The following is a 115,343-nucleotide window of genomic DNA, read 5'->3' as shown; positions in this document are numbered from 1 at the left end:
ATAAAAACAAGGAATTGGTCATCGAGAAAGTTGGAAAAGGGCGAATCAAACAAATTTTAATCAACGGTAAAAAACACAAAGGCTATTTTGTTAGCCATGACGAATTGGTAAACGCTAAAACACTTAAAGTCATTTTGGAATAAATAATCTTGCGGAGACCTTTCAGGTTTTTAAAACCTGAAAGGTCTGGCTAATTAACAAAATAAAAATCCTGATACGTGAAATTAAAATCCCTACTCATAACATTTCTTTTTGCATCGCTCTTTTCAGCCAACGCACAAAACCCTTCAACCTACAAGGTCTTCGATAAACAACCTCTAAACTTCACCGGTGACAAAGGCACGGATGCCGAAGCCGTCAGTTTAATGGACGGACGTTTGGTCTACAAAAAAGTGACCGTGCCCACATTTGCAAATGGAACCGATGTAAAAATCAAACTGACCGTGCGTTCCGCTGGCGATCGTTGGGACAAATCCGGATCTTGTTTTGTAGTCACCGATCCAGAAAAACTATCCATTATTTCCATTGCGGAAAAGGATGAGAAATTTCCGTCAGACTCTTATGTGGATGATAAATACGCGGGATTTGTCACCGGTAAAAACTATAATCCTGTTGTAGAACTAATGCGATTCATGACCCCATTTGGCGTTGGCTATTATAGTGATAATAAGGTAAAATATAGACGGCCAGTTTATATCCCTTCATGGGAAAAACAGGTGGTTTGGGAACATGATATCACCGATTTGGAAAGCTTGGTCACTGGTACATTTTATGTGGGCGTTTGGATTGACACTTGGACTGCCGAAGGCTATGATTTTGATATGGAATTGACCTATTCCGATAGAAAACAACAAAAAGTTTCCGTGTTACCAATAGTAAATACCATTCCTTATGTAGGCGGACAGCAAATCCCCGATAATTTTGCCAATAAAGACTTGGAACAGACCATTCAGTTAAAAAAGGATGCAAAAAATGTCAAACTACATTATATCACAACTGGGCACGGTGGACACAGCGGTGGTGATGAATTTATCAAAATTAAAAACAGTGTGTATTTTGACGGCAAATTGGTTTTGGATACCATTCCGTGGCGTGAGGATTGCGCCTCTTTTAGACGTTTCAATCCAACTTCGGGCGTGTGGATCAAGAAAGATTCGGCTTCTTATATAAGTCCGGAAACCAGAAAATACGAAATTAAGGAAATTGAAGAGCGTATTGCCTCTTCAGATTTGTCGCGTTCCAACTGGTGCCCAGGATCTTTTGTGGAACCGATGATGGTAGATTTAGGTAATCTGAAAGCTGGTGATCATAATATCAGAATTAAAATCCCGGCAACGCCAGTGGATGGTGATAAATTGAATCATTGGTTGGTCTCGGCATATTTGACTTACGAATAAGAAGTCCTAAATATTAGATTTTAAACTCTTTTGAACAGTAGATTCACGAAACCGTTTTCGTAGATTTAATATGTCGTACATAATACTATTGTTGAAATATTGCTTAATTTTAGGGCGCTCATAGTAGTAATAATCGTTGCTCATTCAGTTCAAAATCGAATGTTTTTGGCTATTCAAAACTGCTGATAGTGAAAATGGAAATGATTATTAAAAGTTTAATTATGTATTCTATATAAATCCTTATGAAAATTTTAAAAAAATCGACGTCTGTAGTCGTTCAAATCGTCCTTTTATTTCTTGCGGTTTTAAAAGTTAATGCCCAAGAAAAAAATCCGTTAACGGATTACGTCCATTATATTATGAACGAAGGCGTTATTAGTGAAAATAAGATGGATGCTCACGCTTCATTTACCTCGTTTACTTCAGAAAAGGATGCGTTGAACAATACGCCAAAATATCATCAATTATTAGATGGGATTTGGAAATTCAATTGGGTAAGAAATCCTGCTGATCGACCAACAACATTTATGGACCCAAACGAGGATATGTCTTCTTGGGATGATATCAAGGTACCATCCAATTGGGAAGTGGAAGGTCATGGCATTCCTATTTATGTCAACCATCAATATGAATTTGCCGATTATAAAGCACCTGTTGCTGATGATATGGAATTTGTGGACCGCATTTATCCTGCACACCCTGGAAAAGTTCCCAGCGAATACAATCCCGTAGGGACTTATGTTCGTGACTTCAACATCGATAAGGATTGGGATGGCAAGGAACTATTCTTACATATAGGCGCGATGAAATCTGGAGGTTTTGTATGGCTCAATGGAAAGTATATTGGCTATTCCCAAGGCAGTAAATTACCGGCAGAATTCAATATTACCAATGCGGCAAAACCTGGTAAAAACAAAATCGCCATTCAAATTTTTAGATGGACGGACGGATCGTATTTAGAATGTCAGGATTTTTGGAGAATAAGCGGAATTGAGCGTAGTGTTTATATCTATGCGCAGCCAAAAGTAAGAATTCAGGATTACGAAGTGGTTTCCATTTTGGATGGTGCCTATAAGGATGGTGTTTTTGAACTCTATGTCGATCTTGAAAATCATCTTTCAAAAACTACCAACGGCACTGTTTCCTATAAATTATTGGATGCTGATAATAAAATAGTCGCTTCAGAGAGCAAATTATTTGCGGCAAAAACCTCAAATAATGATCCGATTGCATTTTCTGCAACGCTTCCAAACGTTAAACAATGGAGTGCTGAACATCCTAATTTATTCACGCTTCTGATTGAGACAAAGGATCAAAAAGGAAAAACGCTTGAGGTGACCACGTCAAGAATTGGTTTCAGGTCAGTAGAAATTAAACAAGGTTTGCTGTTGGTCAATGGGCAACGGATTACCTTAAAAGGTGTGAATACCCAAGAAGCGAATCCTGAAACTGGGCATGTGGTTTCTGAAGAGCTGATCATGAAGGACATTCGTCTATGGAAAGAAAACAATATCAATGCGGTACGTTTAAGCCATTACCCACAACAAAGACGCTTTTATGAACTTTGTGATGAGTATGGGTTATATGTGGTTGATGAAGCCAATATAGAATCGCACGGTATGTATTACGGTAAATACTCGTTGGCAAAAAAGCCAAGTTGGGAAAATGCGCATGTGGATCGCATGGTGCGTTTGGTAAAACGCGATAAAAACCATCCGTCGGTAATTATTTGGTCGATGGGGAACGAAGCTGGAAACGGAGTCAACTTCTTCAAAGGTTATGACGAAATGAAGAACCACGACAAGTCCAAACGTCCAGTTCAATATGAGCGTCCTTATAAGGATTATGACGGTAGTATCTGGGACATGGATTCCAATACGGATATTCTCGTGCCACAATATCCAACCCCAGCAACTTTTGAAATGATAGGCAAAACCAAAACAGACCGTCCTTATATCCCAAGTGAATACGCGCACGCGATGGGCAATAGTACCGGGAATTTTAAGGAATATTGGGATATTATTGAACTATATGACAATCTGCAGGGTGGTTTTATTTGGGATTGGGTAGATCAGTCTATATGGAAAACTGATGAAAATGGCGAACGTTTTTATGCCTATGGTGGCGATTTTGGTGAAAATATGCCAACAGACAATTCGTTTTTGAATAATGGCATTGTATTCCCGGACCGTACGCCGCAACCAGCTTTACACGAAGTTAAAAAAGTCCATGAGTTCATTAATTTTAAAGAAAAAGGAATCAATCATCATGATGAATTACGCGTATTACTTGAAAATTTGTACGATTTTACCGATTTGGATCAATTTGATTTTACTGCAGAAATAAAAGCAGATGGAAAAGTTTTAAAAACAATTCCTATTGAGCCCATTTCGGTTGAAACCCATACTGGGAAACTCATCAGGATCCCTTTGAAAGACGTCGATTATAAGGAAAATACCGAGTATTTTGTTGAAATTTCGGCAAAAACAAAAGCGCCTTGGGGACTGCTTCCTAAAGGATTTGAAGTCGCTCATGAGCAAATTTCTTTATCTGAAAAATATAAAAAGGAAATTACCCAGATCGGTAATACAGGAACTTTAAAGATTAAGGATGCTAAAAATAATCTTGAGATCTCCAACAAGGACTTGAACTTGGTTTTTGATAAAGAAAAAGGACAAATTACATCCTATGTTTTTGAAGGCAATGAACTATTGAAAGATGGCAAGGGTCCAAAACCGAATTTTTGGCGCGCACCAACCGATAATGACTTTGGTAGTCAAATGCAAGCCAAAAACATCGAATGGAAAAAAGCCTCACTTTTTATGAAAGTATCAAAACTGACATCCAAGTCCAATTCAGATGGCAGCGTCACTATTGACGTGATTTATGATTTACCAGGAGTGGATACCACATTTGAATCGCAGTATCACATTTTTGGAAATGGCGTGGTCAAAATTGATAATACGCTAAATGAAACCAATTATTCGGGTGACATTCCTCGTGTGGGCATGCGGATGCAACTACCTAAAAAATACGAGAACATGACCTTTTTTGGTCGTGGACCATGGGAAAACTATATTGATAGAAAAGCCTCTGCGTTTATCGATCTATATGAGTCGACCGTAAGAGATCAGTATGTGCCTTATGTACGTCCGCAAGAAAATGGATATAAGGTTGATGTGCGTTGGTCAGCGTTCTCTGATGCCGATAACAACGGATTATTGGTTGTTGCAGCAAACCAACTTCAAGGCTTGGGCATTGGCGCGTTGCATATGCCAAACGAGGATTTTGATACCACTGCTGGAATTGCCTATAGTGGCACAGATGTTTTGGAAGAAGAATTTAGAACCGATGGTATTCCGCAGATCAACGCATCCAAACATATCAATGATATTAAGGAGCAGGATTTGGTCCAATTAAATATTGATTTAGGACAACGCGGCCTTGCAGGTGATAATAGTTGGGGAGGAAAACCGATGGAAAAATACCAAATGAAAGGCGAATCCAAACATGCTTATAGTTTTTACTTGATTCCATTTAAAAATGGCGCAAAAGAAGACTTTGTTACTTGGAGTAAACGCTATGGAAATCTGAAATAATCAACACTAAACCTGTTACATCATAGGTATGAAAAATCTTCTCATCATTTTTTTACTCGCTTTTGTAAGTGTTGGTTATTCGCAACAGTATTCCGACCATTATTACAAGCGAAAGGACGTATTTGAGAATACATTGGATACCGAAAATGAAATTATATTTTTGGGGAACAGCATTACTGAAGGTGGCGATTGGAGCGCTTTATTTCCCGATATAAATGCCGTGAACAGAGGCATCAGCGGCGATGTTACTGATGGTATTTTATTCCGATTGGATGAAGTGACCTCCTCAAAACCCGATAAGGTTTTTTTGTTGATTGGGACGAACGACTTGGCAAGGGGAAGAAGTATGGATTATGTGGTAGAAAATACCGAAAAAATCATTGAACAGATCAAACAGCAATCTCCAGACACAAAAATATACTTGCAGAGTATTTTGCCGGTAAATCCAAATGTAGGCGACAAATTTTCTGGACACAAAAATAATCATCACGTAATCATAGCAACAAACAAACGGTTAAAAGAGCTTGCTAAAACTCACTATATCACCTATATTAATCTCCATAGGCCTATGGGAAATGGTAAAAAGTTTTTAAAACCAGAATACACTTATGATGGGCTGCACTTAAGCAAGGAAGGCTATCAAAAGTGGAAGAAAATATTGCACAAATACGTCAATTAGAGAAACAAGAACCGAATTCAAAGTTCGTTTTAAAGAATATTAATATTAAAAAAATATCACAATGAAAATCCATAAATCTATGCGCGTCGCTGTTATGATCTGTTTTGGATTACAGTTCATACAGGCGCAAACGCTTGATCCCGTCATCGAAAATCCAGATGTCGTAGGTATTAATAAGTTGGATGCACGCGCCACTTTTTTTCCGTACAATTCTTTAGAATTGGCGAAGGAAGATGACGTTTCAAAAGCCGACAACTATATGTTGTTAAACGGTATTTGGCAGTTTAATTATAGCGATACTCCTGAAGTACGACCAGCCGATTTCTATAAGGAAGATTTCGACACCTCAAACTGGAACACAATTAAAGTACCATCCAATTGGGAAGTGGAGGGCTTTGGAATTCCTATTTATGTGAATGCCACCTACCCGTTTCAAAAGGGCGAATTGAACCCTCCGGAAATTCCAGATGGTGATAACCCTGTAGGCTCTTACAAAAGAACTTTTGAGCTGCCGAACAATTGGAATGGCAAAGATGTGTTCATTCATTTTGGTGCGGTGAAATCGGCGTTTTACATCTGGATCAACGGAAAGAAAGTTGGCTATAGTCAAGGTTCAAAATTGCCCGCAGAATTTAATGTGACCAATTTTGTCAAGCCTGGAAAAAACAGCATTGCCCTAGAGGTGTACCGATGGAGCGACGGAAGTTATTTGGAATGTCAGGATTTCTGGAGAATTTCAGGGATTGAGCGCGATGTATATATGTACGCAAGACCAAATATTCAATTAGCCGATTATTTTGCCAAAGCAGGATTGGAAAATAATTATACCGATGGCGTTTTTGACTTGTCGGTGGATTTGAAAAGTATTGATTCGAAAAGGCAAAAAGGAAGCATAGATGTAGAGATTACGAGAAATAACCAATCGGTGTATAGTGCGTCTTCTGCTTATGAGTTGGAGCCAAATTCCGGCAAAACCTTCAGTTTTATCAGAACCATTCCACAGGTAAAAACCTGGTCTGCTGAAATCCCAAATCTATATCAATTAAACATTGTCATCAAAGACAGAAAAGGAAATGTCATCGAAGCGATTTCCAGAAAACTCGGTTTTCGTACGTCTGAAGTTAAAGGCAGCAACTTCTTGGTCAATGGGAAACCAATTTTAATCAAGGGCGTCAACCGTCACGAACATGATCCAAATACCGGACACGTCATTTCACGCGAAGATATGCTTAGAGACATTCAAATCTTTAAGGAATACAACATCAATGCGGTAAGAACTGCACATTATCCCAACGATCCTTATTTTTATGAATTATGTGATGAATATGGCATTTATGTGGTGGATGAAGCCAATATCGAATCACATGGCATGGGATATGCCTTGGATAGAACTTTGGGCAATAATCCAGATTGGTTAAAGGCGCATTTAGAGCGTATCAATCGCATGGTGGAACGCGATAAAAATCATCCGTCTATTATAATTTGGTCTTTAGGCAACGAAGCTGGAAATGGCTATAATTTTTATGAAGGCTATTTATCGGCTAAAAGAATAGACAACACCCGACCTGTACAGCACGAGCGTGCCGTCCATGAATGGAATACTGATTTGTATGTACCGATGTATGAAACGCCGGCAGACGCAGAAGCTTATGCAAAGAATGATAGAAGAACCAAGCCGTACATTCAATGTGAGTATGCGCATGCTATGGGCAATAGCATGGGCGGCTTTAAAGAGTACTGGGATTTATATGAAAAATACGATAAACTTCAAGGGGGTTTTATCTGGGATTTCGTAGATCAAGGGCTTAGAATCGAACGAAATGGTAGAGAGATTTTTGCTTATGGCGGTGACTTCGGACCCGAAGGAACCCCAAGTGATAATAACTTTTTACTTAACGGATTGGTGCAAGCAGATAGAACGCCAAATCCGCATATTTTAGAAGTAGCACATATCCAACAGAATATTAAATTTTACGAAAATGATCTTGCCAATGGGATGATTGACATCAAAAACTGGTATTTCTTTAGAGATTTGTCAAATTACAAATTGAACTGGGAGATCATTGCTAATGGCGACGTTGTAGAATCAGGAACAATTGAAGAATTGGATTATGCACCACAAACTAAGAAAGCAATAAAAATTCCTTTTAAAACACAATTTAAAAACGGTGTTGAATATTTCTTGAACGTTTCTGCCGTATTAAAAACTGATGAGCCTTTATTGAAAGCAGGTTATAGAATAGCTTATGAGCAATTCCAACTACAAGAAGCTAAGGTTGTATTACCGGAAGCAGCTACGGCAGCTGTAAGTTTTACAACAAAAGGGGATATCATTAACGTTACTGGAACCAACTTTGAATTGATATTTAATCAAAAAGAAGGCACCTTAACCGATTACACATTTAAAAACAAGAGTTTAATAGAAAGTGGTCCTATAGTGAACTTCTGGAGAGCGCCAACCGATAATGATTACGGTGCAGGAACCCAAAGAACCTACAAACCTTGGAAAGATGCAGGTACTTCAGGTAAGTTGACTGCTGCTGCCAAACAACTTTCAAAGTCGCAAGTTGAAATCATATTTACTAGAGATTTATTTGATGGTGATGCAAGGATCATTGAAACCTACTTAATAGATGGAAATGGGGCGGTAAAAGTGACCAACGAATTAGAAGCTATTAAAGGAGAACACCCAGGTTTCTATAAGTTTGGAAATAAATTGGTCTTGCCAGAAGCTTATAAGAACATCACTTTTTACGGAAAAGGCCCATTTGAGGCGTATACGGATAGACAGCATGCAGCTAAAGTAGGCTTGTACAAACAAACTATTAAAGAGCAATATTTCGCATATTTACGTCCACAAGAAAACGGAAATAAAATGGATGTGCGTTGGGCGTCGCTCACCAAGGAAGACGGTTCGGGAATAAAGTTTCTAAGTGAAACACCATTCTTTGTGCAGGGACTTAACTATAGAGAAGACGATTTACACAGTGGCGACGAAAGAAAACAAGAGCACGCGGGTGAAATTGATCCTCGCAAAGAAGTGTTCGTCAATATTGATGGTTTCCAACAAGGATTAGGGAGTATCAATAGCTGGGGAAGATTACCTTTGCCAGAATACATGCTGCCATATAAGGACTATTCTTACTCGTATTGGATGGTACCTATTGAAAAATAAGAAATTAAAATAATGCTATAATAAACACCATATCGACTTTAGTGCAATACGCAGAAAGTCGATATTGGTTTTTATAAATCAAGTGAAATGATAAAATATGGTCTTTTATTAGCGGTGATAATGCTCGCGTCTTGTAAAAATCAAGAGCAAGACCTAAGACCGTTTGATTCAAATGAAAATAGTTCACCTGTTATAAAGAAACCACAAACACCCATTATGGGATGGTCCAGCTGGAATAATTTCCGTGTGAATATCAATGAAGACGTCATTAAAGCGCAAGCAGATTTTATGGTGTCTTCGGGGATGGCGCAGGCTGGATACACCTATATCAATGTGGATGATGGATTTTTTGCCGGTCGTGATGATCATGGTAATTTGCTCGTCCATCCGGTACGGTTTCCCAATGGGATGAAAGTGATATCAGATTACATCCATTCCAAAGGCTTAAAGGCTGGAATCTACTCTGACGCCGGCATCAATACCTGCGCTTCACAATGGGATAAGGACACGATTGGTGTTGGTTCCGGACTGATGGGACATGATCGAAAAGATTTGAAACTGATGCTTGACGATTGGAATTACGATTTTATCAAGGTCGATTGGTGTGGTGGCGAGTGGCTTGGGCTTGATGAAGAAACCCGTTACACTCAAATCGCCAATATCATTAAAGAGATCAAGCCCAATACGGTTTTTAATATCTGCCGATGGGAATTTCCTGGAGAATGGGCACTTCAAATTGCCGATTCGTGGCGCATTTCAGGCGATATTTCCAACGAATTTAGCTCGATCCTAAACATCATCGACTTGAATGCCGATTTATGGAAATATGCCTCTCCAGGTCATGTCAACGATATGGACATGTTGCAAGTGGGGAGAGGAATGACTTATGAAGAAGATAAAACACATTTTACCATGTGGTGCATGATGAATTCACCGCTTTTGGCAGGAAATGATTTGCGATATATGAGCGATGAAACCATAGCTATATTGACCAACGAAGAGCTTATCGCACTCAATCAAGACCCTTTGGTCTATCAAGCGCGCCGACTGGTTGATCGTGGGGATTTGGAAGTTTGGGCAAAACCGTTAATCTCGACCATGAGCGGAAAAGTGGCGGTCACTTTGTTGAACAGATCAAACAAAACGGCAATGATCTCTTTTGATTTAGAGACTGTAGGTTTGGACCCTTCTGAAGGCTATAGCTACCGCGATTTATGGGCCAAGAAGGATTTTGGGACGAGTACGGATAAAGCATTGGGTTTTCAAGTGCCTTCACACGGGGTCGTTGTTTTGACCCTTGATGGCACGTCAAAACCGTTCAATGTGTTTCAGAATAAATAAGAAATAATTATATCGTGCGTTGAGATGGCGCTGCTGCAGAGCTCTATTTCCTATGCATATTAATCCCGTAGGGATGACATCTTTGTAAAAAAGAATAACAAATTAAAACGAGCCTCGTAGAGGCGACATCTTAAATACCGGTGTTTCGATAATCTGTAAATGATGATTTAATGTGTTGCCCAAATGATATATAAATGTATTTAAAGTCCAAAATGAAGATTACTGATGTTTCTATAGGGCATAAAAGAAGTAAGATCTCGCTGCTCATTGCCCTATGGATGGCATTGACCGTATCCGTATTTGGTCAAAATAAAACCAGAGAGGTCTTGACTTTAGAGAAAAACTGGCGTTTTCATAAAGGCGATGTGGAAAATGCCTACGCACCCGACTTCAATGATTCAAAATGGGAGTCCGTTACCGTACCACACGATTGGGCGATAAAAGGTCCCTTCAATATGGACATAGACAAGCAAACCGTCGCCATTGTCCAAAATGGCGAAGAGGTGGCTACCGAAAAAACCGGACGCACAGGCGCCTTGCCCTATATTGGCGTTGGCTGGTACCGCAATCAGTTTTCCATTCCGAATTTTTCCGCTGAAAAAAAAGTGATCCTTCTCTTTGAAGGTGCTATGAGTGAACCCGAAGTTTTTCTCAATGGCAAAAAAATTGGCAGTTGGAATTATGGGTACAGCTATTTTTATTTCGATATAACAGATCATATCCTTGCCGACCAACAAAATTCCTTGGCTGTTAAGTTAACCAATCGAGAGCGGTCTTCACGATGGTATCCTGGGGCAGGCTTGTATCGCAATGTCAGAGTGATTGTCAAAAATAAAGCAAGCATAGATCAATGGGGAACTTTTATAACCACGCCATTTATCTCGTCAGAGCTGGCGAAGGTCAATGTCAAGACGAAAGTGTCTGGAGAGCATCTGATATTGGTAACACAAATTAAAGATGCTGACGGGAAAATCGTGGCGACCGATACAACAAAAACACTTTATGACAACGAGTTTGAGCAAAATATTGCCGTATCCAATCCGAAGTTGTGGAGTCCGGAAACCCCTTATTTATATACGTCAATTTCCCAGCTTTATATGGGAAATCACTTAAAAGACGAAATTTCAACGCGCTTCGGCATTCGCAAAATAAAATACGAAGCTGAAAAAGGCTTCAGTTTAAACGATTCGGTCATTAAATTTAAAGGCGTTTGTCTGCATCACGATTTGGGCCCGATTGGTACGGCAGTAAATACTGCAGCATTACGTAGGCAGCTCACCATTTTGAAGGATATGGGTGCCAATGCCATCCGCAGTTCGCACAATATGCCTTCGTTCGAGCAACTCGAATTGTGTGATGAAATGGGCTTTTTGTTTTTAGCAGAAAGTTTTGACGAATGGGCAAAGCCGAAAGTTGAAAATGGCTACCATCTCTATTTTGAAACAGATGCGGAAAAAGACATTGTCAACTTGGTTCAGGCCACCCGAAATCATCCCAGCATTGTGATGTGGAGTTCTGGGAATGAAGTGCCGGACCAATGGGGAAGTGACGGCGCCAAACGGGCCAAATGGCTTCAGGACATCTTCCATCGTGAAGATCCCACCCGACCGGTCACCGTGGGTATGGATCAGGTAGAAGCGACGATGGCCTCGGGATTTGGAGCGGTATTGGACATTCCTGGGTTGAATTATCGGGTGCATTTATATGAGGAGGCTTATAAAGCCTTTCCACAAGGCTTGATTCTGGGATCAGAAACGGCTTCGACCGTAAGTTCCCGAGGTATTTATAAATTCCCTGTTGTGGAAGCAAAAATGAAACAATATAATGATTTGCAATCCTCTTCTTATGATTTGGAAGCTTGCAGTTGGTCTAATATCCCCGATGAGGATTTTGTATTACAGGATGATAAACCATGGGTAATTGGGGAGTTCGTTTGGACTGGTTTTGATTATTTGGGCGAACCTACACCTTATGATGATATGTGGCCGTCGCGAAGTTCGTATTTTGGGATCAATGATTTGGCGGGATTGCCAAAAGATCGGTATTATCTCTATCGCAGTCGATGGAATACCAAAGACGAAACCTTGCATATACTTCCACATTGGAATTGGGAAGGCCGTGAAGGCGAAGTAACGCCTGTATTTGTCTATACAAGTTATGAAAGCGCCGAGCTTTTTGTCAATGGCAAAAGCATGGGCGTTCAGAAAAAAAATATGAGCTCGCCAACAAACAGATACCGCCTGATGTGGATGGATGTGATCTATGAACCTGGTACCATAAAAGTGGTGGCGTTTGATAGCGAAGGTCGGCCTGTTGCAGAAAAAGAAACTCATACCGCAGGTAAACCTTATCAGTTAGTATTGGAAGCAGATAGAACCCAACTCAATGCCGACGGCAAGGATTTGGCGTTTGTAACCGTATCCGTTGTAGATAAAAACGGTATTCTGTGTCCAACAGCTACCAATCAGTTAAATTTCAACGTCACGGGCGCAGGAACGTATAGAGCGGCTGCCAATGGCGATGCCACCTCATTGGAAATGTTTCATCTACCGACCATGAAATTATTTAGTGGTAAATTGGTGGTACTGGTACAATCGGCTGAAGATGTCGGTAAAATAGAACTCACCGTTTCTGGTAAAGGATTAAAAACAGCAAAAACATACATCACCACTATAAATTAAAAACAGTTTATCGCATGAAAATAGTTCAGATTTTTACAACTTTTATTTTAATAGTATCCCTTTTTGGCTGTCAAGATAAAACGGCTAAAAAATCCGCTAAAATCGAAACCAATCAAAAACCAAACATCGTTTATATTCTGGCGGACGATTTAGGTTATGGCGATTTGGGTGTGTACGGGCAGACAAAAATTGAAACGCCTAACATTGATGCCTTGGCAAAAGAAGGTTTGTTGTTTACCCAACATTACACGGCATCACCTGTTTGCGCTCCAGCGCGTGCATCATTGTTAACGGGTTTGCATGGCGGACACGCGAGCATTCGTGGCAATGACGAATGGAGAGAACGTGGTGATGTTTTTAACTATCGCTCAATGATTGCAGATTCTAGTCTGGAAGGGCAACGTCCGATGCCAAAAAATACCGTCACAATTGCCCAGCAATTAAAATCAGTCAATTATAAAACTGCCATTGTTGGAAAGTGGGGCTTGGGAGCGCCACACACTGAATCCATTCCTACGACCATGGGTTTTGATTATTTTTTCGGATACAATTGTCAAAGACAAGCGCATACCTACACCCCCGTGCATCTGTATGAAAATGAAAACCGTTACCATTTAAGGAACGACACCATTTCGCCACACTTCGGTTTATCAAAAGGCGCTGATCCGATGGCAGCGGCATCTTATGAAAAATATACACAACCCGATTATAGTCCGACGTTGATTTTTGATAAAATGATGAATTTTATTGATGAAAATAAAAAGGAACCGTTCTTCGTGTATTGGGCAAGTCCAATCCCACACGTGCCATTGCAGGCGCCCCAAAAATGGATTGATTATTACGTGAATAAATTTGGTGACGAAAAACCCCATTTTTTTATTGAGGACAAAAACGTGGATTATTTTCCAACCCGATACCCGCACGCTACCTATGCGGCGATGATTTCTTATTTGGATGAAAATGTGGGTAAATTGGTCGCATATCTAAAGAAAGAAGGCCTCTATGAAAATACGCTCATTGTATTTACTTCTGATAATGGGCCAAGCTCGGCCGGTGGTGGTGACGCCGTTTGGTTTGACAGCGCGGCGCCATTTGATAGTAGTTACGGCAAAGGAAAAGGATTTTTATATGAAGGTGGAATTCGAGTGCCTATGATTGCCACTTGGCCAGCTAAAATAAAAGCAGGATCAAAAACAGATCATATGTCGGCATTTTACGATGTCATGCCTACCTTAAACGAGATTGCTAACGTGCAAACCGACTATAAATCCGATGGCATTAGCTTTTATAACACGCTTACGAATACCGAAAAACAAAAGGAGCATGAGTACCTTTATTGGGAGTTTGCTGGGTATAACGGACAAGTAGCCGTGAGAATGGGCAAATGGAAAATGATCTGGAAAAACATTAAAGATGGCAATAAGGAAGTCGAGTTGTACGATTTGGATGCCGATATCCGAGAGGAACATAATATCATGGATCAACATCCGGAAATGGTGGAAAAGTTTTATGATATCGTCAGAAAAGAACATAGGACTCCTGAAAATGAATCTTTTAGGATTGAAGGGGTGGAGGCGCTTTTTGAATAGTTAAGACTAGGGATTGTTGATTGGCGATAACGAACTGGCGAAGCAAATCTGCGGGAGATTAATAGTTGTGACACAGAGTTCCACAGAGTTACACGGAGAGAATAGGCCAATGAAACAGTGCGATAGAATAAAAACCTCAATTGGTCAAAACTTAAGAATGAAATATATTAGAACCGCAGATATGGTCGATGATACCTTGCAGATTTTAAAAACCGAAAAGCATTAAATTAAAAAATAAATTTTACATGAACTATTTTAAGCTACTATTCATTGTTGTTGTCTCCCTAGTTATGGTAGGCTGTAAGCAAGATAAAACTTCTGCAAAAACAGATGATGCATCAAATGAAAAACCAAACATCATTTTCATCATGTCCGATGATCACGCCTACCAAGCCATCAGTGCTTACGACAAGACCTTGATACAGACGCCCAATATCGATCGGATTGCTGAAGAAGGAATGCTTTTTACCAATGCGACGGTCACCAATTCTATATGTGCGCCTTCAAGAGCAGTGATCCTTACTGGAAAGCACAGCCATATCAATGGTAAAATAGATAACTTAAGTGAATTTGATACCACCAATGTTACTTTCCCGCAAATCCTTCAGAAAGCAGGTTATCAAACGGCCATGTTTGGGAAATTGCACTTTTGAAATAATCCGAAAGGTTTTGATGAATTCAAGATTTTACCTGGGCAGGGTGATTATTACAATCCGCGATTTATTACCCAAAAAGGAGATACGATCATTGAGGGTTACGTCACCGACATCACCACCGATCTGACTTTGGACTGGATGAAAAACCGCCGGGACCCCAACAAACCATTTATGTTGATGTACTTGCATAAGGCACCACACCGCGCCTGGTTGCCAAGTGAAAAGTATTATAAGGAATTTACACAAAAGACCTTTCCATTACCAGAAACCTTATTTGATGATTATAAAACAAGAGGTACTGCAGCCAAAACTGCCGAAATGGGCATCTTAAAACACATGTCGCTCATCAACGATAATAAATTAACGCCAGAAACGGTTAAGGAACTTGATATAGAGCAATGGAGCAAACTCGGTGAAAGTTTGTATACTATGAATGCAGAACAACGTGCCAGTTGGGATGCTGTTTATGGACCTATCAATGAAGATTTTAAAAAACGATATCCTACCATGAACGACTCCACACTTACGGTTTGGAAATACCAACGTTATTTACAGGATTATTTAGGAACTATTGCCTCGGTTGATGATAATGTAGGTCGCGTGCTGGACTATTTGGATGACCAAAATCTTGCTGATAATACCATCGTCATTTATACCTCCGATCAAGGTTTCTATTTAGGTGAACACGGCTGGTTTGACAAGCGTTTTATGTACAACGAATCCTTTAAAACCCCATTATTGATCAAATGGCCAAATAAAATTAAGCCAGGTATTACGGAAGATGAAATGGTACAGAATTTGGATTTTGCACAAACCTTTCTTGAAGTTGCTGGTGTTACTGCGCCAAAGGACATGCAAGGCGAAAGCTTGGTGCCGCTTTTAACAGGCCAGAAGGAACTTTGGGATAGAAATGCCGTGTATTACCATTATTATGAATATCCTGCGGAACACGCCGTTAAAAGGCATTATGGCATCGCTACCAAGGATTATAAGATCATCCATTTTTATTATGATGTTGACGAATGGGAATTGTATGATCGCAAAAAAGATCCTAGGGAAATAAACAATGTGATCAACGATCCTGAATATGCCACTGTGGTTGCTGAAATGAAGCAGAAACTTCAGGAGACCCGTAAAAAGTACAAGGATTCAGAAACGCTGGATAAGCATTATATTGAACTTTATAAGAAGTGATAGAAATTTGTAGCGAGATAAATAATCAATCAATTATTGATAAATAGTTAAACTCTTTTAACAATTTGCTGTCTTGATTAAAGATGAAGTTCACTTCAAAAGAGTCGTTGTCCTTATATGATGCGATAAAGTGATCGTCAATTGTTAATGGGAACAGTTTCGTGAAATCATCCAATGCCATACCTAAATGCACGCCATAATTTAGTTGTAGACCGTTTGAGCCTACTCTCATATAGGTAATACGCTCCACATATTTGTTTTTTAAAATCTCAATCACATCTGAATTTGAAGCCAATCGAATTAAGGAATCTTGTTCTTTGTCAAAATGCGAACCAGCTAGGATAACATAGCTGTTTGAAGATGCCTTACTAATAGAGTCACTATCCGCATTAAAATGTGGGTTATCATTTAAGATATAGCTCTTATGGAATTTGATCATGTTTAATCGCTGTTCGTTAGCGCTGGAGTTAATCGTAATAGGCGATTCTAAAAACAAATCGAGTCTTTCCTCTTTAGTTAAAGAATGGTCTTGAAGTGAATTCCCATGGACAGCTTTATCTTGACAGGACATCAGAAAGCTTGATATAAAAACCAATAAAATGATGCTATTCGTACGCTGTTTATCGATTGAAAAACATTGAGTCATAAATTCGGAATTTTAGATAATCATGTCTCTAATATAGCTATTGTTTTAAATGAGCACGTTATTATATGAAAGAATTTATAGCCGACTGGAAAATTAACTTACGTTATAGCGAGGGTTGGAATAATAGTGGAATTAGGACGCTCAGATCAAAAATAAAGGCAAAGCATTGCTATTTACTTTGCCTTTTATTTAATATAAAATACGATGTGATTTATGAATTTACTTCAACATAACAGTAAAATGCTCAAGTTTAGCTTCTTCTATTTCCGTTGAGATGTTCATGAGTCTTATAAACTTAACTTCACTATTGACAGAAGCGTTTACAGTGTCCTCTTTAGCTTCCGTTTTTATAGAAGTCCACTCGGCGCCATCGCTTGAAACCTCAAGCACCAAATGCTCATAAACTGCAGCTGGCGAGAGTTTGTAGGCTATGGTTTTTGCCTGCGTTACATCCTGCAATTCAAAACCAAAATAAGATTGTGGCTCTAAGCGGATCACTTCCAATGGTGGGTTTAAGGCTAAGGTTCTTTCTTGTAAAGTGACTTGTTGGTTTTGAAGTTGGGCAATATTTGTTAATAATTGATGCGGATTATAATTAGCCTCTACTTCCAGATGTTTATCAAAGGTTTGGTTATAAGCGTTGGTTAAATATGCAAACCCTTTATCGATTAACGGTGAAACTACTAAAGTCCCAGTTTTAACTCCGGGTTGGTAAGGGTTTTGGTTTTCGGTACGGTCTATCGCATACATTTTTGCCTTAATAGCTTTGAGTGCTTGATAACTTCTTTCAAAATCGTCCGTTTGTTTTTCTTGTAATGCCGTGTACATATTCAACATGGCAAGACCTGACTGTCCAAGGAGTTGGAACTGTTTGAGCCAAGGGCGGATCTCATCCAAAAGCACCGGATTATCTTTACTGTTCAATAAAATATAGGAGGCTTCCACCATCGCTTGAAATTCCTTTTGGACGGTTTCAAAATTGTCAATTTGTTGATTGGCTTCAAGGTCTCTCAGGAATGCATCCGCTTGTGGTGCAAAACTCACAGATTCACTACGTCTGTATTTATGGCCATTCGGACCTAAATCGCTATTGTGGCTTGCGAAAATTTCCAGGGCTTTATAGCTTTCGGGCATGACTACTTTTAAGGCTGACAACCAATTTTTCTCGGGTTGATATGCGGACATATTCCAAGTGTAATCTGCTACACCATAAATAGCAATTTTAGACGCTTCGGCATGTTCCATCGGATTGGCAACAAAGCCAGAAACATCATCGGCGATATCTTTTCCGTTGCCATAAGCTGGGCCTAAAAGCAAATGATTTCTCACGTAATCCGAAACAGGAAAGTTCCACCAAATAAATGCCTTACGCTGAATTTTGGCGTTGATCCAATCCATAGTTTCCTGATCAATATCCGACACCACAGTATTGCCCGTCCACATCATCCTGATGGAAGGATCCAGTTCTTTTCCTAAGGTTTCTAAATACCCACCGTCAGGTTTGGACCAGCCTTTGTTGTATTCGGTAGGGCACATGATTAATGGCTTGACGTCCTTTTTGACGGTTACAAATTTATTGTGTAAGAAGTTCAATAACCCAGCTTGTTGTGTTGGGTTGGTGCCTTCTCCTGAGATATCATCAAAAAACACAGCATAGGAACGAATGCCCAAATCGTACATGAGTTCAAATTTATGAAGTAAGGCATTTCGATCCTCATCATTCCATTGGATATCTTTTCCAGGATGAACGGCCCAGACAAAATCGACATGGTTCGATGCTGCTCTGTCGATCAGCTTTTTTAATTGGACGGCTTCATCTTCGGGATAAGGTTTTCTCCAATTTGGAGAGCTATGGTAAGGATCGTCTTTTGGTCCATAAATATAGGTGTTCAATTTATTTTGACCATAAAAATCGATTTGGCGCATCCGGTGCTCAAAACTCCATGGCGTGCCATAAAACCCTTCTACTACACCTCGAGCAGTGACATCAGGAAAATCAATAATTTCACCTTGAGGAAATTCATCTGATGCCAATAATGCTATCAACGTTCTCACGCCGTAATAAGTGCCTCGTGCATCTCTGCCTATAACCGTAATCTTTTTATTACTGCTATTGATAAAGTAACCTTCTGGATGTTGTGGTACTTTTTTTAGAAATTTTCTATGGAACCGATCATTTATGTCTCCTACGGTAACCGTAAAACCTTTATTGGAAGTATTATCCTCATTAAAAAATTCGGAGAGTAAGTTTTGTGTGGCTTGGTCCACGTTTTTTAGCTTGAGCTTAAAATGAGTGGGCGTGTCTATATAATTAGAAATCACGGTTTGTTGAGGGGTCGGATTGATGGTTGTGTTTTGTGCAAAACCAAAACAGGTCATCATAAGAAATAATCGAGTAAGTGAAATTTTCATAAAAATAGTTTTGCTTGTCAATTTTTGTGTTTTAATCACGTCAATATGAGATGTTAGAAAGGTTCTTAAACCTTATTTTTCATTAATTTTCTCTGCTAAAATATTCAAAGTGTTTTTTGCGTCATTAAGCATGGTTTCTAAGTTTTTTTTAGGTTTTGAAGTGATGTTGAATTGGGCGACGACTAAATCCAAATGATGGAGTTCATCCAACAGTTTCCTAGCTAATAAATCCTCTCTCAGAATCCTGATTTTTTCAGCATCCTGAATGCCTTCTCTAAGTCTTTCAAAGCGAATGGAACTTCTGTTGTGAGGATATACAATGTAGGTATCCCCAGAAGGCCAGGTGACAAAACGGGAATCTTGCAGTGGGTTTTCGGTCCAGCTATTGTAAGACCATCGTAAAAAACCATCAAAATCGGCGGCCATGGTGTACCATCCTATAAATGTGCCTTCCGCTGGGGCCGAAAAGGTAAAAGTGTTTGGGAAGTCATCTGCACAGGAGACATAAAACGTGCTGATATAGCCATTGGCTCTTCTTACGACCAAATCTTCTTCATCAACTGGGTCGCCAAAAGCAACGGACATATCCTTTAATTCATCGGGATAAAGTTTGTAACTTTTATGGTTATCGGCAAAAGAGACGCCAGATTCTGGGGCATGGGCATTGAGCAATTGCAACATGGCCTTCATTTCTGCTGGTCCGCGTTCGTCCATGGCGATTCTTGTAATGGTATTCCAACCTTTTTGCTCCAAATGGGCTTTGAATTGTTCCAAAAACGGAATCCATAGGTCGTTATAGGCCTCAGTTCCCGGAGCGGCTTTTATTTTTACTTCTTTATCTTCAGCTTCATCAAAATAGTAGAATTCATTGCCCCACGGCACCATCGAATAACAACTAATCTGATTTTTAACCCCAAGATCCATCATCATTTGCACCCAGTTATCGAAAATTGTGTAATCGTAAGTCCAAGTGCCATCGGCCTTCTTTCGCCATTCGATCATCGCTTCAAATTGATCAAAAGTCTGTCCGCCCCAAGGTCGTTTGTTGAGCGAAACGGTAATCACTTTCTGGCCCGCATCTGCAAGACGTTTCATGATAGGTTTTAATAAATCCCAATGTTCTTGAGACCATGGTTCAATGTCATGAAATCGTGCTACGGCATAAGGATTTTGCCATAAGTCCAAATGGAATTTCCAATCGGATGCCGGTGGCAATACTTTATCAATCACGCGGATGGAAAAGTCCATGGTTTTGGTGTCCTGTCCTTTAATGTCTATCGTGAAAGTACTCTTATAAGTTCCTGCCTTTGCATCAGCTGGCACGTCAATAGTGATCCAAATTGGTCGTGTTTCTTGTGCTTTAATGCCATAGGAGGAAACAGGATCTAAAGCATCAGCAGCCAATGACGATGCATAGTCTTCTGGTTTTCTATAGCCACAGCCTTCGGCATATTCATCGGTAATGACGTATTTCACAAAATTAATTTTGGCAATATCCGATGTTAAGGTTTCGCCGGAATCCGACTTAAATTCGAAAAACTTCGTATTGACTTCGGTCAAAGAATCTTTACTCCAAAGAACGACTTGTGCAGAAGTCCGTTCGCCTTTCCAAGCAGTTCCTGACCAGGTGTTTTGTTGTTCTATTTTCGGGATTTCACTTCTTACAAAACGGATGTCCGTTGAGGTGACCGAAGCTTGTATTCCGTTGGGAAGAGCAGCCCAATTCTCATCGGTGCTTGGCGAAGGGTCTTGGGGCTCTTCGTAGGTTTGAGTTACGGTAAAGTCTTTGTTGGCATTCTGACAACCGAGGGTCATTAGAATTGAAAAAACGAATAAGGATTTAAAGAATAATTTCATTTTTATTTTCAAATTTTTATTGGTATTTATTATTTGTCATGGCCGTAATTTTTACCGCAATCCCGATTGCTATCGGGAACTAATGTTGCGCAAAGGTCGTAATGCTTTTAAAATAAATACATTGTATAGCTTTACGTTCTTTGCGATTATAAAGCTTTTTTATCAAGTTCCCCCCAGCCTTATCCCCCAATAGCAGGCCCATTCAAAACTTTCTTTTCACCATTTGGAGCGGTGTACCAAACGGTTAATGATCCACCTCCAGTGGCTTCATGGTACTTGATCGTAAGTGGATGCCATCCTTTTTTAAGCGCCACCATGCCGTTTTTCTCCATTGCCGAATGGTTGCCGCCATTATCCACAACGAACTTATCACCTATATACAACAAACTGCCATCATCAGATTTTGTGGCGAACTCGAACAACCCGTCTTCCTCTGCATAAAAATAGCCTTTGAACACCATTGAAACGTGTTCTTTGCCATCATGGTCAGTAAAATCAATATTATTTACTGAGGTGAACATGGCCTTGTTTGGTAAAACAATATCATCTACCACAGAAAATTGTTTAACACCTGCCCATCGTTTGATACTTCCCACATTTGGACTGATTTCTACAGGTTCTAAATATGTTTGCTTTTCTATTATGGCTGATCGCATGTCACTATCAATGTCACCTCTATAAGCAATCGTATTTAAAGTGATTGTTTCTGTGAATTCCAGTGGTTCTGTATATTTGTTGGATTGCTTGGTAGGTACACTGCCGTCAGTTGTATAATAGACCTCCATGCCTTCCAATGGCGCTTGCAATTCAACAATCGCTTTGTCCAGAAATGCAACTTTGTCCTTAAAGCCCGACACGGCTGGAATGTGGTATTTGATATCCAAAGCATCCAATCGATCGTATTGAAGCAGCATTCTTTTTTCAAAGTCTTCATGATCTTTATCATCTTTTGAAGTCCACGCTGTTTCTGCCAAGGCTAGCATCCTTGGGAAGGCCATATATTGCAGGCGTTTAAAATTCGGAATCATTTCTGACCATAAATTGGCTTGTATGCCTAAAATATGTTTGGCCTGTTGTTTAGTGAATTCTTCAGGAATAGGTTCGTAGTTATATACTTTTTCAAATGGTGTCACATCATGCTGGGCATCAAAATAGTATTCAAAACACGGCGTGAGCACCATGTCATTGCCGTTGTTTGCCGAAATATCTCTCATGGTCGGCGCCCAATTGCGCCACCACATCATCGTCGCGTCTTCGGATAGTCCGCCTTCAACAATTTCATCCCAACCCATCAAGCGTTTGCCTTTTGACTTTAAGAAGACTTCAATCTCTCTGTTGAAAAAGGATTGCAATTCATGTTCGTCTTTTAGGTTGTTGTCCTTAATGACCTTCTGACATAACGGACATTCTTTCCAAGATTGGATATTCACTTCGTCACCGCCAATATGAATATATTCTGATGGGAATAATTCAGCTATTTCCGATAGAATATTCTTGGTGAATTCATAGGTCGTTTCTTTTCCTAAACAGGCTGGCGTTGAAAAAAGTTCGCCCCATCCTGCTTCATCAGTACAGGATAAATAAGGATAATTATCAATGGCCGATTTAAAATGTCCAGGCATATCTATTTCGGGAATCACTTCAATTTGACGTTCTGCGGCATAGGCAATGATTTCTTTGATTTCGTCCTGGGTAAAGAAACCCCCGTACATTTTTTGTCCATCACGATTGTGATAGTGTTGTTCGTCAATAATATAGGATGGATCCGTTTTTGCCAATTCGTTACAGGCGATGTCATGGGAACTTTCCACACGCCAAGCGCCTTTTTCGGTCAATAACGGGTATTTTTTGATTTCAATACGCCAGCCTTGATCATCGGTGAGATGCATGTGGTAGGTATTCAGTTTATATAGTGCCATATAGTCCAAAAAGGTTTTCACCTCATCGAGACTGAAAAAATGACGGCTGAAATCCATGTGCATCCCACGCCAAGCGAATCGGGGCGTGTCTTTAATTTTAATGCTTGGAACCACCCAGTTTTGCTCATCACTGTTTTTGGTCTCTATACTTGGCGGAAGAAGTTGACGTAAGGTTTGCACGCCGTAAAAATAGCCAGCAGGATCACTGGCCTTAATGGTGATTTTTTTTGGAGTGACCTCCAGAGTGTAGGCTTCACTTGCCATGGCATCGTCATTTAATAAAACAATCCCTCTCTCTTCTCGCGTATCTATTATCGATAATGGATACCCGGCAGCATTTTCGAATAAATCGGATAAGTATTTGGCAGCGGGTTTTTGCGTATCATTTTCAACAGAAATCTTGCTGTCTTCTGTGAATCTGAAGCTACCTTCTTTAATGACCATTTCAGAAGGTTTCGGAACTATGGAGATTTCCCCTTCTGTAAAAGATCTTGTTTTTGTACTTTCGCAGCTATTAAGAATGAGTAATAGCATTAATAGCGAGGAGAGATTTTTCATTTTTTCATTTTTTTAAGACATTTAATCCACGGTCTTTTTCTTCATTGGGCCTTGAACATAAAACCTGAAACGCGAAACCTTATTTAGCTTCAAGTCCATCATAATCCTTAAAGTAATTGATCCCTAAATCATCCCAATGCTTTTGCATTTTTTTAAGGGCAATTTTAAAGCTGTCATAATCCTTATTTTCCAAATCTGTCCAGCCTACTTCAGCATAAGCCGCAATTCTTGGGAACGTTTGCCGTTCAACATCCGCATTGGTTGGCGTCCACTCGCTCCACATTTGGCAGCCTGTGCCGTAGATGTTTTTGTGGTATTGTGCATCCAAACCTTCAGGAATAGGGTCAAAGCTATAGGCTTTTTCCAAAGGTATGGACTCATAGCTATAATCCAAATAGGTTCTGTTGTGCAGCGAGTTTACAATGGCATACCCATTTTTCGCAGCTTCGGTCAATAATTCCAGATCGCCTTTCCAGAAATGGACAATGGCGTTCTTCGCCAGTTCGGTTTCTGCTTCTTGGTCGTCTTTCTTTTCCTCAAAATCAGCATGGATGTTTTTGCCTAAAATTTCGTTCCAACCCATCATGCGTCGGCCGTTATCTTCAATATATTTTGAAATTTTGTTGGTGAAGTTAACCTGAAGATCAGCAGGTGACTTAATATGATGCTCTCTCATGTATTTTTGAACAGAAGCCGATTTCTCCCAAACTTCATAGCCTACTTCATCTCCTCCAATATGGATGACTTCAGATGGAAACAACACAAATAATTCGTCTAAAACGTCTTTAATAAAAGTGACAACTTCTGGTTTTGTAACATCATAATTGTCGTACAAACGTCCAAAAGTTACTGGAACCTCAATAGCTTCCCCTGCAGTTCCCAACCAAGTGTATGCCGCAATGGCAGCACTGGAATGCCCTGGCATTTCAAATTCTGGAACGATGTTGATATTGCGTTCTGCAGCATAGGCAACAATATCTTTGATTTGCTCCTGTGTATAAAATCCGCCGTGTGGCTCTCCCGAAGTTTTTCCACTTTTCCAAGTTTCAATTTCACTATCGGCACGAAAGGCGCCAACCTCGGTCAAAAGTGGGTATTTCTTAATCTCGATTCGCCATCCTGCATCGTCAATTAAATGCCAATGGAAGGTGTTCATTTTTAATAGGGCCATTTGGTCAAGCATTTGTTTTACGAATTCCTCGCCATGAAAATAGCGGGACTCGTCCAACATATAGGCACGCCATTTGAATCGCGGACTATCTGTAATTGTAACCGATGGCACCAAATAAGTTTTGTCTTGAGAATCTTCTAAAGTCTCAATGGAGATCAATTGTTTCAAGGTTTGCACCCCATAAAAATAACCTGCAGCGTCGTTGGCCAAAATGCTTATTTTTTTGGGTGACACTATTAACTTATAAGATTCTGGAGCTAAATCCTCATTTTTTTCAAGACTGATAGATGCACCATAACTTTTAACTACTGAGGTTTTAAAACCAGAAGTATCGGAAATATAGGCTTGAAGGTCTGCCGCAGCAGTTTTCTGTTCGTCAAGATTTGCGAAAATTTGTTGTCCGTCTTTGATCGCAAAAGAGCTTTCATTTAAATCCAAAGACGAAGGTTTTGGAAGAATGGCTATTTCAGATGCTGTAAAGGATCTATTTTTTTCTGTGCAACTACTCAGCGTAAAAAGTGCGATTAAAGAAAATAAAATAACTCTCATGAATGGTATAAATATTAGTTGACAAACTTTGTTTTTACAATAAATCAATCTGAAAATGTATAAACTTATACGCGGTTTCTGAAATCATTTCGACGGATAACAGCTCCACAAGGGTGGATGCGATTTCCCTTTAGGAATCTACTCTGGATTTCCCCAAATTGATGATAATATTAGTCTTGTGGGATAAATCCCATTTTATAATCGGTGGTTGCAAATGTCATTAAAGCTTTGTAAATATAATCGCTTACTTGTTTTTGTCCTGGAACGTTGATCAAATCGGCCGTGTCTTCTGGTCGATGATATTGCGGATGTGCACCCGTGTGAACGCCAAGGACGGAAATATCTTTTTTGAAAAACGACACATGGTCTGAGCCTCCCACCGAACCGGCATGGACTATTGGAGTTAAGTTTAAGGATTCACCTAAATTCTGCATGAACTCTACGCCTCCCGGGAAGGTTCCGGCGCCATTCATATACACATGATTTTCAGTATTCAATCTGCCAACCATATCCATGTTGATCATCAGTTTAATCTGTGAAAGAGGAACTAACGGATGGTCAACAAAGTATTGACTTCCCAATAATCCGTGTTCTTCAGCTCCAAAAGCAATAAAAATAACGCTGCGTTTTAACTCGCTTTTGTTAGCCGCGACTTTCTCCGCAATTTCCAAAAGTGTGGCGGTGCCACTGGCATTGTCATCGGCGCCGTAATGAATTGTATTTCTTTGTTCTGTTTTTGAGGAAGGCCCACCCATGCCTAAATGGTCATAATGGGCACCTATAATAATATATTCATTTTTTAATATAGGATCGTTGCCTTCAAGATAGGCGACGACATTACAAGTTTTGGCGAGTGGTTTTTCAGGTTGACCTTTATCAACTCGTAAACGGGCCTTGAATTTCTGTTTGTAGTGTTTATCCAAAGGAAGAAGGCCTTGTTTTTTAAAATCTTTGATGATGTATTTTACGACATCGCGGTTGGCTTTGGTGCCAGGATAGCGACCTGCATTTTTTTCGGAAGCTAAAAATAGGATATGATCTTTGATTTCGTGTTCAGTGATTTCAACTTGGGAAAATGAAGCATGATAAGTTAAGATCAAAAATATAAACAGAAGAATTTTTTTCATAACTATAATTTATTTCGTAATAACTCCAATTTCCGCAATAAGCGCTTTATCGGAATCATTCATAATTTTATGGGCTATTAATTTGATGTATTTGATATCGGAAGCTTTATCAAACATCACATTTTGTTGAATCGGATTGGCGATGATATTTGAAAACTCACCTTCTGATAATTTCGTCCATTGATGGCCATCTTTGCTTCCATAAAAGCTGTAATGCGTAATCACACCAGAAACCCATCGGCCTTGGGTAGGCGTGTAGGTAAAACCCTTAATGGTCGTAGTTTCTCCCAAGTCTATTTTATAATTTGACAACAATTCTTTGTTGGCTGACCATTCTGTGAGTGGATTTTCATCTATGGCCTCTTCGGAAAGCGATGTGCCATCTAAAGTTATGATCTTCCAAAGATTTTTACTGATTTCGAAGTTTTCTGAAAGGGTTTCACTTTGACGCTGGGTTTCTGGATCAATCGAAAAAGTTTTGAGGGTCGTGGGGTGATCGAGATGAAAAGGTTCAGAATATTTTAATGATGATGTAGATGGCTCGTCACCATTCAACGTATAATAAATAGACAGACCATCTTCAGGAGTTTCTAAAGTCACATTGCCTTGTTTGTCTCTGCTTACTTTTGGTACGTCAACGATGAGCGGCGCATGGTAAACTTCAATATTTGAAATGAGCGGTGCGGCTTTCGAATCTTCAATAGTCAGTCTGATCTTAGTTGCTTTTATATCTTCGAGTCTCAAAATGCGTTTGTAACCTATGGTAGTTTGGTTATCGATAGTTTCCCATTTCCCGTCAACTTCAGCCTCCAATGAAAACTGTTTGACCCGTTGCCCTAAGGGGATATACTCCTGGATCAAAAACCGGTTGAAGAGTGTTGGTTTTCCAAAATCGATAATGATGGACGCTGTTGTTACGCCATCATCAGTGGCCCAATAAGTGTTTTTATTGCCGTCAACTGTATTTTTAGCGCTGTAATCAGAAGCATTGCCACGTACTTGGCTTGCAGTGGTTTTTGCATTAGATGCTAAATTATTTGCAAAATCCTCCTTCAGTTGGGCCGTTAATTTTTTGAGTTGCTTTTCGTCGTTTTCATGGACCAAACCTCTTCTATCCACAGGAAGATTCAACAATAGGGTACTATTCTGTCCAACCGATCTATAGTAAATATCCAATAACTCTTTCAAGGTTTTTACCTTATTATCTTCAGATTTATGATAGTACCAGTTTGGGCGAATGGAGACATCTGCTTCTGCTGGCACCCAATGTGTGCCGTTTTCTTGGCCCATGGCATATTTAATATTATAATCTGGCATGCCTCCATAAATTGAGTCCCGTAACAATGGCGACCAAGTCGTTTCGTAAGAAAAGCCATGTTCATTGCCCACCCATCTTGCATCTGGGCCGTTGTCACTCCATATAATCGCATTAGGTTGTAGTTTTCGGATGAGGGCATTGGTGTTTTCCCAATCGTAATAGGTTTTTTTATCCACTGTTCTCACTTCGTTCGCTCCACCATAATAGCCATCGCCTCCATTGGCGCCATCAAACCAAACCTCGAAAATATCACCATAATTGGTCAGCAATTCAGTTAGCTGATTTCTGAAATAGTCAATGTATTCTGGTTTGCCGTAGTCGGCGTGATTTCTATCCCATGGAGATAGATAGATGCCCATTTTGAGATCGTATTCCTTACAGGCCTCTGCCAATTCTTTAACCACATCACCTTCACCATTTTTCCATGGCGAATTTTTGACGGAATAATCTGTGTATTCAGAAGGCCATAAGGAAAATCCATCGTGGTGTTTGTTGGTTAAGATCAAGCCTTTCATTCCTGCTTCCTTGGCAATCCTTGCCCATTGACGCGTGTCTAATTCTGTAGGATTAAATAATTCTGGCGACTTATCGCCATAACCCCATTCGACATCGGTAAAGGTGTTGATGCTGAAATGGATGAAACCATAAAACTCCATTTCCTGCCAATCGAGTTGATGGGAACTTGGAACAGGTCCGACAGGTTCTGGAGCTGAAACGGAGGCACAGGACTGTATCAATAAGATTAGAATAAAAAAAGAGAAATTTTTTAGAAGTGTCATGTTGGATAGTACAGTTTTATAGGCTAATTATGGAATTAAAACGGTGTGCAAAGCAAATTTATAAATTAATATGTAATACATAATACAATTAATTCTATTTTATTATATTTAGCAATATTTTTTGACGATATGGCTTGATGTTGTTTTTATAAATAAGATGACATACAAATTTGAGCGAAATTTAGCTGGTATCCGAACAAAGCAGTCACATTTATAAGTAATCTTTCTTAAAATGAAGAAAATTCAGAAAATCGCACTTTTATTAGTCATCATTTTTGCCTGGATGCCATCGTTCAGTCAAGAAATCTCCAAATTAGAACTTACAGATCTTCCTAATTTACCTGCAGAGAATTCCGCAACGGCTTCCATTGGATATGCAGGCATGCTGGGAGGCGGACACAATGGTGTGCTTTTAGCGGCTGGTGGCGCAAATTTCCCTGAGGGATTACCTTGGGAAGGCGGTAAAAAGGTATGGAGTGATGCCGTTTTTATATTTGAAAATAACCAATGGCGGTTATCTACAATGAAATTGCCAATGCCGCTGGGTTATTCGGCGTCTGTATCTACAGATCGAGGTGTTTTGTGTATTGGTGGAAATAATGAAAGTGTTATAAGTGACCAGGTTTTCTTAATGGCTTATAATAGTGCAACGAAAGAGGTTGAGATTACTGAATACCCAAATCTTCCAGAATCATTGGCATTTTCTTCTGCCGTCATATTTGAAGATGCTGTATATGTGATCGGGGGGAATAATGAGAAAGGCAGTACCAATTCGTTTTATAGATTGTCATTAAAAGGTCAACAACAATGGGAGAAACTATCTGATTTTCCTGGGAGTCCGAGAGTGCTTCATACGACTGCTGTCCAAGAAACCCAAACGACTAAAAAACTATTCGTCATTGGCGGAAGAAATGAAAAATCAGGTCAGAAATCAAGAGCTTTGACGACGTACTTATCCTATGACTTTAAAAACCAGACATGGGCCGAGGAAGGTGATCTGCTCATAAAAGATGCTCCAAGGGTATTGATGGGCGCTTCGGCAGAAGTTATGGGCTCCATGCATATTATGGTTTACGGGGGGAGTGATGCTATACTTTTTGATGAATTGGAAACGATTGGTTTAGAATTACCCACAGCTGCAAATGACACAATAAGAAATGAATTAACTTCAAGACGAGATGCGATTTTAAATAATCACCCAGGGTTTTCAAAGGATATTTTGGCCTACAATACGATTACCAAAAAGTGGTTTGTTTATGCAACACTGCCTACCGAAATACCGGTAACTGCACTAGCTTTTAAAAATAACAACGATTTTATTATCGTTTCTGGTGAGGTGTCCCCAGGTATCCGTACTTCTGGCGTGCAAAGTTTTAAGATTGCTGATGCCGCACATCCTTTTGGAGTGCTTAACTATAGTGTTCTTGCTTTGTACCTGTTGATATCGGTCCTGATTGGTCTCTATTTTGCCCGCAAACAGAAATCCACCGAAGATTATTTTGTGGGTGGTGGGCGTATTCCATGGTGGGCTGCTGGTTTGAGTGTTTTTGGAACCTTGTTGAGTGCCATTACCTTTATGGCCATTCCTGCCAAAGCTTTTGTAACCGATTGGTCTTTCTTTTTTCTGAATATCACAGCGATTCTCATCACGCCGTTAATTGCTTTTGTGTTCATTCCGTTTTTTAATAAACTAAAAATAAAAACGGCGTATGAATACCTTGAAGACCGCTTTAACTACACCGCTCGTGCTTTTGGAAGTTTGTCTTTTATTTTATTTCAATTAGGACGTATCGGCATTGTATTGTTATTGCCGTCTCTGGCCATTTCCATTGTCACTGGGATTCCGGTAGAGACCAGTATTTTAATAATGGGCGTGCTGTGTATATTCTACACGACTTTTGGAGGTATTGAAGCTGTAATTTGGACGGATGTCATGCAAGTGATCGTACTCCTTGGGGGTAGTGTCTTAGCGGTAGTATGGATTATGTTGCATACTGAAACCTCATTTGGTGATATGATTACCTATGCATCAGATCGGGATAAATTCAATATTGCCAATATGGATTTTAATTTTACGGAATCCACGTTTTGGGTTGTTTTTATTGGTGGTCTTGCTTCGGCGATGGTCACTCAGGGTACGGATCAAACCATTGTTCAGCGGTATTTGACAAGTTCCAGCGTCAAGGATTCCCAGAAAACCTTATACACCAATGCGGTGTTGACATTACCGGCAACCATCATCTTTTTTGGTATAGGAACGCTGCTGTTTATTTTCTATTCTGAGATGCCCGGAAAACTGTCGCCAGCCATTTCCAATAACGACTCTATCTTTCCATGGTATATTGTAAGAGAGTTGCCAATGGGGGTTTCTGGCCTATTGGTGGCGGGTATTTTCTCTGCGGCCATGTCAAGTATAAGCAGTAGTCTGAATTCAGTTTCGACTGCTTATTGCAATGATTTCCATTTGCATTTCAGACCAAAAGTAAATGATAGAAAGTTGCTACGAATTGCGAGGGTAGCCACCATGGTAACCGGAGTGCTTGGTGTGCTTTTGGCACTATGGATGGCAAGTTCTGAAATCAAATCGCTTTGGGATCAGTTTTATCGTTTCTTGGGACTTTTTACTGGAGGATTGGGAGGTATGTTCCTTTTAGGGATGCTTACCAAAAAAGCCAATGCTAAGGGCACCTTAATGGGGTTGGTGGTCAGTGCTCTTTTAATATGGTACATCAGCGTATTTACGGACATCAGCTTTTTAATGTATTCCTTTTTTGGAGTGGCCTCTTGTTTCGGCTTCGGATATATGTTTAGTTTGATGTTTCCTAATCGTCACAAAGAAGAAAAGGTTAATTTTTGATCATGTTCTGCGAGGTTCATAAGATAACAGCTTTCTAATTAATGGATTGAAAATCAACTCAATCTAAAATCTGCCATTTTGAAGAGAAATAAGTAGAACGTCCACCCACTTTTATTTTCTGGATCGCTGTGCCGGTATGAAAACAAGTAGCACCTTCCTTTCTGTTATGGATTAAAAAATCTTCAGGAAAATCCGGATGGTGGGCGTCATTCTCAATCGCCACCTCAATGACGTGTTTCATGGCATTGAACACCGCTTCAAGATTTTTTTCGGAGAGGTCTTGCACTTTTTGCTCAGGATGTATTTTGGACTGGTATAAGATGTCATCCGCCATCCAATTCCCAACACCTGCAGCCACACTCTGATCCATGAGTACTGCTTTGATGAACGTTTTCCGTTTGCGCAATGACGCTTTGAAATCTTCCAAAGTGATGTCCCGTGCATCATCGCTGAGGTTTCGAGCAGCTTTATAATCTTCAATGGAGTCTATCAAGTCCCACCAACCAAATTTGCGTTTGTTCTCAAAGGCAAAATGAAAACCATTTTCAAAGGTGAGGACAATATGTCCAAATTTAGGACGGTCTTCTTTTTCTTTATAATAATTGGGACGGCCTGTCATTCCGAAATGGATGACGAGTATTTTTTTGCCCGAGGTTTTTACGAACAAATATTTCCCAATGCGTTGTGTTTCGGTCAGTTCTTGATTGATCAGATGCTTTTCGAAATCTGCGAGTGAGGCTTTGAGCAATCTGGCATCGCGACATTCAAAGGCACTGATTTTTTTATGCAGCGAGGTGCTGTCTATATAAACTTTGTAACCCTCTACTTCTGGTAATTCTGGCATTGTGTTTTTATTTGTGTCTAAATTAATTAAAATCTGATGGATAATCTATGAGGTTTAATAAACAGTTCAAATAGACCTAAAGACCTGACCTAACCAACTATTTGCCATCTTGCTATGAATTCAATTTTAATCAAAGAATTAGAATCAAATAAATTCTTAAATTTGTTACTATGAAGATTTATAAGCTACTCACCGTAACCGACCAGGTTTTAGATGCATTTAAGAGATTAATTCCTCAACTCGCCCCAGACTGTGCGTTGCCTACTAAAAAAGATTTAGAGGCCATTGTCAATTCTGGAACGACATTGCTTTTTATGGCAGAAGAAAATAATGAAATATTGGGCACCTTGACCTTAGTGTTCACTAAAATACCAACAGGCGATAAACTTTGGATAGAAGATGTCGTGGTTGATCATTCAGCAAGAGGAAAGGGAGTTGGTGTGAAATTGATGGAGTTTTCCATTGCATATGCCAAGAGCAAGAACATGAAGACTATTAATTTGACCTCTAGTCCAGATAGAATTGCTGCCAATACATTATATCAAAAGTTAGGGTTTATACAAAGAGAAACCAATGTCTATAGATTGACAATTGCGTAGAGACTGGCGGTGTCTCAGGTTTGATGCCTCACAACCTGCTTCGGAATAGGAGCCTGTTTTTCCGTTGAATATCTCAAGGGCTTGCCCCACAGATTGAATTCGTAATAGAATCTACAAGAAAGATCCTACTTCATGCTTATTTAAAAACTCATCAACTCCAATCTTTTGGGCTTCCTTTTTAAAATTTAATGGGCTCTTTTTAAACTGTTTCTTAAAACATTTCGAAAAATACTTAGGATCATTGAATCCTGTCATAAAAGCTGTCTCTGAAATTGTAAAGCCGTTTTTAGTAATTAAAATCGCTGCCTTTTTTAAACGTAACATTCTTACAAAATCCACTAAGGTATGGCCTGTCAATGCTTGACATTTTCTATATATGGTTGAATAGCTCATGTTCAATGGTGCAGCCAATTCTTCCATCTTAAAATTAGCATCTTCCAACCTTAAATTAACATTGGCCACCAAATTTTCAAGAAAAATTTCGTCTTGGGATTTTTCTTGTGGAACTTCTGGTCTTGAAATAGCTTCTTTACGGAATTTCGTGATGATATGCTCTTTGGCGATAAGAATGTTTTTAATTTTCAACAATAATTCATTTGTGTTAAAGGGCTTGTTGATGTATTCTATGGCGCCAGACTTTAAGCCTTCTATTTTGGATTGGGTAGAATTCTTAGCAGTCAATAAAATTATTGGAATATGCTGGGTGAGCTGCTCCTCTTGTAGTTTCTTGCACATTTCGATACCATCGAGTTCAGGCATCATGATATCGCTTAAAATCAGATCTGGAATATTACTTTTGGCATAATGATAACCTTCATTGCCGTTTTCAGCTAAAATAACATTGTATTGATCTTGAAGCAGTTCTTTTAAAAAGTGTTGTAAGTCTAAAGTATCTTCGACAATAAGAATGGTTTTTTTTAATACATTAAGATCTTGAACTTCAGATGGAACTATTTCTTTTTCTATTATATGTTGTACCGAATCATCGTCAACATCGGATGTAATCCTTTCGAAATCCGAATAAGCATCCTCATGTATTGGAAAAGTGATGGTAAACGTAGTGCCGCTTATTGCTGAAGATTCAACTTCAATTTTTCCTTTATGCAAGTCAATCAATTCTTTTGTAAGCGCCAACCCAATCCCGGTACCTTTATTTTTCTTTCCGATATTGGACTGATAAAAAAGCTCGAAAATAGTGTTCAGCTCTTCCTTGGAAACACCAGGGCCTGAATCAGTCACCGACAGCCGCACCATTTTTTTTGAATTAATGGGGGTCACAGTCAATAAAATGTTGCCCTCTTTTGGAGTGAATTTAAAAGCATTGGAGAGGAGGTTGTAAATGATATGCTCTAACTTTTCTTTATCATACCAGGCTTCAGTTAAGTTTTTTGGACAGTTAATCGTAAAGTCTATGTTTTTCTTCCGTGCCAATTCCTTAAACGATTGGGCAATCTGTTCAATGTTTTTGTAGAGGTTGGATTTAGTGACCATCAGTCTTAATTGATCCATTTCTTTGTTTCTTACCAAGGTCAGTTCATAGGCAATTTTAGAAAGACGCTTGGTGTTGTAAGCGATGATATTTAGGCGTTGTTTTAAAAGTAGATTTCCATTTTTTTCAGCGTTATGGATCATATCTTGAATTGGTCCTAAAATTAAGGTTAGTGGCGTTTGAATCTCATGAGACATTTTGGCGAAAAAGTTCATTTTTAACTCATGCAATTCATTTTGATTTTGATGGCTTATTTTTTCCAGAAACAACTTCTTTTTTAAAGCGTACCAACGTCTGACACCGTAGATGCCCAGAGCAAAAAGGAACACATATAAAACCCAAGCTATGGGTTTGTTCCAAAAGGGTTGTTCAATAGAGATGCTTACGCTTTTCGGAGGGATATCCCAAACGTCATCTCTGCTGCCTGCTTTCACTTCAAAAGTATAATTTCCGGCTGGAATGTTAGTATAGGTGGCCGAACGCTCCAGATGACTGTAGATCCAATCGTCGTCAAAGCCTTTTAATCGATAGGCGTAAAAGTGCTTAGGATATAAGATATTGTCCAAAGCCGCAAAACGAAATGAAAATGACGACTGGTCGTATTTTAAACGCAATGATTTTACATTCGGAATACCACTGGCAACTTGATCAGGCATTAAAATTTCAGCTGGTTGGTTGAGGACTTCAATCGTATTTATTTGTAATTTGGGATGTGACTTCTTTTTATTTAAATCTTTAGGATAGAAATAATTGAAGCCTTTCGATCCGCCAAAATACAATAGTCCCTTATGATCCTTAAACGCACTTCGCGACAAAAATATATTATCCTGTAGTCCGTCAGTAATAAAATAGGTTTTTACGATAGAATCTCTGGTATTGAAATTGACAATCCCGTTGTTGGAACTTATCCATAAATTATCGTTGCCCGCATTGATGACCGCAGCCAAAGATCTGTTTGAAAGAGTCTTTAAGTCCTCAAATGAAGTAAACTCGTTGTTTTTGATATCGTATTTCAATAGTTGCCCAGAATTATTGATAAGCCATAAGCTATTATAAGTGCCTTCTGATATTGATTTCACACTTTTCAATCGGTCTAAATCATCGTTAAGAATGGAAAAATCTAAGAAGGTTGAGGCGTTTAACTGATTGATATTTTCGCTAAATTGAAATAAGCCACCTTCGTATATGCCGAGCCATAAATCGCCGTTTTGTGCTTCAACGATACTTTCAACTATGGTGCCCTTCAAGCTGTTCACATTATACTCAAAGGAAGCTAAGAGCTCTAAACTGTCTGAATAGATATTTAGGCTTGTATTGGACCCTGCCCAGATGCGTCCCTTGCTATCTTTATAAGTGGTCCGGACATCAGATGCTTTTTGGTTTTTTGTGTTCAGCACTGGAATCTCTCTAAATTCATTCTTTTTGGAGTCGTAGAACCATAAACCATTTTTATAGGTTCCAATCCACATATTGCCTTTGTTGTCCTCTGTTATACTCTGAATATAAAAGCCCTTGCTAGTGTCTGAATCATTGAAAAACTGTTCCTCATTGGTGCTTCCATCGGCGTTGAAGGAGATTTTGGTAAGTCCGGAACCGTCGGTTCCTGCCCATAATATACCGTTAGATCCTTTGTATATACTCAGTATTCTAGTGGGGGCTCCATTCTCAGACCCTTCGTGATAATTGATATTATTATCCGCATTGGGTAAAATATTCAAGTTGCCGTAATTAGGTATAATCCAGATGTTTTTGTGATTGTCCTCATTAATATGTAAAATGGTATTGCTGCTTAAGGATGCGTCACTATTAACTTGTTTGGTGAACAAAAGAACCTCGCCCGTTGATAAATTTACTTTATACAATCCGCCACCGTCAGTTCCAGCCCATAAAAAACCACTTGAATCAGCATAAAGATTAAGAAACAATTCATTTTTAATATTATGCGTATTTCCTTTAAAAAATGCATCTTGAATAAATTGCTTGGTGCTGATGTCATATAGAAAGAGGCCCATTGTTTCCGTGCCAATCCACAATCTGTTGTAGCTGTCCGTTAATAATCTTAAGTTTTCGGGATAATTATTGAAAGGCGCCACCAAATATTCTTTCTTTTGAGATGGAATGGAGTAGGTCAGGACATTTCCATCCTTAGTGCTTAGAAAAACCTCCTTGTTCGAACCCAATGCGATATCCTCAATGTTTTTTAAGGGGTAGGTCAATTCGGGAAAAGTAGTTATGCTGTCCATTTTAGCATTAGCATACTTAAATAGGCTGCCTTTGGTCGTGGCTACCCAGATTTCCTTGTTTTTTGAAGTGATGACACTGATTTTTTCTCCGTTAATCAGCGGTGTTAAATCTTCAAAAACGCCCTTTTCAGAAGTGTACTTTATTAATGAACCTTCCTGAGATATCAGCCATATGTTCTTGAAATCATCAACGATAATGTTCTTTATAGTTTCGTAGTCATGTGAGTTCGGGAAGATGTTTGCATTGTTGATGAATCTGTAATTGTAGCCATCATAGATGTAAATATCTCCTTTCTGAACCATCCAAATGTTCCCAAAAGTATCCTGTATTGTTTTGCTTACAATTATAGATCGATTGTCCGATGAAGGCGCCAAATGCGTAAAGTTCACATGGTGCTGAGCTTGTGAAGAAATAATGAACGCCAAAAAAAAGCAGAGCGTAAAAAAATAGTGCTTCAAACTGTTCATTGTTCAATTTTTGATTTTGTAGGTGTTTCTTGAAGTAATATAGATGTTACGAATAACTACTAATATGCGCTGATTAATTATGGTAAATATATTAATAATAAAAATGTTAGAAGGCTTGCTACGGAATGGATTACCGATCAAAAGGTAATAATTCGTCAAATAGGAGGATTATTTAATCACATGAAAAATATTCCTCACAAACGCCTAAAATCTCTCCCGTATTATAGGAGTTATGTTCCATTTTTGGGATTAAGATTATTTAACGAAACATTAACGATTTCAAAATATGAGTTCAAGAAGAGATTTTGTCAAAAAAACAGCTTTGGCTGGCGCGGGTTTAATGATGCTTCCCAATATGTCCTTTGGCGCCATATTAGGTTCAGCTGATCAGAAATTAAAAATGGCATTTATAGGCGTTGGTCTAAGAGGTGTCAATCATTTAAACAATGCATTGCTCAGAAAAGATACGGAAATTACTGCTATATGTGATGTTGATCCTGCCAGGATTGAAATTGCACTGAAAATGATCAAGGATGCTGGATTCGCAAAACCTCAGGTTTTCAGTAAAAATGATCAGGATTATCTCAATCTATTGAATTTAAAAGAAGTTGATGCGGTTATCATTTCTACACCTTGGTTATGGCATACAAGAATGGCCGTTGATTCGATGAGAGCTGGAAAATACACCGGTTTGGAAGTTTCTGCTGCCAACACTTTGGAAGAATGCTGGGATTTGGTAAACACACACGAAGAAACAGGATCGCATTTAATGATTCTTGAAAATGTGAATTACCGTAGAGATGTTTTAGCTGTGTTAAACATGGTGAAGCAAAATGTTTTTGGTGAATTGGTCCACTTCAGATGTGGATACCAACACGATTTACGAGGCGTGAAATTTAACGATGGTAAAACAGCCTACGGCAAAGGTGTTGAGTTTGGAGAGAAAGGTATTTCTGAATCTGCATGGCGAACCCAACATTCACTTTTAAGAAATGCTGATGTCTACCCAACACACGGTATCGGTCCGATAGCAGCTATGTGTGATATTAATAGAGGAAATCGTTTGATGTCCTTAACGTCAAATGCGTCAAAAGGCATCGGATTGCATAATTATATTGTTGAGCATGGTGGTAAGGACCATCCCAATGCCAAACTGAAATTTAAGCAAGGTGATGTCATCACTACTACCGTAGAGACTACTAATGGTGAAACCATCATTATCACTCATGACGTTAACTTACCAAGACCTTATTCCTTAGGATTTAGAGTTCAAGGAGCCAATGGTTTATGGGAAGATGATGGCAATAGGATTTATGTAGAAGGTAAGTCAAAACCACATAGATGGGATGATGCTGATGAATGGCTCAAGAAGTATGACCATCCTTTATGGAAAAAGTACGGAGAGCATGCAACAGGCGCTGGTCATGGTGGCATGGACTTTTTTGTGATGCATTCGTTTGTAGAATCGGCGAAAGAAAAGATAGCACCACCAATGGATGCTTATGATGCAGCAGCCTGGAGTGCAATCACGCCACTGTCGGAAGCTTCTATTGAAAATAATGGAGCACCTCAAGAAATTCCTGATTTTACAAGAGGGATGTGGGTGAAACGCAAGCCTTACAATTGGATTAAGGATACTTATTAAAAGAGTGAAACAATAATTGAATTTTTTAAAAATGAACTTAAAATAAAACTTATGAAGAAACTATTATCAGTCTTATTCTTATCCTTATTTGTTGGGTCTGTCTATGCACAGCAATCGATCATTGAGGTAAAAGGAACGATAACTGAAGCCAGTACTGGGATATCTGTTCCAGGGGCAACTGTTTTAGAAAAAGGCACTTCCAATGGAACGGCGTCTGATTTTGATGGAAATTTTTCCATAAATGTGAATAGCGATGCGACTCTGGTGGTATCATTTATGGGATTTGTAGGGCAAGAGATTCAGGTTAACGGCCGCACTACAATAAACATTAGTCTACAAGAAGATATCGCCAGTTTAGACGAAGTTGTTGTTGTAGGGTATAGCACGCAAAAAAGAGAGAGTTTAACAGGCGCATTGAATACCGTTAAGGGAGATGACCTTAGAGACGTTACAACGCCTTCTGTAGAAAATATGCTTAATGGAAAAGCACCTGGGGTATATGTTGCTTCTGGTTCAGGGCAACCGGGTTCCAGAGGTGCTGTAGTTATTCGTGGGCAAGCTACTTTAAGTGGAACAACAAGTCCACTTTGGGTTATTGACGGTGTCATCGTAGGATCGAGCGCGGGTGAGTTGAACCCGGACGATATTGAAACGATGACTATTCTTAAAGATGCAGCGTCTACATCCATTTATGGATCTCAAGGAGCTAACGGCGTCATTGTAGTGACAACCAAGAGAGCTAAAATTGGAAAAACTACAGTGAGTCTTTCTACTAAAGTAGGTATTAGCACACTCAATAACGGAAACACAAATATGATGAACGGTGCCGAATTGTATGATTATTACGCTTCGTTTTCCAATGCTGATCAAATATCATTTCCACGTTGGAATGCCGATTTGCGCAATAGCAATTTCGATTGGTGGGATTTGGCCACTAAGACTGGTTTGACACGTACTTACAATGTGTCTATTCAAGGAGGTACTGAGACCTTGCGCTCTTATATGTCTCTTGGATTATACGATGAAGAAGGTGCAGTCAAAGGTTATGACTACAAACGTTATAATTTCCGTTTCAAAACGGAATACAAACCACTGGATTGGTTGACCATAAAACCTGCAATTTCTGGTTCAATGCGAGATGTGGATGACCGTCAGTATTCTACAACGGCCATGTATTCTAACTTGCCATGGGACAGTCCTTACAATGAAGATGGAAGTTTAGTGGGACACCGTTCTAGCAGTTGGGTAAATAGTGCCAGCACTAATTACCTATACGATCTTCAGTGGAATCATGGTGCCAGCAAGAACTATGAGTTTATGGGGAATATGGATTTTGACGTTAGGTTGACCGATTGGTTGACGTTCTCTTCTGTCAACAACATTCGTTACAATACGTATAAATCGAGTGGTTATACAGATCCTCGCTCCAGCGGTGGCGAAAGTGTAGGCGGACGTATTTCGGAATACCGATCAGATTTTACCCGTATGTACACCAGTCAGATTTTAAGATTCAATAAATCTTGGGATAAACATGACGTTAATGGTTTGATAGCTTATGAGTTTAATGATTACCGTGGTGAATCTTTAGATGTGGCTGGTACCGGATTTATTCCAGGTTTTGAAATATTGGACGTTGTTGCCATCCCAGAGCGTACAAAAGGTGGTATCAGCGAATGGGCTGTACAATCCGTTCTTTTTAATGCTAATTATGCCTATGACAATAAATACATGGGTCAGGTGTCTTTCCGTAGAGATGGCGCTTCCAACTTTGGTGACAACGCCAAATATGGTAACTTCTTCTCCGTAAGTGGTGGATGGAACATCCATAACGAAGAATGGTTTAATGCGGACTGGGTGGATGCTTTGAAAATCCGTGCTTCTTACGGTTCCGTAGGAAACCGTCCAAGTGCATTGTACCCACAATATGATTTATATGCCGTATCAGGAGGCGCGAGCTACAATCAGAATCCTGGAGCATTGATCAGTCAAATCGGTAACAAAGATTTAACTTGGGAAAAAACGTATACCAGTGGTTTGGGGATTGACGCAAGTTTTTTAAATAGCCGTGCGAGATTAACAGTTGATTTGTACGAGAAAAACACGGACAATATTCTATACCGAGTTCCAATCAGTGGTCTGACAGGTGTGACGAGCATTTGGCAGAATATTGGCGAAATGGAAAATAAAGGTATTGAGGTTTCCATTGGTGGCGATATCATCCGCAATCAGGACTTAACCTGGAGTTTGGATTTGAACTTAGGCCATAACTCTAATAAGTTAACAAAACTTTACAAAACAAAAGATGCCAGCGGAAACTATGTGGTCAGGCCAATCATCGTTGGTGATGGACTTAATATTGCCGGTTCTGCTCAACGCATGTTAGAGCCAGGGCGTCCTGTAGATACCTATTATCTAAAGGAATGGGCTGGTGTAAATCCAGATAATGGACTACCAATGTGGTATGTAGTAGATAGAGATTCGGACGGCAACGAGTTGTCACGTGAAACAACGTCTAATTATTCACAAGCCACATTTGAAAAAACAGGAAAAGTATCTCCCGATCTGTTTGGAGGTTTTTCTACAGCATTGAATTATAAGAAATTTGATTTTAACGCAGTGTTCGGTTATGCCTTAGGTGGTAAAATTTACAACTACTCAAGACAAGAATACGATTCCGACGGAACTTATACAGACCGTAACCAAATGCGTTTAAGGCCAGAATGGAGCCGTTGGGAAAAACCAGGCGATATTGCAACGCATCCTATAGCGAGATATAATAACCAAGATAAGGGCAATGCCACCTCCACGCGTTATTTGGAAAACAATGATTTTTTAAAGTTACGTTCTTTAACCGTGGGTTATAATATCGACTTAAGCCAGTTTAAAGTCGATAACTTACGCATCTCATTATCTGGAGAGAACTTGTTCACTATCACTAAATATTCAGGGGTAGATCCAGAAATTCCAGCTATTGATGGTGCCGTAATGGGGTCAACAGGACCTGCGGTATACCCGACCACGCGTAAATTTATGCTTGGACTTAACTTACAATTCTAAAAATAAACACCATGAAAAAAATATTTATAGCCATATTGGTCGCGGCAACATTCACAGCGTGTGAGATCGACCGACTGCCTCACGGAAGCATGGATTCACAGACTATTGTCGGTGATCCAGATGCTTCTCTCGAAGCATTGCTCAACGGAATGTATGCCCAGTTAAAAACTTGGTCAGACCCCATGCACCGAATGGGTGAATATGCGGGAGACAACATGATGATCCGTGGATCGTCTACCGATGCCTTTTACGAATTTCTGTCTTATGCACGTACCCCAAACAACTATCGTTTGACCCAAATGTGGGATTCTGGGTATAAAGCTATCGCACAAGCCTCAAATATCATTGATATGATTGATGAAGGACAAAGTGCTGAGATTGATAATAAGATTGGAGAATCCTACTACGTTCGTGGGATGATGTACTTTTATTTGACCCGTGCATTCGGGCGTCCTTATTACCAAAATCCAGAAACAAATTTGGGTGTGCCAATCGTGAATGGAACTCCTGATGATGTTCTCAACATGAATTTTGATGATCGCGCAACAGTAAAAGAAAGCTACGAGCAAGCCATTAACGATTTAAAGAAGGCTGAAGCATTGTTGGCTTTAGATAAAACTTCGATTTACGCCTCAAAAGAAGCAGCTCAGGCCATGTTGTCTCGAATCTATCTTTATATGAGTGGCACTTATACGGCACCAAATACCGAATATGCACAACTTGCTGTTGATTATTCAAATAAAGTGATCAATTCAGGAAAATTCTCATTATTGCCAAGAGCGCAATTTATGAAATACAATACTTTTATTCCTGAGAACAATGCCGAAACAATATTCGCAATCAAACGAGTGGCTTCTGAGTTTTCAGGTTTTGACCATTACTATGGGGTTGGAGGAATGTACGCCAATTTAGGCGGAATGGGCTGGGGAGAAATGTATGCCAGTGCTAAATATATCGATTTATTAAATGAAACCGGTCGCAATGACTGGCGTTCAGACAGCTATAATATGATCGATGCACGAGCGGCTTTTATTGCGCCTACCTATTCAGATGATGGTTCGGAAGTATTCCGCTTTGTCAAGCAGGATGGACCTAATACTTTAAACTATGTACAGGCAAAAATCACGCGCAGTGGTGGAACCATTACCGCTAAGGAAGGTGATGATACTTACACGCTTATGGCTATTGATGCAAATCAGGAAACGTATTCTATTCTTTACAAAGATGGAAAAACCTATTCGGGTGTTATAGATGATTATATCACACTTAACCGTGTCTATCCTCAGTTCTATATTACAAAAGCATCATTGGAAGGTGAGGAGTCTCATTTGCATTCTCCAGTTATCAGCCGTTTGGGTGAGGTTTATTTGAATCGTGCTGAGGCCTATGCGAAATTAGGGAATTATGGCGATGCCTTAATTGATCTAAACACTATCAGAGAACGTTCTATTGTTGACGGAGGTTACACCACTTTGGATGCCGACAACGCAGGAACGAGGATTGATAAAGAACGTCAATTGGAGCTTGCTTATCAAGCAGAGCGCAGTTATGATGTATTCCGAAATGGAAAGGAACTTACACGTCACTATCCTGGACCTCATAACCAATTTGATGATATCTCGGCGACTGATTATCGTGTAGTCTACTATATTCCACAAGATGCCATCAACTCGTATCCAGGAACATTGACTCAGAATCCGACGCAATAATTAGCGTTGGTGTCAACATTTCTGATAAAAAATGAACATATCGGGAGAAGCTTGACTTAAAATCAAGCTTCTTTCATTTTTGATTGTTTTTTAGAACACTCCGTGGATATTAATTACTACTGAATTAAGCAAGTCATTATATGAATTTTAAAAATTAAAAACATGCTCAAGAAAGGATTCTATTCTCTTTTTGTCTTATTAGTTTCTTTTTGTCTGATTGGTTGTAATACCAACAAATCGATGGAAAAAGAAACGGAAAAACTTGATTTATCTATTCAAATCCCTGCTGGAGCTAATAGTTGGGTTGTTAATAATACTTCCGAAAACTCTAATATGATGATTGATTCGGAAATTAAAAATTGGACCGATTTAAAAACTGTTGTACACGCCTATTTTAAGACTGATACTCCAGGAAAACTTCATCTCGGATTGAATTTGAATGTGCCGGAGGGTACTTCAAGAATTAAAGTTACCGTAGCTGATCAAACCAAAACCATAAAAATAAATACTTCTGAAAGGCAAACTGTTGACGTAGGTGTTTTTGATATCCAAGCAAGGTATAATGTTATAGAAATTGTGGGTGTGGAAAAATCAGGCCCTGTCGTTGCTAATATTAATGAAGTGCTAATCGGCGGTCCAGCCACCAAAGGGAATGTCTACTTCATAAAAGACGATTTCTATTTCGGACGTCGTGGGCCATCAGTACACTTAACCTATGACTTGCCTAAAGATAAAGAGGTCGAATGGTTTTATAATGAAATCAATGTCCCCAAAGGTGAAGATGTCATCGGTTCCTATTATATGGCCAACGGGTTTGTGGATGGCTATTTTGGGATTCAGGTCAATTCGGAGACGGAGCGTCGTGTTCTGTTTTCAGTATGGAGTCCATTCGACACACAAGATCCTAATGAGATTCCCGACGATCACAAAATCATCTTGTTGGCTAAAGGTGATGGCGTCACTACAGGAGAATTCGGTAATGAAGGTTCTGGTGGACAAAGTTATAAAGTGTACAATTGGAAAGCGGATACTACCTATAAGTTCTTATTGAAAGGTGTGCCATCCGAAAATAATTCAACGGATTATACGGCCTACTTTTACACACCAAATGATGGTAAATGGAATCTAATTGCCAGCTTTAGAAGGCCACAAGGCAGTCGACATTTAAAACGATTGTATTCGTTTTTAGAAAATTTTGTACCTGCAACTGGCAACATATCGCGTAAAGCAAATTACAATAACCAATGGATCTATACGACCGATAATGAATGGATAGAATTGACCAAGGCTAAGTTTACTGCGGATGCCACCGCTCGAAAGGAATCGCGATTGGATTATGCCGGTGGCGTGAATGACAACCAGTTTTTTATGGAGAATTGTGGCTTTTTTAGCGATACCACCCCAATCGATACTGAGTTTACAAGAACCGCAAATGGTGTGGCGCCAAATATTGATTTTTCTAAATTAGAATTACAGAAAAAATAAAAGTTTTAAGTTGATTTGATTAGTTGGAAGGCCCGAGAAAAATTAATTTCTTGGGTCTTTTTTTTTAGTGAAACCCATGTTCCAAAAGCTAAAGGCGCATTGGAACATGCTGATTCTCCTGATCTATCGGGATAAACCCGCTTTAGGGCGAGATCTGAACCCAAAGATTAAAAGCGAAGCTTATTAAATTTTGCTGGTTGTCGCATATATCAAGATCTCAGGTTTATACCCTGAATCGTGCTTCGAAATGTAACATGTTTTTTCGGTTAGTACTTCGTTAGTTTTTTTTCAAGGATATTTTTCAGTGAAACATTAAAGCTTTCAGGTAAATCCCTGCTGACGCTTCATGATTAGTAGGGTATTAAGTTTGATACCACTTCGGAAATATATCCGTCGCAATAATAATATTAGATAGAGACAAGAAACTAAGCTAAAAACAAACCTACAAGGGTTAAATTTTGAAACATAAACTCAGGTTTTGTGTTTTTTAAAATATAATTCCAATTTTTATTGATAGAGAGAATTTAAAATGCGAAATTGTACAGTGAATTCAATAGTCTTTAAAAATGGGCAAACTAACCGAGAGAATAGATGTCTTTTTAAAACAAGATTCCGCACCAGGAATCCTGTTAATTATTGCCACAGCATCGGCGCTGATCGTGGCAAATACATCCCTGAATAGTTTCTATCATACGGTAATGCAATACAATTTTGGAATGGGCTTTAAGGACGTCTATATTTCTAAATCGTTGCATGATTGGGTGAATGATGGGTTAATGGCGCTTTTCTTTTTGATGGTCGGACTTGAAATTAAGAGCGAACTGAAATTTGGAAGCCTGACCTCTTTTAAATCGGCCATTTTTCCTGTAGCCGCAGCTTTTAGTGGCGCCATGTTTCCGGCTATTATATATATTGCGTTCAATTTTGGAACTGATTATGCAAAAGGTTGGGCCATACCAATGGCTACGGATATTGCCTTTGTTATTGGGGTCATTGCGATGCTCGGCTCCAGGATGCCTTCTTGGGCTAAGGTGTTTATTACCACAATTGCGGTAGTGGATGATCTTATAGCTGTATTGGTCATTGCTTTTTTTTATACGGACGAAATCCATTGGCATGCCTTGGGAATTGCGGCCGGTTGTACTATTATCCTTCTCATTCTTAACCGTAAAGGTGTGAACCGGTTGACGCCTTATCTCCTTATTGGTTTTGTCTTATGGTGGGCCATATTGGCTTCTGGTGTTCACGCCACAATTGCCGGAGTTATTTTGGCATTAACGGTGCCGTTGCGTAGAGAATGGGATCTGGATCAGATAAAAAAGGCTTCTTTAAAAGGATACAGGCTCTTCAAGGAAGCAAAGGATGATACCTATACCATGACAAGTCCACAAGTTCATCATTTTCTTGAAAACCTACATCGAGATATGGAATCGCCATTGAAACGATTGGAACGAAAACTTCATGGTCTCGTTTACTTTTTTATCATGCCGACTTTCGCTTTTGTAAATGCCGGAATTATATTTGATGCCGAAATTTTAAGTGAGGCATTTCATCTCACCATTACTTGGGGAACCATGTTGGGACTGCTTATTGGAAAACCAATTGGAATCATGTTTGCCAGTTATATATTCTTGACCTTCTTCTATAAAAGGTCCAAAAAAACGCCAGAAATTTGGAAACTGCTTTTCGGGATCTCGCTTCTCTGCGGTATCGGTTTCACCATGTCATTATTTATTGTGAATCTTTCCTTTGACGATCTGATTTTACAGGAAGAGGCTAAAATAGGAATTCTTTTTGCCTCTGGATTAAGTGGTTTGTTAGGCTATTTTGTTTTACGCAACGCCACTAAGAAACCTGAAGCAATCACAGAGGACAAGATTAGAATTAATCTATCTGAATTGCCCACATCTGAAAAATGATATCTTATAAAATGGTATCGTAAAAGTAAATATACAATACCATGATTGTTTAGATGTTTCGAATGAAAGATGTTGGATAGTCTAAAGCAGGTTCTGGAACAGGTATGCCTTTGTTATACCTCAATGGAAATAAACTGAAAGACACCAATTTTTCCCTTTTCCCCTACGCTATCTATTGACAGAGCTCTTTTTTATAGGGATATGATGACTTATGTTAGAACAAATCCGTAACTTTAAAGGGCTTAAATAAGACACTGATCATCTAATACGTGGGTGTTTTGGTATGTAGGATGGAAGGAAAATTGATCCTCTTTTGATTTTCGTCCATTTTTGGCTTTCAAGAATGCTACTCCCCAAGCATTCCACAAACAACGTTGTTTTCCAAAACTACTGCTTTAATAAGCATAAATACTAACATTTTAAAACTCTAATATTATGGGCAATGATCTTTTTAAAACTAAAAGGCAAATCACTGTAAATGGTAAAAACTTCACTTATTACAGTCTTGAAGAACTCTCAAATCAAGGTTATGAAATTGATAAACTACCGTTTTCAATTCGTATTCTGTTGGAGAATGCCTTGCGTAATTTTGATGACTTTTCAGTTACCAAAGAAAACATCGAAACACTTCTTAACTGGAAGCCAAAAGCCGTGGATAAGGATATTCCTTTTAAGCCTGCACGTGTTTTAATGCAGGATTTTACAGGTGTTCCTGCTGTTGTAGATATTGCAGCCCTTAGAGCAGAAGTTGCTCGGAAAGGAGGAAATCCGGACAGTATCAATCCCTTGGTACCCGTAGATTTGGTCATCGACCACTCCGTTCAAGTGGATTATTTTGGTACAGATTATTCTTATCAGCGCAATATGGAGGAAGAATATAAACGGAATAAAGAACGCTATCAATTTCTAAAATGGGCACAACAGTCCTTTGATAATTTTAGCGTGGTTCCTCCAGGTATGGGTATTTGTCATCAAATTAACTTAGAATATTTCTCTAAAGGCGTCATCGAACGCAACGGCGAGCTTTTTCCTGATACCGTTGTAGGCACGGATAGTCATACACCAATGGTCAATGGAATAGGAGTCGTGGCATGGGGTGTCGGTGGCATTGAAGCGGAAGCTGCTATTTTGGGGCAACCACTCTATTTTATTATGCCAGAAGTCATTGGATTAAAATTAACGGGTAAACTGCCTTTAGGTTCTACTGCTACAGACTTGGTGTTGACCATTGCAAACATCTTAAGAAAACAAGGTGTAGTGGGCAAATTTGTTGAGGTTTTCGGACCAGGACTTGACCATTTATCAGTTCCTGATAGAGCGACTATTGGTAATATGTCACCAGAGTTTGGATGTACCATTACTTATTTCCCAATTGACGATAAAACATTGACATATATGCGGGAAAGTAATCGGTCAGAAGAACAGATCAATGTGGTTGAAGCCTATTGTAAAGCCAATATGCTATGGCGTGAAAATGAAGACCGGATCACTTACACTGAAATTGTGGAGTTGGATGTTTCTACTATTGAACCCACCGTTGCAGGTCCCAAACGACCACAGGATAAAATACTTTTAAAGGATTTTAAACCCACTTTTATTGATTTGTTAAGTGCTGGATATGAACGTGAATATATTGAGCACGAAGAACGGGAATCGGTGATCCGATGGAAGAACGAAGGAGGCAATCAACCTACTTCTCCGCCTAGAGCGATGTCTGAAGGAACGAGAATTGAAACCAAAGAACAAGATGGACTTAAAACAGTCTGGATTGATAAAGGCGAACAGAAATACTCACTATCCGACGGTTCTGTTGTTATTGCGGCGATAACATCGTGTACTAATACGTCCAATCCCTTTGTGATGATTGGTGCTGGCTTGGTAGCCAAAAAGGCAAGACAGCACGGCATTGACGTCAAGCCTTGGGTAAAAACCTCTCTGGCTCCAGGTTCTAAGGTGGTCACGGATTATCTCAAAAAAGCCGATTTATTAAAAGATTTAGAAGCGCTTCAATTTCATTTGGTGGGTTATGGATGTACTTCTTGTATCGGGAATTCAGGGCCGTTGCCACCTGCCATTGCCAAAGCAGTAGATGATCACGAATTGGTAGTGTGCTCGGTGCTTTCAGGCAATCGGAACTTTGAGGCACGGGTCCATTCGCAGGTCAAAATGAATTATTTGATGTCGCCTATGTTGGTTGTTGCTTTTGCTATTGCGGGTCGTGTGGATATCAATCTGACCGAAGACCCTATCAGCTATGACAAAAACCAATTGCCTGTGTATCTAAAAGATATTTGGCCAACGGATGATGAAATCAATGCGGTACTCAAGGATGTGCTCACGCCGAAAGATTTTCAAAAAAACTATTCCGAAATTTTTGATGGGAATGAGATTTGGAGAAACTTGGAAATTCCGAAAGGCAAGTTGTACGATTGGGATCCAGACTCCACATATATTCAGGAAATTCCATTCTTTAAGGATATTTCAGATAAAGCACCAGCACTTCAAAATATTGAAAACGCGCGAGCACTGTTGGTCTTGGGAGACAGTATTACTACCGATCATATTTCTCCAGCAGGCGCCTTTGACGAGCATTCAGCTGCAGGAAAGTACCTGATTGAAAGAGGTGTAAAGAAAGAAGAATTTAATTCTTACGGAAGCCGAAGAGGAAATGATGAAGTTATGGTGAGAGGAACCTTTGCCAACGTTCGGATCAAGAATGAACTTGCTGAAAAGGAGGGAGGCTATACCACCCATTTACCGTCTGGAAAAGAGATGAGCGTTTATGATGCCGCGGTTAAATATCAGAAGGATCATACGCCTTTAGTAGTGCTTACCGGTAAAGAATACGGAAGTGGTTCGTCAAGAGATTGGGCTGCAAAAGGTACGTTCTTATTGGGCATAAAGGCAGTCATAGCTGAAAGTTATGAACGTATCCATAGAAGTAATTTGGTTGGTCTTGGTGTTTTGCCATTACAATATGAAGATGGTGATACCGCTGAAAAGTTAGGTCTGACGGGAACTGAAACCTTTACTATTTCAGGAATTTCTGAAGGATTGACGCCGCACAAATTGGTGGACGTCGTGGCGGAAAAAGAAAATCGTGAGCTTATTAAATTTAAGGTCGTAGCCCGATTGGATTCGTTGATTGATATTGAATATTACCGCAATGGTGGAATATTGCAATATGTGCTCAGACAGTTTTTGGATGAAAAATAAGGAGTAAGGATTGACGATTGTAGATTAACGATTAACGATTGTTGAAGTGACAGAGGACCGAAGACAAGTGTAAGATGTCTAATAATTAATAAAAATAAGAAATAGACAATCTCATCGGTATTTTTAAACGCAGATTTAAAATGCGACAACCGATGCACAATATGAATGGCAATAGCAATACATAATAAGAAATATCAAATATTTTGTATCCTTTTTGCTTTTTTGAACTCCAACAATATAGAGCCCATACAAACAGTGCATGCCAATAAATAATAATTATAATAATGAATATAGCGAAACAATGGAAAATCAAGAAGTAACCATTAAATCGATTGGCCACGCTACGCATGACGTGTTGCATATTGTGGTCGAAAAACCAGACGGGACGGACTTTGAGCCAGGACAGGCAACGGAAATATTTATTGATGAGTCGGGATGGGAAAATGAAGGAAGACCTTTTACATTTACGTCGCTTCCAGAGGATCAGGATCTCGAATTTATGATCAAAACCTATCCGTCACGCGAAGGAGTCACCAATAAATTGTTGTCTTTAAAAGCAGGTGACCACCTGATTGTCAATGAGGTTTTTGGTGCCATCGCTTATAAGGGCGAAGGCACATTCATTGCAGGTGGTGCAGGTGTAACACCATTTATTTCAATTTTCAGAAACTTGAAGGCACAGAACAAATTGGGAAACAATAAACTCATTTTTGCAAATAAGACCAAAGGGGATATCATTCTCGAAAAGGAATTCCAAGAGATGTTAGGAGATAATTTTATTAATATTCTTTCTAGGGAAACTGTTAAGGGTTTTGAACATGGACAAATTACTGAGAAATTCCTGAATAACTGCGGACTTGCCTATGACAAACATTTTTATCTCTGTGGCCCACCGCCGATGATGGACGCTGTTGAAAAGCAATTGTCCAATTTGAATGTGAAGAAGGAGCAAATTGTCATGGAAGAATTTTAGTCTTTATGAAAACTATCCAAATAAAACGGGTGTATGAGGCTCCTTCAAAAAGTGATGGCTATCGCATTTTAGTGGATAGGATTTGGCCCAGAGGTGTTTCCAAAGAAGAGGCTCAATTGGATGATTGGAATAAAGATTTGGCACCTACTACAAAACTGCGAAAGTGGTTTGATCACGACCCAGATAAGTTTGATGACTTCTCTATTAAATATAAAAAAGAACTGAAAGACAAAACCGACGCCCTAAAAGAGTTATGTCAAAAAGCGAAAGATCAAACAGTGACATTGCTTTATGGCGCAAAGGATATAGAGCATAATCAGGCTGTTGTGCTCAAGGACGTTTTGGAGCATTTTAAGTGATTTTTAAAATAAAAGAGCTTCTCATTTCTGAGAACCTCTTTTTACTTTGCTCATCTTTCTCGAACTACATCTTAATTAGCTTTGAAGTCAGAACTTGTCCATTCTTATTTTCAACCTTAATCAGATAAATGCTTTGGTTCAAATCTGAAACATCAAAACTATCTGTTTGTGTAAAATCTCCCTTAAACGATTTGATACGTTTGCCGGTTAAATCATAGATGTCAAGCATATTGACTTCATTGTTGATTTTAAAAGTGGCATTCACTGGGTTTGGATAAATAGTAAACCCTGAAGTGATCTCGAAGGAGTCGGTACTCAACGTTGATGCCTTATTTCCAAAAATTCTAAACTGCCCTGCATCGATGGTTACAGTAGCACCGTTATAAGTGGTGCTCCCGCTAGCGTCCATCAAATCATACCAAGTCTGTCCCGTCGGGATTGTGGTATTCATCGTTTGTGCTGTCACATCAAAATTCGCCAAAACAATCACCTTGTTAAGAGCACTTGAAGGTAGTGCGTTGTCAAAGATTTCAATGGATGGCGTAAGGTTATTGGAAGTCATCGTATAGTCGCCTTTAAATACGGGTTCAGTGGTCTTTAATTCAATCATTCGAGCCCAATCATTGTAAATTGTGTTTCTGTTGGTGTCCCCAGTCCAGTTTTGTGTCCATTGCGGTTGTGGTTTTGTGTCTAATTTACAATCGCCGTCGTTTCCACTCGGATCGTTAACTGAACCGTCATTACAAGTGAAGATGGAGTTTTCCATGCCCAATTCGCTAAAGTGCCAGATCATTTTCGGGCCTGGGACGGTTAAGGTGACGGCACCCAAAGCAGACATTCTTGATAGTGCAGTGTTTAAATCTTTTACATCATGTGAACTGTTAGTACTGTTGCCGTACATTAAATTCTTGTACATCAAACGTTCTTCGTCATGACTTTCGGCATAGCCTATCACACGTGGACCTTGGAACGTGGGTCTTGATTTATGTCCAATCCCACTGATATCTGCTGTAAAACCCATGGTCAACTCATTATAAGCATGGTTCATATTCCCCCACATCATGACGCCTTTACCTTCATCATACTTGTAATTGGCCCATTCTTTTTCTTCGTTTTCAGAGCCTAAATGCTCAAAAATAACATAATGTGTTGGATCCAAGGACCAGGAATAATCAGCGTATTCTTTTAAAACCGCAACACGATCGGCTTGGTAGGCATTGGTGCAGCCTTCATCATTCTCAGTACAGTTTTGTGTAAATCCTTTGGTCAAATCCCAGCGGAAACCATCAATCTTAAATTCTTCAATCCAATGTTTTACAACGCGCCTAACGTAATCTTTTGTTCGTGGATTGGAATGATCAAAATCAGAACCCACGTTATAAGTATGTCTTGGTGTCGTATTGAAATACGGGTTGGCAGTACTTGGATCTCCCCAACCATCGCCATCAGGATCATCCATCCACATTCGTACCATCGGATTTCTTCCAAAAGCGTGGTTTAATGCTACATCCAGAATAACCGCAATGCCGTTCTGATGACAGACATCAATAAATTCCTTGAGCTTGTTCTCTGTGCCATAAAATTTATCCAAGGCCATGTGGAATGACGTATTATATCCCCAACTTTCATTGCCTTCAAATTCCATTACGGGTAAAAGTTCAATGGCATTGATATTTAGATTTTTAAAATAATCGATGCGATCAATCAAATCCTGGAAATTTCGGTTAGATCCAAAATCCCTGATCAATACTTCATAAACCACTAAATCTTCCTTATCAGGTTTTGTGAAATTGGTCACTTGCCAATTGTAAGGTGTTTGATCTGTTTGCAAGACGGTGACTTCACGCTCTTGCCCAGCAGGATATGCCGGAAGGTTAGGGTAGGTGGACGCCGGAATATAAGGGTCATCAAATGGAGACAATACCAAGGTGGAATAAGGATCGGCTGTTTTTACCATGGTAGGTGAGTTGGCAATCGGGGTTTTATCAACCACCCAATATTGATAGGTTTCTATTTGTCCTGGCGTCAATCCTGTCAATCTGATCCAAAATTTATTATTACGTGTCGGATCTTTCTTCATGGCATAAGAGGCATCTGGCTGCCAGTCATTAAAGCTGCCAGCAACGTATACGAAGTCCTTACCTGTGGCGTAGAGAACCAAAACCGCCTCTGTGGCACTCAGATAGGTGATGCCATCTTGATAAGTGGTTGGCATAATCCCGATGTTTGATCCAGGATCTAACAACACCGAAAACTCTTTAACTATAGTTTTTCCGTCTAAACTAACCTCTAATTCAAAACGAGTGTTTTGTGTAATGTTGGTTTGTGTAAACGAATAATTTGAGATATCCGATTGCGTATTTAGGGGTGACGGATTTCCAGCTTCCTTTAAAACATAAGTGGCGTTTCCGCCGGTATTTTGCGCGGTGATACCGAGACTTTCCCCGGAATTTATGATTGTGGTGGATCCGGCGGTTGGTTGGCTTAACACCACTTGGAAAGTTCCTACATCAACCAAAATATCCTGCGATTTTTTATCGCCAGAACCATCTTTGGCTTTAATTAAAAACCCAATACGTCCTATTCCAGTTCTATTATAAAATGTGGATGGTGTAAAAGTGATGCTGTAGGTGTCATTACCGCTGTCATAGACCAACTTATTAGCCTCATTTGATGCTTCCCAGGCTCCATTTGTCGGACTATTTTGCTCATTGCTAAGGTTGAGGTCATAAGACCATGACCATAGATAAAGGGCATTGTCTGCCACATCCCAAGTCGCTTCGTTGATGCTGTTGCCGTTAAATGTCAGGGTAATATTCTGGTCTTCTTCAAAAGGAGAAGGAAATACAGAATAGGTCACGTTCTGTTGTTGTGCGAACGTAAAGAATGGAATTAAAAAAAGTAATTTTAAGTACAGATTTTTCATATATCTATAAGATTTAATTCTTGTTGTGGAACCGTTTGAAAAAGTTCTGTTTATTGATAAAAGGTTCACTTGAATGGTTTCATTTTACTGAAATTAAAAAGGGCTGTCAATAATTAACAGCCCTTTCCTATAACAAAGATTACTGGACTTTGTTAAGCTTATAAGTATTATCAGAAAGATTCATTATTATACGATACATTCCAGCTGTTACAACAATATTATCGCCGCCAGCATCTAACGTTCCATCTGCTCCAGTATCTCCAAAATCAGAATCCCAAGTGTTGTTTAGTCTGAATTTGATTTCGCCATCAATCAAAGTGGCAATATCACCCACCCAAATATCTGGTTGTACTTCAGTTAAAGCAAAATCTGATCCGTCATTACCCCAGTCATTATATCCTGAACCGACAATTCCCCAAACGTCACCTGCTTCGATTGTATATTCATTGGAGTTGAAATCTAAAGTGATGGTGTAATGGCCAGGAGTAACCACAATATTGTCACCACCCGCATCCAATGTTCCATCAGCGCCGTTGTCACCAAAATCAGTTACCCATTGATTATTTTGTCTGAACTTGATTTCTCCATCTACCAGTCTAGCACCTACTTTAAATGTGTCAGTCAAATAGTCATAATAGAATTTAGCATCAGGCCCATCATTGCCCCAATCATTATAACCAGAACCTACAATTCCCCATGAAAATGGTTCCATAGTGTAAGTATTGTCATTTAGGTTCATTGTAATTTTATAATCACCTGCGGTAACTGCAATATTGTCTCCACCGGCATCGAGCGTACCGTCAGCGCCAGTATCACCAAAATCATTTGCCCAATCATTGTTTTCACGGAATTTAATTTCACCAGTCAATAAGGTTGCATAAGCCACAAACACATTAGCTGTTGATGTAGTGTAGAACTGACCGTCAAGCCCTGCGTTACCCCAATCGTTATAACCTGAGCCCACAATACCCCATGTAGATTCTGAAACACCACTACCACCTGTCGTAGCTTCTTGAAGCACTACTGAAATGGTTTTGGCATCAGAAAATATTTCCGTTGTGCTGCCTCCATCTCCTGCATAGGCACGAACTCTTACAGCGAAAGAACCAGTGTTTGGTTCTGGAGTTGCAGGATTATTATCTAAGCCAGCTTCAGTAGCGACCGCCATCATTTGACCAATGGTCATAGCAATTTCATTACCTGCGGTCGTTCCTACCAATACGGCATCACTAAAGTCGCCAATAATGGAACGCTGTAAATCATACGAAACGTTAGTTGGGACTCCGAAATCGGCGCTGTTCCAAGTAAAACGCTCTCCAAGATTACTTCCAGTTGATGCTGTTAAAATGTATTCTGACAATAGTGTATTTGTTAAAACAAATTCACCCGGTTCTTGAGCTATGAAAATGACATCGTCATCAGTTTCACAAGAATTTAGCCCAATCATGGCTAAAATAAATAAGCTTAATATTTTAAAATTTTTCATCTGTTTGTTTTTTTAATATCCTTGGTTTTGTTCTAAGTTGGTGTTGATGCCTAAATCTGTTGCAGGTAAAGGCATAAGGTCTCTGAATGCATCTGTTGTAGCACCCTGAGGTACGTTTCTTTTCCAAGGCCAGATGCCTTGATCAGAGAATTGACCAAATCTGATTAAATCTGTTCTTCTATGTGCTTCCCAGAATAATTCTCTTGAGCGCTCCGACAAAATAAAATCGAGCGTCAAATCGGCCTGATTTATATTGCCTGTGGTATTCCCATAAGCTCTTGTTCTTAATCGGTTGATATAGGTAACGGCATCAGCGGCAGTTCCGCCACCACCTCTAATAAAAGCTTCGGCGTACATGAGATAGGCATCTGCCAATCTGAACATTGGGAAGTCAGTATCAGGAAAATCTCCTGTAGAATCTGAACCCGGAGCGCCGTTGACGTCCACATTTCTAAACTTTTCTACCGCATATCCTTCAGTGAACGTAGAGGTGTTATTGATTTCTTTGGATTGGCCATCAGTGTAAAACAAGGCTCTTCCGTCAGCAGAGTTAGCTTCTCCAGGAAATTGCTCCACCAATGCAGATGTCGTCCTAAGACCGGCCCATCCACCGTTGATACCATAATCGGCAGGTTTCATACTACCTCCAACTGCAGCATGGATCAAGAAGGTCATTCCTCCAAAGGATTGTGTGTACAAACCATCAAAAGTGATTGGAAAAATAACTTCTGATTGCGCTCCATTAGTGTCATTATCCGCTAAAAACAGATGGTAATAAGGGTTGGTTGAGATAGTATATCCCGCTCCAATCACTTTAGTTGTATACGTAATGACATCTGCATAGCGTGGTGTACCGGTATAGACTTCAGCATTCAAATAAATCTTTGAAAGTAACATCCAAACCGCAGCTTGATCAGCTCTTCCATAGTCATTCTGTCTTGCTGCTACAATCTCATTTTCAATGGCAAGCAATTCTGATTCTACGTAGTTAAAAAGATCAGCACGTTTGATTTGTTCTGGAAGAAAGGCTCCGATCGGGTCTTCTTCTGTAACAAAAGGTACGTTTCCAAATAGATCCATAGCATGCCAGTAAGTTAAGGCGCGCATAAAACGTGCTTCTGCTCTATAGTTTTGGATTTCTGAACGTAGGCTGGCGTCGACCCCACGTGCATCTAATTTAGAATCAGAAGTCTGACGCAAAAACTCATTGGTCAATGCCACTTGATAAAATATTCTACTGTACATGGTTCGGATAAACTCGTTACCAGATGTCCATGTTTGTGCGTGCAAATCTTTAATGGTTCCATCATTCCATCCAACAAGAGCTTCGTCGGTGGTCAGTTCCTGCATGGACCAATACAAACGTAAATAGTTGGAAAACCCTTCGTCCAGCCCAGTTAAATCTGGGTTTCCTGCCGGACCTTCCTGGCCACTTACAGAAATTCCAGCATATAACTTAGCCAAAAAGGATTTATATGCGCCAGGCTCATCAAAGGCTACGCCAGAGGTGAGACGGTCGTCTTCTGGTTGTAAATCTAAATTGCTCTCACAGGATTGTGCAAACAGCACGATGGTGAAGGCAAGAAAGATATTTTTTAGTGTTCTTAACATAAGATTGTGTTTAATATTATTCATGATATTAAAATGTAAAATTCAGTCCCAATACAAAAGTCTGAGGCCTTGGATAGAAGTTACTGTCTATTCCATTGGAAATTTCTGGGTCCAAACCTTCGTATTTTGTTATGGTCAATAAATTGGTTGCCGTTAAAGACATTCTCAAGTTTATTTTTTCACCAGGAATTAAATACCCTAATGAAACGTTGTCCAACTTTACGAAATCTGCTCTATCGATATAATAATCAGAAAACAGATTTTGCTTTTTGAAATTAGTATCCAACACGCTTGAATGGGCATTTACATAATATTGACCTGGTGCATCATTGACCGTGGTAATATTTCCTCTATCCGAAGCAACGTTGTTGTACATGTAATTTCCAAAGCTGCCTCTAAACGTAAAGCTAAAATCTAAGTTTTTATAATTTAAGGTATTGGTGAATCCTACGTAGGCATCAGGAGATGCTTTTTTATAGGCTTGCTTATCCGCTTCGGTAATTTGGTTGTCACCGTTTACATCAACATAAGCACCTTCAATTGGTTTCCCGTCGGTATCATAAACTTGTCTGAACACAAAGAAAGTAGAGGGGTCTAAGCCTTTTCTCCACAATTGAATATTGTTACCGACTCCACCACTAACACCACCTTGAGCGATGAAAAAGTCTGGGTCCTCACCTAAGCTCAACTTTGTGATTTTATTTTCTTGAAAAGTCACGTTAAAGCCCATATCCCAATTGAAATCATCAGATCGCGCTAATGCACCATTTAAACTAAACTCAATACCTTTACTCAACACAGAACCTACGTTGGTAGTCAATAAGTCTGAAAGGTTTGAACCTGCAGCTGTTGGAATGGTTGCCAACAAGTCTGTAGTTTCTCTATAATAAGCATCTACGGTTCCAGTTAAACGTTCATTAAAGAAACCAAAATCTAAAGCAAGGTTGTATTGCGAGGTTTCTTCCCATTTAAGGTTTTCATCAAACTCTTCAGGACGCAACGTATTTATATATTGCGGAACGCCGTTGATATAACCAAATTGAACGCTCGCGTCTGATCTACCCGGTGTATAAATACCTAAATAACCATAATTATGACCGATTTCTTGTTGTCCTGTTTTACCCCAACCTGCTCTTAATTTTAAATTTGAGAAAACCGAATTTTGTAAAAACTCTTCATTGTTCATTTTCCATCCTATGGAAACACCTGGGAAGTTACTCCATCTGTTGTCTGGTCCAAAACGGGAAGACCCATCACGTCTAAAGGATAGGGACAATAAATACTTGTCATCAAAATCAAAGCTTGCACGTGCAAAGTAAGACTCCAGTGCATTTCTATTGATTATGGTTGGACGTTCCACCAATGCTCCTGAAGTTTCTGTTTCACGACGATCGGATTGAATGTAAAATTCCTGGTACGAATGCCCTGCTGTTAAATCAACATTTGTATTGATAGACTCTAAGGTCGTTTTATAATTGAAATAGAAATCCAATAAGGTGTTTCTATTTAAGCCTGTATAAAAATTCTGATAATTAAAACTTCCGGGATTCGTAGGGGTAGCAGCATTATACTGTTTGCCCGAAAGTTCAGAATAATCAATACCTGCATTCAAATTGAACTTTAAACCTTCCAAAAACGGTAAGTTATAATCGATATTGAAATTCGTAATATTTCTTTTGTTGCGGGCTCTGTTATTATTGTTTAGCAATGTAAAAACAGGATTGGTAAAGGCTAAACTTTGACCAGTGTACTGAAAGAAGGATCCGTCAGGGTTGTAAACACTGTGGGTAGGGTCGTAACCTACAGCCGCTCCAATAGCACCTTTGTCAGCATATTTGTTGTCATCCAAAATTCCTTTTGTAGTTAGGGTCAATTTCAGATTATTGTTTAAAAGACGTTTAACTGCAGAAAGGTTGATGGAGTTTCGTTCGTATAAATCGCCGGTTAAAACACCCTGTTGTGAGGTGTGGTTGATATTCGCGCGAAAATTAAAATTCTCATAACCTTCAGAAATGGTGATATTGTGAATCGCACCTACTGCGGTTTGATAGATTTGCTTCTGCCAGTTTGTACTAGAATTTCCTAGTAAACTGGCGTTAAGATTGGAATCTGTCATGGCAATAGCTCTAAACTCATCCGTAGAAAGTACATCTACATAATCGCTTATCGTAGCCACAGACGCTTTTAAGTCGTATTCTACTTTAAGCGGCGCATTGGTTTTTCCTTTCTTGGTGGTGATCAAAATTACACCGTTTGAGGCTCTCGAACCATAAATTGCCGTTGCAGAGGCATCTTTTAAAATCACAAAGTCATCAATATCATTTGGATTGATTGCGTTGAGTTGGTTTCTGACACCTTGCACGCCACGTTGGTCCAGCGGTAATCCGTCGACAACAATTAATGGTGAGTTGTTTGCGGATAACGAAGCGCCACCTCTAATTCTAATTTCGGAGCCACCACCCGGATCACCACCTCCAGATGTGATACGTACACCAGCAGATTTACCTGCCAGCAATTGTTCAGGAGATACAATAGCACCTTGATTAAAATCTTTCTCACTCACTTTTTCCACAGCACCTGTAGCGTCCTGTCGTGTAGTGGACCCATACCCAATCAAGACAATTTCATCCAATTGAGCGGTATCTTCCATAAGCACGACGTTCAATCGCGATTGTCCCGTATAGATGATCTCCTGAGGTTTATAGCCGACATAAGAAAACACAACAACATCACCATTATTTGCGCTGATGCTGAAGTTACCATCAAAATCTGTAGTAGTTCCTGTGGTAGTTCCTTTAATTAATATATTTACTCCCGGCAGGGGTAATCCGTTAGCTTCATCTGTTACGGTCCCAGAAACAGTGGTTTGGGACCACATCACTGAGGGTATCAAAAATACCAATAACATTAAGCTATTCATAAATGTTTTCATACACTATTTTTAAAGTTGATTGTATTAATAATTCACTTATATTTCCACTTCTTGGGTTAAACTTATGTAAATTATAATTGAAATTCAGAAATCTCATTGTCAGATTCTTAACGAAAACGTTTGCGTGTTGACAACTTTCCTGTCTTTTTGGAGAATATCTTAAATATAATCAAAAAATCGCCCAATTGGTAATAATGCCATACCTTTAATTTTCACTATTGGAATTGTTGTCAATTAGAATTAAATTATTGACATTTAAACACCTAGTTTTGAAGAGACGTTATGATGAAGAAGAAAATTACCTTAAAACAAATTGCTAGAGAGTTGGATGTCTCTATCTCAACCGTATCTAAAGCATTGAGAGATAGTGCTGAAATCAGCGAAGATACCCGACAAAAAGTACAAGCTTTTGCCAAGCTTTATAATTACAGGCCCAATAATATAGCACTAAGTCTTAAAAATCGAAAAACTAAAACCATTGGGGTTATTATTCCTGAAATTGTGCATCATTTCTTTTCTAAAGTCATCCGCGGCATTGAGTTGGTCGCAAACAAAAGAGGGTATAACGTGATTATAGGGCTTTCCAATGAATCCTTTGATAAAGAGGTGATTAACATGCAGATGTTGGCCAATGGTAGTATTGACGGTTTTATCCTCTCGATAGCAAAAGAAACATTACAACAACAAGATTATCATCACTTTAAGGAAACCATTAACCAAGGGATGCCCATTGTGATGTTTGACCGTATTGTAAATGAGATCCATTGCGATAAAGTGATCATTGATGATTTAAAAGGATCAAAAAAAGCCGTCTCAAAGTTGTTGTCCAATGGTTGCAAAAACGTGGCCATTATTACCACAAAGGACTATGTGAGTGTTGGTAAACTAAGAACTCAGGGCTATTTGAAGGCTTTAGAGGATTACGAAATTACTCCAGATACAGATTTGATCCTAAAAGTGGATGACGAACTTGTGTCTGAAGACCATTTGGAGTCTCTCGAGAAGGAGATTGAGGGGTTGTTTCAGAATAATAAAAACATCGATGGTGTTTTTGCAGTGAATGAGCTGTACGCCATTATCGCTATGAAAGTGGCTCGAAATTTAGGCTTAAAAATTCCGGAGGATATTCAGGTTATTGGCTTTACCGATGGCGTGCTATCTAAGCATGCTACTCCCAGTCTAACTACGGTCAATCAACATGGCCAGGAAATGGGAGAGGCAGCAGCAAAATTGCTGATAGACAATCTTGAGCGCGAGGATGAAGAGGAGCGTTATACCACAATTGTGATTGAAACAGAACTCGTTGAAAGAAACTCCACCAAATAAAAAAAAGTATTGTCCATTTAAAAACTTTACTATCTTTACCACATAATCAAAACTTTATTTTCACTTCTTACAAATAAGTTTTGATAAGTTTTATCGCTTATCAATAGTATTAATTTAAACATACTATAGATGAAAAAGCGTACGCTTGGATTTTGGGAAATCTGGAACATGAGTTTCGGATTCTTGGGAATCCAAATGGGTTTTGCCCTACAAAATGCTAACGTTAGCCGAATTTTCCAAACTTTAGGCGCTGAGATTGATGATATTCCAATCCTTTGGGTGGCTGCGCCATTAACGGGATTGATAGTTCAGCCTATTATCGGGTATTTAAGCGATAAGACTTGGCATTCTCGTTTAGGACGTCGGCGACCTTATTTTTTGATTGGCGCCATTTTTGCCTCCTTGGCCTTGTTTGTGATGCCCAATTCGCCCGTCCTTTGGGTGGCGGCAGGAATGCTTTGGATATTGGATGCATCCATAAATGTATCTATGGAACCCTTCCGTGCCTTTGTTGGAGATAATCTTCCCGAAGAACAACGTACCAAAGGTTTTGCTATGCAAAGTTTCTTTATTGGGATCGGTGCTTATGTGGCTTCCAAACTCCCATTAATGCTAACTTATTTTGGGGTGGCCAATACGGCGCCAGAGGGCATTATTCCTGATTCTGTAAAATACTCGTTTTACATTGGTGGTATTGCTTTTTTCCTGGCTGTTTTGTGGACAGTGATAAGATCGAAAGAATACACGCCTGAAGAAATGAAAATTTTTGAGGAACAGGAAAAGGAATTCAAACCCGTACGTGAAAGTTTTTCTGAAGAGTGGTACCAAAAAAACGGAAAATCACATCTCAACAAAGGACTCCTCATTTTGGCCGTGGGTTTAATCTCCAGTTATTTGGTTTATAATTACGATCTGAAAAAAGATCTTTATGTGCTTACTTTAGGACTGATCACTTTTGGAGGGATTGCACTTATTATTTCAGGGTATTTACAAACACATAAAACCAGAAATGGTTTTGTAAACATTGTGAATGATTTCCAAATGATGCCAAAGGTCATGAAGCAATTGGCATGGGTACAGTTTTTCTCGTGGTTCTCGCTGTTTTCTATGTGGATTTACGCCACGGCTGCGGTTACTGAACATATTTATCAAACCACCGATACCACCTCTATAGCTTATAATACGGGAGCAAACCAAGTGGGTGAAATGTTTGCCAACTACAATATAATCGCTGCTGCGGTCGCTTTCTTATTGCCTTTATTGGCAAAAGCAACCAGCCGAAAATTTACGCATTTCTTGGCATTGGTGGCGGGTGGACTTGGGATGATGTCACTCTATTTCATTACCAATCCAACAACATTCACCATAGAATGGTTGCCGATGATTGGCGTCGGAATTGCTTGGGCCAGTATTTTATCTGTGCCTTATGCCATGCTTTCAGGAGCGCTGCCAGCCTCCAAAATGGGCTATTATATGGGCGTGTTCAACTTCTTTATTGTGATTCCGCAGTTGGTGGCCGCTTCAATCCTTGGATTTATGGTATCCAAATTTTTTAACAACGAACCTATTTATGCCTTATTGATTGGAGGCTGCTCGATGATTTTGGCAGGCATTCTTTCACTAATGGTAAACGACAAAGTAAATACAATAAAACATGACTAAAAAAGCATTCATATTCGACCTTGACGGCGTGATTGTGGATACGGCAAAATACCATTTTCTGGCTTGGAGAAAATTGGCAAGCACTATAGGTGTTGATTTTACCGAACATCAAAATGAACAGTTGAAAGGCGTCAGCAGAGTCAAATCTTTGGAGAAAATCCTCGCTTGGGGAAATAAAAGCATCAGTGATGCTGAATTTACAAGACTTATGGGGCTTAAAAATGATGATTATTTGACCTATATCGATAAAATGGACGAACAGGAAATTCTTCCTGATGTCACCAAGACATTAGATTTCCTTAGGGATAAAAACCAGCACATCGCTCTGGGTTCTGCAAGTAAAAATGCAAGAATGATCTTGGAGAAAGTTAATATCCTCGACAAATTTGACGTCATCGTCGATGGAAATGATGTCACTAAAGGCAAACCAGATCCTGAAGTGTTTTTAAAATCAGCTCAACATTTAAATGTCCCTCCCGAACATTGCATTGTTTTTGAAGATGCGCTAGCAGGAATTCAGGCGGCAAACAATGCCGGAATGATTTCCATTGGTATTGGTGAAAAAGACATCCTTCATGAAGCCGATTATGTCTTTACCGATTTTACGGAAATTAGTATCGATTTTTTAAACGAATTAATCAGCAGATAGTATTAAGTACAAAGTATCAAGTACAAAGTATTAAGAAATAATAGTAATAAAAAGGAACAACTTCATTGCGACCCTTGCGAAAGACCTTGTGTCCATTGCGGTTAATAAAAATAAATAAAGAGAATTGGACAAATAGACTGATGGGTCTTCTAAAAGCGAAGCGGTCTTAATTCTAACATCTAACATCTATAACAAATGAATCAAAATTATATCGTACCAAACAATTGGTCCATCATTGAAGAGGGCTTTGAAGCCGATCGTGTGAAATCTTCTGAAAGTATTTTCAGTATTGGTAATGGTGCCATGGGCCAGCGTGCCAATTTTGAAGAGCACTATTCAGGTAAAACTTTCCAGGGTAGTTATGTGGCCGGTGTTTATTATCCAGATAAAACCAAAGTAGGGTGGTGGAAAAACGGATACCCGGAATATTTTGCCAAAGTACTTAACGCTCCGAATTGGATTGGAATCAATGTCACGGTCAACGGTGAAGCCTTAGATTTGGCAGCATGTAAAGAGGTTCGGAAATTCAGAAGGGAACTCAATATGGAAGAGGGTTGGTTGTCCAGAAGTTTTGAGGTAACGCTTCAAAATTCCATCGAACTTAAAGTTGAAACCAAACGATTTTTAAGTTTGGATATAGATGAGGTTGGCGTCATTCAATACAATGTAACGCCTTTAAATAATGATGCCCAAATAGTTTTTGAACCTTATCTCGATGCCGGAATCACCAATGAAGACAGTAATTGGGATGATAAATTCTGGAATATTTTAAGTGTTGATTCTGAAGATGATCAAGCGTTTATTGTGTCGCACACCATGATCACTAATTTTCATGTGTGTACCGCCATGCAGACGCAAATGTCTTTAAACGGGAACGTTTTAAATGACACCAAGGCCATCAAAAAAACTGATAAAACCATCGCTTTTGAATATAGTTCAAAAGTAAACAAGGGAGATACTTTGACCATGACCAAATTCGGCGGCTATACCGTGGATCGCTATCATGATAAAAACGACTTGGTTTCGATTGCAAAGAAAACCTTGACCAAAGCCTCAAAACTTGGTTTCGATCACATGCTTAAAGACCAAAAAGAAGCCTGGGCAAAAATTTGGAAGATGTCAGACATCACTATTGAAGGCGATGTCAGCGCGCAACAAGGGATTCGTTTTAATATCATGCAACTCAACCATACTTATTTAGGTAAGGATGCGCGTTTAAATATTGGTCCGAAAGGATTTACGGGTGAGAAATACGGCGGTAGTACTTATTGGGACACGGAAGCTTATTGTATTCCTTTTTATATGGCGACGAAAGATCAAGAAGTAGCCAGGAATTTATTGACCTATCGTTACAATCACTTGGAAAAAGCCATTGAAAATGCTGAAAAACTCGGATTTAAAGATGGTGCGGCATTATATCCAATGGTGACTATGAACGGTGAAGAATGCCACAACGAATGGGAGATTACCTTTCAGGAAATCCACCGTAACGGTGCCATCGCTTTTGCGATTTTTAATTACCACCGTTATACCGGCGATTTCAGTTATATCCCAGAAAAGGGATTGGAAGTGTTGATTGCTATTGCACGTTTTTGGAAGCAGCGCGCTACATTTTCGACGGATAAGAATAAGTATGTGATCTTGGGTGTAACAGGACCAAATGAATACGAAAACAACATCAACAATAATTTCCACACCAATTATATCGCACAATGGTGCCTTAATTACACTTTGGAAATCATTTCTAAAATGGAGGATGACTATGCTTCAGATTTGAAACGTGTGGTGGACAAAACAAAGTTATTAGATAGTGAACTATCAGATTGGAAAGAGATCGCTTCAAAGATGTTCTTTCCATATTCGGAAGAACATCAAGTGTATTTACAACAGGATGGATTTTTGGATAAGGAGTTGATTACGGTAAAAGATCTGCCAAGATCAGAGCGTCCAATCAATCAAATATGGTCTTGGGATCGGATTTTGCGTTCACCATATATTAAACAGGCAGATACGCTTCAAAGTTTCTATTTCTTTGAAGATCAATTTTCGATAGACGAACTGGAACGACATTTTGATTTTTACGAACCGTTTACAGTCCATGAAAGTTCTCTTTCGCCATGTGTGCACAGCATTCAGGCAGCAAAATTAGGCAGAATGGAACAAGCCTACCAGTTTTATGTGCGTACCTCAAGATTGGATTTGGATGATTACAACCACGAGGTAGAAGAAGGATTGCATATCACCTCCATGGCAGGAACATGGATGAGTATTGTGGAAGGTTTTGGAGGCATGCGCGTTGTTGATAACAAACTGTCCTTTGAGCCAAAAATCCCTAAGCAGTGGGATTCCTATGCCTTTAAAATCAACTTTAGGAATCAGATTCTTGAAATAAGCGTTGGTAAAACTGAAACGAAATTTGAATTGGAAGGCAATCAGGCTATGGATATTTTGGTCAATGGAAAAGTAGTGACCATAAATCCGAATGATGTAGTAACAGTCTAAGCTTATCGTTATCCGATTATAATTTCAAAAATGAGATAGAATGAAGAATTTATTGAGCATTTTAATACTACTTTTAAGCATGACACTTTTTTCGCAAGTAGAAAAAATAGAGCCTCCTTTTTGGTGGACGGAAATGCATAATCCAGAACTTCAATTGATGGTTTATGGTAAAGATATTGCGCAATATGATGTGGCTTTTTCAAACACAATTCAGATTACCGATGTTCAAAAAACCGAAAACCCAAACTATCTATTTGTAACCATTAATACCAAGGACATAAGCCCTGGCACCTATGAGCTTCAGTTTTCAAAGGACAATAAAATTCTTGAAACAAGGTCGTATGAGTTGAAATCGCGTCGTGAGAATTCTGCCTTAAGAAAAGGCTTCGATTCCAGCGATTTGATTTATTTGATTATGCCCGATCGGTTTGCCAATGGAAATCCTGATATCGACAGTACCGAAGACACTCTTGAAAAAGTGAATCGGGAGGAGCTTTCCGGACGTCATGGTGGCGATATTCAGGGCATCATTAACCATTTGGATTATTTGGACGATTTAGGGGTGACGGCAATTTGGAGCACGCCTCTTTTGGAAGACAATGAGCCCATTTATTCGTATCACACCTATGCACAAAGCGACTATTATAAAATTGATCCGCGCTTTGGAACCAATGAGGATTACAAGCGATTGGCATCAGAAATGCACAAGCGCGATATGAAACTCCTCATGGATTATGTGACCAATCATTGGGGAAGTAAGCATTGGATGATTCAGGATTTGCCAAGTAAGGATTGGATTCATTATTGGGAAAATGGTGAAAACGGGTTTCAAAGGAGCAGTTATAGAATGACGACGCAATTTGATTCCAATGCCTCTGAAGCCGACAAAGAAGCTTGTATGAATGGATGGTTTGATACGACCATGCCTGACATCAATCAGAAGAATCCATTGGTGTTGAGGTATATGGTTCAAAATGCCATTTGGTGGGTGGAGTTTGCTGATCTGGATGGGTTTCGTGTAGATACGTATTCATATAATGATAAAGATGGGATTGCTAAATGGACCAAAGCGATTATGGATGAATATCCTAATTTCAATATCGCTGGCGAAGTTTGGATGCACAATCAGGCACAAATGGCTTATTGGCAAAAGGACAGTAAAATAGGAGCTATTGATAATTACAATTCCCATTTACCAACCGTCATGGATTTTACGCTTCATGATGCCATTATGGTCATGTTTTCGGAAGATGAACAAGGTTGGGATAAAGGGATGCTCAGAGCTTATGAGAATTTTGTAAATGATTTCTTATACCCAGACATCAATAATATGTTTGTGTTTGCTGGCAATCATGATACCAATCGGATCAATGAAATTTATGGATCTGATGTCAATACCTATAAAATGATCATGACGCTTATTGCCACAGTTCGAGGGATTCCACAGGTTTATTATGGAGACGAATTGGGAATGTTGGGGAATAAGGATTTGAAAGGCGATGGCGATATAAGACGCGATTTCCCAGGAGGATGGGAAGGCGATCCTATGAATGCATTTACCACAGAAGGTAGAACTGCCGAACAAACCGAATATTTTGAATTTTCAAAGAAAGTTTTTAACTGGCGAAAATCGAAATCCGTGATACATACGGGTAAAACGATGCAATTTGTACCTGAAGATAATGTCTATGTTTATTTTAGATATAATACAGATGATAAGGTGATGATTGTGATTAATAACAATCCTGAAGCCCAAACTTTAAATTTGAAACGCTTTGGCGAAATGATTGGTACAGCCACGAATGGGAAGGAAATTTTGTCGGAAGAAAGAATATCATTGGAAGAATCTTTGACCATTGACGGAAAAACATCGATGATCATTGAATTTTAAATTCTCAAAAAATTTCACTAATTCCAACTCGCAATCCCCGAAGTTTTGCTGAAAATCAACCAACAAGGATTTACCTGTCCGCCGAAGGAGGAAAACCTTGTTGGTTTAAAACAAAATATGAAAAGAAATATTTACATACTTGTCATTTTCATTAGTTCACTTTCATGTGAATCTAAAAAAGAAAAGAAGGTCATTATCAAACCTGCGGACATTTCCAAGGTTCAAACAGAAACCATTAAAGGTGATTTTGCCGGAGGCACTTTGTTGCGAATTGATGATTTTCCGTCCAATTATATTCCGCCAAGAAAAGTTGATATCTGGTTACCAGAAGGCTATTCCAACAATAAAAAATATGCCGTATTGTACATGCACGATGGGCAAATGTTGTTTGATAGTACGATCACTTGGAACAACCAAGAATGGAAAGTAGATGAAACGTCAGGTCAGTTAATGAAGGACAGCATCACCAGAGATTTTATTGTAGTCGCTCCTTTCAATATCAACGAGCTTAGACACAGTGAGTATTTTCCTCAAAAGCCTTTTGAATCCTTGCCAAAATCGGTTCGGGATTCTCTTTTTGAACAGGCCAAGAGGGACAATTTTAAGTTTGATAATGTGACTTCAGATAACTATTTGGGCTTTATTGTTAATGAGTTAAAACCTTATGTGGATGCCAATTATTCGGTATTGACCGATAGGGACAATACGTTTGTAGCAGGGTCGAGCATGGGCGGATTGATTTCTATGTACGCCATTTGCGAATATCCGGAAATTTTTGGAGCCGCTGCTTGCTTATCAACCCATTGGCCTGGTACTAACCCAAATGACGGCGATTTATTGGCCGATACAATTTTCGAGTATATGAAGACCAATTTGCCTTCTCCAAAAAACCACCGATTTTATTTTGATTACGGAACGGAAACATTGGATAAATTCTATCCAAAATACGCAAAAACAGTAAACATTATTTTTAAAGATAAAGGCTATGACCATTCAAATTTTAGAAACCTGAAGTTTGAAGGCGCAGAACATACAGAAGTTTCTTGGCAAAAACGATTGGATATTCCATTGACGTTTTTGTTGAAGAAGTCCGAATAAACCAGTATCAGACCTAACAGGTTTTTAAAACCTGTTAGGTCTTGAAAATATTAACCTGTCAGGTTTGAGCAAAAACTTAAATTTTGAAAGAGTAAAACAAATGAAAAAACACATATTAATAGCATTCTTATTCACATCAATACTTGGCTTCTCCCAAAACCCAAACCGAATTTTCAAAAGTGCTGAATTTCAAGATGGAGAACTCGTTAAAGTTGAGGTAAGCGATGGCGTATATCAAATAAGAATTCTTTCTTCAGAAATTATTGAAACCAGTTTTGTTCCGGATGGGGAAGATTTAAACGGGAAATCACATGCAGTAATTAATGATTTCAAACACAACAATTGTGAAACAACATCTCTCACAGATAATGGGTCTAATTATAGATTAAACACTTGTGGATTGGAAGTTGAAATAAATAAACAACCTTTTCAAATTTCCTATAGATACAAAGGCAAACCCATCATCTCAGAAAAAATGGGCTACGTCAAAAACGACAGTTTGGAAACCATCCAGTTCAACCTCACAAAAGATGAAATTCTCTATGGTGGCGGTGCAAGAGCTTTGGGCATGAACCGTCGCGGTCACCGATTGAAACTTTACAATCGTGCGCATTATGGTTATGAAACCCATTCGGAGTTGATGAACTACACCATGCCTATCATGATGTCGTCAAACCAATATATGATCCATTTTGATAATGCACCTATCGGATTTTTAGATTTGGACAGTAAAAAAGATAACACCCTAACTTATGAAACTATTTCTGGCAGAAAAACCTATCAAGTCATTGTGGGCGATTCTTGGACAGATTTGATCGATAATTATACCGATTTAACTGGGAAACAACCATTGCTACCGCGCTGGGCCTTGGGGAATTTTTCAAGCCGTTTTGGTTACCATTCCCAAAAGGAAGTTGCAGCCACAGTTCAAAAGTTTAGGGATGAACAAATCCCATTGGATGCGGTCATCATCGATATTTTTTGGTTTGGAAAGGACATTCAAGGCCATATGGGAAATCTGGAGTTTTTAAAAGATTCCTTCCCAAATCCAACACAAATGATCAAGGATTTGAAGTCTGACCATGTCAACACCATTTTGGTAACAGAACCGTTTGTTTTGACCACTTCCAAGCGTTGGCAGGAAGTTGTCGATAAAGATGTCATGGCGAAAGATTCTGTTGGAAATCCCTATACGTTCGATTTCTATTTTGGAAACACAGGATTGATCGATATCTATAATCCGAAAGGAAAAGCTTGGTTTTGGAATATTTACAAAGGTCTTGCAGAAATGGGCGTGACCGGAGTTTGGGGCGATTTGGGCGAACCTGAAGTCCATCCCTCAAAGTTGCTCCATGCCACAGGTACAGCAGATGAAGTCCATAATATTTATGGTCATGATTGGGCAGGATTGATTGCAGACGGCTATAAGACTGACTTCCCTAACCAGAGACCTTTCATATTAATGCGTGCTGGATATTCGGGGTCTCAGCGATTTGGCATGATTCCGTGGTCGGGAGATGTCAACAGAACTTGGGGCGGATTACAAAGTCAACCCGAAATCGCCCTGCAAATGGGCATGCAAGGTCTGGGCTACATGCACTCTGATTTGGGCGGATTTGCAGGTGACAATCAAGATGCTGAACTTTACACACGTTGGTTACAGTATGGTGTTTTTCAGCCTATCTACCGTCCCCATGCTCAGGAAGAAGTACCTGCAGAGCCTGTTTTTTGGGATTCTAAAACCAAGGCTTTGGCTAAGAAATCCATCGAATTGCGTTACAAACTGTTGCCATATAATTATAATCTCAGCTTTGAAAATCACAAGAAAGGCACGCCTTTAATGCGACCGTTGTTTTTTGAAGACGATTCAGAAGCTCTCAAAACAAATGCTTCGGAATATTTTTGGGGCGATGATTTTTTAATCGCACCAATTCTTAAATCTCAAATTACTGAAAAGGAGATTTACTTCCCTAAAAATAGCAATTGGTTCGATTTTTATACCAATGAAAAGTTTGTAGGTGGAAAAAGAGTCACTGTTAAAGTCGCCGAAGACCAGATTCCAACCTTTGTACGTGGAGGTGCTTTTATTCCTATGTCAAAACCGATGCAAAGTACCAAGGACTATGATGGGAACACTATTGAATTGCATTTCTATTATGATGCTACAGTTAAGGAAAGTAAAGGTCAACTATATAATGATGATGGATTGACGGCCGACGCCTTTGAGAAAGGACACTTTGAACTGATGGCCTTTTCATCAAAAGTGAGCGCGAAAGAAATTGAAATTGAAATAAAAGCTGAGCTTGGCTCGGATTTTCAAACACAAACAAAATCCATTGAGCTTGTCCTTCACAACATAAGCCTGAAACCTAAATCGGTTAAGATCAGTCGCAAAAAATTGGATTTCACTTTTAATAAAGATCAAAAAATAATAACTATTCCTTTAGAATGGAACACTTCAAAAGAATTAAAACTAAACATCAAATTAAATTAATTACCATGAAAAAAGTCATTTTGGCAGTCTTCAGTTTTATGCTGATTGTTGCTTGTAAAGAAGAAAAGAAAGTTGAAGCTTTCATTGAAGAAACGACTCAAGAAAAAATTCAACCTATTTCCGATGCTGTTCTGGAGACAGCCGTTATTTATGAAGCTAACATTCGTCAATATTCACCTTCCGGACATTTTGATGAATTCACCAAAGACATTCCTCAGTTAAAAGAACTGGGCGTTAAAGTGATTTGGTTGATGCCGATTTTCCCAATCAGCGAAACAAAACGTAAAGCCACAGGTGGAGAGGATAGTAAATTTGCCTCCGATTTCCCAGAAGCCGAACAATCCAAATATCTTGGCAGTTATTATGCCGTATCCGATTTCACCAAAATCAATCCAGAATTTGGAACCCTTGAAGACTTTAGAAATTTGGTCAAAACTGCGCATGAAAATGGCATTTATGTTATTTTGGATTGGGTGCCAAACCATACAGGATGGGATCATGAATGGATCAAAAGTAATCCAGATTATTATACCAAGGATAAAGATGGCAATATTACACATCCCGTAGATTCGGATTGGACGGATGTTGCCGATTTGAATTATGACAATAAAGACATGCGTAAAGAAATGATTGCCGACATGCAATATTGGTTAAAGGAAGAAGGAATTGACGGATTTAGATGTGATGTGGCAGGATCTGTTCCAACCGATTTCTGGGTAGAAGCGATTCCACAGCTTAGAGAAACAAAGGACATCTTTATGTTGGCTGAAGCTTGGGAACCTGAATTGGCAAAAGATGGTTTGTTTGATGCGGTTTATGGATGGGATACCCATCACGCCATGAACGCTATGGCTAAAGGCGAAAAAGGTTTAGACGCTTGGAAGGACCGATGGTCGCAAATTGAGTCCATCTACGAAAAAGATGATATTATCATGAACTTTGTGACCAACCATGATGAGAATTCATGGAATGGCACCATCAATGAACGTATGAAAGGTGCTGCACCGTTAATGACCGCGTTTAGTTACGTGATCCCAGGAATGCCGTTGATCTATTCAGGCATGGAGTATGATTTGGACCACCGATTGAAGTTTTTTGAAAAAGATTCCATTCCAAAAACGAAAGGGAAAATGTGGCCTCTGCTTGAAAAGCTCGGAAAGTTGAAAAACACAAACCCTGCTTTAAATGGTGGGAAAGATCCCGCATCTTATAAAAACCTGGAAACAACAAACGATAAGGTATTGGCATTTCAGCGCAGCAAAAACAATATCACCCTCACTTTTGTTGGGAATTTCTCTGATAAAGAACAGTCGTTTTCTGCGCCGCTAAAAGGAAATTTTACAGATTATATGACTAATGATCCTATCGAAATGAATGACAATGTGCTTGTTTTAAAGCCTTGGGAATATCGAATCTTAACAAATTAATTATGAGGAATTTTTTATGGTGTTTTCTTTGTAGCTTCGTTTTATTAAGCGGTAAAGAAGAGAATAAATTGATGACAATGAATGAGAAAAAAGAAGCACCTTTTGTATGGGAAGGTGCCAACATGTATTTTTTGCTGACGGATCGTTTTAATAATGGCGATACCTCAAATGATGTAAATTTTGATCGGACAAAAGAAACCGGAAAGTTAAGAGGTTTTGAAGGAGGCGATCTAAAAGGCATCACCCAAAAAATAGAGGACGGGTATTTTTCCGACTTAGGGATCAACGCTATTTGGATGACGCCTATTGTAGAGCAAATCCATGGCGGCACAGATGAAGGCACGGGGATCACATATGGATTTCATGGCTATTGGACGAAAGATTGGACGGCCATTGACCCAAATTTTGGAACTAAGGATGATTTAAAAGCATTGATTGCGGCGGCACACAAAAGAGGGATTCGTATTCTGTTGGATGCCGTCATCAATCACACGGGGCCGGTTACTCCTGTGGATCCTGTTTGGCCCGACGAGTGGGTGCGAACAGATCCTACTTGTGATTATACGTCCTATGATTCGACCATTTCATGTACGCTGGTTAAAAATCTGCCAGATATTAAAACAGAAAGTGACGAAGCCGTTGACTTGCCTCCACAACTTGTTGAAAAATGGAAGTCGGAAGGGCGTTATGAACAGGAAGTTGCCGAATTGGATGCTTTTTTTGAACGTACAGGCCACCCCAGGGCGCCACGTTTTTATATCATAAAATGGCTAACGGATTATATTACCGAGTTTGGTATTGATGGCTATCGCGTAGATACGGTAAAACACGTAGAGGAAACCGTTTGGTCAGAATTCAGAGCAGAATGTGATTTCTCATTTAACGAATGGAAAACAAATAATCCAGAGGCAGTATTGGATAACAACGAGTTTTACTTGGTCGGAGAAGTTTATGGTTATGGTATTTCAACAGGGACATCTTATGATCTTGGTGGTACTTCCATTAATTATTTTGAGAAGGCGTTTAACAGTTTGATCAATTTTGAATTTAAATATCATGCCGCAAAACTCGATTATGAGGGTCTCTTCAATAAATACACAAACAAACTTGATGGCCCCTTGAAAGATTTTGGAGTATTAAATTATTTGTCGTCACATGATGATGGTGAGCCTTTTGATCCAAAACGAGAAAAACCGTTTGAAACCGCAACTAAATTATTATTGGCTCCTGGAACCTCACAAATTTATTATGGTGATGAATCGGCGAGACCCTTGGTTATCGAAGGAACTGTTGGTGATGCCACCTTAAGATCTTTTATGAATTGGGATCAGATGGCATCTGACGAAAGCACCCAATCGATTTTAAAGCATTGGCAAAAATTGGGACAGTTCAGAAAAAACCATCCTGCCGTGGGCGCTGGTGTTCATCAAGTGATAACCGAAAGTCCGTATGTATTTTATAGAAGCTACAAAAAGGACGATTTTGAAGATTTGGTCATTATAGGTTTAGACCTTCCAAAGGGACCTAAAACTTTAAACGTGGGCAGATTATTTGAAGAAGGTACGACACTGCATGACGCCTATTCTCATCAAGATGTAGTGGTTGAAAATGGTGAAGTTAAAATGGATTCAGAATTTGATATGGTGCTATTAGAGCTGAAATAATATTAAGTGAATTGAGACTCAAGATGGGCTTTTTTATTTATTTCATTGGTCCCAAATAAAGTTGAAATTATCTATTTTAAGTGGACCCAACTTTAACCTCCAAAAATTTTGACACGTTCCGATAGCTATCGGAATCACAGATTTTCACGAATTCTCTCAATTCCGAAAAGTTGTGCTTAAATTGAAAACTAAGTATTTCCCAATTTAACCGACTTTCAGACTGTTGTAAAAACCTGGATCAGAGTGTTTTAGGTTGATATGGCATTTTAATATCAATTGGTTTAGCCCATCAAAGAATCGTGGCGTTTTATTTAAAGCGACACGATTCTTTTTTTATAGCCTCCTCAAAATTGCGTAAATTTGAGAAGATGTAAATGTTATGAAAGATATCAATGATCAATTGGATTCGCCTTTAGCGCTCAAAATAAGTTTCGACAAGCTTTTGGAGCGTTATGAGACCATGGCGCAAAGTGATGACTCTTTTAAGGTCGAAAAAGCGGAGCGTGTGTTGCAAGCTGGGAATTCTGTTTCCGAGCTAAGAGATGGTTTCAGTGATCCTACATTGCTTGAAACGTATCAAAAGGAAATCCAGATCATTCTTGAAGATTCTTTCAGTGAGGTCCTCACCCTAAACGAAATCAAGACGGCATCAATGCCTTTGCACGACCTTAATTTCAATGCGTCATCCCGATTCAAATCCATCGTTGAAAATGCCGGTCCGGATTTTCGTCTGAAAATCTCCAATATGCCCGAAGATGATCATTACAGGGTAGCCTGTACCATCATTCTATACTTTTATTATGGGTATCAGATGAGCTTTAGAAGATCTCTATTTTATGAGATTCCGGATGCCAAAGGGATTATACGAACTTATAAAATCTTGTTCAATGCCGATTTTGCCGAGGTTGTCAAAACAGCATCAGCACCAGAAATCACGGAAGAAGATTACCGTTTGTTGTTGGGTAATTTTGAGGATATTGATTTATGGCGAGAGAAATTTCCGCCCCATAGTTATATTTATAAAGGATTTACAATTAACAATATTTTTGATGTTACCGATGATCGGTCAATTTCTGATATAAAGTCCACGTTGTTGATCTCTGGCAAACGGAAGAATGATAATTTCATTGATGACTTTCAGGTCACCTTTGAATCTTTATTCAATATTAAAAATCTTAAAGTGGGTTTTGTTATTTATAATAAGGAAAGTCAGACTTTTGAACGTGTTGAGGGAAAGTTTATTGAGAGTTATTTGCTTACGGATACAGCCATAGTGCCATGTCAGAGTGCGCTTTGTGGAGATTCTTACAAATCGCTTATTACCGAGAAAGAATATTTTTCAATTTTAGATGTGGAACAATGCTATCACCAGTCGCACGAACCATTCTATAAAAACTTGTACGATCAGAATATTAAGAGTGCCATCTTCGCACCCATCTCCAGTGAAGGGGAGTTGTTGGGAGTGCTGGAGATTGTTTCGCATAAAGTAGGTGAGCTCAATAGCGTCAATGCCAATTTGTTGAGAGACGTTATGCCTTTTATTGTGTCTTCATTATTGCGGTCAAAAGAGGAGGAAAAGCATTTGATTGAAGCTGTTATCCAGCAAGAATGCACCTCCATCCATCCGAGTGTGTCCTGGAGGTTTGAGGATGCTGCCCGGGTTTTTCTCGATAAAAAACGAACCGACGGCAAAAACGTAGCTTTTGAAGAAATTACTTTTGAAAATGTCTACCCACTCTTTGGACAAATTGATGTTATGGGCTCTTCGGAAACGAGAAATGAGGCAACGCGACAGGATTTGTCCTTACAATTAAGTTTGTCCAAAGAAATAATTGAAGCGCAATTAAAAAAGGAACGCTTACCTATTTATGAGCAATTGTTACATCAGTTAGAGGTCTTTTTTAATTCCTTGGATCATCATTTTATAGTCGATAGTGAGCAAGAAATCGGTAGCTTTTTTGAAAATGAAATCCATCCTTTATTTGAGTTTATTGAGCAAAAGAATAACGCGCTTCGCATGCATATTGAGAATTATTTCGCCAAAATAGACAGGAGTTTGAACCTTATTTACTACCATCAGAAAAACTATGATGATACTATTACCATGATCAATAAAAATATGACTCATATTCTTGATCATAAACAAGAGGAAGCGCAACAAATGTATCCACATTATTTTGAGCGCTATAAAACAGATGGGGTGGAGCATAATATGTATATCGGAGAATCCATTACAAAAGAGCATGGCTTCCATAAAATATATCTTTATAATTTAAGGCTTTGGCAGCTCCAGGTCATGTGTGAAATGGAGAATGAGTTTTATAGAAATAAACCCGATTATCCTTCATCTGTTGATGTGGCCTCAATGGTTTTGGTGTTCAATAAACCCTTGACCATTCAATTTAGGATGGATGAGAAACAATTTGATGTGTATGGTACCTACAATGCAAGTTATGAGGTGGTTAAAAAACGAGTGGACAAAGCACTCATTAAAGGCACAGATGAACGCGTGACAGTAAATGGTAAATTGACTATTATTTATTCCCAAAAGGAGGATGAGGAGGCATATCTGAAATACATTAAATTCTTACAATTTAAAAAAGTATTTGACATGGATATTGAATTACTGGATTTGGAAGATCTTCAGGGTATCGCTGGTTTAAAAGCTATTCGTGTACCTATTTTATACAATCATCCTAAGGGAGATCACTATTATACCTACGATGATTTGATCAATGAAATCCAATCCTAAACATAATAATTTTGTGCTGTTTTTTGCTGAGGTTCAATGATGTTTATGGCTTGGTCTTCTGATTTTAAAACGTCATCGATATTTGCGTTTGGTGAGAACTTGAAAGATACCGCAAAAGCAACTACGGATATAATCATCCCTACCATAAAGACAGTATAGGTGACTCTTAAAATACGATATTTCCGATCCAAGACCTTTCCAAGAAAATAAAGGTCTTTTGTCAGAGAGCTATAGACATAATCTTTATCTTTTAAAAGCTCAGTAATTGCCCATTCAAAATCTTCAAGTTTCATCTTATGGAAATTACCGAAAAAGGTGAGGTTCACTTTTTGGTTCTTTACATCCTCCTTGGTGAATTCGCCACTGGTAATGTTTGGTCTTGTCGCGATGATCGATAGAATCATGGAGGTAATGCTGGAGAGCATTAATATAATGGTAGGTACGATTAAAAATTGATTGGCTGGATTGTCAAATTTTGAAAAGAGGGTAGAGAGCATCAATGAAATGATAATCGCATTGACAGATAGTAAGATGTTGGCTTTGGTGTCGGCAATATCACTTAATTTGATATGGTTTCGCAACGATGTTCTGTAAAATGACTGAATGGCACGCTCTGGACTCGCATCTTTGGCTTTTGCCTTATACCGCGCCTTCATTTGTTCTTTCTTATGTCTCTTTTTTTCTTTCCTCTTTGATTTGATGAGCTCAGCTAAATTAATCTCTTTCTGTTGCTGCCAATTTCTTAAGGCATAATCTGTATAAAACTGATGTTTTTGTGACAATACCTCAATGTTTTCGGCCAGCCATTCTGAAGTCGTATAAGTTCTTACGTCTTGTAATTCCAATTCTTTGCGTAAGAACTCGCTCGCTTCATCAAAATAGTCCTTTCCAAAATGAGAGGCATCGGCATCTCTTATTATTTTTTCGAGTTCAGTTTTTGGGGTATCCTTGAATTTAGTCGCCATAATACATTTATTGACGGCTTCAATAATAGACTTTTCAACCTGTTGTTCTTCTAAGAATTTGGTAGCTATCTTAACACTTTCTTCTTCATGGTCCTCTCTTGTCTTGGTGTACCCAGTATCGTGAAGCAAAGCAGCAAGTTGGAGGATTTTGGAATCAGCAGCAGTAACCTCAGAATTATCAATGATCTCATTCGCGCTTCGCAATACACGTTTAGTATGCGTGAAATTATGATAAAGGAACGTGTTGGGTAAGTCTTCCTTAAACAGATTAAATACAAAATCCTCAGTTTTTGTGATGATATCAGCCATAAATGTGATCTAAAAAATTTTCATACAAAGTACTAAAAAATTAATCAGGAATTTGGATTCATTGACGACTATTTGTAATGCAAAACGTTAAAACCCGACCAAATCCGTATAATATTTTTTAACTTTAAGAAAAATACTTTAACGATATGCTTACATGGAAGAATGTGATGGAATTTGCCGTAAAAGGAAATCCTAAACCAGAAAGGAGAGTTGAAAAGTCAGAAGCTGAATGGCGTGAATTGTTAACCCCGGAACAATATAGAGTGGCAAGACAAAAAGGAACAGAAGCTCCCGGAACAGGTGCGCATTGCAATGTTTTTGATGAAGGTCAATACAATTGTTTGTGTTGCAATACCCCATTGTTTGACTCCACTATAAAATTTAAATCCAGCTCAGGGTGGCCAAGTTTTACACAGCCTATTAAGGAGAATGCCATAAAATATGAAAGGGATACCTCATTCGGAATGGTCAGAGTAGAAGTGATGTGTAATGTTTGTGATGCCCATTTAGGACATGTGTTTCCTGATGGACCAGAACCAAGCGGATTGCGCTATTGTGTCAATTCTGAATCCATGGTTTTGGATACATCCAAGAAGGCAATTTAAATAATTGAAGGAAGAATATGTCAGATAAAAACTTACAGTTAATGACGGTTGGTGGTGGCTGCTTTTGGTGTATTGAAGCAATATTCAATGAAATAAACGGCGTTGAGAACGTGGTTTCCGGTTATATGGGTGGTACTGTTCCTGGAACGCCTACCTATAGAGAAGTGTGTTCTGGGTTGACAGGTCATGCTGAAGTTGTTCAGGTAAGTTTTGATCCGTCTATGATCAGTTATGAAGATTTATTGGTCATTTTTATGACCAGTCATGATCCTACCACTTTGAACGGACAATGTGCTGATGTCGGGACGCAATACCGCTCTGTTATATACTTCCACCACAAGCATCAAAAAGAAGTGGCGCAAGTGGTGGCAAGAGAAATGGCACCTTATTATGATAAGCCTATCATGACGGAAATTAGTCCTGTAGAAAAATTTCATGAGGCAGAAGAAGTTCACCAAAATTATTATGCCACCAACCCAACTGCTGGCTATTGCAGTGCGGTCATAACTCCTAAATTGGCCCGATTACGCAAAATGCACGCCGATAAAATCGTCCAACCTCAATCTGCAAGGATTTCCTCCTTCGGCGGACAGATAAAAACCTTGTAGGTTTAATTTAAAAACATCAGAAACATGAAAGTTATACACGATAAAGCCAATACCCAATTTACCATGGAAGTTGATGGCGAAAATGCAACAGTGGACTATACGCTAAAAGACGGAAAAATGTATCTCGAGTATAGTGAAGTGCCATTTAATATTCGCGGTCAAGGCATTGGGAAAGTGCTCGTAGAAAAGACTTTTGAGAAGTTGTCCGACGAAGGTTATCAAGCCGTTGCGGTTTGTGGTTATATAAAATCGGTCGCCAGAAATAGTGAAAAATGGAATTCCATTATAAAATAGGTGATAAAAGCATTCAGAATTTTTGATCTGAAATTTAAATAGACCTGTCAGGTTTTGAAAACCTGACAGGTCTTAAGAAAAAATACAATTAATGAAACTCAATATAAAAGATAAATTCACCACACAACTACCAGCAGATCCCAATATGGAAAACAGCAGGCGACAGGTCACTGAAGCGTGTTTTTCTTATGTAACTCCAAAACAAACCTCTAATCCCCAATTGATTCATGTCTCACCTGAAATGCTCCTTAAATTAGGTCTAACAGAAGTTGATGCTAAATCTGACGAGTTTTTAAAAGTCATGACTGGAAATAGGGTTTTGGAAAATACCACACCTTATGCCATGTGTTATGGTGGACATCAATTTGGGAATTGGGCTGGTCAGTTGGGAGACGGTCGAGCCATTAACTTATTTGAGGTAGAGCATGAGAATAAAAGCTGGGTCGTACAGTTGAAAGGCGCGGGAGAAACCCCGTATTCCCGTTCTGGCGATGGATTGGCAGTCTTGCGCTCATCAATCAGGGAGTATTTATGCAGTGAGGCCATGTATTATTTGGGCGTGCCCACCACCAGGGCTTTGTCATTAGCTTTAACTGGCGATCAGGTGCTGCGTGACGTTATGTACAACGGGAACCCAGCTTATGAAAAAGGGGCTATCGTAAGTAGGCTATCACCAAGTTTTTTGCGATTTGGAAGTTATGAGATCTTTGCCGCTCGACAAGATCACAAGAATTTGAAAGTTTTGCTCGACTTCACCATAAATCAGCATTTTTCGCATTTGGGAAAACCGTCCAAAGACACCTACCTCCAATTTTTTGCTGAAGTTTCTGAACGTACTTTAGAAATGATCATTCATTGGCAACGGGTTGGTTTTGTACATGGTGTTTTGAATACTGATAATATGTCCATTCTGGGATTGACCATTGACTACGGCCCTTATGGATGGCTCGAAGGTTTTGATTTTGGCTGGACACCAAATACTACTGATCGTCAGAATAAACGCTATAGATACGGGAATCAGCCCAATATGGGATTGTGGAATTTATATCAATTGGCAAATGCACTTTTTCCGTTGATTGAGGATGCGAAAGCTATGGAAGCTGTTTTGGAAAAATATACTACCGATTTTGAGTTACAATCCTTAAAGATGATGCGATCGAAATTGGGATTGCAATCAGAGGTTAAGTCAGATCAATTGTTCATCCAAGATTTAGAAGATTTATTACAGTTAACGGAGACTGATATGACCATTTTCTTTCGAAATTTAGGTGATTTTAATAAGGATGAAGCTTCTGAAGGACTCACAATTATAAACGAGGCATTTTATAATATTACAGAACTATCAGATACGATACGTCAACAATGGAACGCTTGGTTTGATCGCTATGCGGAAAGATTACAAACAGAATCCATTTCAGATTCACAAAGAAAATCGCAAATGAACGCCGTTAATCCAAAATATGTACTTCGAAATTATATGGCTCAATTGGCGATTGACAAAGCAGATCAAGGGGATTATACACTCATCGATGAATTATTTCAACTGTTGAAAAAGCCTTATGAAGATCAGCCCGAACATCAAAAGTGGTTTGCAAAGCGTCCGGAATGGGCACGGCACAAAGTAGGTTCTTCCATGTTGTCATGTAGTTCATAACAGCAAAACGAGAGTAATAATAAAAATTAATTAGCAATTTAACATATAAACAATGAGTACAAATCAAAAAGCATATATAGCCGGCGGCTGTTTCTGGGGAATGGAAGACTTGTTTAGAGTCCGTCCAGGTATCATCGACACCGAAGTTGGATATATTGGCGGCGACAACGATCATCCAACTTACAGAAACCATCCAGGTCACGCAGAAGGTATCGAAATAACATACGATCCAAATGTTACTTCATTCAAACATATTCTGGACTACTTTTTTAGAATCCATAATCCTACAACCGTTGATCAACAAGGAAATGATATGGGTTCGAGCTACCGTTCGGCCATATTTTTTCAAAACGACGAAGAAAAAGCTGAGGCAGAAGAAATTATCAGCATTGTGAACAATTCTAATAGGTGGGATGGTGATGTCGTAACTACCTTAGAGCCTTATTCTAAATTTTGGCCGGCAGAACCAGAACATCAAGATTATCTTGTAAGAAAACCAAACGGTTATACCTGTCATTACGAAAGATTTGATCAACCATTTGTTTAATTTTAATGTTATTCTTTGCGCCCATTGCGGTTCTTGAAAATTAAAATAGAAAAAAAGTGAATATGAAAGCTATATGGAACAATGAGATTATTGCAGAAAGTGACGCTACGGTAGTCATAGAAAACAATCATTATTTTCCGCATGACAGTATCAAAAAAGAATTTTTTAAGACGAGCGAAACCCATAGCACTTGTCCGTGGAAGGGCGAAGCTTCCTATTATACGATCGATGTTGATGGCAAACAGAATAAAGATGCCGCTTGGTTTTATCCTGAAGTTTCTGACAAAGCTAAAGCCATCAAAAACTACGTCGCTTTTTGGAAAGGTGTTGAAGTCAAATCATAGAACTTAATGATCTTAAATATTTCGAAGATTGGTTTTGGTGGTGGATGTCATTGGTGCACTGAAGCAGTTTTTCAGTCGCTTGAGGGTGTTGAGAAGGTAGAACAAGGATTTGTGGCTTCTACAAAACCAAATAATGGTTTTTCAGAAGCCGTTATCGTTCATTTTAATATTAGATGCATCACGCTCCCAACATTAATTGAAATACATTTGTTAACACACAGCAGTAGGTCCAACCATTCTATGCGAGAAAAATATAGATCGGCTATATATACGTTTGATGATGTTCAACAAGCGGAAGTGACATCTATAATGATGGGGTTTCAAAGATATTTTAATGATGAATTGATCACAGAGGTATTGCCATTTAAATATTTTGAATCCTCAGAAGAAAACTTTAAAAATTACTATTTTAATAATCCTGAAAAACCATTTTGTAAGACTTTTATTGATCCAAAATTGAAATTGCTATTACAACAATTCTCAGGATTTGTGGATCACAACAAAATGATTCACATATAACTAAATCAACTTATTATGAAAAGCACAAAACTCAATATCCAGAACTCCAAAGGTCTTCAGCTGCAAGCTTATTTGGAACTTCCCCCAAATCAAAAACCTAATAACTATGCTATTTTTGCCCATTGCTTTACCTGTAGCAGTAGTTTAAAACCAGTAATAAATATTAGTAGGGCTTTGACCGCCCATGGTTTTGGTGTCGTTCGTTTTGATTTCACGGGCTTGGGTCAAAGTGAAGGCGAGTTTGCAGACAGTCATTTTTCGGCCAACGTGGAAGACCTTTTGGCAGTTAATGACTATATGAAAGCGCATTATGAAGCACCATCATTACTTGTTGGGCACTCTCTTGGTGGTGCGGCTGTAATTGTAGCAGCGTCACAACTTGATAACGTAAAAGCTGTGGCCACTATTGGTGCGCCGTCAACTACAGAGCACGTAAAACGACACTTTTCACATCAGTTTGATGAGATAGCAGAAAAAGGTGATGTAAAGGTTAATATTGGAGGACGACCTTTTAAGATTAACCAAGAATTTGTGGATGATTTTGATAAAACGGACTTGCCAGCAATAACAAAACAACTTCGTAGACCCCTCCTGATTATGCACGCGCCGTTTGACAAGGTTGTAGGGATTGACAATGCACAAGAGCTTTTTATAAATGCATTCCATCCTAAAAGTTTTGTCAGTCTTGATGATGCCGATCATTTATTACTGAAGGAAAAGGACAGTAATTATGTAGGTAATTTGATAGGCGCATGGGTTCAAGGCTATTTTGATACCAGTAACCATACTATTTTAGATACAGAAGGCGAGCAGTTGGTGGGACATTTGAATCTTTTGGAAGACAAGTTCACCACCTACATGCAAACGGAAAAGCACAGCTTTATAGCAGATGAACCAAAATCTTTTGGAGGCGATGATTTTGGGCCTTCACCTTATGATTTTTTAAGTGCGGCATTAGCCTCATGTACCGCAATGACCGTAAAACTTTATGCTGAACGGAAGAAATGGGATCTTCAAGAGGTCTTCGTCTACATCACCTATTCCAAAAAGCACAGTGAAGATTTGATGCTAGATGCGGATAAACCAACGCGATTTGACCATCTTTTGAAAAAATTGAAATTCGTTGGAAACTTGGACGATTCGCAACAGAAACGATTAAAAGAAATCGCCTCAAGATGTCCAGTCCACAGAACTCTGTTGAGTGAGATTGTTATAGATACCGAAATTATTTAATGATAAATACTCCTAATGCGAGCAATATGTAAATTAAATAAATTAATTTGAATCTTTTAGGATTAAAAGACACTTTTAAAATAAGTCGACTATTAATGAATATGATTAAAAAACTTCTAATAACTCTTACCACAGTTTTATTTATTAATGCATGTGCATCCTATAAACCGCAATATTCAGACCCCAACGACCAACAAAATATATTTCCTGAAAAGGAAATTGACAAGGTTTTTTATTTGGTTGGTGATGCGGGATTATCCCCAATGAATGGGATGTCACAAGGATTAACAGCATTTCACCACTATATTTCAGATAAAAACACTAAGGACGATTATACTTTGTTTTTAGGAGATAATATTTATCCTTCTGGTCTTCCTCATAAAGAGCATAAATATAGAGGTGCCGCAGAAAACATGTTGGATGCCCAAGTTAAATCTGTTGAAAGTTTTGAAGGGCAAACCATTTTCATTCCCGGCAACCATGAATGGTATTCTGGAGGTGTGACTGGTGTAAGATTACAAGAGCAATATATCAAAGAAGCGCTCGATGAAAATAGTTTTTTTCCTGAAAACGGTTGCCCTCTCAAAAGTATTGATGTAAGCGAAACCATACAAATGATAATCATCGACACACAGTGGTATCTTGTGAATTGGGACCGACATCCTACCATTAATGAAGATTGTGTTATAAAAACCCGGGAACGTTTGATGCTAGAGTTGGAAGGTGAAATCAAGAAAGCCCAAGGCAAAACTATCGTTTTTGCGATGCATCATCCTATGTACACCAATAGTACCCATGGCGGTCAATTTGCGTTGGAAAAGCATTTGTTTCCTATGCAGAACAGAATTCCAATGCCTGGTTTGGCGTCCTTAGTAACTCAAATTAGATCCCAAGGTGGCGTTTCCATTCAAGACAGATACAATGAGTTGTATAATAACCTGATGAATCGTTTAGAAAATTTGGCGACTGAAAACGGCAATATCATTTTTGTGTCAGGCCATGAACATACGTTGCAATATATTGACAACGGAAATATCAAACAAATTGTATCCGGTTCTGGCTCAAAAACAGGACAAGTTAACTTAAAGGCGCATGGTGTTTTTGCGTATGGACTTCAAGGGTTTGCGGTTTTTACAGTTTTTAAGGATGGGAGTTCATGGGTGCAATATTTTGGGTCGGAAAATAATCAACCGCATTTGTTGTTTCAAAAGGAAGTCTATCCTCCTACAGAACATTATGACCTTTCCAAATTGGCCGATACGTTCCCAAAAGAAGTTGAAGTTTCTATTTATACAGATGAAGAAACAGATAAATCATTCGTCTATAAAATGCTTTTGGGAGATCGGTATAGAAGTGTTTATAGCAAACCGATTAAAGTGCCTGTAGCAACGTTGGACACGCTTTATGGAGGCTTGGAAGTGGTACGTGCAGGAGGTGGACACCAAACCAAATCTTTACGATTAAAAACGAAAGATGGAAGAGAGTTGAATATGAGGGCATTGCGCAAAAGTACCACTCAGTATTTAGAAAAAGTACTCTTTAAAAATTCTTATGTTGCTGATGATTACGAACGTACAGAAATTGAAAGTCTTATCTTGGATTTCTATACAGCGGCGCATCCATATGCTTTCATGGCCATTCCAGACTTGTCGGATGCCGCAGAAATATACCACACCAATCCAAACATTTTTTATATCCCGAAACATAAGCATTTAGGAAAGTTCAACGCCGAATATGGAGGTCAATTATATATGATTGAAGAGCGTCCCGAAGAAAATTATACCGATGAACGCAATTTTGGATACGCCGATGATATTGAAAGTACTTACGATATTATCGAAAAAGTGAGAGAGGACGAAAAGTATAAGATTGATGAAAATGCCTATATCAGGGCGCGTTTATTTGATATGTTGATTGGCGATTGGGACCGACATCAGGACCAGTGGCGTTGGGCGCAATTCAATCAAGAAAATGGTGATAAACTATATAAACCTATTCCGAGAGATAGAGACCAAGTGTTTTCAAATTTTGACGGAACCTTGTTGGATATTGTAAGAGTTATCTCTGGATCTTCAAGACAACTTCAGGTATATGATGAACAATTGGAAGATATCAAATGGATGAACAGTGCCGGTGTAAAATTAGATCGGGTGCTTCTGCAGCAATCAGATAGAGAAGCATGGATAAAACAGGCCAAATTCTTAGAGGATCATGTGACTGACGATGTAATAGAAAATGCATTCAACAAGGTGCCCGTAGAAGTTCAGGACAGTATTATCGAAGATATTAAAGTGAAGCTGAAAGGACGTCGTGGCAATATACAGGATATCGCTAACAGATATTATGACTATTTGAATGAGTTGGTCGTGTTGACCGGAACAGATAAAGACGATTATTTTGAGATTACCCGTTTGGGCAAGGACTTGACACAAGTCAAAATATCAAGACTTAAAGATGGTGGCAGAAGTGAGCCTTTTATTGATAAGATTTTTGATAGAAAAATTACTAAGGAACTGTGGATTTATGGTTTGAATGATCATGATCAATTTGAAGTGAATGGGAAAGGCAAGAATTTAATTTTTACTCGAATTATTGGTGGTCAGGGGAATGATATCTATAATATAAAAGAGGGGAGGCGAATTAAGATTTATGATCATAAATCAAAGGAAAACACTGTTCTTTCAAAAAATGGAGCAACCATAAGATTTACGGATGTTTACAATTTGAACCTTTTTAATTTTGAAAAAAATAGGACTACTGGTACAGCGCTCACCCCAAACCTGAGTTACAATCCAGATGATGGAATTCTATTGGGAGGCTCAGTGGTTTATAGTGTTAACGGATTTCAGCGGAATCCATTCTCACAACAACACGCTTTTAATGCTAAATATGCCTTCGATACCAGTGGTTTTAAATTTGACTATGAAGGTGAATTTGCTAATTTCTTTTACGATTGGAACTTAAATGTTGGCGGCACATTCACAAATAACTCGTATACCACTAACTTCTTTGGCTTCGGAAATGAATCCATTTATGATGCCGATGATTATGATTTTAACCGAGTCAAAAAAATTATTTATAGTGGCCATATAGGTATTCTCAAGCGATCAGCATTTGGTAGTGACTATGGGTTTAGAGCCCTCTTTGAAGGTATCCAATTGAAAGATTCTCCAGATCGGTTGATCACGACTTTTCAGCCAGCAATCAATGAGGAATACTATGAAAGACATTATTTTGGTGGATTGGAGGCAGAGTACGACTACTTCGCGGCCGATAACAGAGTCAATCCAAGCAAGGGCATGATTTTTAAATTACATATAGGCGCCAAAACCAATCTTCAGGATGTCGATGCGGTGTATGGCTATATCAATTCCAATATTGGTTTCTATAACGCCCTGACTAAAGACAATAGTTTGGTTCTTAAAACAGATGTGCGCACCCAGTTTCGCTTTGGAAATAATTTCTTGTTCTATCAGGCAGCCAATATCGGTGGAGAATCCGGTTTGAGAGGTTATAGAGCCGAACGTTTTACGGGAAGAAATTCAATGGTGGCAAGTGCTGATGTGCGCTACAGTTTTCCCTCTTTCAAAACACGGCTATTGCCGTTGCAGATTACAGTCTTTGGAGGAGGAGATGTGGGACGCGTTTGGTGGAAAGGTGATTATTCCAATAAATGGCATAATGATTTTGGTGGAGGCTTGAGAATAACAGCTGCCCAATCTCTTTCAGGAATATTTAATCTCTTTACAGGAGAGGACGGATCACGGTTTTCATTTGGTCTTGGCTTTAATTTTTAAAGAAAAGCCCAATAATGACATGGGCAAATATGAACATAATCTATGAAAAAGCATTTTTATAATATACTGGAATACGTTATCAAATTGGAAAGCAATATTGCTTTCTATCCCTCTTTGATCAGTTTGGCTGGTTTGTTATTTGCTTTTTTCATGTATTATCTTGAAAGTTGGGGTGTTTCTGAATATTTGGTCGAAAATGCACCAATTTTGGTGATTAATAATATTGATACCGCAAGAGATCTCTTAACCACATTTATCGGCGGTTTGATTTCTATAATGGTGTTTAGTTTTTCCTTGGTTATGATTTTGCTCAATCAGGCCTCCAGTAATTTTTCACCTCGATTACTTCCGGGATTGATTTCTAACCGAAGACATCAAGTGATTTTAGGGATTTACAATTCGACATTATTATACTGTATTTTCACTTTGGTATCCATAACGCCGCATGGAGACAAATATCAACTTCCTGGATTCTCCGTTTTATTGGCTATTATCTTTATGACCGTTTGTTTGGCTGCTTTTATATATTTCATCCATTCCATATCGCAACAAATACAGGTGGGAACTATTATGGATAAGATTTTTGATAAAGCTAATGAACGTTTAAGTGCACTGATCGACAATGAGAAAACTACGGAAATCGAGTTTCCGGACACGTCAAATTGGAAGACTGTTGTTTGTCAAAAATCTGGTTATTTCCAAGATGTGAGTTTAAATTCTCTGGCGGAATTTGCTAAAGAAAGGAAGATTAAAGTTGAAATTGTTCAAATAAAAGGTACTTATATACTAAAGGAACTGCCTCTACTTAAGTATTCTGGAGCCGAATTGGATGAAGATGCTACGGATTTGGTTTTGGACAGTTTTCACTTTTCAAAAAATGAGCTTATAGAGGAGAATTATGTATTGGCATTTAAACAGATTACCGAAATAGCCGTAAAAGCGATGTCCCCCGGCATCAATGATCCTGGGACAGCCATTAATGCCATTGATTATATGACCGAATTATTTGCACTTCGGATGAAAAAAAGAGATAGTAGCTTTTTATTTGACGACGACGACAATGCTTACCTGAGTATTAAAACCGTGAGTTTTGAAGACTTGATGTACAGTGTCATGGCGGCCTTGCGCACTTACTGTAAGCACGATATCATTGTGGTGCAAAAACTATTTATGATGTTGGAGTTTTTGTTGCAGCATGCTGATACTTGCGATCAACATTATAAGAAGACCATCATGAAGGAGATTAAGAACTTGTACCAAGATGCCGTTGAGAATCAAACAAATGATATGGACTTATCAATCATAGAAAGTAGAATGGCAAAAATGAAATCTTTAAACCAATCAGATTTCAAGATTTAATGACATCTTAGTTTTCAATTTAAGTTCATTTAGATACCTTTGAAAAGCTTAAAAAATACATGATATGAACAATGTTCAAGATTTAATTGAACTTCTTGCTTTAAAAGAAATCAACCCAACGCAATTTGAAGGTTTTAGCAAATCGGTGGGAAGTCCTAGCGTCTTTGGTGGCCAAGTCTTGGCTCAGGCCATTAATGCGGCAACAAGAACGATTACCAATAAACGTGTGCTTCACTCCATGCATTCCTACTTTTTGGAAGCTGGAAATTTGGAGTTGCCCATCGTTTATAACGTCAGTATTGTACGGGATGGCGGCAGTTTTTCAGTAAGACGGGTTACTGCGGAACAAAACGGACTGACCATTTTTATTCTTTCTGCTTCTTTTCAAATGATAGAAGAGGGTTATAATCATCAAGTGGAAATTAATAAGTCGATCAAACAGCCAGAAGAGTTGATGAGCTGGACAGAAATCTTAGAACAATTTGGCGAGGTTATTCCTAAAAAAACAAAGGGGTTTTTGGAAGCAGAACGCCCGGTAGAGTTTAAACCGGTTGAGCTTGTCAACCCGTTCAATAAGGAAGATTTGCCATCATTTACCAACGTTTGGTTTAAACTTAAAGGAAATACCTCTAATCTGGATTTGGCCACTAAACAGCAAATTCTCACCTATGCCTCAGATTATAATATTTTGGCTGCAGTGATGAATCGTCATGCCAGTAAGGCCCATTGGGGAAATACGCAAACGGCCAGTCTGGACCATTCTATGTGGTATTTCAGAGATTTTGATTTTGATGATTGGTTGCTGTATGCGATTCAGTCGCCGAACGCGTCCGGTGCCAGAGGATTTGCACAAGGGAATATTTTTACCAGAGAAGGGAAGCTTATTGCTTCAGTGGCACAAGAAGGATTGTTGAGACCAAAATAAACGGAAAAAATTCCAAATTCCAAAAAGGAAATCGCGAGAAACAAATCTGTCCGTCCGCAGCTTTTGTGAGGGCAGAAAACAAGAAACAAGAAACGGGAAACCAGAAACATCTACAATTCGTGAATCAACCCTTAAAAATCGGCCATCGTGGCGCCAAAGGACATGTTGCAGAAAACACCTTAGAATCCATTCAAAAAGCATTGGATTTGGGTGTTGACGGCATCGAAATTGACGTACATTTATGTCAAACCGGAGAATTGGTCGTTTATCACGATTTTACATTGGAGCGATTGACTGATGGTACTGGCGAAATTACCATGAAATCTCTTGATGAGCTCAAATCGCTAAAAGTCAATGGTCAATTTGAAATCCCGACCTTATTGGAGGTTTTAGACCTTATAGATAAAAAATGTATGCTTAATATTGAGCTTAAAGGCAATGGGACGGCATTCGAAACCTGTAAAAGCATGCAATTATATACGGAAACAAAAGATTGGGATTTTGAAGATTTTATAGTGTCAAGTTTTGATCATGACGAATTAAAAACAGTCTACAATATCAACAAGAATGTTCCTTTGGCTGTTTTGACCGATTTTGACCTTGATGTTGCTGTAGATTTTGCACAAACCATTAAGGCTAAAGCCATCCATCCACATTATATTTTGTTGGATCAGAAAAAGGTACAACAACTTCAAAATTTAGGATATAAGGTCAACACTTGGACTGTTAATGACATTGAGGCCATTTCGTTGATGAAATCATATGGAGTAGATGGCATCATTTCAGATTATCCCGATCGGTTATGAATGTAAAAGATATCATCATTATTGGAGGTGGCGCTGCCGGTTTCTTTGCGGCCATCAATATTGCAGAACGTCACCCTAATTTAAAAGTTACTATTCTCGAGCGTGGCAAAGAAGGACTTCAAAAAGTCAAGGTGTCTGGTGGCGGACGCTGCAACGTGACCCATGCCGAATTTGTGCCTTCAGAATTGGTCTTGAATTATCCGCGAGGTGAAAAAGAATTGCTTGGACCTTTCCATCAATTCATGACGGGAGATACTATAGAATGGTTTGAAAAACGGGGCGTAGAACTTAAAATCGAAGCAGATGGACGAATGTTTCCTATTACGGATTCCTCCCAAACCATCATTGATTGTTTCTTGAATGAAGCCAAAAAGCACAAGGTTGAATTATTGTATAATGAAAGTGTCAAGCAGATAGAACTTCGGGATGAAAAAGGAGATGTTGATCACCAGTTTAAAGTTGAAACACAGTCTGGAGTGTTTTATTGTAAAAAACTTGTCATCGCTACGGGGAGCAATCCTAAAATATGGAAATTATTAGAAGACTTAGGCCACAGCATTTCACCAGCTATTCCGTCACTTTTTACGTTTAATATCAAAGATGAGCGAATTAAAGATATTCCGGGTGTGGTAGCCCAAAATGTAGACGTAAATGTTGTGGGATCTGATTTGTATTCTGACGGGCCATTGCTCATTACCCATGTGGGCATGAGTGCGCCAGCCATTTTGAAATTGTCTGCTTTTGGGGCCATTGAACTGGCTAACCGAAATTATAAGTTTGAAATAGAAATAAATTTTATCAAACAATCATTCGGAAATTGTCTGGAAAACTTAAAAGATTTAAAACACGACTTCGCTAAGAAAACTGTGGTTAAATTGGCGCAATTTGATTTGCCAAAACGTCTTTGGTACAAATTGGTCCACGCTTCAGGTATAGATCAGGAAACGCGTTGGGCCGATTTAAACAAGCAACAATTGGAAAGTTTGTCTTTGCAATTGACCCAAGCTGTTTTTAAAGTAGATGGAAAAAGCACGTTCAAAGAAGAATTTGTAACAGCTGGAGGTGTAGATTTAAAGGAAGTCAACTTCAAGACCTTTGAAAGCAAACTTCATAAAAATCTTTATTTTGCGGGTGAAGTCATCAATGTGGATGCGGTAACGGGAGGTTTTAACTTCCAGAATGCCTGGACCGGCGCTTACCTTGTTGCTAAAGCGATTTGAAAAGCAATAATGGCAGACCATCTGATTCAATTCCAAGAATGATAGTTTTGGGTTCTTCAAAATTCTAAGATAAATTTTTAATATAGTTTCAATATATTTTATATATATTAGATATATCAAATTTATATACGATGGGAAAGACAAAAAAACTGATCGAATTGGACAATAAGACCATTGAGATCTTAGAGAAACAGGCGAAACTTCAAAAACGCTCTTTAAAAAACTACATTGAATACACCTTAGAAGATACTGCCATACGCTATAGTGAGCCATCTGAAGCGTATAAAAAGATGATGGATGATATGATTCATAGGGATGACAAAGGAGAATTGAAAACATATACTTGGGACGAAATTAAAGCGCAGTATGGGCGTTAAAATCGTGAGGTTTTCAGAAGAGGCCAGAATAGAACTTCATAAGGCTAAATGTTTCATGGAGTTTTTAGAGAAGGAAGACGCTTTTTGGCAAGATATAGATAAGCAATTAGACTTAGTGCTGCAATTTCCCTATGCCTTTCAGGTACGGTATAGAGATATCAGGATAGTGTCATTAGATCAGTTTAATTACTCTATTCACTATATTCCAAAACCTGACGGGGTTTTGGTGTATCGATTTCTCAATAAAAATCAAGATTTTTAATCATGCCAAAACTCATCGCATTGTTAAAAGGCATCAACGTAGGCGGGCATAAAAAAGTCGCCATGGCAGACTTGCGACAACTCATGACGAAAGAAGGTTTCCAAAATGTGCAAACCTACATCCAAAGTGGGAATGTCATTTTTGATGCGTTGGATAATGCAGATGTCATAGCGAATAAAATCCAAGAGCTTATCCACTCGCATTTCGGATTTGAAGTTTCGGTTCTTGTAAAAACACATCAGGAATTATTGAGCATTTTTAATGCCTGTCCGTTTTCGAATGAAAAAAAGAAAAAGAGTTATTTTATACTGTTTAATAAATTGCCCAACACTAAATTGGTTGATGAGGTCTCCAAAAAAACTTATGAAAATGAAGAATTCGACATTATAAATAAATGCCTCTATTTTTATAGCGAAGCGGGTTATGGACAGGCAAAATTCAATTGGAATTCTTTTGAACGAAAACTTAAAGTAACTGGAACGGCCAGAAACTATAATACGATGGTTAAATTGATAGCAATGTCATCCACTGATGAAAAGAACCTTTAGATTTCCTATTTTTGCAGCTTTAAGTATCAATTTTGGATCTGTCTTTTTTTTAAAAAGGCTGTATCATAAGATAACTAGCAGATGACCGAACGCAATTTTATACCAAATATATACAACGCCACCTTAGAAAAAGGAAGTGTCACTTGGCAATCGCCCAGCAATATTGCTTTGGTGAAATATTGGGGAAAGAAAAAGGATCAGATTCCTGAAAACCCTTCCATCAGTTTTACCTTGGATCATTGTAAAACCATTACTACCATCGAGTTTTCTAAGAAAGATAATCTTGAAAATTTCGATTTTGAAGTGTATTTGGATGGTGAGAAGAAAGACGATTTCAAACCTAAAATTCAGACTTTTTTCGAGAGGGTAGAAATATATCTGCCGTTTTTAAAACAGTATCGGTTTATAATAAAAACAGAAAACACTTTTCCGCACAGTTCAGGGATTGCTTCCTCCGCAAGTGGCATGAGTGCTTTGGCCTTATGTTTAATGAGTGTTGAAAAGCAACTGATAGAATCTGATGTGATTGTAAGTGCCGTTGAGGAAGATTTTGATGATGCATATTTTAATCAAAAAGCATCTTTTTTGGCGCGTTTGGGATCAGGAAGTGCGTGCAGAAGCATTGAAGGCGATTTGATAGTTTGGGGCAAAACCAAATCCATAGGAGGAAGTACGGATTTGTTTGGGATAAAATACCCTTATAAAGTTCATGAGAACTTTAAGGAATACCAGGATACTATTTTATTGGTTGATAAAGGTGAAAAGCAAGTAAGCAGTACGGTTGGGCATAACCTCATGTATGACCATCCTTATGCACAAAATAGATTTGAACAAGCGCATCAAAACCTTGAGAACCTTAAGGGGATTTTGGAGTCGGGAGATTTAGCAGCATTTAATGCTTTGGTTGAAAGTGAAGCCTTGACCTTGCACGCCATGATGATGACCAGTATGCCTTATTTCATCTTAATGAAACCCAATACTTTGGAGATTATCAATAAAATATGGGAATTCAGACAAAATACAGGTTTAAACATCAGTTTTACATTGGACGCGGGAGCTAATGTACACGTGCTTTATCCTAAAAAGGAAAGCCAAGAAATCCTGCAATTTATTCAGAGAGAGTTGGTTGCCTATTGTCAGAATGGACATTATATTTGTGACCAAATTGGTTTTGGAGCACAATTAATTAAAAATGAATAATTTATAATTAATAATGTCAGAGGGAATTGTGTATATTGGTTAACACGAATCATTAAATCTCTTATCATGAAAGCAAACATTATTAAAGACAAAAGCTTCAAATTTGCCGTTGATATTGTAAATCTTTATAAAGATTTATCTGGTAACAAAAGAGAATATGTCATGTCAAGACAACTCTTGAAATCAGGAACTTCAATAGGCGCAAATGTCAGGGAAGCTGAATTTGCTCAAAGCCGAGCTGATTTCACTAATAAAATGTCAATTAGTCTTAAAGAAGCCAATGAAACTGACTATTGGTTGGATTTATTGCATGCTACTGATTTCTTGGGTGCGAAACAATTTCAGGAATATAAGCCTAAAGCACAGGAGATGTTGCGATTATTAGTGAGTATTGTAAAAACTTCTAAAGAATAATCATTAACTTTGCATTATTAATTTTTCATTAAAAAAAATGAAAGGACCTCTATTTTACTCTAAAATCCTACTTTTCGGCGAGTATGGCATCATTAAAGATTCCAAAGGCTTATCCATTCCATATAATTTTTATAATGGTGCGTTAAAAACTGACGGGCTTGACTCTGAAAACGCTATAAAATCCAACAATAATTTAAAAAGATTTGTTGATTATCTTAAAGGCATCAGTCCTGAATTGGTGACTTTTGATTTTGAAACTTTAGAAAAAGATGTCGATGCGGGCATGTATTTTGAATCTTCAATTCCACAAGGTTACGGCGTTGGGAGTAGTGGGGCTTTGGTAGCTGCTGTTTATGATAAGTATGCACACGATAAAATTACCGTTTTAGAGAATTTGACACGTGAAAAGCTATTGGTTCTTAAAACCATTTTTTCTGCAATGGAATCGTTTTTCCACGGAAAATCATCTGGTTTGGATCCGTTGAATAGTTATTTGAGTATTCCTATTTTGATTAATTCAAAAGATAATATAGAGGCTACTGGGATTCCTTCGCAAAAAAGTGACGGAAAAGGTGCCGTGTTTTTATTGGATAGTGGCATGATTGGAGAAACAGCACCAATGGTCAGTATTTTCATGGAAAATATGAAACAGGAGGGGTTTCGAAGAATGTTGAAAAATCAATTTATTAAGCATACAGATGCATGTGTGGACGACTTTTTAAAGGGTGATTTTAAATCATTGTTTCTCAATACAAAAAAACTTTCAAAAGTGGCATTGAATCATTTTAAACCCATGATTCCACAACAGTTTCATGCGCTTTGGAAAAATGGCCTCGACACCAACGATTATTATCTGAAATTGTGTGGCTCAGGTGGTGGCGGTTATATCTTAGGATTTACGGAAGATATCGAAAAAGCGAGGCAGTCTCTTAAAGATTACAAATTAGAAGTGGTTTATAATTTTTAAACTCATGTTCTTCCGAGACATCTGGTATTGCTCTTGCCTAACTGCTTTAACCATGTTTTTATGCTAACCAGAAAACAAAAACACTTTCTGCTCAAGTTTTTTAGCATGTTTTCTGTCATAAGAGGCTATAACATTCTAATTATTGTCATTGCACAATATCTGACTTCCATTTATATTTTGGCACATGATAGGCCTTTGAGGGAGGTGGTGCTTGATCTGAATCTGTTTATGTTGGTTTTATCATCTGCTTTTACCATTGCAGGAGGCTATATCATCAATAACTTTTACGATTCAGAAAAAGATCTGATCAATCGCCCCAATAAATCCATGTTGGACAGATTGGTAAGTCAAAACACAAAACTGTCCTTTTATTTTGTTCTGAATTTCTTAGCGGTTGTGATGGCCAGTTACGTGTCTTTTAATGCCGTCATTTTCTTTTCATTATATATTTTCGGAATTTGGCTGTATTCTCATAAATTGAAAAAATTGCCATTTATTGGCAATCTGACCTCTGCAATTTTAACCATAACACCATTTTTCGCCATCTTTATTTACTATAGAAATTTTGAAACAGTCATATTTTTCCATGCCATGTTCTTGTTTTTAATAATTTCAATGCGTGAATTGACCAAGGATTTAGAGAATATCAAAGGCGATTTGGCTCAAAGTTATCATACTATTCCTGTTGTTTATGGAGAGCATGTATCAAAGGCAATGTTGACATCTTTGGCGCTTTTCACATTAATTCCTACGCTCTTGCTCGTCACATATTTTGACATTGGCGAGATGAACTATTTTTTTTATTTTAGTACGTTCTTATTGCTTGCGTTCATTGTGTTGTTGTGGAGGTCAAAAACAAAATTACATTATCTCATATTGCACAACATTCTAAAATTTATCATTGTGGCAGGAGTTTTTAGCATTGTATTGATCAATGTAGATGTGGTGCTGAATAGGATTTGAGAAAATCGTAAATTGAAAGCTCTTAAATCGGTATATAATAAAGTATCTTTGCGTAAAATTTCAAGTCATGAGTAGACATCAAGGGAGTAGTGGAAAAGGAAAATCATCCGGAAGAGGTCAGGATAAAAGCAATGGGCCAACTTCAGGAAGAGGGCGTGATAATTCTAAAGGAAAGAGTTATTCTAGAGGAAATGCTCCAATGAGAAAAGTTACCAAAGACAGTTCCAAACCAACTCCAGATAAAAAATCTCCAGTCAAAAGGTCCAATACGACCGAAATAAGACTTAATAAATACATTGCCAATTCTGGTATTTGCTCGCGTCGCGATGCTGATATGCACATCGCTACTGGAAGTGTGACCGTCAATGGAAAGATCATCACCGAAATGGGCTATAAAGTCAAGTTGGAAGATGACGTCCGTTTTGATGGAGCGCGTATTAGTCCTGAGAAAAAAGCCTATGTTTTATTGAATAAACCAAAGGGATTTGCTACTACCACAAGCGAAGGTAAAGGGAGAACGGTAATGGATTTGGTCGCCAATGCGACAACATCCCGTATTAAGCCTATTGGTCGTTTGGGTAGAAACTCATTGGGATTGATCTTATTTACAAATGATGAAGCTTTGATGGATAAGTTTACCAATTCCAAAAATGGCGTGCCACGATTGTTTCAAATAGAATTGGATAAAAATCTAAAGTTCGAAGACCTTAAGAAAATCCAAGATGGATTGAAGATTGATGGTAAATTGGTGACTGTAGAAGAAATCAGCTTTGTTGCAGGCGAATCGAAAAATCAAATTGGTCTGAAAATCAAGAACACCGGAAGTAGTATAATCCGTTCTATCTTTGACCATTTAAATTATGAAATTATTAGAGTAGACTGTGTGGCGATTGCAGGCCTGACCAAAAAAGATATTCCTCGTGGCCACTGGAAACATCTAACCGAACAAGAAGTCAATACGTTGAAGATGCTGTCTTGATAAGAGTTTCAGGTTTCCCGCCTTCGCAAAAGCTACAGAAAGGGAAGCGAACCTACTAAACATCTCAAAAATCCAGCAAAGTTTAACGGCTACAAGAACACCATTCATATTTTTAGCTAATGCGCCTTGTTTTATAAAATTTTTATAGTTCTTTTGCACTTTATTTAGCTGAACCCTTGAACCGTGTTTCTATGTTTGGGCTTTTGGATTTTAAGAAGTCATTTTCAAAAGCAACTTATCAGATAAGTCACCAAATTTTAAAGCTTACTTCTAAATTATCTGAATGGAAACACCTTGTTATCGTGTCTGTTCCTTCGCATCAACAAATCCAAGTTTGATACTTTCATTATTTATCAGGAAATTAGTACTCTAATTGAATTTTTTTTCAGATTTTTAAACCTTAATATATCATAATGAATACAAAATATATTGATCTCATCAATCAAACCTTTTATTTTCCACAAGATGAATTTAAACTGGAAGATAAAACCCTTCAATTTCACGATATTGATTTGATGCAATTGGTGGAAGATTACGGTACCCCTTTAAAGTTTACCTACCTCCCTCAGATTTCAAATAATATTGGTCGTGCCAAGGATTGGTTTGCGAAAGCCATCAAGAAACATAAATATAAAGGCAAGTACCACTATTGTTATTGTACCAAAAGTTCGCACTTTAAACATGTGTTGAATGAAGCCTTAAAAAACGATATTCATATTGAAACCTCGTCTGCCTTTGATATTGACATTGTTGAAAAACTTAAGGAAGAAGGTAAGATCAACAATAAGACTTATGTCATCAGTAATGGCTTCAAGCGTGCACAATACGTTACTAATATTGCACGATTGATTAATAACGGTCATAAGAATTGTATCCCTATCATTGATAACTATGAGGAAATTGATTTGCTGTCTCAGGAAATCAAGGGCAAGTTCAATATCGGCATCCGAATAGCTTCCGAGGAAGAGCCGAAATTTGAGTTTTATACCTCTCGTTTGGGCATTGGCTACAAAAACATTTTACCATTTTATAGAAACCAGATCAAGGACAATAAGAAGGTGAAACTGAAAATGTTGCACTTTTTCATCAACACAGGAATTCGCGATAATGCCTATTACTGGAATGAGTTTTCCAAATGTTTGAAAGTATATGCCAATTTAAAACGTATTTGTCCGTCTTTGGACAGTTTGAACATTGGTGGCGGATTTCCAATTAAAAATTCATTGGCCTTTGATTTTGACTATGAATATATGGTGGACGAAATCATTAATCAAATCCAAGAGTTCTGTGAGCAAGAAGAAGTAGAAGTGCCAAATATCTTTACCGAGTTTGGAAGCTTTACTGTCGGTGAGAGCGGTGGCGCTATCTATGAAGTGCTTTACCAAAAACAACAGAACGACAGAGAGAAATGGAACATGATCAATTCATCGTTCATTACGACGCTTCCAGATACTTGGGCCATTAACAAACGCTTTGTGATGTTGCCAATCAACCGTTGGCATGATACTTATGAGCGCGTACTTTTGGGAGGCTTGACTTGTGATAGTGATGATTATTATAACAGTGAACAGCACATGAACGCTATTTACCTTCCTAAATACAATAAGGAAAAACCTTTGTATCTTGGGTTTTTCAATACCGGTGCGTATCAGGAAACTATCGGCGGATTTGGTGGATTGCAACATTGTTTAATACCTTCGCCAAAACATATTCTGATTGATAAGGATGAAAACGGTAAGTTGACCACTAAAGTTTTTGCAGAACAACAGAAAAGTGAAGACTTACTTGATATTTTAGGATATAATGACAACAACGGAAACTAATTGTTTCTGAAGATTTTATATATAATATGACCCATTGCCTTATACCTTTAAAACAATTATAATTATTACAAAATGAACAGTAATATAACGTATGCCGGAATACCAGAGGAATATTCCAAATTAGAAACTGCTAAAATCGTACTGATCCCTGTGCCTTATGATGGTACAAGTACATGGCAAAAAGGTGCAGACCAAGGTCCAAAAGCTTTTTTGGATGCTTCTGAAAACATGGAATTGTACGATATTGAAACAGAAACTGAAGTTTACAAACAAGGTGTTTATCTTGCAGATGCCGTGACAGAGAATTCATCTCCTGAAAAGATGGTGGATGCTGTGCATCAAACTGTAAAAAAGTATATTAAGCGCAATAAGTTTGTAACTGCATTTGGTGGTGAACATTCGATTTCTATTGGTACCATTCGCGCTTTTAATGAATGTTTTGATAATTTGACCGTGCTTCAAATAGATGCACATGCTGATTTGCGTAAAGAATATCAAGGCAGCAAATGTAATCATGCTTGCGCAGTTTATGAAGCAAGTCAAAACACCAATTTGATTCAAGTGGGTATTCGCAGTATGGATGCTATTGAAACCACGGTGATGGACAAGGAAAAAACATATTTTGCCCATGATATGGTCAATGATGAGTTTTGGATGGACAGCGCTATTGATCAAATGACGGAAAATGTGTTTATCACCATTGATTTGGATGCATTCGACCCTTCCATCATGCCTTCAACCGGAACTCCTGAGCCGGGTGGCTTGTTTTGGTACGAGACTTTGGATTTTTTGAGAAAGGTATTTGAAGATAAAAATGTGGTAGGATTTGACATCGTTGAGCTTTGTCCAGATCCAAAAGAAAAATCATCCGATTTTCTGGCTGCCAAATTGTATTATAAAATGTTAACTTATAAATTCTTGGACGACAATGTAGAAGATGGTTACGAAAGTAATTTTAATGAAACAGGTTCAAGCACAAACAAATTTTCTAAATTCGACAATGATGACGACAACTAATAAAGGAGAAATTTCTAAATTTATTGAAAAATACTATCTGCATTTCAACGCGGCTGCATTGGTAGATGCTGCGCAAAGTTATGAAGCGCAATTGGCAAAGGGTTCCAAGATGTTGGTGTCTTTGGCAGGCGCAATGAGTACGGCTGAGATAGGTAAAATATTTGCAGAAATGATCCGTCAAGATAAAGTACAGATTATTTCAAGTACAGGTGCCAACCTTGAAGAGGATATCATGAATTTGGTAGCGCATTCACATTACAAGCGTGTGCCAAACTATCGTGATTTGACACCTCAAGATGAGTGGGATTTGATGGAAAAAGGCTTAAATAGAGTAACTGATACGTGTATCCCAGAAGAGGAAGCTTTCAGACGTTTACAAAAGCATATCTTTAAAATCTGGAAAGATGCTGAAGATAACGGAGAACGTTTTTTTCCACATGAATTTATGTACAAAATGTTACTGAGTGGTGTGCTTGAGCAATACTATGAAATTGACATAAAAAATTCTTGGATGTTTGCTGCAGCAGAGAAAAATTTACCTATAATTGTACCAGGTTGGGAAGACAGTACCATGGGTAATATTTTTGCCAGCTATGTTCTTAAAGGAGAATTGAAAGCCAGTACCATGAAATCGGGGATAGAATATATGACGTTCTTAGCAGATTGGTACACGGATAATTCTGAAAACGGTATTGGATTCTTCCAAATTGGCGGCGGTATTGCGGGAGACTTCCCAATATGTGTGGTGCCAATGTTGTACCAGGATATGGAGCGACCGGATACACCATTTTGGAGTTATTTCTGTCAGATCAGTGATTCGACTACAAGCTATGGATCGTATTCAGGAGCCGTACCTAATGAAAAAATAACTTGGGGAAAATTAAATATTGATACCCCGAAATTTATAATAGAAAGTGATGCTACTATTGTTGCACCACTTATATTTGCCTATATATTAGACATGTAATTATGAGTAACAAAAGAGACAATCTAAAGCGTGTAATCGTCGATTTTAAAAAATTGACACCAGAAATTCTCTCTTTGTTGGTTGAAAAGTACCCTGACGGTTATGATGATGATAATATCATAACTTTCAAAAACGCCAACAATGAAATTGTAGAAGCTGTGGAAGTGACAACTAGCGACACAAAGTATTTGGTGAAAGTCAGTACTAAACTTCAGTTGACCATGGAGAACTATGATGAAGATGATTATGAAGAGTTTGAAGAAGATGATCCGGATGCGGTGCAAGACCCAGAACTGGGTGAAGTTGATCCTGATTTAGAAATGGATGATGTAGATGTTGATGAAGACGAAGACATAGACTAGTTGTAGATTAAAATACAATGCCATGAACTATTTTCATAGCTCATGATATCATATTGACTTAAAAGTTGCCCAAAACGGGCAACTTTTTTTGTACAAGACATTTGAGATGTAATTGAAAATAGTTATGTCAAATATAATTGTGTGTCAAAAAATAGCTTAACTTTAACATATACGATATTAATAATTAGGTGAAAATAAAGAACTTATGGCAACACTATTTCATCTCGCCTTACCTTGTGTAAGCATCAACAAAACAAAAATATTTTATAAAGAAGTTCTTGGGGCCGAAATCGGACGTTCCTCTGTAAAATGGGCAGACATCAATTTGTTTGGTCATCAAATTACATTTACCGAATGTGGACCTTTTAAATTTGACTCTAAAAGTTATAATTTTAATGGTGATATTTTACCGTCGTTCCATTTTGGAGTGATATTGAAAGAGGACGGCTGGAACAAGGTTCTTGAACGATTGAAATCTCAAAATGCGCCAATTTTATCACAGGTCAAGTTTTTAGAAAATAAAACCGGAGAGCATCGGTCATTCTTTGTCAAGGACCCGAATGATTTTACGGTAGAATTTAAATGTTTTACTGAGTTATCAGATATTTTCAACGGTTGATAAATAGATTCCTATAGACGTTATTCTCAATTGATGTCCACGTGCAGACTTCGTCAGAATGAGGTTGCTAAAAGTCCGGACTTGATGTGGCAAACTTCCGAAAAACGAACAGTTTCTATCCTAAATTGAAATATCATGAAAACGAAAATTTTAATGGCAACGTCTGTCTTATGCCTTTTTTTAATGTCCGTACAAACTTTTAAATCACACACATACCATCCCACCTCACAAGATTTAAAAATAGTGGGCGTTTATGACGGCAATGAAGGCTATGGCTATAATTTTATTACGACGCATAAAGATGACGGCTCCGAATTTACCATGACCTTCCAAAAGATTGAGGAAGCAGTCCTGAAGGAATTTGATCTGGATGCCGAATTATTTGTAAATCAAAAATTTGAAGTGACCTATACCTCAGATATAGTAGTTACCAAAGACGAAAATGGCTTTGACGATGAGGTGGAAGTTTTGACGATAACCCATCTCAAGGAATTATGATCACAACATCATTTTATTTGAAAGACTGCCTTAGGGCGGTCTTTTTTTATGAAGACTTCCCAAATAAAAACGGAATAAACTACGATGTACTCTAAACCTACAATCCATAGGTTTTCTGTATTCTGTGCATTGGCGTAGGCCAGATAGCTCAGTATAATCATGAAAGACCAAACCAAGGGAAATTTGTAATTTGTAAATACAGATAAGATGACGAGTGTTGCCAAATACCAAGGATGGACCGTTGTAGAAATAAAAAAATAGATACTTGCCGCAAAAAGCATACTCACTAGGAGTTGTTTAATACTTGTATTTTTCCGGAAGAAGGTCAATATTAGAAGTGCAAAAACAGTTAGTATTGGGATAAATTTACCGATTATTGCAATTTCATTGTAGCTTGTGAGCCTATAACCAATCTCCCGTGCAATATAATAAAGACTTGCGTTGAATTCGAAGGTGCTGAACCAGAGTCCTACTGTTTCTGCATAATTATGGATGAAATCTGAAGAATAGAAAGGTGCAAACAAAAGTAAAGTAGTGATACCAATGATGCCATAAAAGCCTATGAGTTTTGCAAAATTGAGTAGAGAAGCGGGTTCGATTTTACTTGTCTTATCTGCGATAATTTCATTCTTCTTATTTTGCATGAAATATTGAAAAAATAGGAGCAAGAACAATAATGGAATCAATTTTACCGACACGGATAGCGCAAAGATGATCGCCGCAGTTTTCCATTTGCCCAAATGCAAAAGATATAAGCTTAGGATTAGAAAGAAAATCATGATGCCTTCAAAATGTAAATTTCCCGTCAATTCAATGATAATAAATGGATTGAGGATATACCAGAAGATGTTATGCACAGGTGCTTTTAGACGCTCTAACAGCTTTTTTCCTATATAGAGTGTTCCTATGTCGGCGGCAATGATGAATAGTCTAAAAACGAATGCTGAGCCTAAAATGCTCTTCCCTGAGAATAGCGCGGCAATCATAAATATGAATTGTTTTATAGGTGGGTAATTGGTAAAGTGGCTGGCGTTAAGTGCGCCCATGCCTTGATAGAGTTCTTGAGCCTGTGCGACTGGAAATTCACCAATACTTATAAATGATTGTGGTGTAAAAAGATAAGGGTTAAATCCTTCGATAATCATGCGCCCATCCCAAATAAAGCGGTAAAAATCTTGCGAAAGATTTGGGGTGGAAAATAGAAATACAACTCTTAAAAGAATTGCAAAAACCACTAAAAGCTTAAAGTTGCCTGAGTGTTTTTTTACTAACAGATAGAATAAAACAAACAGTAGTGCATATAATACGATGAGTTTGGTATATTCTGTTCTGACCAAATCATACGCAAATACCGCATATAGGATAGCACTTGCAAGTGCCAAAAGGATAGGGTTTTTATTTGATTTTAGAACTGTTGTGTTGAACATTAAGCGCTATAAATAGTCCATCTTCAACAAGGAAGGTCTGGATTCAGTTGACGTTGCAAGATAAGCTGTTTATTTTGATGTCATATAAAAAGACCTGAAGGGTTTTTAGTTTGACGACATCTATTTTCCTTTATAGTTCTCAAATAGCGTTAAACAAAACACATAGGTACCACTAACTTTAACCTTTAAAAATTTAGACACGTTCCGATAGCTGCCGGAATCACGAATTTTCACGGATTCTTTCCCGGAAAGTTGTGAAAGAATATTATGATATCTACTTCACAAACCTGACTGCCGTCAGGCAGGTGCAATGGACTTTCAGTCTGTTTTTAAAACTCCAGCCAGAACGTTTTTTGGACGGCACTTTAATCTGTAGTGGTTTAGTTTGATGCAAAACCGAAACAGTATTATTCAGTCCGATTTTAAATTTTAAAGACCGCATAAACAGTGCTTAATGTTATTAGTCTTGATTCTTTTTTCTCTTAGCGCAGCGGTCTTGCTTTCTTTTTCGGAGAGTATTTATTTCAAGCTTATAATTTTGTTGACCGACGAATTTGCGTTAGCGATAGAAACGGCATCCTTTTTAGGCCAGGGACTGACTGAAAGGAAGCCACTGGCCTAAAAAGATATAGTGGATAGCGCGACCTGAGGCCCAGCTTTAATTTGTTGGTTATATGAATTGTAGGTTGGCCGAAAGGGAACGCCCAAATGAAAATCCAACTATACCTTAGAAGTCAACGATTGAAAGAAGACATACCCGAACCCTACAAAAAGCATGAGGTGGAACGGGAAGAGCCCGAAATCTCCACCTTGATCGCCAATGACGAAGGCAAGATAAAGACCAAACCCGAAGTAGAGCATGAGGGCACCTTCAAAAATGACATTCATGGAAACTTTTTTACGCAAATATTTATTGCCTTTCCATGTGTCTTTTAAAGTACTGATATTAAACTTTGGTGTCCTGATGAATTCACTACGTTTGCCAATATGACCTTCAATAACGGCAATTGAGTTATGGAGTGAAAAGCCCATCGCAATGGAGAAGAACGTGAAAAACAAGAAAACATAACTGAAGAAGTTCTTAAATCCAGCGCCATAAATCTCACGGAACATCATCCAATAACAAACAAAAAAGATGATGGTGCTCAACACGAAAAAGCTCATAAAATAAAAATAGAACCTTAAATGTGCATACTCGTTTTTAATATAAAGCATTGGAATGCTCAAAATGGCCACCAAAAAAACATTTAAAAACATGGTACTATTCAATAGATGCAACAGACCGTGAAGTTTGGTTTTTGGGGAAATGTTCTTGGATGTCAAGACACGCCACATCATTTTTCTGAAATTCTCAGCGCCACCTTTGTTCCAGCGGAATTGTTGCGAACGTGCTGCACTGATGACCACGGGCAATTCGGCAGGTGTTTCAACATCTTCCAAATATTTGAATTTCCAGTTTTTAAGTTGTGCTCGGTAGCTTAAATCCAGATCTTCCGTAAGTGTATCTCCTTCCCAGTTGCCCGCATCAAGAATACAGGCTTTACGCCATACACCAGCGGTGCCATTAAAATTGATAAAATGGCCCTTACTGTTTCGGCCAACTTGCTCTAAGGTGAAATGTGCATCTAAAGCAAAGGCTTGAATCTTTGTAAGTATGGAATAATTTCTATTAATATGTCCCCATCGGGTTTGAACCACTCCAATTTCCTCATCTTTAAAATAAGGGATGGTTTGTTTCAGCCAATTTGGTTTTGGGAGAAAATCGGCGTCAAAAATGGCAATATATTCACCTTTAGCGATTTTTAAACCTTCCTTTAGGGCGCCTGCTTTAAAACCACTGCGATCGGTTCTTCGGATATGTTGAATATCCAAGCCGGTCTTTTTAAGTCTTTCAACATGTTCGGCGGTGGTAATAACGGTTTCGTCAGTAGAGTCGTCAAGAACTTGAATCTCCAATTTGTCTTTAGGATAATCCATCAAGGCGATGTTGTCCAAAAGCCTTTCCATAACGTACATTTCGTTATAAACAGGAAGTTGGATGGTGACAAATGGTATTTCTTCTGGATTGGAAAAATCAAAAAGTTCCGAAGTATCCTTGTTCTTTTTAGCAGATAAATAATTGAATAACAGATTGAGTTGAGCTAGCGCATATAATAAAATAAGTAGGAGAGCAATGGTGTAAACAACTATTATTAAGGTTTCTAGAATCATTTCTTAAAACTATATTTAAAAATCCAACCTAGGATTTTTACGCCCGCAAAGATAGTACCTTTTATGGTTCCTGATACTTTAGAGACCCCAATTCTTTTTTTATATTTTACAGGAACCTCAATATACGTTAAATTTTGTTTTAGAGCTTTTAATTGCATTTCAATGGTCCATCCATAAGTTTTATCCTGCATCTTTAAATCGAGAAGTTTTTGATATTTTATAGCTCGAAACGGACCGAGATCAGTGAATTTTGCGCCAAATAGAATTCGCATTAAAAAGGTGGCCAGCCAGTTTCCAAAATGTTGTTGAGGTGTCATGGAGCCTTTTTCCTGTAAGCGGTTGACTCTTGAGCCTATGACAAAATCAATATTATCTTCAAGTATTGGCGCGACTATTTGGATCAATTCTTCGGGATAATCACTATAATCACCATCCATAAAAACGATAATCTCTGGCTCTTCAGATAGGGTGGAAACATATTCCATTCCCTTTAAGCAGGCATAGCCGTAGCCCATTTGAGGTTGATATAAAACTGTGGCACCTGCGTTTTGGGCCACTTGGGCCGTTTTGTCGGTGGAATTATTGTTGACGACAATTACTTCATCGACAATGGATGGAATGTCCTTGATGACGAGCGCAATGGAGTCTGCTTCGTTATAAGCGGGAATGATGACTTTGATATTGGGCATTTGACGTTTTAAAGTTGGGGCACAAAAGTAAGAATAGTTTATTGAAACTGGGTATAATGGTTACACAGAGGAACGCAGAGTTTTGCACAGAGATTCACAGAGATTTTATTTGAGTGACACTGAGAATCTTGTTAGAAAGCAATAACGAATGTCAAACTGCAAACTGAGACTGAACACGGCGACGGAAAACTGAGGACTGCCAACTGAGGACTGCCAACTGAGGACTGCCAACTGAGGACTGAAAACTATCTCTGATTCACCAAATCCATCAAATCCACATCATTCCCCAATAAAATATCATTACTGTTGATACGTCCTTTTATGGAATCGTTTTCCAATTTCAGAACACCTCTTGGGCAAACTGCTGCACAGATACCGCAACCTACACAGCTGCTTCTAACAATATTTTCTCCTTTTTGGGCATAAGCCCTTACGTCAATCCCCATTTCACAATAGGTGGAACAATTACCACAAGAGATACATTGGCCGCCATTAGTGGTAATTCTGAATTTTGAAAACAAACGCTGCTGGAATCCTAAAACTGCGGCCATCGGACAACCGAATCGGCACCAAACGCGGTTTCCAAAAATAGGGTAAAAGCCTACGCCTATCACACCTGAGAAAATCGCTCCGATTAAAAACCCGTATGAGGATTGAAGCGTATAAGATTTTACTAAAAAGACATCTTTGGTACCGCTAAAATAATGCATGCCTATGAGTACCATGATGATTACAAAATAACCAATGGCACCATATTGGGCATCTTTTGCCAATTCTTTGCGCTTGAAGATCATGACCAAAGCAAATACGATTGTTAATAAACCGGCAACGCTGAGTAGAAAAACATCCTTAGTTAACCAATACTTACTTGAATCATTCCCTAAATAGGAATAAATCACTGCGGTAGTCATGAGTGTTACAAAAACAACGACACTATGAACCACCCAACGTTCAATTTTCCAAGCCACTTGTGTTTTATCGCTCAAGTGTCTGAACGGATCTCCAGCAGTTTCGGCAAGTCCGCCACAACCGCAAACCCAGGAACAATACCAACGTTTTCCGTATTTATAAGTCAAAATTGGCGTAATAACGAATATGGATACAATTCCAAAAATTAAGAAAGCCAATCCGATATCTCCCGCTTCAATCATGGAGTCCACTCGGTATTTATCGAAATTATAATAATTAAGGGGCCATATATTTTTTAGGTCATAATACGGAAGGCTAAAGGTTTCTGAATTTAGTCGCGCCATAAATTCGGGAATCAAAAAAGCAAATGCCAATTGAAAGAACATTACAGAAACCGTTCTTAATTGTTCATATCTATTCTTGCGGTACTTCAGCATGAACTTATAACCAAAAACTAAAATCGCCACGGTATATAATGTTCCATAAACAAACCATTGGCTGGCTGGTCCGCCGTTCAATAATTGGCTTAGAGGGTCGAATAATGCCACCAAACCGCTATTTGCTTCACCTTTGGCTGCCAATCCAAGCCACTCGGCCTTAAAATAAAGCACGATATAAAAAAGAGTGAGTACAATGCCCAATATCCATCCCCAAAAACCTCGTGATGCAATGGATTTAAACCAGACACCGTCATTTTGAATCCCCGCTTGTTTTGTTAAATAGGCGTTGTTAGAAAATATGATGGTCCCCACAGTAATCATCCCCAATGATAAGGATAGGAACAGGGTTTTATTTGGGAAATCAACATTGAAAAAGGCCAATATCATAATGAAAAGACCGATAATTCCAATGGCGACTCCAAATTTTTGCGTTTTGGAAAGTGCTTGCGAATCGGGTTTGGCAAGAGACATGCTCGGATTTAATTTATTGCTCATGATTGATTTCTTATTGGTTAGACCTGTCAGGTTTTAAAAACCTGACAGGTCTTGATATTAGTAGTATTAAGCCATCCTAAATCGTTCAGAATAACTCTCCAAAATCTCTGATTCAAAAGTTTTATAAAATTCAGGATCGAAATTGGCTTCCTTCAAATGTTCCATGACATATTCTGCTGAACGTTTTTCGGTCAGCCATTGGTCAAAGACCTCGTGCTTCATTCGGATGCCGAAGGTGTTAATTCCTAAAAACTGATTGGTAGCGCTCTCATATTCTATAGTAATACATTTGGTATCATCTTCATGTTTCCAATGAAAATGTTCATTGCCTTCATTTGGTTCCGGAAAAACCCAACCGTAGGTTTGATATTCGATATCAAAAAACTTAGCAGAATTGAACCAGTGTCCGGGATTGTATTTCATTCTATTACCGCAAATGGTTTGAGCAACGGTTTCGCCCATCATTCTACCCGTGTACCAAACCGCCTCAACGGCTTTTCTATGGCCAATGGGCTCTCGTTGTTGGGCGCAATCGCCAATGGCATAGACGTTTTCTATATTGGTTTCCAAAAATCGATTGATCAAAACTCCTTGGTCAGTTTCGATGTTTGTCCTTTTAACCATCTCGATATTTGGAGAAACTCCGGGTGTCAATCCGACCAGATTACATTTAATAACTTCACCAGTTTCTTCGACAACAACAGCATTTGCACGTCCGTTTTCATCCGAGTGAATTTCTTTAAGATTAGATTTTAATCGCAAATCAATTCCGTGGCTTAAAATATGTCGGCTGATCATTGAAGCATCACCAACCGGCAAGATATTGTCCCAAAAATGATCTTCACGGACTAAAAAAGTAACTGGAATCTTTCGGGTGTGCAACATTTCGGCTAATTCCACACCAATCAAGCCGCCACCAACGATTACGGCATGTTTACAAACTTCTTTATTGGGGGCGAGTGTTTCCAGTAAATCCACATCCTGTTTGCTGTACAGACCTAAAACGCCTTCCAAATCTTGACCTTTCCAGCCAAATTTGTTGGATTTGCTACCCGTGGAAATAATTAATTTATCATATTGAAGCGTATCGCCATCCTCAAAATATAAGGTGCTACTTTTTGTTTCAATATTTTTAATAAATCCAAATTTTAGATCGATCCGATTTTTTTTCCAAAACCAATCCTCATAAGGTTTTGTGTGCTCATATTTCATGTGTCCCATATAAATATACATGAGGGCGGTGCGTGAGTAGAAATGTTCGGTTTCGGCAGAAATTATGGTGATTTTGTGATTGGACAGTTTCCGAATATGTCTAGCGGCAGTAACGCCAGAAATTCCATTTCCGATGATAACGATATGTTCCATTTTGAGCCTTTAGAAGTAGTTTGTCGTAGGTTTTTCGTAAAACTTAATTTTTTAATTTCAGTTTGTTTAAATTTAGGAATAATTAAATGGTATGGGAATGATTTTTCGGTTTTTATGTTTTGCATCTCTTTGTTTTATGCTTTCGTGCAGTGCGACCGTTGAAAGACCGGAAAAGATTAACGGTGTCAGTTATGTGGCCTCAAGAGATAGCATTGATCAACAGCATATTGATCCTGTGGTCCATCTCGGTGCTAATTACGCAGCAATTATGCCTTTTGGGTTTGTTAAGGAATTGGAACATCCGGAAATTACTTTTAATAGCGATAGACAATGGTTTGGGGAAACTGAAAAAGGGGTGAAGCAATACGTCGAAATCTTACATAGAAACCAAATTAAAGTGATGTTGAAACCACAAATATGGGTCTGGCGTGGCGAATTTACTGGTTTTATCAAAATGGCACATGAAGCCGATTGGAAGCTTTTGGAAAATTCGTATTCCGATTTCATCCTTGCTTATGCAAGAGTTGCCCAAGAAGTCAATGTTGAAATTTTTTGCATCGGTACAGAATTGGAAAACTTTATTGATGAACGACCTTCTTATTGGAAGCAATTGATTGTTGAGGTAAAGAAAATATTTAAAGGAAAGCTGACCTACGCAGCCAATTGGAATGAATACGAACGTACACCATTTTGGGACGATCTTGATTATATTGGCATTGATGCCTATTTCCCGATAGATTCGAAACAATCACCAACACTTGAAGATACAAAAAAAGGATGGCAAAAGCACAAATCTGAAATGAAAAATTATTCGGTAAAACATAGCAAACCGATTTTGTTTACCGAATTTGGATATCGAAGTATTGATTTTGCAGGACGGGCACCTTGGACGGTAGATCGCGTCGATAAACAGGTCAATCTTGAAGCACAGGCAATTTTGACCCAAGCCCTGTTTGAAGAGTTCTGGCATCAGGATTGGTTTGCTGGCGGTTTTGTCTGGAAATGGTTTCATAAGCATGACGCTGCTGGTGGGAAGGACGACAATCGATTTACCCCACAGAACAAACCTGCAGAGGAGGTCATTCGCACATTTTACAAAAAGTATGATTTATGAGAACATTGGTTATTGGGGATATTCATGGCGGATTGAAAGGTTTGAAACAACTGATGGATCGGGTAAAAGTTGCCGAAGAAGACCGATTGATTTTTATGGGCGATTATGTGGATGGATGGAGCGAATCGGCACAGGTCATTCAGTATTTGATGGTGTTGTCACAATTGAAAGAATGCATTTTTATAAAAGGAAATCATGATGTGTGGTGTGAAAAATGGTTGAGAACCGATAAACCGGACAAAATTTGGTTAGATCACGGCGGGAGGGGAGCCATAGAAAGTTATAGAAGTTTTTCTAAGGAAGAAAAGAAATTACATCTGAAGTTTTTTGAACAAATGAAATTATATCATTTGGATGAACAGAACCGCTTGTTCGTCCACGGTGGTTTTACCTCTAAGGAAGGAGTAGAGAAAGAAAATTTGGAAAGCACCTTCTATTTCGATCGGACTCTTTGGGAAAGGGCATTGCATCTGGACAAAAAGGTTGATGAAAATTCCGATTTGTTTCCAAAACGTCTAAAACTTTATAACGAAATCTATATTGGGCATACACCAACACTTTATTTCAATTCCGAAGAACCATTACAAGCCATAAATGTTTGGAATGTGGATACAGGTGCTGCATTTTATGGCAAATTGTCGGCGATGGATATCGATTTAAAAGCGGTTTTTCAAAGTGACGCGCTAATGGAATTATATCCTAATGAAAAAGGAAGAAATGACCGTTCCTTAAATCAGATTTTAGGAAAGCGCACGCCATAACGCATCTGTTGAAAAGTTATATTCTGGTAGACGCCGTGTGACATGTTATTTTTTAGATTTTATCGGATACATAGTCTGTCTGACAAAGGTTTTTGGAAAATCATCTTCATCGTCAAAACCAAGTTCAATGTCCCTTCCGTCGTGTGGCACATGATGTGTGTTGAATATATAATCCCACAGGCTTAAAGTCAGTCCATACCAACATAAAAAAGCACAAGTCATGTGCAATAGGATATCTATGGACAGAAATGAAGAAAACCAAGTGAAAACGTTGAAAAACAGGGAGGTGGAGCTGAAAATCCAACCTGTACTTTTATTCTGTAATAGTAAAGCAACCAAATTCTCCCAAACAGGAGGAACCAACTCCTAAAAACACATCTTAAACCCAATCAATCCTCATATTAGGCAAGCTGACCAACACCGGTTCAATTAACCTTGCATTCATGTTGGGTCGTACCGACTATACGAATGTTTAGTTGTTTTAGGCAGTATTTATTGTTTCTATCTTTTGGGTAAAAGTATTCAAACTTGGAATACACCCAATCAGTTTCATAATTTACAATACTGTTGCCTTTTTTTGAAACAACAATAACTTTCAATATTGAATGATTTATGGGTGCAGGAGGTTTGAAACCTTTTTTATTCATAATTTTATTTGATGCATTCAAATACTCTTGATATTCTATAACTAGAAGCTCATTTACTTTTTTAAAATCAATTTCTTCAAATTTACTAACTGGAAAGCTATCTTTTTTATGCTCTGTAGGTTTGTATTTGAATATTTGGTTATCAATTTTAAAAATAATTTCGCCACTTTTTGTTTTTTGCAATTCGTTTGTACACTCATTAAATATGTAGACAATAGGTCTCAATATCTTTTCTCCATCTTTATAGAGTTTATAATATTTTGAATTATTATACTCTTGAGAAAAACTGAGAAAATGAATAGTAAAAATTAAGAAAAATAGAATTTTTGATTTCATGTATAAAAATATTAGTTACAGTTTGATGCTCCATTAAAAAAATGAGTATTGAAATTACTTAAAACTCTATCTTTTTCAGATTGAGTTAAAACATCCCATGCAATTGATGTTACTCCATTTTCCAGTATTCGTAACCCAACCCAAGATAAATCTTCATGTATCTGTCTGGATTTACTAGAATCATCAAATTCTTCAATTATATCTGCAATCGTTTCACGATAGTGAGAAGCCATTTGATTGTGATTCCATGTTGGTTTATAACGTTCAATATAATAGTCATAGATTCCAGGGAAATTGTTTCTCAAACTGTTAACATAAGCTACTTGTTCTTGCTGTGTCATATTTGCAGGGTCTAAATTACCTTTTTGGGCAGCCGAAAGCATTTTCCTAAATATTTCTGCGTGTATCATTTCGTGAGCAAATGCTACCGCACCTCCCAAGTCAGAAATATTACTTAATTGAGTATTACTAAACTCTACAGTTGTATTAAAATTATTTGGGGGCTTAGTAATTCCATAATTTCCTGAAGGAAGTGTATTGTTAATTTTAAAGGATAAATGACTTACTGGAAACTCTCCATCAAATTTTTTGATTGCATTTTTAAAACCAGTGCTAGAAGATAGTAATTTATTATAAATGCAAAGAGCTTTACCCTCAAGAGAGTTTATGATCTCATCCTCAAAATTCACCTCCCCAGCATCTGCCCATGCGTCTATTGCCGACATTGCAAAACTCTTTGCCCTTTCACTAAAATCATTTGCAATGAGATAATTTAAAACATCTGTTTTGCTGTTTTCATTTAGATTGTTAAACGTAGAAAGTTGCAATCCATTTAGGT

At 38.5% G+C, this 115,343-nt stretch carries 78 protein-coding genes and 2 pseudogenes (1 of these 80 running past the window's edge); 58 read left to right on the top strand and 22 right to left on the bottom strand.

Going from position 1 to position 115,343, the window contains the following annotated elements:
* The 9 genes and pseudogenes from J4051_RS10725 to J4051_RS10685 all read left to right on the top strand — a co-directional run.
* A protein-coding gene (locus tag J4051_RS10725) for a GH92 family glycosyl hydrolase (protein WP_208233867.1) crosses the window boundary here: on the top strand, nt 1–143 show its end. The gene continues 2,083 nt to the left of window position 1, outside the view; the window shows 143 of its 2,226 coding nt (coding positions 2,084–2,226); the start codon falls outside the window, past its left edge; the stop codon is at nt 141–143.
* A gap of 75 nt (nt 144–218) precedes the next feature.
* Nucleotides 219–1,397 carry a PNGase F N-terminal domain-containing protein gene (locus J4051_RS19205; protein WP_208233866.1) on the top strand — a complete coding sequence of 393 codons (1,179 nt, stop codon included), beginning with the start codon at nt 219–221 and terminating at the stop codon, nt 1,395–1,397.
* A gap of 242 nt (nt 1,398–1,639) precedes the next feature.
* Nucleotides 1,640–4,996: a glycoside hydrolase family 2 TIM barrel-domain containing protein gene (locus J4051_RS10715; protein WP_208233865.1), complete on the top strand. Its 3,357-nt coding sequence runs from the start codon at nt 1,640–1,642 to the stop codon at nt 4,994–4,996.
* Between the two features lie 28 nt (nt 4,997–5,024).
* A complete protein-coding gene (locus tag J4051_RS10710) occupies nt 5,025–5,675 on the top strand; it encodes a GDSL-type esterase/lipase family protein (RefSeq protein WP_208233864.1) in 651 nt (216 codons plus the stop codon).
* A gap of 61 nt (nt 5,676–5,736) precedes the next feature.
* A complete protein-coding gene (locus J4051_RS10705; protein WP_208233863.1) occupies nt 5,737–8,850 on the top strand; it encodes a glycoside hydrolase family 2 TIM barrel-domain containing protein in 3,114 nt (1,037 codons plus the stop codon).
* 87 nt (nt 8,851–8,937) lie between these two features.
* On the top strand, nt 8,938–10,191 hold the full coding sequence (locus tag J4051_RS10700) for a glycoside hydrolase family 27 protein (protein WP_236027359.1): 1,254 nt from the start codon (nt 8,938–8,940) through the stop codon (nt 10,189–10,191).
* 278 nt (nt 10,192–10,469) lie between these two features.
* Entirely contained in the window at nt 10,470–12,872 is a 2,403-nt protein-coding gene (locus J4051_RS10695) for a DUF4982 domain-containing protein (RefSeq protein ID WP_208233917.1), read from the top strand.
* A 14-nt stretch (nt 12,873–12,886) separates the two neighbouring features.
* Nucleotides 12,887–14,461 (top strand): arylsulfatase, encoded by a 1,575-nt coding sequence (locus tag J4051_RS10690; protein WP_208233862.1) that lies wholly within the window; start codon nt 12,887–12,889, stop codon nt 14,459–14,461.
* Nucleotides 14,462–14,706: 245 nt separating this feature from the next.
* Nucleotides 14,707–16,311 (top strand): annotated as a pseudogene (locus J4051_RS10685) (sulfatase family protein).
* Nucleotides 16,312–16,336: 25 nt separating this feature from the next.
* Here the strand turns inward: J4051_RS10685 and J4051_RS10680 are convergent.
* The 7 genes from J4051_RS10680 to J4051_RS10650 form a co-directional block, all read right to left on the bottom strand.
* Nucleotides 16,337–16,957, bottom strand: coding sequence for a hypothetical protein (locus tag J4051_RS10680; protein ID WP_208233861.1), 621 nt, complete (start codon nt 16,955–16,957; stop codon nt 16,337–16,339).
* Between the two features lie 219 nt (nt 16,958–17,176).
* Nucleotides 17,177–19,369: a beta-N-acetylglucosaminidase gene (locus tag J4051_RS10675; protein WP_208233860.1), complete on the bottom strand. Its 2,193-nt coding sequence runs from the start codon at nt 19,367–19,369 to the stop codon at nt 17,177–17,179.
* A gap of 72 nt (nt 19,370–19,441) precedes the next feature.
* Nucleotides 19,442–21,226, bottom strand: a complete 1,785-nt coding sequence (locus J4051_RS10670) for a DUF4091 domain-containing protein (RefSeq protein ID WP_208233859.1) — start codon at nt 21,224–21,226, stop codon at nt 19,442–19,444.
* A 179-nt stretch (nt 21,227–21,405) separates the two neighbouring features.
* Nucleotides 21,406–23,703, bottom strand: coding sequence for a family 20 glycosylhydrolase (locus tag J4051_RS10665; protein WP_208233858.1), 2,298 nt, complete (start codon nt 23,701–23,703; stop codon nt 21,406–21,408).
* Between the two features lie 79 nt (nt 23,704–23,782).
* Nucleotides 23,783–25,423 carry a beta-N-acetylhexosaminidase gene (locus J4051_RS10660; protein WP_208233857.1) on the bottom strand — a complete coding sequence of 547 codons (1,641 nt, stop codon included), beginning with the start codon at nt 25,421–25,423 and terminating at the stop codon, nt 23,783–23,785.
* A gap of 170 nt (nt 25,424–25,593) precedes the next feature.
* Nucleotides 25,594–26,550, bottom strand: coding sequence for a M20/M25/M40 family metallo-hydrolase (locus J4051_RS10655; RefSeq protein WP_208233856.1), 957 nt, complete (start codon nt 26,548–26,550; stop codon nt 25,594–25,596).
* Nucleotides 26,551–26,559: 9 nt separating this feature from the next.
* Nucleotides 26,560–28,647, bottom strand: a complete 2,088-nt coding sequence (locus J4051_RS10650) for an alpha-L-fucosidase (protein WP_208233855.1) — start codon at nt 28,645–28,647, stop codon at nt 26,560–26,562.
* A 232-nt stretch (nt 28,648–28,879) separates the two neighbouring features.
* On the opposite strand from J4051_RS10650, the gene J4051_RS10645 reads away from it, so the two are divergent.
* The gene (locus tag J4051_RS10645) at nt 28,880–31,504 is read left to right on the top strand and encodes a sodium:solute symporter family transporter (RefSeq protein WP_208233854.1); all 2,625 of its coding nucleotides are present in this window, start codon (nt 28,880–28,882) and stop codon (nt 31,502–31,504) included.
* A 58-nt stretch (nt 31,505–31,562) separates the two neighbouring features.
* Here the strand turns inward: J4051_RS10645 and J4051_RS10640 are convergent, their stop codons facing one another.
* On the bottom strand, nt 31,563–32,348 hold the full coding sequence (locus J4051_RS10640; protein ID WP_208233853.1) for an Fpg/Nei family DNA glycosylase: 786 nt from the start codon (nt 32,346–32,348) through the stop codon (nt 31,563–31,565).
* Nucleotides 32,349–32,518: 170 nt separating this feature from the next.
* On the opposite strand from J4051_RS10640, the gene J4051_RS10635 reads away from it, so the two are divergent.
* The gene (locus tag J4051_RS10635; protein ID WP_208233852.1) at nt 32,519–32,947 is read left to right on the top strand and encodes a GNAT family N-acetyltransferase; all 429 of its coding nucleotides are present in this window, start codon (nt 32,519–32,521) and stop codon (nt 32,945–32,947) included.
* A 111-nt stretch (nt 32,948–33,058) separates the two neighbouring features.
* Here J4051_RS10635 and J4051_RS10630 read toward each other — a convergent pair whose 3' ends face one another.
* Nucleotides 33,059–37,147, bottom strand: coding sequence for a hybrid sensor histidine kinase/response regulator transcription factor (locus J4051_RS10630; protein WP_208233851.1), 4,089 nt, complete (start codon nt 37,145–37,147; stop codon nt 33,059–33,061).
* A 286-nt stretch (nt 37,148–37,433) separates the two neighbouring features.
* Between J4051_RS10630 and J4051_RS10625 the strand changes: the two genes are divergently transcribed.
* The 8 genes from J4051_RS10625 (at nt 37,434) to J4051_RS10590 (ending at nt 51,510) form a co-directional block, all read left to right on the top strand.
* On the top strand, nt 37,434–38,792 hold the full coding sequence (locus J4051_RS10625; RefSeq protein WP_208233850.1) for a Gfo/Idh/MocA family protein: 1,359 nt from the start codon (nt 37,434–37,436) through the stop codon (nt 38,790–38,792).
* A 51-nt stretch (nt 38,793–38,843) separates the two neighbouring features.
* Nucleotides 38,844–41,849, top strand: coding sequence for a SusC/RagA family TonB-linked outer membrane protein (locus J4051_RS10620; RefSeq protein ID WP_208233849.1), 3,006 nt, complete (start codon nt 38,844–38,846; stop codon nt 41,847–41,849).
* A gap of 11 nt (nt 41,850–41,860) precedes the next feature.
* Entirely contained in the window at nt 41,861–43,558 is a 1,698-nt protein-coding gene (locus J4051_RS10615) for a RagB/SusD family nutrient uptake outer membrane protein (RefSeq protein WP_236027358.1), read from the top strand.
* Between the two features lie 162 nt (nt 43,559–43,720).
* The gene (locus J4051_RS10610; RefSeq protein ID WP_208233848.1) at nt 43,721–45,043 is read left to right on the top strand and encodes a DUF3472 domain-containing protein; all 1,323 of its coding nucleotides are present in this window, start codon (nt 43,721–43,723) and stop codon (nt 45,041–45,043) included.
* A gap of 566 nt (nt 45,044–45,609) precedes the next feature.
* Nucleotides 45,610–46,962, top strand: coding sequence for a Na+/H+ antiporter NhaA (nhaA, locus tag J4051_RS10605; protein WP_208233847.1), 1,353 nt, complete (start codon nt 45,610–45,612; stop codon nt 46,960–46,962).
* A 435-nt stretch (nt 46,963–47,397) separates the two neighbouring features.
* Entirely contained in the window at nt 47,398–50,178 is a 2,781-nt protein-coding gene (gene acnA / locus J4051_RS10600; RefSeq protein ID WP_208233846.1) for an aconitate hydratase, read from the top strand.
* 301 nt (nt 50,179–50,479) lie between these two features.
* Nucleotides 50,480–51,151, top strand: a complete 672-nt coding sequence (locus J4051_RS10595) for a ferredoxin reductase domain-containing protein (protein ID WP_208233845.1) — start codon at nt 50,480–50,482, stop codon at nt 51,149–51,151.
* A gap of 5 nt (nt 51,152–51,156) precedes the next feature.
* Nucleotides 51,157–51,510, top strand: a complete 354-nt coding sequence (locus J4051_RS10590; RefSeq protein WP_208233844.1) for a DUF488 domain-containing protein — start codon at nt 51,157–51,159, stop codon at nt 51,508–51,510.
* A 64-nt stretch (nt 51,511–51,574) separates the two neighbouring features.
* On the opposite strand, the gene J4051_RS10585 is transcribed toward J4051_RS10590, so the two are convergent.
* From J4051_RS10585 to J4051_RS10570, 4 genes are all read right to left on the bottom strand, one after another.
* On the bottom strand, nt 51,575–54,436 hold the full coding sequence (locus J4051_RS10585; protein WP_208233843.1) for an alpha-amylase family glycosyl hydrolase: 2,862 nt from the start codon (nt 54,434–54,436) through the stop codon (nt 51,575–51,577).
* 139 nt (nt 54,437–54,575) lie between these two features.
* Nucleotides 54,576–55,922, bottom strand: a complete 1,347-nt coding sequence (locus J4051_RS10580; RefSeq protein WP_208233842.1) for a SusE domain-containing protein — start codon at nt 55,920–55,922, stop codon at nt 54,576–54,578.
* Nucleotides 55,923–55,934: 12 nt separating this feature from the next.
* The gene (locus J4051_RS10575) at nt 55,935–57,533 is read right to left on the bottom strand and encodes a RagB/SusD family nutrient uptake outer membrane protein (protein WP_236027357.1); all 1,599 of its coding nucleotides are present in this window, start codon (nt 57,531–57,533) and stop codon (nt 55,935–55,937) included.
* Nucleotides 57,534–57,561: 28 nt separating this feature from the next.
* A complete protein-coding gene (locus J4051_RS10570) occupies nt 57,562–60,465 on the bottom strand; it encodes a SusC/RagA family TonB-linked outer membrane protein (protein ID WP_208233840.1) in 2,904 nt (967 codons plus the stop codon).
* A gap of 285 nt (nt 60,466–60,750) precedes the next feature.
* On the opposite strand from J4051_RS10570, the gene J4051_RS10565 reads away from it, so the two are divergent.
* The 10 genes from J4051_RS10565 (at nt 60,751) to J4051_RS10520 (ending at nt 77,930) form a co-directional block, all read left to right on the top strand.
* Entirely contained in the window at nt 60,751–61,791 is a 1,041-nt protein-coding gene (locus J4051_RS10565) for a LacI family DNA-binding transcriptional regulator (RefSeq protein WP_208233915.1), read from the top strand.
* 129 nt (nt 61,792–61,920) lie between these two features.
* On the top strand, nt 61,921–63,453 hold the full coding sequence (locus J4051_RS10560) for an MFS transporter (protein ID WP_208233839.1): 1,533 nt from the start codon (nt 61,921–61,923) through the stop codon (nt 63,451–63,453).
* On the top strand, nt 63,446–64,102 hold the full coding sequence (pgmB, locus tag J4051_RS10555) for a beta-phosphoglucomutase (protein WP_208233838.1): 657 nt from the start codon (nt 63,446–63,448) through the stop codon (nt 64,100–64,102). The genes J4051_RS10560 and pgmB overlap by 8 nt, the downstream gene beginning before the upstream one ends.
* Nucleotides 64,103–64,297: 195 nt before the next feature.
* Nucleotides 64,298–66,604 (top strand): glycoside hydrolase family 65 protein, encoded by a 2,307-nt coding sequence (locus tag J4051_RS10550; RefSeq protein ID WP_208233837.1) that lies wholly within the window; start codon nt 64,298–64,300, stop codon nt 66,602–66,604.
* A gap of 40 nt (nt 66,605–66,644) precedes the next feature.
* Nucleotides 66,645–68,495 (top strand): glycoside hydrolase family 13 protein, encoded by a 1,851-nt coding sequence (locus tag J4051_RS10545; protein WP_208233836.1) that lies wholly within the window; start codon nt 66,645–66,647, stop codon nt 68,493–68,495.
* Between the two features lie 117 nt (nt 68,496–68,612).
* Entirely contained in the window at nt 68,613–69,593 is a 981-nt protein-coding gene (locus J4051_RS10540) for an alpha/beta hydrolase (protein ID WP_208233835.1), read from the top strand.
* A gap of 100 nt (nt 69,594–69,693) precedes the next feature.
* Nucleotides 69,694–72,087, top strand: coding sequence for a glycoside hydrolase family 31 protein (locus J4051_RS10535; RefSeq protein WP_208233834.1), 2,394 nt, complete (start codon nt 69,694–69,696; stop codon nt 72,085–72,087).
* A 5-nt stretch (nt 72,088–72,092) separates the two neighbouring features.
* Nucleotides 72,093–73,514 carry an alpha-amylase family glycosyl hydrolase gene (locus J4051_RS10530; RefSeq protein ID WP_208233833.1) on the top strand — a complete coding sequence of 474 codons (1,422 nt, stop codon included), beginning with the start codon at nt 72,093–72,095 and terminating at the stop codon, nt 73,512–73,514.
* Between the two features lie 2 nt (nt 73,515–73,516).
* Nucleotides 73,517–75,178, top strand: a complete 1,662-nt coding sequence (locus J4051_RS10525; RefSeq protein WP_208233832.1) for an alpha-amylase family glycosyl hydrolase — start codon at nt 73,517–73,519, stop codon at nt 75,176–75,178.
* 379 nt (nt 75,179–75,557) lie between these two features.
* The gene (locus J4051_RS10520; protein WP_208233831.1) at nt 75,558–77,930 is read left to right on the top strand and encodes a GAF domain-containing protein; all 2,373 of its coding nucleotides are present in this window, start codon (nt 75,558–75,560) and stop codon (nt 77,928–77,930) included.
* Here the strand turns inward: J4051_RS10520 and J4051_RS10515 are convergent.
* Nucleotides 77,927–79,204 (bottom strand): Pycsar system effector family protein, encoded by a 1,278-nt coding sequence (locus J4051_RS10515; RefSeq protein WP_208233830.1) that lies wholly within the window; start codon nt 79,202–79,204, stop codon nt 77,927–77,929. The two genes, J4051_RS10520 and J4051_RS10515, sit on opposite strands and share 4 nt — an antisense overlap.
* A gap of 146 nt (nt 79,205–79,350) precedes the next feature.
* On the opposite strand from J4051_RS10515, the gene msrB reads away from it, so the two are divergent.
* The 27 genes from msrB to J4051_RS10380 all read left to right on the top strand — a co-directional run bounded on the left by msrB (nt 79,351) and on the right by J4051_RS10380 (nt 104,111).
* Nucleotides 79,351–79,809, top strand: coding sequence for a peptide-methionine (R)-S-oxide reductase MsrB (gene msrB, locus J4051_RS10510; protein WP_182205835.1), 459 nt, complete (start codon nt 79,351–79,353; stop codon nt 79,807–79,809).
* A 17-nt stretch (nt 79,810–79,826) separates the two neighbouring features.
* The gene (gene msrA, locus J4051_RS10505; RefSeq protein ID WP_208233829.1) at nt 79,827–80,417 is read left to right on the top strand and encodes a peptide-methionine (S)-S-oxide reductase MsrA; all 591 of its coding nucleotides are present in this window, start codon (nt 79,827–79,829) and stop codon (nt 80,415–80,417) included.
* Nucleotides 80,418–80,441: 24 nt separating this feature from the next.
* Entirely contained in the window at nt 80,442–80,711 is a 270-nt protein-coding gene (locus J4051_RS10500) for a GNAT family N-acetyltransferase (RefSeq protein ID WP_208233828.1), read from the top strand.
* Nucleotides 80,712–80,802: 91 nt separating this feature from the next.
* Nucleotides 80,803–82,365, top strand: a complete 1,563-nt coding sequence (locus J4051_RS10495) for a protein adenylyltransferase SelO (protein ID WP_208233827.1) — start codon at nt 80,803–80,805, stop codon at nt 82,363–82,365.
* Between the two features lie 52 nt (nt 82,366–82,417).
* Complete coding sequence (gene msrA, locus J4051_RS10490) at nt 82,418–82,912, top strand: peptide-methionine (S)-S-oxide reductase MsrA (RefSeq protein WP_208233826.1); 495 nt, start codon at nt 82,418–82,420, stop codon at nt 82,910–82,912.
* A 62-nt stretch (nt 82,913–82,974) separates the two neighbouring features.
* A complete protein-coding gene (locus tag J4051_RS10485) occupies nt 82,975–83,256 on the top strand; it encodes a DUF427 domain-containing protein (protein ID WP_208233825.1) in 282 nt (93 codons plus the stop codon).
* A 6-nt stretch (nt 83,257–83,262) separates the two neighbouring features.
* The gene (locus J4051_RS10480) at nt 83,263–83,775 is read left to right on the top strand and encodes a peptide-methionine (S)-S-oxide reductase (RefSeq protein ID WP_208233824.1); all 513 of its coding nucleotides are present in this window, start codon (nt 83,263–83,265) and stop codon (nt 83,773–83,775) included.
* 15 nt (nt 83,776–83,790) lie between these two features.
* Nucleotides 83,791–85,008, top strand: coding sequence for a bifunctional alpha/beta hydrolase/OsmC family protein (locus J4051_RS10475; RefSeq protein WP_208233823.1), 1,218 nt, complete (start codon nt 83,791–83,793; stop codon nt 85,006–85,008).
* Between the two features lie 95 nt (nt 85,009–85,103).
* Nucleotides 85,104–88,805, top strand: coding sequence for a metallophosphoesterase (locus J4051_RS10470; protein WP_236027353.1), 3,702 nt, complete (start codon nt 85,104–85,106; stop codon nt 88,803–88,805).
* Between the two features lie 42 nt (nt 88,806–88,847).
* Nucleotides 88,848–90,164, top strand: coding sequence for a DUF2254 domain-containing protein (locus J4051_RS10465; RefSeq protein ID WP_208233822.1), 1,317 nt, complete (start codon nt 88,848–88,850; stop codon nt 90,162–90,164).
* Between the two features lie 64 nt (nt 90,165–90,228).
* Nucleotides 90,229–91,089, top strand: a complete 861-nt coding sequence (locus tag J4051_RS10460; protein ID WP_208233821.1) for an acyl-CoA thioesterase — start codon at nt 90,229–90,231, stop codon at nt 91,087–91,089.
* A 119-nt stretch (nt 91,090–91,208) separates the two neighbouring features.
* Nucleotides 91,209–91,895: a glycerophosphodiester phosphodiesterase gene (locus J4051_RS10455; protein WP_208233820.1), complete on the top strand. Its 687-nt coding sequence runs from the start codon at nt 91,209–91,211 to the stop codon at nt 91,893–91,895.
* Nucleotides 91,892–93,115, top strand: coding sequence for a BaiN/RdsA family NAD(P)/FAD-dependent oxidoreductase (locus J4051_RS10450; protein WP_208233819.1), 1,224 nt, complete (start codon nt 91,892–91,894; stop codon nt 93,113–93,115). The genes J4051_RS10455 and J4051_RS10450 overlap by 4 nt, the downstream gene beginning before the upstream one ends.
* A gap of 131 nt (nt 93,116–93,246) precedes the next feature.
* Nucleotides 93,247–93,492: a hypothetical protein gene (locus J4051_RS10445; RefSeq protein WP_208233818.1), complete on the top strand. Its 246-nt coding sequence runs from the start codon at nt 93,247–93,249 to the stop codon at nt 93,490–93,492.
* Nucleotides 93,482–93,754, top strand: coding sequence for a hypothetical protein (locus tag J4051_RS10440; RefSeq protein ID WP_208233817.1), 273 nt, complete (start codon nt 93,482–93,484; stop codon nt 93,752–93,754). The genes J4051_RS10445 and J4051_RS10440 overlap by 11 nt, the downstream gene beginning before the upstream one ends.
* A 2-nt stretch (nt 93,755–93,756) precedes the next feature.
* Nucleotides 93,757–94,302: a DUF1697 domain-containing protein gene (locus J4051_RS10435; RefSeq protein WP_208233816.1), complete on the top strand. Its 546-nt coding sequence runs from the start codon at nt 93,757–93,759 to the stop codon at nt 94,300–94,302.
* Between the two features lie 81 nt (nt 94,303–94,383).
* Entirely contained in the window at nt 94,384–95,502 is a 1,119-nt protein-coding gene (locus tag J4051_RS10430) for a diphosphomevalonate/mevalonate 3,5-bisphosphate decarboxylase family protein (RefSeq protein ID WP_208233815.1), read from the top strand.
* A 66-nt stretch (nt 95,503–95,568) separates the two neighbouring features.
* Nucleotides 95,569–95,916, top strand: coding sequence for a four helix bundle protein (locus tag J4051_RS10425; RefSeq protein WP_208233814.1), 348 nt, complete (start codon nt 95,569–95,571; stop codon nt 95,914–95,916).
* 37 nt (nt 95,917–95,953) lie between these two features.
* Entirely contained in the window at nt 95,954–96,883 is a 930-nt protein-coding gene (locus J4051_RS10420; RefSeq protein ID WP_208233813.1) for a mevalonate kinase family protein, read from the top strand.
* Nucleotides 96,884–96,943: 60 nt separating this feature from the next.
* On the top strand, nt 96,944–97,846 hold the full coding sequence (locus J4051_RS10415; protein ID WP_208233812.1) for a geranylgeranylglycerol-phosphate geranylgeranyltransferase: 903 nt from the start codon (nt 96,944–96,946) through the stop codon (nt 97,844–97,846).
* Between the two features lie 67 nt (nt 97,847–97,913).
* Nucleotides 97,914–98,825: a pseudouridine synthase gene (locus tag J4051_RS10410; protein ID WP_208233811.1), complete on the top strand. Its 912-nt coding sequence runs from the start codon at nt 97,914–97,916 to the stop codon at nt 98,823–98,825.
* Nucleotides 98,826–99,238: 413 nt separating this feature from the next.
* Entirely contained in the window at nt 99,239–100,648 is a 1,410-nt protein-coding gene (locus J4051_RS10405; protein WP_208233810.1) for a type III PLP-dependent enzyme domain-containing protein, read from the top strand.
* Between the two features lie 72 nt (nt 100,649–100,720).
* Nucleotides 100,721–101,665, top strand: coding sequence for an agmatinase (gene speB / locus J4051_RS10400; protein ID WP_208233809.1), 945 nt, complete (start codon nt 100,721–100,723; stop codon nt 101,663–101,665).
* Nucleotides 101,649–102,632 (top strand): deoxyhypusine synthase family protein, encoded by a 984-nt coding sequence (locus J4051_RS10395; RefSeq protein ID WP_394368912.1) that lies wholly within the window; start codon nt 101,649–101,651, stop codon nt 102,630–102,632. Before speB ends, J4051_RS10395 begins: the two co-directional genes overlap by 17 nt.
* A gap of 2 nt (nt 102,633–102,634) precedes the next feature.
* Entirely contained in the window at nt 102,635–102,994 is a 360-nt protein-coding gene (locus J4051_RS10390) for a hypothetical protein (RefSeq protein ID WP_208233808.1), read from the top strand.
* 205 nt (nt 102,995–103,199) lie between these two features.
* On the top strand, nt 103,200–103,613 hold the full coding sequence (locus tag J4051_RS10385) for a VOC family protein (RefSeq protein WP_208233807.1): 414 nt from the start codon (nt 103,200–103,202) through the stop codon (nt 103,611–103,613).
* A 135-nt stretch (nt 103,614–103,748) separates the two neighbouring features.
* Nucleotides 103,749–104,111: a hypothetical protein gene (locus J4051_RS10380; protein ID WP_208233806.1), complete on the top strand. Its 363-nt coding sequence runs from the start codon at nt 103,749–103,751 to the stop codon at nt 104,109–104,111.
* Nucleotides 104,112–104,119: 8 nt separating this feature from the next.
* Here the strand turns inward: J4051_RS10380 and J4051_RS10375 are convergent, their stop codons facing one another.
* The 5 genes from J4051_RS10375 to J4051_RS10355 all read right to left on the bottom strand — a co-directional run bounded on the left by J4051_RS10375 (nt 104,120) and on the right by J4051_RS10355 (nt 111,647).
* Nucleotides 104,120–105,538, bottom strand: a complete 1,419-nt coding sequence (locus J4051_RS10375; protein ID WP_208233805.1) for a mannosyltransferase — start codon at nt 105,536–105,538, stop codon at nt 104,120–104,122.
* A gap of 720 nt (nt 105,539–106,258) precedes the next feature.
* Nucleotides 106,259–107,749, bottom strand: a complete 1,491-nt coding sequence (locus J4051_RS10370; protein ID WP_208233804.1) for a cellulose synthase family protein — start codon at nt 107,747–107,749, stop codon at nt 106,259–106,261.
* The gene (locus J4051_RS10365; protein ID WP_208233803.1) at nt 107,746–108,438 is read right to left on the bottom strand and encodes a glycosyltransferase family 2 protein; all 693 of its coding nucleotides are present in this window, start codon (nt 108,436–108,438) and stop codon (nt 107,746–107,748) included. Before J4051_RS10365 ends, J4051_RS10370 begins: the two co-directional genes overlap by 4 nt.
* A 245-nt stretch (nt 108,439–108,683) precedes the next feature.
* Nucleotides 108,684–110,282, bottom strand: a complete 1,599-nt coding sequence (locus J4051_RS10360; protein WP_208233802.1) for a 4Fe-4S binding protein — start codon at nt 110,280–110,282, stop codon at nt 108,684–108,686.
* A 66-nt stretch (nt 110,283–110,348) separates the two neighbouring features.
* On the bottom strand, nt 110,349–111,647 hold the full coding sequence (locus tag J4051_RS10355) for an NAD(P)/FAD-dependent oxidoreductase (RefSeq protein ID WP_208233801.1): 1,299 nt from the start codon (nt 111,645–111,647) through the stop codon (nt 110,349–110,351).
* 91 nt (nt 111,648–111,738) lie between these two features.
* Between J4051_RS10355 and J4051_RS10350 the strand changes: the two genes are divergently transcribed.
* Both J4051_RS10350 and J4051_RS10345 read left to right on the top strand, forming a co-directional pair.
* Nucleotides 111,739–112,761: a glycoside hydrolase family 113 gene (locus J4051_RS10350; RefSeq protein ID WP_394368911.1), complete on the top strand. Its 1,023-nt coding sequence runs from the start codon at nt 111,739–111,741 to the stop codon at nt 112,759–112,761.
* Nucleotides 112,758–113,522 carry a metallophosphoesterase family protein gene (locus J4051_RS10345; RefSeq protein WP_208233800.1) on the top strand — a complete coding sequence of 255 codons (765 nt, stop codon included), beginning with the start codon at nt 112,758–112,760 and terminating at the stop codon, nt 113,520–113,522. The genes J4051_RS10350 and J4051_RS10345 overlap by 4 nt, the downstream gene beginning before the upstream one ends.
* Before the next feature lie 45 nt (nt 113,523–113,567).
* Here J4051_RS10345 and J4051_RS19200 read toward each other — a convergent pair whose 3' ends face one another.
* The 3 genes and pseudogenes from J4051_RS19200 to J4051_RS10330 form a co-directional block, all read right to left on the bottom strand.
* Nucleotides 113,568–113,885: a hypothetical protein gene (locus J4051_RS19200; protein WP_208233799.1), complete on the bottom strand. Its 318-nt coding sequence runs from the start codon at nt 113,883–113,885 to the stop codon at nt 113,568–113,570.
* 62 nt (nt 113,886–113,947) lie between these two features.
* Nucleotides 113,948–114,505 (bottom strand): hypothetical protein, encoded by a 558-nt coding sequence (locus J4051_RS10335; RefSeq protein WP_208233798.1) that lies wholly within the window; start codon nt 114,503–114,505, stop codon nt 113,948–113,950.
* Between the two features lie 11 nt (nt 114,506–114,516).
* Nucleotides 114,517–115,343 (bottom strand): annotated as a pseudogene (locus J4051_RS10330) (hypothetical protein); the annotation flags it as partial.

The organism is Gelidibacter pelagius (assembly GCF_017581925.1).
GTDB lineage: Bacteria > Bacteroidota > Bacteroidia > Flavobacteriales > Flavobacteriaceae > Gelidibacter > Gelidibacter pelagius.
This window is presented reverse-complemented; position numbering and strand designations above follow the sequence as displayed.

Bases quoted from the DNA above. Each gene is read 5' to 3' on its own strand.
- J4051_RS10405 (WP_208233810.1), top strand. From the start codon at position 99,239: ATGAATACAAAATATATTGATCTCATCAATCAAACCTTTTATTTTCCA.
- J4051_RS10440 (WP_208233817.1), top strand. From the start codon at position 93,482: ATGGGCGTTAAAATCGTGAGGTTTTCAGAAGAGGCCAGAATAGAACTT.
- msrA (WP_208233829.1), top strand. From the start codon at position 79,827: ATGTCAGATAAAAACTTACAGTTAATGACGGTTGGTGGTGGCTGCTTT.
- J4051_RS10690 (WP_208233862.1), top strand. From the start codon at position 12,887: ATGAAAATAGTTCAGATTTTTACAACTTTTATTTTAATAGTATCCCTT.
- J4051_RS10395 (WP_394368912.1), top strand. From the start codon at position 101,649: ATGATGACGACAACTAATAAAGGAGAAATTTCTAAATTTATTGAAAAA.
- J4051_RS10650 (WP_208233855.1), bottom strand. From the start codon at position 28,647: ATGACACTTCTAAAAAATTTCTCTTTTTTTATTCTAATCTTATTGATA.
- J4051_RS10575 (WP_236027357.1), bottom strand. From the start codon at position 57,533: ATGTTAAGAACACTAAAAAATATCTTTCTTGCCTTCACCATCGTGCTG.
- J4051_RS10660 (WP_208233857.1), bottom strand. From the start codon at position 25,423: ATGAGAGTTATTTTATTTTCTTTAATCGCACTTTTTACGCTGAGTAGT.
- J4051_RS10665 (WP_208233858.1), bottom strand. From the start codon at position 23,703: ATGAAAAATCTCTCCTCGCTATTAATGCTATTACTCATTCTTAATAGC.
- J4051_RS10700 (WP_236027359.1), top strand. From the start codon at position 8,938: ATGATAAAATATGGTCTTTTATTAGCGGTGATAATGCTCGCGTCTTGT.
- J4051_RS10560 (WP_208233839.1), top strand. From the start codon at position 61,921: ATGAAAAAGCGTACGCTTGGATTTTGGGAAATCTGGAACATGAGTTTC.
- msrB (WP_182205835.1), top strand. From the start codon at position 79,351: ATGCTTACATGGAAGAATGTGATGGAATTTGCCGTAAAAGGAAATCCT.
- J4051_RS10425 (WP_208233814.1), top strand. From the start codon at position 95,569: ATGAAAGCAAACATTATTAAAGACAAAAGCTTCAAATTTGCCGTTGAT.
- J4051_RS10375 (WP_208233805.1), bottom strand. From the start codon at position 105,538: ATGTTCAACACAACAGTTCTAAAATCAAATAAAAACCCTATCCTTTTG.
- J4051_RS10520 (WP_208233831.1), top strand. From the start codon at position 75,558: ATGAAAGATATCAATGATCAATTGGATTCGCCTTTAGCGCTCAAAATA.
- J4051_RS10565 (WP_208233915.1), top strand. From the start codon at position 60,751: ATGAAGAAGAAAATTACCTTAAAACAAATTGCTAGAGAGTTGGATGTC.
- J4051_RS10380 (WP_208233806.1), top strand. From the start codon at position 103,749: ATGAAAACGAAAATTTTAATGGCAACGTCTGTCTTATGCCTTTTTTTA.
- J4051_RS10580 (WP_208233842.1), bottom strand. From the start codon at position 55,922: ATGAAAAATTTTAAAATATTAAGCTTATTTATTTTAGCCATGATTGGG.
- J4051_RS10615 (WP_236027358.1), top strand. From the start codon at position 41,861: ATGAAAAAAATATTTATAGCCATATTGGTCGCGGCAACATTCACAGCG.
- J4051_RS10460 (WP_208233821.1), top strand. From the start codon at position 90,229: ATGAACAATGTTCAAGATTTAATTGAACTTCTTGCTTTAAAAGAAATC.
- J4051_RS10435 (WP_208233816.1), top strand. From the start codon at position 93,757: ATGCCAAAACTCATCGCATTGTTAAAAGGCATCAACGTAGGCGGGCAT.
- J4051_RS10475 (WP_208233823.1), top strand. From the start codon at position 83,791: ATGAAAAGCACAAAACTCAATATCCAGAACTCCAAAGGTCTTCAGCTG.
- J4051_RS10545 (WP_208233836.1), top strand. From the start codon at position 66,645: ATGAAGAATTTATTGAGCATTTTAATACTACTTTTAAGCATGACACTT.
- J4051_RS10705 (WP_208233863.1), top strand. From the start codon at position 5,737: ATGAAAATCCATAAATCTATGCGCGTCGCTGTTATGATCTGTTTTGGA.
- J4051_RS10645 (WP_208233854.1), top strand. From the start codon at position 28,880: ATGAAGAAAATTCAGAAAATCGCACTTTTATTAGTCATCATTTTTGCC.
- J4051_RS10500 (WP_208233828.1), top strand. From the start codon at position 80,442: ATGAAAGTTATACACGATAAAGCCAATACCCAATTTACCATGGAAGTT.
- J4051_RS10675 (WP_208233860.1), bottom strand. From the start codon at position 19,369: ATGAAAATTTCACTTACTCGATTATTTCTTATGATGACCTGTTTTGGT.
- J4051_RS10550 (WP_208233837.1), top strand. From the start codon at position 64,298: ATGAATCAAAATTATATCGTACCAAACAATTGGTCCATCATTGAAGAG.
- J4051_RS10680 (WP_208233861.1), bottom strand. From the start codon at position 16,957: ATGACTCAATGTTTTTCAATCGATAAACAGCGTACGAATAGCATCATT.
- J4051_RS10365 (WP_208233803.1), bottom strand. From the start codon at position 108,438: ATGCCCAATATCAAAGTCATCATTCCCGCTTATAACGAAGCAGACTCC.
- acnA (WP_208233846.1), top strand. From the start codon at position 47,398: ATGGGCAATGATCTTTTTAAAACTAAAAGGCAAATCACTGTAAATGGT.
- J4051_RS10635 (WP_208233852.1), top strand. From the start codon at position 32,519: ATGAAGATTTATAAGCTACTCACCGTAACCGACCAGGTTTTAGATGCA.
- nhaA (WP_208233847.1), top strand. From the start codon at position 45,610: ATGGGCAAACTAACCGAGAGAATAGATGTCTTTTTAAAACAAGATTCC.
- J4051_RS10710 (WP_208233864.1), top strand. From the start codon at position 5,025: ATGAAAAATCTTCTCATCATTTTTTTACTCGCTTTTGTAAGTGTTGGT.
- J4051_RS10390 (WP_208233808.1), top strand. From the start codon at position 102,635: ATGAGTAACAAAAGAGACAATCTAAAGCGTGTAATCGTCGATTTTAAA.
- J4051_RS10410 (WP_208233811.1), top strand. From the start codon at position 97,914: ATGAGTAGACATCAAGGGAGTAGTGGAAAAGGAAAATCATCCGGAAGA.
- J4051_RS10430 (WP_208233815.1), top strand. From the start codon at position 94,384: ATGACCGAACGCAATTTTATACCAAATATATACAACGCCACCTTAGAA.
- J4051_RS10445 (WP_208233818.1), top strand. From the start codon at position 93,247: ATGGGAAAGACAAAAAAACTGATCGAATTGGACAATAAGACCATTGAG.
- J4051_RS10385 (WP_208233807.1), top strand. From the start codon at position 103,200: ATGGCAACACTATTTCATCTCGCCTTACCTTGTGTAAGCATCAACAAA.
- J4051_RS10525 (WP_208233832.1), top strand. From the start codon at position 73,517: ATGAGGAATTTTTTATGGTGTTTTCTTTGTAGCTTCGTTTTATTAAGC.
- J4051_RS10610 (WP_208233848.1), top strand. From the start codon at position 43,721: ATGCTCAAGAAAGGATTCTATTCTCTTTTTGTCTTATTAGTTTCTTTT.
- J4051_RS10470 (WP_236027353.1), top strand. From the start codon at position 85,104: ATGAATATGATTAAAAAACTTCTAATAACTCTTACCACAGTTTTATTT.
- J4051_RS10655 (WP_208233856.1), bottom strand. From the start codon at position 26,550: ATGAAAAAAATTCTTCTGTTTATATTTTTGATCTTAACTTATCATGCT.
- J4051_RS10530 (WP_208233833.1), top strand. From the start codon at position 72,093: ATGAAAAAAGTCATTTTGGCAGTCTTCAGTTTTATGCTGATTGTTGCT.
- J4051_RS10540 (WP_208233835.1), top strand. From the start codon at position 68,613: ATGAAAAGAAATATTTACATACTTGTCATTTTCATTAGTTCACTTTCA.
- J4051_RS10620 (WP_208233849.1), top strand. From the start codon at position 38,844: ATGAAGAAACTATTATCAGTCTTATTCTTATCCTTATTTGTTGGGTCT.
- J4051_RS10630 (WP_208233851.1), bottom strand. From the start codon at position 37,147: ATGAACAGTTTGAAGCACTATTTTTTTACGCTCTGCTTTTTTTTGGCG.
- J4051_RS10360 (WP_208233802.1), bottom strand. From the start codon at position 110,282: ATGAGCAATAAATTAAATCCGAGCATGTCTCTTGCCAAACCCGATTCG.
- speB (WP_208233809.1), top strand. From the start codon at position 100,721: ATGAACAGTAATATAACGTATGCCGGAATACCAGAGGAATATTCCAAA.
- J4051_RS10485 (WP_208233825.1), top strand. From the start codon at position 82,975: ATGAAAGCTATATGGAACAATGAGATTATTGCAGAAAGTGACGCTACG.
- J4051_RS10695 (WP_208233917.1), top strand. From the start codon at position 10,470: ATGGCATTGACCGTATCCGTATTTGGTCAAAATAAAACCAGAGAGGTC.
- J4051_RS10480 (WP_208233824.1), top strand. From the start codon at position 83,263: ATGATCTTAAATATTTCGAAGATTGGTTTTGGTGGTGGATGTCATTGG.
- J4051_RS10415 (WP_208233812.1), top strand. From the start codon at position 96,944: ATGCTAACCAGAAAACAAAAACACTTTCTGCTCAAGTTTTTTAGCATG.
- pgmB (WP_208233838.1), top strand. From the start codon at position 63,446: ATGACTAAAAAAGCATTCATATTCGACCTTGACGGCGTGATTGTGGAT.
- J4051_RS10420 (WP_208233813.1), top strand. From the start codon at position 95,954: ATGAAAGGACCTCTATTTTACTCTAAAATCCTACTTTTCGGCGAGTAT.
- J4051_RS10335 (WP_208233798.1), bottom strand. From the start codon at position 114,505: ATGAAATCAAAAATTCTATTTTTCTTAATTTTTACTATTCATTTTCTC.
- J4051_RS10350 (WP_394368911.1), top strand. From the start codon at position 111,739: ATGGGAATGATTTTTCGGTTTTTATGTTTTGCATCTCTTTGTTTTATG.
- J4051_RS10355 (WP_208233801.1), bottom strand. From the start codon at position 111,647: ATGGAACATATCGTTATCATCGGAAATGGAATTTCTGGCGTTACTGCC.
- J4051_RS10585 (WP_208233843.1), bottom strand. From the start codon at position 54,436: ATGAAAAATCTGTACTTAAAATTACTTTTTTTAATTCCATTCTTTACG.
- J4051_RS10515 (WP_208233830.1), bottom strand. From the start codon at position 79,204: ATGGCTGATATCATCACAAAAACTGAGGATTTTGTATTTAATCTGTTT.
- J4051_RS10495 (WP_208233827.1), top strand. From the start codon at position 80,803: ATGAAACTCAATATAAAAGATAAATTCACCACACAACTACCAGCAGAT.
- J4051_RS10595 (WP_208233845.1), top strand. From the start codon at position 50,480: ATGGAAAATCAAGAAGTAACCATTAAATCGATTGGCCACGCTACGCAT.
- J4051_RS10535 (WP_208233834.1), top strand. From the start codon at position 69,694: ATGAAAAAACACATATTAATAGCATTCTTATTCACATCAATACTTGGC.
- J4051_RS10370 (WP_208233804.1), bottom strand. From the start codon at position 107,749: ATGATTCTAGAAACCTTAATAATAGTTGTTTACACCATTGCTCTCCTA.
- J4051_RS10465 (WP_208233822.1), top strand. From the start codon at position 88,848: ATGAAAAAGCATTTTTATAATATACTGGAATACGTTATCAAATTGGAA.
- J4051_RS10670 (WP_208233859.1), bottom strand. From the start codon at position 21,226: ATGAAATTATTCTTTAAATCCTTATTCGTTTTTTCAATTCTAATGACC.
- J4051_RS10345 (WP_208233800.1), top strand. From the start codon at position 112,758: ATGAGAACATTGGTTATTGGGGATATTCATGGCGGATTGAAAGGTTTG.
- J4051_RS10450 (WP_208233819.1), top strand. From the start codon at position 91,892: ATGAATGTAAAAGATATCATCATTATTGGAGGTGGCGCTGCCGGTTTC.
- J4051_RS10590 (WP_208233844.1), top strand. From the start codon at position 51,157: ATGAAAACTATCCAAATAAAACGGGTGTATGAGGCTCCTTCAAAAAGT.
- J4051_RS10715 (WP_208233865.1), top strand. From the start codon at position 1,640: ATGAAAATTTTAAAAAAATCGACGTCTGTAGTCGTTCAAATCGTCCTT.
- J4051_RS10570 (WP_208233840.1), bottom strand. From the start codon at position 60,465: ATGAAAACATTTATGAATAGCTTAATGTTATTGGTATTTTTGATACCC.
- J4051_RS10625 (WP_208233850.1), top strand. From the start codon at position 37,434: ATGAGTTCAAGAAGAGATTTTGTCAAAAAAACAGCTTTGGCTGGCGCG.
- J4051_RS10640 (WP_208233853.1), bottom strand. From the start codon at position 32,348: ATGCCAGAATTACCAGAAGTAGAGGGTTACAAAGTTTATATAGACAGC.
- msrA (WP_208233826.1), top strand. From the start codon at position 82,418: ATGAGTACAAATCAAAAAGCATATATAGCCGGCGGCTGTTTCTGGGGA.